The organism is Agrobacterium tumefaciens str. B6 (genome assembly GCF_001541315.1).
GTDB classification, from domain to species: Bacteria; Pseudomonadota; Alphaproteobacteria; order Rhizobiales; family Rhizobiaceae; genus Agrobacterium; species Agrobacterium radiobacter.
In genome coordinates this window covers 53272-146478 of sequence record NZ_LMVK01000004.1, presented here as the reverse complement: position 1 = coordinate 146478, position 93207 = coordinate 53272, and the positions used below count along the sequence as shown (strand labels likewise).

The window sequence follows — 93207 nt, the reverse complement described above, 5'->3', positions numbered from 1 at the left end:
TATGCCTTGTCCTCTTCCATCCGGACTATACCGTCGGCTCCGGCCTCTCACCGGATCTGCTGACCTTCCGGCTTTGGAGACCGGAAGCGCTCGCGGGCTCCGGGAAAAATCCCGATACCGCCGGTGGGGAATTGCACCCCGCCCTGAGAACAAGGCCAACATAAATTATCAAATGGGAAGGAATCAAGGGGCAATGGCCCGCCCATTGCCCCAATGTGCGAAAAGAATATCCCCGTTGCGGTCGCATTGGGGTATTTCCTTTCCGGGGCCAATGGCTCGGGAAAACCGCAGAATGAACCGCAAAGGGCAGGGGGTTACCGGTCGCGCAGCCGCAGTTCATCGGTCTGCATCTGCAGCGAACCGAGCGTCGACAGGAAGCTCATGCCGAGCAGGCTCTGGCCCAATTGGCCATCCTGGGCGACGAGGGCCGGGATGTTGCGCCGCACGATCGGGCCAATGCTGATTTCCGACAGGGTGACGGGAGCTGCCGCCGTGCGGCCATTCGCAGTCATGACCGGTACGGTATAGCGGAGGTTTGTGGTGTCGATGCCGATTGCGGCGGCATCTGCATTGGCGAGCACCACCGAGCTTGCGCCGGTATCGACCAGCATGTGGATCGTCTTGCCTTCGAGACCGACATTCGCCTCGAAATGGCCGCTCATCGATTTATGCAGCACGATTTCCTGCTCGCCGCCCGATGTGGTGACCACCACGGCGCGGCCGGGTATCAGGCCGCCCAGCAGTCGATCGCCGAAGGATTGCAGATCGTAGCGATAGAGATAAAGCGAGACGAGGCCGAGAATGATGACCAGCCAGACGGCGAGCTGGCGGATGACGGTGCCGAAACTGCCGCGGCTTCCGGCCAATATGCCGGCGGACAGGAGAGCGGCAATGGGCAGAAGATAGAGAACATGGGCGAATTGATCATTATCGATGCCGAGCGTTCGCCCACCGTCATGATTGATGAGCAACAGGCCAAGGCCGATGGCCAGCAGAAGGAGAACGATGGTCAGCCTGTTCATGCGGTATGCGTCTCCTTGGCGGTCTTGGGCAGGTTTGCCAGTCTTTGCGGCAGCAACCGCATGATCTCGCGGCGCTTCTCGTCGCTATACCCTGCCCAGCCGCCAATTTCATCCAGCATTCGCCCACAGCCGATGCAGAGGCTGCTGGTTTCATCGAGGCGACAGATGTGGATGCAGGGTGTTTCCATGATGATTTATATCAGGCCGTCATGCTGCAAGGGCAAGGGCGACAAGAATCACGATCTCCGTGATCTGCTGGCAGGCGCCGATGGTGTCGCCGGTATGGCCGCCGATCTTCCTGTCGCAGAGCCTGCCGAAAAGCATGGCCGCCAGAAAGGCTGCCGCCAGCACAAGGGCAATCGACAGGAGCGGCAGGGCGTGCAGCGTAAATAGTATGAAAAGCAGCAACCCGATCACAAGCGCGATGTTGCGCTCGCTTGTGCCCGGCTGACCGGCGCCGGCGGCGATGCCGGAGGTTTTGGCGGCGGGCAGGGACTGCCAGTGCCAAACCATCAGGGCGCGGCTCATGACAAGCACAGCGATCAGGGCGGCGGCGGCGGTTTTTGCCGGCAGCGTCTCAATGAGCGCGGCGAGTGCGGTGGCGCGGAGCGCAAAGGACAGGATCATGGCGATGGCGCCATAACTGCCGATGCGGCTGTCCTTCATGATCTCAAGCATTCGCGCCTTGTCCTTACCGCTGCCGAAACCGTCGGCCATGTCGGCCAGGCCGTCTTCGTGCAGCGCCCCTGTCACGAGCGCCGTCAAGCCGATGACAAGCCAGCCGGTGAGCTGGGGAGAGGCGTCGAAGGCCGCAAAAACCACAACGAGGAAAGCGGCGGGCAGGGCGATCAGCAGACCGGCGGCGGGAAAGGCGCGGGCAGTGCGGCGCATCGACACACTGTCGGCATCATCAAAAAAACGCGAGGGAACGGGCAGGCGGCTCAGAAAGGCGAGGGAATGCATGACATCTGTTATAAAATCCCCGGCCTTCATGCTCTCTCCGTTGCAGTTGCTGCATTTCCGGTTGTTCCGCGGCGCATCCGCGATTATGAGAGGCGCAACAAAGACCGATTTGCCGGAAAACACAAGTTCCGGACGCATGAGCCGATGCGACAGCCAACCCGACGACGAGAAAGACAGATATCATGAGCATGAGCGGATTGCCCTTCGACGATTTCCGCGCGCTGCTGCGCGAGCTTCCCGGCCCGGACACGCACGCGCTTGTGGCGGCCAAGGAGCGCAATGCGCAGCTGACCAAGCCTGCCGGTTCGCTCGGACGTCTCGAAGAAATCGCCATGTGGCTGGCTGCCTGGTCCGGCCGTTCTCCGGCCGTCACCCGTCCGCTGGTGGCGATCTTCGCCGGCAATCACGGTGTTACCCGGCACGGCGTTACGCCTTATCCGACATCCGTGACCCAGCAGATGGTGGAAAATTTCGCGGCAGGCGGTGCGGCGATCAACCAGATCTGTGTCGCCAATGATCTTGGCCTGAAAATCTTCGATCTGGCGCTCGATTACCCGACCGGCGACATTACCTGCGAACCTGCGCTCTCGGAGCGCGACTGCGCCGCGACCATGGCCTTCGGTATGGAGGCGATTGCCGGCGGCACCGATCTTCTCTGCGTCGGCGAAATGGGCATCGGCAACACCACCATTGCGGCGGCGATCAATCTCGCGCTTTATGGCGGCACGGCAGAAGAGTGGACCGGTCCGGGCACCGGCTCGGAAGGTGAGGTCATGGCCCGCAAGATCGCGGCGGTGAAAGCTGCCGTGGAATTCCACAAGGACCACCTGTCCGATCCGCTGGAAATCATGCGCCGTCTTGGCGGACGCGAGATCGCGGCGATTGCCGGCGCCATCCTCGCCGCCCGCGTGCAGCGTATTCCCGTGCTGATTGACGGTTATGTGGCGACGGCCGCTGCCGCTCTTCTCAAGGCCGCCAATCCTTCGGCGCTCGATCATTGCCTGATCGGCCATGTCTCGGGCGAGCCCGGCCATCTGGCCGCCATTGAAAAGCTCGGCAAGACGCCGCTGCTGGCGCTTGGCATGCGGCTTGGCGAAGGGACGGGGGCAGCACTTGCCGCCGGCATCGTCAAGGCCGCTGCCGCCTGCCATTCCGGCATGGCGACGTTCGAAGCGGCGGGTGTGGACACCCGCATCAGTTCCCGCACCGATCATTGAGGCTGAAGATGGACGTGACGCCGCAAAAGAAGCAACCGGAACCCGTCTTTCGCAAGGAAAAAGGCTGGCGGCATCTTTTGGCCGCCGCCCGCTATTCCGTGCAGGGGCTTGGCCGGCTGTGGCAGGAAGCAGCGTTCCGGCATGAGGTTCTTGCCTTCGGCGTCGGGCTCGCCCTGCTTCTGGTCGTGGGCGCGCCGTTTGCGCATCTTCTCGTCTTCACGGTGCTGATGCTGTTGCTGTTTTCAGTAGAGGCGCTGAATACCGCGATCGAAGAGCTGGTGGATCGCATTTCGCCGGAAATCTCCTCGGTCGGGCGGCATGCCAAGGACCTCGGTTCCTTTGCCGTCTTCTGCCTGTTGATGGCGAACGGATTTTTCGTGCTGTATTCGCTGGTGACGACGCTGTTCCTCTAAGCGGAGCGCCTCCGCTTTTTTGGCTAATGCTCAGGGTTTTCAGGCGAAGGACCGCCGGCGCGGCTGGATGGCGTGGGTTTCCTCCACGGCCGGCAGGCTCTGCAGCACGCGTTTTGCCGGCAGGATGGCTATGCCCTCGGTGCCCTCGCGCAGTTTCGATTTCAGGATGAACTGGCCGTCATGCTTGGCGAGAATGGCCTGAACGATGGGCAGGCCAAGACCGGTTCCCTGTTCGGCGCTCTTGATCGCGATCGAGCCCTGACCGAAGGCCGACAGCACCACGGGAATTTCATCTTCGGGTATGCCGGGGCCATTATCCCTGATCGACACATATTGGCCACCGCCCGCCGTCCAGCCGGCTTTCACAAGGATTTCACCGCCCTGCGGCGTGAATTTCACGGCATTTGAGAGAAGGTTGAGAATGACCTGGCGGATCGATTTTTCGTCAGCCCAGACCTGCGGCAGGCTGTTTTCGAACTTCTGGGAAATCCTGATATTCTTGGCGCGGGCGCGAAGCTGGATCATGCCGATGCAATCCTCGGCGATTTCCAGCATCGAGATGGATTCCTCATTGAGATCATAGCGACCGGCCTCGATGCGCGACAGGTCGAGGATTTCGTTGATGAGATCGAGCAGGTGCTGGCCGGAGCGGTGGATATCGCCGGAATATTCCTTGTAGAGCGGGTTGTTGAGCGGGCCGAGCACTTCTGACGCCATGACCTCGGAGAAGCCGAGAATGGCGTTGAGCGGGGTGCGCAGCTCATGCGACATGGAAGCGAGAAAACGTGATTTGGCCAGATTGGCCTCTTCGGCGCGGCGTCGCGCCTCATCCGAAACCGAGTTGGCGACTTCGAGCTCGGCGATAAGGTCGTCCTTTTCCGTCTGGGACGACAGGAGCTTGACGCTGGTCTGGTAGAGCCGGCTGGTGATGCGATGACAAAAGAGGATCGCCATGCCGAACATCAATGCAAGGCCGACATCGAATGGATCACGAGAGATGGCCGAGGTGACGCACAGCGCCGCCATAACCGGCAGGAATGTCATGAAAGTCGCCCGCCGCAGCATGAAATTGGCCATGGCGGTCAGCGAAAGCGCGATCAGCAGCGTTGCGCCCTTGAAGAAGAGAACAAGCGTCGGGTCGTTGCGCACCGGTTCGGCCAGTGCGAACATGGCCCATGCGCAGCCGATGAGGATCTGCATGCCGAGGAACAGATTTTTCCAGTGCTGGAGGTTTTCGGCGGTGATCTCCTGTTTCGCCGCTTTCTTGGCCAGCACCAGAGCGATGGCGTGGAAGCTGAGCGCAATCAGCGACCAGATGATCAGCCCGATGTCGCGGGTGATATAAAGACCGATGACGGAGGCGAGCACGATGAAAAGCGGCATGAACATCGCGCCCTGAAGGGTCTCGGCGATGTGCATGGTCAGCATTTCGCGTTCATAGGCTTCGGTTCCGCCAGCACCCTGTTGCAGGCGTTCACGCGTCGTCTTCACCGTGTCGAAAACCGCCTTGTTGCGGTGTTTTTTCGAGCGGTCGACGATGATCTTGTCGGTGGAAGTGCTGACGCTTTTACTCATTGTTACAACGCGGGTGACATGAACCCTTGCAGACTACGCGCAAAATCTTAAGAAGATGCTGCCGTTAAAGGATTTGTTTGCCATTTCTGACAAGGGTTTGTTGTTACATGAGACGAAATGGAGGCAAAAGCAGGCGTTTTTCGGCATTTCGCGATGGCGGGCTTTTTCTCGCCACGGTTTTTCTCGGTATTCTGATCGCGGCCAAGCTCGATCAGATCAACAGCGAAACCTATAGCGGCCGCTTCTTCGTGATCGATGGCGACACGCTGTCAAAGGGTGAGGAACGTTTCCGGCTGCTCGGTATCGATGCGCCGGAGCTTGCCCAGACATGTCTGCGCGGCAGCGAAAACTGGCCGTGCGGCGAGGAGGCGCGCCGTGTCCTGCAACGGCTGGCCCGGCCGGCGGATTTTTCCTGTTCCGGCAGTTCCAGAGACCGTTACGGGCGGCTGCTCGTCTATTGTTCCGCAGACGGCAGGGATGTCTCATCGGAAATGGTGTCGGCGGGTTTTGCGGTCGCATCAGGTTATTTCCAGTTCTCAAGCGAGCAGTCGGCGGCGCGCAGGGAGGCGCGCGGCATCTGGGCGGGAGAATTCGAGAAACCATCGCAATGGCGGCGGGAACACCGTGCCGCGGATCTGGAAACGCCGCCGGCGGGTTTCCTCACCATTATCCGCCATCTTCTGGGATGGGACCATGGTTGAGCTAGCGCTGGTGCGTGATGATGGGCTGGACGGGTTGCGCGGCGAAATCGCCCGCTGTCGTCTCTGTCGCGATATGCCGCTCAACGGAATGGCTGATCGCCTGCCGCACGAACCCCGGCCGGTGGTCGTCATGTCGACCAAGGCGCGTATCCTGATTGCCGGGCAGGCGCCGGGGCTTCGTGTGCACGAAACGGGGTTGCCCTTCAACGATGCCTCGGGTGACAGGCTGCGCCAGTGGCTGAACGTCGATCGGGAGACATTCTATGACCCGGATCGTTTCGCCATCGTGCCCATGGGCTTCTGTTTTCCCGGTTATGACGACAAAGGCAGCGACCTGCCGCCCCGGCGCGAATGTGCGCCGCACTGGCGCGAGCGGGTAATGGTGGCAATGCCGCAGGTGGAGCTGATCCTCGCCATCGGCCAATATGCACAGGCTTTTCACCTGGGTGAAAGGCGGCGCAAAACCATGACCGAAACGGTGCAAAACTGGCGCAGCTATCTCCATGCCAATTCCGGTCCCGGCATTTTTCCCCTGCCGCATCCGAGCTGGCGCAACACCGGCTGGCTAAAAAAGAACCCATGGTTCGCGGAGGAGCTGCTGCCGGTTCTGCGACAACATGTGGAAATGCGGCTTTAGTGAAACAATTTTCTGTTTTTCTGCGAAAATTAGTGTATTGAAAGGAAATTAATTCAGGAGGGTAGACGCATTGGATCGCCTAGACCGTAAGATTTTGCGCATTCTGCAAGAGGATTCCACGCTGGCCGTTGCCGATCTGGCGAAAAAGGTCGGCCTTTCCACGACGCCCTGTTGGCGGCGTATTCAGAAGATGGAAGAAGACGGCGTCATCCGCCGGCGCGTGGCGCTGCTCGATCCGGTCAAGGTCAACACCAAGGTCACGGTTTTCGTTTCCATCCGCACCGCTTCCCATTCCATCGAATGGCTGAAGCGCTTCTCCGAGGTGGTTTCCGAGTTTCCGGAAGTCGTCGAATTTTATCGCATGAGCGGTGACGTCGATTACCTGCTGCGGGTCGTCGTGCCTGACATTGCGGCCTATGACGCTTTCTACAAGCGCATGATCGCCAAGATCGAAATTCGCGACGTGTCCTCCGCGTTTGCGATGGAGCAGATCAAATATACGACCGAACTGCCGCTCGATTACATGCTGCTGGATAATCCGAAATCCGGCGAGGAGTGATCCGCCGCTGGCTGGGTTTTTGATCAATGCCCTTTCCGGCTGCCGGGGAGGGCATTTTTATTGGCGGGTTGCCTTTCCTGCCCTGCCAGGGGTTGATCCTGCCGGAAGGGCCATCCGATAGCGGCCGCCCGGCCACGACAATCTTATTCCGCCCATAACGGCAAATTCGCACATTCAATTCTCTCGGCGCTGTCTACGCGCAAACTGGGATTTTGATAAAATCTCTCGAATATCTACGCTTTTACTGTCGAAGGATGGAATAGCGAGGGATATCCATATGCTCACACGACGCGGAACATTGGGACTGATTGCAGGTGCGACCGGGGCGGCGTTTCTGCCGCATATCCGGCGGGCAAGCGCCGCAACCACCACATTGCGGATTGGCTGGCAGAAGAATGGCGTGATAGCGCTTGCGAAAAGCCAGGGCGCGCTCGAAGCGCTGCTGAAAGATCGCGGCATCGAGGTCAGGTGGTCGGAATTCTCCTCCGGACCGCCGCTTCTCGAAGCGCTTGGCGCAGGCGCGCTTGATATTGGCCCGACTGGCGATGTGCCGCCGCTTTTCGCACAGGCCGCCGGCGGCAATCTTCGTTATGTCGGCACCTACAAGGCGGCGGCCGGCGGATCGGCCATCCTCGTGCAGAAGGATTCACCGCTGAAGACGCTGGAAGACCTGAAAGGCAGGAAGGTCGCCTTCAAGCGCGGCTCCAGCGCCCATAATGTCACCGTCAAGGCGCTGCGAAAGGCGGGATTGACCTTGAACGACATTACCCCAGTCGATCTTGCGCCGCCGGATGCGGCCGCCGCCTTCCGCAGCGGCAGCATTGATGCCTGGTCGATCTGGGATCCTTATTTCGCCGTGGCGGAAAAAGAGCCGACGACGCGGGTTCTTTCGACCGCCGAGGGCATCGTCGATCCGTGGAGTTACTTCCTCGCCAATGGCGATTTCGTGGAGAGCAATCCCGATCTCGTGCCGCTGATCCTCAAGGAACTGGCGAATGTGGGTGCGAAGGCGCAGGCCAATATCGATGCAACGGCAAAATCGCTGGCGTCGATCACCGGCGTTCCCGAGGATGTCACCAAGGTCTCGCTGACACGGCCGGGAGCCGATCTCGGACGGGTCTCGCTGGTTCCGGATGAAGCCATTGCCTATCAGCAGGCACTTGCAGACGAATTCTATGATCTGAAGATCGTGCCGAAGAAACTCAAGGTGGCGGATATCGTCTGGCGTCCGAAGGCGAGTTGAGAGGGCGGGAAAGTTGAGCCTCTTCAACCCGCTGGCGGATGTTGCTGAGAGCTTGATTCAGGCAGGAGCCGTGTTCGCCATATATAGGGCGAGCGCGTGCCGCTTGTTTCTTCTCCCCGCCGGGGAGAAGAAAGGTGCCGAGATGTCGGGGGCATAAGCCTCCGATGTCGCATCAGCCCTTGAGCTTCGCAATCACCAGATGACCGGGCGTCGGATTGCCGTCCTGCATGCGCACGTTGATGTCGGTCACTTCGAGAACCTCGAAACCGGTCGCGGCCAGTCTTTCGCGGACATAAGTTTCCGCATGGGCGAAACGCTGGTGCGGGCCGACCATATAGGGGCGTCCGGCGAGCGTCGCTTCGGGCAGAGTTTCCGACGAGAAGATCAGCAGGCCGCCGGCATTGAGGTTTTCGGCAGCGCCGAAAAACAGTGGCTCCAGCGCGCCGAGATAGGGCAGCACGTCGGTTGCGGTAATGATGTCGAAGGGCTCGTCGTCATTATCCTCGAGAAAATCCTCTGCTTCGGCGACATAGAGCGTCTCGTAAAGGTCCTTCTCATGGGCGATCTCGACCATGTTTTCGGAAATATCAATGCCGGTGATATCGTCGGCCATATCGCGCAGCGCTTCGCCGGTGAGGCCGGTGCCGCAGCCGAGATCGAGCAGGCGCTTGAAGGGGCCGAGGTTGAGGGTCTGCAGCCGCTGGCGCACCATCATCGGCACGGCGTAACCGAGCTGCTCGACAAGAATATCCTCGAAGGCTTCGGCATGCTGGTCGAACAGGGTTTCGACATAGGCATCAGGTGCTTTCGATGGCTGTTCGCCCCGGCCCATGGCGGCGATGCGAACGGCCGCGCCGCCGTGATCGTCCGGATCGATGGCGAGAACTTCCTCATAGGCCTTCACCGCCGCATCCACATCGCCTGATTTTTCAAGCGCGAGTGCGCGGTTATAGGCCTCGGCAAGCGCCTCTTCGTCGATTTTCTGGTTCTTCGTCATCGTGCCTTATCCGTCAGCGTCTTCAGTTGAAGTTTGCTGTAAGCCGCATCGGAGGCGGGCGCAATGTTTATGTGGCGCGATGGCTCAGTGGAGGATGAACTCCCCTTTGAGCGCGCGCCATTCCTGCGCCGAGATCACCTGCCGGTGCACGTAGCGGACGGAGTGCAAAGGCCCGTCGAGCTTTTCCTGCCAGAATTTGAGGAAGCCGTGCATTTCGGGGAAATCAGGGGCCAGATCATAGTCCTGCCAGACATAGGTCTGGAGAACCAGCGGATGGTCCGGCAGGCGATAAAAAATCTGGGCGGTGGTGAGGCCGTAGCCTCTCAGCATCATTTCCATGTCCTTGTTCATGACGGCGGTTCCCGTTTCCATGATTGCCGATCACAGCATTGCCGCTGTATCGAATATGGGAACACGACATGGTTAATCCAAGCTTGCCAGGGACATGGATTGTCATAAAATAGTTATATTTTTCAAAATGTTAGCAGCCTTCCTTGATGAGTGCTGCCAACTTTTCCGCTTAGCGCTTGAGATGGCGCGTCAGGCGGGCCTCCAGCCATGCCCAGACATGTCTCAGCGTTTCGACGATCGTCAGGTAGAAGATCGCCGCCCAGAGATAGGCCTGATAATCGAAGGTGCGGGAAAAGGCGTAACGCGTCTGCCCCATCAGGTCGAAGACCGTGACGATGGAGACCACCGCCGAACCCTTGATCATCAGGATGATCTCGTTGCCATAGGGACGCAGCGCGACGATGAGCGCCTGCGGCAGGATGACCTTGCGGAAGGTGACGAGTTTCGACAGGCCGAGCGAGGCGGCCCCCTCGTGCTGGCCGCGCGGCACGCTGCGGATCGCGCCGCGCAGGATTTCGGCCTGATAGGCGGCGGTGTTGAGAGTGAGCGACAGGAGGCCGCAATACCAGGCCTCGCGGAAGAACCACCACAGGCCGACGGTCTCCAGCCCCTGGCGGAAGCTGCCGAGGCCGTAATAGATCAGGAAAAGCTGCGCCAGAAGCGGTGTGCTGCGAAAGACATAGACATAGGCATAGGCGAGTGCGCCGATGACGCGGTTTTCCGACATGCGGCCGAAGGCGATCGGCACGGAAAGAATGGCGCCGAGAATGATCGAGCTGCCGACCAGCGTGATGGTGGTGATGAGACCATCGATGTAACGCGGCCCGTAACGCCCGAATTTATCCCAGTCCCAGCCTTCGATCATGGCGAAGATCAGCCCGGCGGCGAGCAGCAGCCAGAGCGTGATGACGGCGATGCCGACGATGCGGGAAATATTGAGCGGCTTGTCCGCTACCGCCGGGGCAGGGCGCGCGGGAATGAGTTCCTGAACATGGCTCATCGGCTTACCTCCGACTTGCGCGACCAGCGATCGATGAAACCGATGCCGATGGACGAAAGCAGCGCGAGAATGAGATAGAGCAGGCAGGCGATGCTGTAAAAGAAGAAGGCTTCCTTGCTGACGCGGGCGGCGATGCCGGTCTGGCGGATGATATCGGCAAGGCCGATGATCGAGACGTAGGACGTGTCTTTCAGGAGGATGACCCAGAGATTGGTCATGCCGGGCAGGGCGATGCGGACGAGTTGCGGAATGATGATGAGCACCATGGTGCGGCCCCGCGAAAGACCAAGTGCGGCACCTGCCTCATATTGCCCCCTGGGTATGGCCTTGAAGGCGGAGAGCAACACTTCGGAAGCATAGGACGAGAACACCACCGACAGCGCCACCATGCCCGCCACGAAAGCGTTGATCTCGACCGGGCCGGTGATGCCGATATAACCGGCCACCGATTGCAGCAGCATCTGGATGCCGTAATAGACGATGAAGAGCGTCAGGAGTTCCGGCAGACCTCGGAAGATGGTGGTGTAGATACCGGTCGCCAGCCGCAGCGATTTTTCTTCCGATTGTGCAGCGAGCGCGATGAGAAAACCGATCAGCAGTCCGACGGGCAGGGTGGCAAGCGCCAGCGAGATCGTGACCTTGACGCCGAAAGCGATCTCATCGCCCCAGCCAGCATCGCCGCAGGCGACCAGGGTGCCGTTTCCGAAAAGCGAGAAGAGACCGACCGGCCCGCAGAAGGGATCGAGAAGTGTCGAGACATAGGTCCAGAACGCACCTATGGCGGAAAATGCTCCGCTCATGCCAGTTTTCCCCTGCGGTCTTAAGCCGCCGTGATTGTTATCGTGACGTTTTCAAACAAAAATGGCGGAAGGGCAAGCCTTCCGCCACGAGATTTCAACAGATCGAACAGGCTTACTCGCCGTAAACGTCGAAATCGAAGTATTTTTTGTTGATCTCCTGATACTTGCCGCTGGCGCGGATGCCGGCGATGGCGGCGGTGAACTTGTCGGCGAGCGCCGTGTCACCCTTGCGCACGGCAACGCCCGCGCCATTGCCGTTGATCTCGACGTCGACCTTGAGCGGCGTCAGGATCTTGCAGCAGGCGCCGGCATCCGTCTTCAGCCATTCCGAAAGCACGACGATGTCGTCGATGACGGCGTCGATGCGGCCATTGGCGATGTCGAGCTTATATTCGTCGGCGGTCGGATACATCTTCACGTCGGCATCCGGGAAATGCTTTTCGGCATAGTTGGAGTGGGTGGTGGAACCCTGCGCGCCGAGCGACTTGCCCTTGAGATCATCGAGGGACTTGATCGGCGAATCCTTCGGTACGGCGATAGCCGGCGGGGTGTTGTAATATTTCTTGGAGAAGTCGACCTTCTGGAGACGTTCCGGCGTGATCGACATGGACGCGATGATGGCGTCGAACTTCTTGGCCTGCAGGGCGGGGATGATGCCGTCCCAGTCATTGGTGACGAAGGTGCACTCGGCCTTCATTTGTTCGCACAGCGCCTTGGCGATGTCGATGTCGAAGCCGGTCAGCGTGCCGTCGGCTTCGAGATTGTTGAAGGGCGGATAGGCGCCTTCGGTGCCGATGACGATCTTGTCCTGCGCGAGGGCTGCGCCCGACAACAGCGAGATGGCGGCAATCGATACGGCTGCGAGCAGACGGGTGGAAATAGGCATTTCGATCCTCTCTTTTGGTCGTTCATCCGCAGTCTGTTGTTGTTTTCAGTGCGGACGCCATGGGCGCTGGGCGCGGCAGGACGGAGGATACCGCCTGTGGCCTTCAGCGCGGATGCAATTATTCATCCGGTTGGTCAAAAAATGCAACTGCAATATTAGCCATCGCGTTTGTGCCGCAGAGCCTCCACGAAAAGGCCTTGATCTGTTCATTTCCGGTACAGAACGCTTTGTTCATCATGGGAACCGAAGTGTGTGCCGGGCGTTGACCAGCGCCTGCACGCGCAGCCGGAATCACGATGTCGCAAGACTGGCGACCAATAATGGCAGATGAGGAAACACCGATGCTGAAGAAGAACACATTGCTGACGGGGGTGGTTTTCCCCCTCATGTCGCTGGCGATTGCGGTGGAGCCGGCCGCGGCCGGTTTTGCCGGTGCCGCGCGGGCGCAGGCGCTTCCCGGACAGGCGACGACCGGTCAGGTGATTCTGGCGCAGGCACAGCCGGAAGAGCCGAACCCGGAAGAAGAACTGCGCAAGCGGCGCAAGCAGGCCGAAGAGGCGCAGCCGCAGGCCGAGCCGCAACGCCAGGAGCGTGCACAGGAGCCGCCGCGTGAGCCGGAGCCCAAACGCGAAGCCGCGCCCGCCGAACCGCGCCCCGAGCCGCAGAGGGACCCCCAGCGTGAGCCGCAGCCCGACCCCCAGCGGGACCCGCAGCAGCAGCGCGGGGCCCGCCCGGAGCCCGTGCCGGCCGAACAGCCGCAGGAGCGCCCCCGCAACCCAGAACGCGCACAGGAGCCGCAGGGCGGGGGCGAACAGCGCCCGGCACGCCAGCGCGAGGCGGCACCCGAAGCCGCACCTGCCGAGGAGCAGCCGAAGGAACGTCCGCGCAAGCCCGAACGGGCCGAGCAGCCCGCAGGTGAGGGTGAGCAGCAGCGTCCCCGTAAGGAGCGCGCGAAAGAACCTGCAGCCGAACAGGAGCCCGCAGCACGCCCTGAAAATGCCGAGCAGCCGGCCAAGCCTCGCGAGCCGGCGCCTTCCAAAAAGCCGCAGGTAGAGGAAAAGGCCCCGGAACAGAAAGCCGAACCGGCTGAAAAAGCCGTTCCGGAGAAAAAGCCTGCCGCCCCGGAGCCGGCAGTGAAGGAAGCACCGGTTCCGACCGAAGCCCCGACGCCCGCACGTCCGCCGGCGCCCGAGGCCCAGCCCAATCCCGCACCGGGTCGTCAGCCTTCCGAACAGCCGCCGGTAGAGGGCCAGGGTAGAACTGAACCTGCAGCCCCGCTGCCAGGCGCGCCGACGCCTCCGCCGCCGAGCGGTACGACGACCGGACAGGCGCCGGCCGGCGAACCCGTGCCCAATCAGGTCGCTGTTCCGCAGACGGAAGCGCCGCCGATGACGAAGGAAGAGCTGGACAAGGCCAAGGCCATTGCCAAGGACCCGTCCAAGACCGCCGATACCGTCATTCTGCCGGTCGACAAGGGTGCCGCCGTTCTCGACAGCGACAAGGAAGTGGAACGCTCCGGCAACCGCCAGACCCGCGAGGAGCGCCGTCGTGAACGCGAGCAGGCCGGCGACGTGAAGGTTCCGACATCGGACGCCGAAGCGCAGCGCGCCGGCGCCGCCGAAGGCAAGGCTCCGCCACCGCCCGTCAAGATGGAGGCGATCACCTCCCAGCAGGGCGAACGTGTCGATCGTCGTCCGCAATATGAGCGGCCGGAAGGTGTGCGCGAATGGCAGCCGCGCGAAGGCCGCCCGCGCGATCGGGATCGTGACGGCGATGCGCCGATCATCCTGCAATTCGGCGACCGTGTCGTGGTGCGCGGCGATGATAACCAGCGCTTCATCCGCGATGGTGGTGAGCCCTACTACGAGCGCTTGGGCGGCGGCCGTGTCCGCGAAACCGTGGAGCGCCGCGATGGAACGCAGGTGGTTACGATCCGCAACCGTTATGGCGACGTGATCCAGCGCTCGCGCATCGACGATCGCGGCCGCGAATATGTGCTGTTCTATGCACCGGAGCTGATGGAAGATCCGGACCGTGATTATGTCTATCGCGATCCCGGCCTCGACCTGCCACCGATGCGCCTGCGCATTCCCGTGACCGATTACATCATCGACACGTCGAGCGATCCGGACCGCGATTATTATCGCTTCCTGGAACAGCCGCCCGTCGAACCGGTGGAGCGGGTCTATTCGCTGGATGAAGTGCGTTATTCGGCCCGTATCCGCGACAAGGTGCGCCGTATCGACCTCGATACGATTACCTTCGCCACAGGCAGCGCGGAAATTCCGATGGCGCAGGCACGCTCCCTGCGCAAGGTGGCTGATGCCATCAACAAGGCGCTCAACAGGAACCCGGGGGAAACCTTCCTGATCGAAGGCCATACCGATGCCGTCGGTTCGGATGAAAGCAACCTCGTTCTCTCGGACGAGCGCGCCGCTTCCGTCGCCAATGTGCTGACCGATGTTTACGGTATTCCGCCGGAAAACCTCGCGACTCAAGGCTATGGCGAGCGTTACCTGAAGGTTCAGACACTTGGCCCGGAACAGCAGAACCGCCGCGTCACCATCCGCCGCGTGACGCCGCTGGTGAAGCCGGTCGCCCAGAACTGATCAGGTTCAGGAACTGAAAAGAAAAAGGCCCGGAAAGCGCAAGCTTTCCGGGCCTTTTTTGTTGGTTGCGAGGCCTTCTGCTTTCACACCGTCATCCTCGCCCTTGAGGCGAGGATCCATTCCTGCGAGCGCATCGTGGATCCTCGGATCAAGCCTGAGGATGACTGAGAAGACGATTTTTTCTTCAGTTCAGCGCCACGGCGATCTCAGCAGCAAGCTGCGCATTGTTGCGCACCAGCGCAATATTGGTCTCCAGGCTGCGGCCATCTGTGAGGCGGAAAATATCGCCGAGCAGGTAGGGGGTGACTTCCTTGCCGGTGACTTCGTCGCGCTCGGCGTGCGAGATGGCGCGGTTGATGTAGATTTCCATCTCCTCGCGCGGAATTTCGTCTGCTTCCGGCACGGGATTGGCCACCAGCATGCCGCCGTCGATGCCCAGCTGTTCGCGGGTTGCCTGGAAATTGGCAATCGCCGCCGGGCTATTGAGCGAAAGCGGGCTCGACAGGCCGGAAGAGCGGGACCAGAAGGCCGGGAATTCTTCCGACCCGAAGGTGACGACAGGCACGCCGTTGGTTTCGAGAACCTCCAGCGTCTTCGGAATATCGAGAATGGCTTTCGCGCCGGCGCAGACGACGATCACGCCGGTCTTGGCAAGCTCGGTCAGATCGGCGGAGATGTCGAAGGTCTCTTCCGCGCCCTTGTGCACGCCGCCGATACCGCCTGTCGCAAAAACGCGGATGTCGGCGCGGGCGGCGGCGATCATGGTGGCTGCAACCGTGGTCGCGCCCGTGCGGCGCTCGGCGATGGCAAAGGCGATATCGGCGCGCGAGACCTTCATGGCGTCGGTTGTCTGGGCAAGCGCCTCAAGCTGGTCCTTCTCAAGACCGATATGCAGCGTGCCGTGAATGACGGCGATGGTGGCCGGAACCGCACCCTGATCGCGGATGATCTGTTCGACGCTTTCGGCCATCTCGATGTTGCCGGGATAGGGCATGCCATGGGTGATGATGGTCGATTCAAGCGCCACGATCGGCGCGCCGCGCTGCTTGGCTGCGGCGACTTCCTGAGAATAGACGATGGGCAGGAGCGGGGAGATGGGGCGGGTCATGGCATCTGTTCCAGTTTTCAAAAGCGGGTTCATGCCAGCATTTCAGCCTGGGGAACAAGCCCCAACATGGCTTCGACACTGTCTTTTGATAGTTCATGCGAGGTGGCGAAGGGGGACTGCACGGTGATGGCCGCCGCGGCCGCCCCCTGTCGCAAGGCCTCCGCAATCGTCTTTCCCTCGGCGATGGCGGCGAGATAACCAGAGGCCATGGCGTCGCCCGCACCGGTGACATCCTTCACCTCGCGGATGAGAGGCGGGTGGAGGATTGCTTTTTCCGTTCCATTGAAGGCAACGACTTCGCTTGCGCCGCGGGTAACGACGCCGCCGCAAAGCCCGGCCTTGCGCAGAATATCCGGCCAGTCGCGGACATTGGCCGCCGTCTCGCCGGTCAGCGCGCGGGCTTCCGCCTCGTTCATGAAGAGGATGTCGATATCGCCGAGCGCCGCTTTCAGCTTCACCGCCTTGGCGGGCGATATGGCAATGGCCGCCAGCGGTTTTTCGCAGGCGCGGGCAACGAGGCCGAGCGCCGTCAGCGTATCATCCGGCAGATTGGCGTCGCAAAGCAGAATATCGCTGGCGGTAATGGCTTCGCGCACGGCGCGTATCTTCAGGCGGCGCGGGGTGAAGAGCTTGTAGAGGTCCATATCCGCAAGCGCGATGACGAGGTTGCCGTCACGCTCCAGAATGGCGGTGTAGCTCGGCGTGCGGCGGTCGAGGAAGGTGAAGGGCGTGTCTTCAACGCCCGCCTGCTTCGCAGCCTCCGCCACCGCTTCGCCTGTCACGTCACCGCCGCGCGGAGCAATGATGCGGACCTGAAAACCGAGGCGGGAGAGATTGCGCGCGGCGTTGAAACCGCCGCCGCCGGCCTCTTCCATCCAGGAGCCGGGGTTGCTCGCGCCGGGCGCCGTCTCAGTCTCGATCATGCCGCGCCGGTCGATATGTGCGCCGCCCAGAACGAGTATTTTCTTCACGCTTGCGTTTCCCTCTTTGGCGGATGGAAAGACCGGACGATTCGGCCTAAACTGACGTCTTCCTGACCTCGCATCCGGTTTGCGGCGATGGGCCGGGCACGGAAAAACGAAAGCAGAACAAACTACTTATCGCTATTTGTTTTCAATATGCTGGCTCAGCCTTGCGAAATGAGAACAAATAGAGTACATACCGTTTCCATACTGCTTCATTGCCTGTGCGGCTTCAATAACCTAAAGGTGGTTCGGATGGCACAAAATTCTTTGCGTCTCGTAGAGGATAAATCGGTGGATAAAAGCAAGGCACTGGAAGCGGCGCTCTCCCAGATCGAACGGTCGTTCGGCAAGGGATCGATTATGAAGCTCGGTTCCAATGAAAATGTGGTTGAGGTGGAGACCGTTTCGACGGGTTCTCTCAGCCTGGATATCGCGCTCGGCATCGGCGGTTTGCCGAAGGGGCGCATCGTTGAAATTTATGGCCCGGAAAGCTCGGGTAAGACGACGCTGGCGCTGCAGACGATTGCGGAAGCCCAAAAGAAGGGCGGCATCTGCGCCTTCGTGGATGCCGAGCACGCGCTCGATCCGGTCTATGCCCGCAAGCTTGGCGTGGATTTGCAGGGCCTTCTGATCTCGCAGCCGGATACGGGCGAGCAGGCACTTGAGATCACCGATACGCTGGTGCGTTCCGGTGCGGTTGATGTCCTGGTGGTCGACTCCGTTGCGGCGCTGACGCCGCGGGCGGAAATCGAAGGCGAGATGGGTGACAGCCTGCCGGGTCTTCAGGCCCGCCTGATGAGCCAGGCGCTGCGCAAGCTGACCGCTTCGATCTCCAAGTCGAAATGCATGGTCATCTTCATCAACCAGATCCGCATGAAGATCGGCGTCATGTTCGGTTCGCCGGAAACGACGACAGGCGGTAACGCTCTCAAGTTCTATGCGTCCGTTCGCCTCGACATCCGCCGTATCGGCGCCGTCAAGGAGCGCGAAGAGGTTGTCGGCAACCAGACCCGCGTCAAGGTCGTCAAGAACAAGATGGCTCCGCCCTTCAAGCAGGTGGAATTCGACATCATGTATGGCGAGGGTGTTTCCAAGACCGGTGAGCTCGTCGACCTCGGCGTGAAGGCCGGTATCGTCGAAAAATCCGGTGCATGGTTCTCCTATAACAGTCAGCGTCTGGGGCAGGGGCGTGAAAACGCCAAGACCTTCCTGCGCGACAATCCGGAAACGGCAAATGAGATCGAACTGGCATTGCGCCAGAATGCCGGTCTGATCGCCGACCGCTTCCTGCAGAATGGCGGCCCGGACGCCGGTGAAGGCGACGACGGCAGCGACGAGGGCTGATGCATTTCGCGAAGGTCCTGATGTCGCCGTCCGGAGACTTCGTCGAACTGGTATAGATCAAAAGGGTCGTGCGATTTTTCTTCGCGCGGCCCTTTTTCTTTGCCTATATGTCTTGCTTCGCCTCCATGGCTGGACAGGGCAGGATGCGGACGATAAAAGCCAGTGATTTTGCAATATAGCCATCATTTCCGGTGGCGGTGATGGACTCCAGCTGTGAGCGGTGTGTGGGCATGAGCGGTGTGAATGAAATTCGGTCGACCTTTCTCGACTACTTCAAGAAGAACGGACATGAGATCGTGCCCTCCAGCCCGCTGGTGCCGCGCAACGATCCGACACTGATGTTCACCAATGCCGGCATGGTGCAGTTCAAGAACGTCTTCACCGGTCTTGAAAGCCGTCCTTATTCCACGGCCGCTTCGGCGCAGAAATGCGTGCGCGCCGGCGGCAAGCATAACGACCTCGACAATGTCGGTTATACCGCCCGCCACCACACCTTTTTCGAAATGCTCGGCAATTTCTCCTTCGGCGATTATTTCAAGGAAGAAGCGATCACCCATGCCTGGAACCTGATCACCAGGGAATTCGGCATCGACCGCAACCGTCTGCTGGTGACTGTCTATCACACCGACGACGAGGCCTTTAACCTCTGGAAGAAGATTGCCGGTTTCTCCGACGACCGTATCATCCGCATTGCGACCAGCGACAATTTCTGGGCAATGGGCGATACCGGTCCCTGCGGTCCCTGTTCGGAAATCTTCTATGACCACGGCGATCATATCTGGGGCGGCCCGCCCGGCTCGCCGCAAGAGGATGGCGACCGTTTCATCGAAATCTGGAACCTCGTCTTCATGCAATATGAGCAGCTGACGAAGGAAGAGCGCATCGACCTGCCGCGCCCGTCGATCGACACCGGCATGGGCCTTGAGCGTATTTCCGCGCTGCTACAGGGCAAGCACGACAATTACGATACGGATCTGTTCCGCGCGCTGATTGCTGCTTCCGTGGAAGCGACCGGTGTTCCGGCCGAAGGTGAAAAGCGCGCCAGCCACCGGGTCATCGCCGACCATCTGCGCTCTTCCGCTTTCCTGATCGCCGATGGCGTCCTGCCGTCCAATGAAGGCCGCGGTTATGTCCTGCGCCGCATCATGCGTCGCGCCATGCGCCATGCCGAGCTTCTCGGCGCGCGCGAGCCGCTGATCTACAAGCTGCTGCCGGCACTCGTGCAGCAGATGGGCCGCGCCTATCCGGAACTGGTTCGCGCCGAGGCGTTGATTTCCGAAACGCTGAAGCTGGAGGAAACCCGTTTCCGCAAGACCCTGGAACGCGGCCTGTCGCTTCTCTCCGACGCCACCTCGACCCTGCACAAGGGCGACATGCTGGACGGCGAAACGGCTTTCAAGCTTTACGACACCTATGGTTTCCCGCTCGATCTGACGCAGGATGCGCTGCGCGCGCGTGAGATCGGCGTCGATATTTCCGGCTTCACCGACGCCATGCAGCGCCAGAAGGCGGAAGCCCGCTCGCACTGGGCCGGCTCCGGCGACAAGGCGACCGAAACCGTCTGGTTCGAACTGAAGGAAAAGTTCGGCGCGACCGAATTCCTCGGTTACGATACTGAAACCGCCGAAGGCGTCATTCAGGCGATCGTCAAGGACGGCAAGTCGGTGGACAGTGCCGCCGAGGGCGAGACGGTGCAGATCGTCGTCAACCAGACGCCGTTTTATGGCGAGTCCGGTGGCCAGATGGGCGATACCGGCGTTATCTCCGGCGACAATGGCGCCTTTGCCGTTTCCGACACCCAGAAAAAGGGCGAAGGCCTGTTCGTGCATACCGGCACCGTTTCCAAGGGCGGATTGAAGCTCGACGAAGCCGTGCAGCTGACGGTCGATCATGACCGTCGTTCGCGTCTGCGCGCCAACCACTCCGCCACCCACCTGCTGCACGAGGCGCTGCGCGAGGTGCTCGGCACGCACGTCGCCCAGAAGGGTTCGCTGGTCGCGCCCGAGCGCCTGCGCTTCGACGTTTCGCATCCGAAGCCGATGTCGGCCGAGGAGCTGAAGGTGGTCGAGGAGATGGCGAACGAAATCGTCTTGCAGAACTCGCCTGTTGTCACCCGCCTGATGAGCGTCGACGACGCCATTGGCGAGGGTGCGATGGCGCTGTTCGGTGAAAAATATGGCGACGAGGTTCGTGTCGTGTCCATGGGCACCGGCCTGCACGGCGCGAAAGCCAACCGTCCCTATTCCGTCGAGCTTTGCGGCGGCACGCATGTGGCGGCAACAGGCCAGATCGGCCTCATCCGCATTCTCGGCGAAAGCGCTGTTGGTGCCGGCGTGCGCCGTCTCGAAGCCGTAACGGGGCAGGGCGCGCTTGCCTACCTCGCCGAGCAGGATGAGCGGGTGAAGGCGCTGGCCTCTTCCCTGAAGGTGCAGCCAGGCGACGTGCTGTCGCGTGTCGAGGGACTTCTCGACGAGCGCAAGAAGCTGGAGCGCGAGCTTGCGGATGCCCGCAAGAAACTCGCAATGGGCGGCGGTTCGTCGGATGCCGGTGCAAACGACGTCCAGCAGGTCGCGGGCGTCAATTTCCTGGCGAAATCCCTCTCCGGCATCGATGCCAAGGACCTCAAGGGCCTTGCCGATGAGGCCAAGGCCAATCTCGGCTCGGGCGTCGTGCTTTTGATTGCCGTTTCCGAAGATGGCAAGGCAAGCGCTGTTGCGGCCGTGACGGAAGATCTGACGGCCCGTTTCAGCGCCGTTGATATCGTCCGCACCGCGTCTGCCGCACTTGGCGGCAAGGGCGGCGGCGGTCGCCCTGATATGGCGCAGGCCGGCGGCCCGGATGGCGCCAAGGCGCAGGATGCCATCGAAGCGGTGGCGGCGGCCCTGGCGGCCTAGTGAGAGCAAATTCAAAAAGGGCGGGGTTTTACCCCCGCCCTTTTGATTCCGGTTCAAGCCTCCGGCGCAGAACAGCGGTTCCCGTCTTTCAGCCCGTCGCCTGCAAGTCCTTTGCCGCTTCCTCATCGAGCTGGGCGGCCCGCTTGAAGGCCGGGCGTTCGGTGAGATGGGCCATGTAATCGAGAAAGGCCGGGCGTTTTTCGATCGTGCCGAAATGCAGCCCCCAGCCGATATGGGCACCGACATAGACATCCGCTGCGGTAAAGAGATCACCGGCGATAAAGCGGTTTTCGCTGACGGCCCGTTCAAGCGTATTCATCACATCCGCATAGCTGCCGCAGCCGGCCATGCGCAGCTTCTCCTTCGGCACTTCGAAACCCATCGCCTTCATGCTTGCCGCCATTTCCAGCGGGCCTGCGGCAAAGAACATCCAGCGATAATAAAGCCCACGTGCCTTGGGTGTGGGCGCTAGGTTCGCGCCGGGAAAGGCATCGGCGAGATAGGCGCAGATCGCTGCCGCCTCGGTGACGATCGTATCTCCGTGTTTGATGGCGGGCACCTTCGCCATCGGATTTATCAGCCGGTAGGCGGGCGATTTCATCGAGGTCTCGAAACCCAGTATTTCCGTTCGGTATGGAACGCCCACTTCCTCGAGCATCCACCGCGCGATGCGTCCGCGCGACATAGGGTTGGTGTAGAAGATCAATTCACTCATGCTTTTGCCTCCCCAAGCAAAATCCTCGAAGCATCCCGGGAAAACCAATGCGGATTTCGCGCCTGCGCTTCGCTTTTTTTAAGTCCGCAGCATCCTTCGCGTGTTCCCTAAGACCGCGCCGATGCTCCGATGAACGTTTGACTGTGCCGGGCAAGTTATGTGCAAGTAGATGCTATTTAAGCTTTGTCTTATTGTTGTACTGGCCGCAGCACGCGGAATCGAAGTCTGCGCCTAGTACAACGGCTAATCAAGATACTGTGAACAAAAAAGAAACCAGACGTTTCAGCTCTACGGTACACACAAAAAACCCGGCGCTGAGGCCGGGTTTTGAAGTCGCTGGGAAAGCAGGCTTAAGCCGCCATCGCCTTCTTGAGGTTCTCGTCGATCTTGTCGAGGAAGGCGGTGGTGGAGAGCCAGGGCTGGTCCGGACCGATGAGGAGGGCCAGATCCTTGGTCATGAAGCCGCTTTCAACGGTGTCGACGCAGACGGTTTCGAGCGTCGTTGCGAACTTTGCGAGCTCGGCATTGTCGTCCAGCTTGGCGCGGTGGGCGAGGCCACGCGTCCAGGCGAAGATCGAGGCGATCGAGTTGGTCGAGGTTTCCTGACCCTTCTGGTGCTGGCGGTAGTGGCGCGTAACCGTGCCGTGCGCAGCTTCGGCTTCGACTGTGCGGCCGTCCGGCGACAGAAGAACCGAGGTCATCAGGCCGAGCGAGCCGAAGCCCTGCGCAACCGTGTCGGACTGCACGTCGCCGTCGTAGTTCTTGCAGGCCCAGATATAGCCGCCGGACCACTTCAGCGCGGAAGCGACCATGTCGTCGATCAGGCGGTGCTCATAGGTGATACCGGCTTCGTCGAACTGCGCCTTGAACTCGGTCTGGTAGACTTCTTCGAAGATATCCTTGAAGCGGCCGTCATAGGCCTTGAGGATGGTGTTCTTCGTGGAGAGGTAAACCGGCCACTTGCGCATCAGGCCATAATTCATGGAGGCGCGGGCGAATTCGCGGATGGATTCGTCGAGGTTGTACATGGCAAGAGCCACGCCAGCGCTCGGGGCATCGAAGACGTCCTTTTCGATGACCTGGCCGTCTTCACCGACGAACTTGATCGTCAGCTTGCCCTTGCCGGGGAACTTGAAATCGGTTGCCTTGTACTGGTCGCCGAAAGCGTGACGGCCGACAACGATCGGCTTGGTCCAGCCGGGAACGAGGCGCGGAACGTTCTTGCAGATGATCGGCTCGCGGAAGATGACGCCGCCCAGAATGTTGCGGATCGTGCCGTTAGGGCTCTTCCACATCTGCTTCAGGCCGAATTCCTCGACGCGGGCTTCATCCGGGGTGATCGTGGCGCACTTGATGCCGACGCCGTGCTTCTTGATGGCGTGCGCCGCATCGACCGTGACCTGGTCGTTGGTGGCGTCGCGGTTTTCAACCGAGAGGTCGTAATATTCGATGTCGAGATCGAGGTATGGCAGGATCAGCTTGTCCTTGATGAGCTGCCAGATGATACGGGTCATTTCGTCGCCGTCGAGATCGACGACCGGATTGGCTACCTTGATCTTTGCCATGAATTCCTCACCTTCGAAGCTGTGGCGTCTGATAACGCCGGTATTCGGAAAAATATCCGGTGCGGCTATAGCATTGCGAGCGTCTGAGGCAAAGCCATGGGGGGCGCTTTTTTGGCGCAGCGCAATAACGCTTTGCGCATTGCCAAACCATAATGCCGGAATACAGTCAGGCGAATCGCTTCGCCCGCCTTCGGGCCTATCCCGGGATCACATCATGCGGAATATTCTGCTTCTGACTGCCGCCGTCCTCTTTTCCCACAGCGCCCTTGCTGCCGGGCCCACCGATCCCGTCCAGAAGCTGATGGATATCACCGTCAAGAACTGGTCCGGCGATGCGGAGAACTGGAAATACATCTTTGATGAGGACATGCTGACCAGCCTGTTCAGCAAGGATTTCGTCGCACAATATCACGAAGCGTCCAAGAAGCCGGCCTACGAGGCAGAAAGCGGGGAGAAGGGTGATCCCTTCGGTTACGATGTCGTGACCAACTCCCAGGATGGCTGCCCGCTGCAGGAAGTTTCAGTGACGGCCGGTGCGGTGAAGGACGGCGTGACTGACGTGACGGCGAAATTCAAGCTCTGGGCCTGCATGGACGAGGCGGAGATGAAGGCGACGGTTGACGAAGTGCATTTCGACGTCGTCGAGGAGGATGGCCGGCCGGTCATCAGCGATATTCATCGCGTTGGCGACGAGGGCAGGGATTCGCTGCGCGAAGAGATGGCGACGATCATCAAGGGGGAGTGAAGAGGACGCTCACACCCCTCCGCCTTTGATTTTAGCGCCGATCTGTGCCAGTGAGGCGCGCTTTAGCGTATCGGTTCGAAAATCGACGCGCCGCTTCAGAAAACGGACAAAAGACGATGGCAGGCACAAACAGCGAGCTTGAACTTGTGGCGGAAGGCCCGGCGATCATTCTGGTCGAACCGCAGCTCGGCGAAAATATTGGTATGGTGGCGCGGGCGATGGCCAATTTCGGCCTCGCCGAATTGCGCCTGGTCAATCCGCGTGACGGCTGGCCGAGCGAGAAAGCGCGCGCTGCCGCTTCCAAGGCCGATCATGTCATCGATGCAACGAAGGTGTTCGAGACGCTGGAAGAGGCGATCAAGGACCTGAACTTCGTTTATGCCACGACCGCGCGCGAGCGTTACGGTTTCAAGCCGGTGCGTGCGCCCGTTACCGCTGCCGAGACGTTGCGTGCAAAGTTCAAGACGGGCGACAGAACCGGCATCCTGTTCGGGCGCGAGCGCTGGGGGTTGACCAACGAGGAAGTGGCGCTGGCCGACGAGATTGTGACCTTCCCGGTCAATCCCGCCTTTGCCTCGCTCAATATCGCTCAGGCCGTGCTTTTGATGTCCTATGAGTGGATGAAGTCAGGCATGGACGATCTGGGCGAGACGCTTTTCCAATCCGTCGAGCAGCGGCCCTCCACCAAGGAACAGGTTTTCGGCCTGTTCGAACATATCGAGGAAGCGCTGGACGCGCGTGGTTATTTCCATCCGCCCGAAAAAAAGCCGAAAATGGTCGACAATCTGCGCGCCGTGCTGTCGAGACGTGGTTTTTCCGAGCAGGAAATCAGTGTTTTCCGTGGCGTGATCAATTCGCTCGACCGTTTTCCCCGGCAATGGCCCAAGCAGGCAGGCCGGGCGGGAACGGCAGAGGGAATATTGGCGAAGGGAACCGGGGAGCATGCTGAAGACGAGTGAGGCGGCCGCCGATGTACTGAAACCGGTGCTGGTGTTCGATTCCGGCATTGGCGGGCTGACGGTTCTGCGCGAGGCGCGCGTGCTGATGCCTGAGCGCGGTTTCATCTATGTGGCCGACGATGCGGGTTTTCCCTATGGCGGCTGGGAGGAGGAGGCGCTGAAGGCGCGCATTCTCTCGCTCTTCGAAACGCTGCTGCAGGATTATAGCCCGGAAGTCTGCATCATCGCCTGCAACACGGCCTTCACGCTCGCGGGTGCCGATCTTCGCGCCCGCTTTCCGCAGATGACTTTTGTCGGCACCGTGCCCGCCATCAAACCGGCGGCGGAGCGCACCCGTTCGGGCCTGGTTTCCGTGCTGGCGACACCGGGCACCGTCAAGCGCGCTTATACGCGCGATCTCATCCAGTCCTTCGCCACCCAATGCCATGTCCGTCTCGTTGGCTCGGAAAATCTGGCACGCATGGCGGAAAGCTGGATCAGGGGCGAGCCGGTCTCGGACGAGGCGGTTCTGGCCGAAATAGAGCCCTGCTTCATCGACAGCGACGGCAAGCGCACAGACATCATCGTGCTTGCCTGTACCCATTATCCCTTCATGGCCAATGTGTTTCGCCGGTTGGCGCCCTGGCCGGTGGACTGGCTGGACCCGGCCGAGGCGATCGCAAGGCGCGCCCGCCATCTGGTGCCGCTGCCGCAGGATGCGGAGCATCCCGATGGTTTCGACTTCGCCGTCTTCACGTCAGGCAAGCCGGATTTTGCCACCCGGCGGCTGATGCAGGGATTTGGTCTCACCGTTTCGTTGACCTGAGTTTCGCTGCCCAGCCGCCTGTTGTATTTTTGCATCTGTTTTGCCCGTCTTTTGCAATTCGAGATTGCGGCCTCTTGTCGCGCCGGATTTCTTATGTAAGATGTTTCTCGTCTGTAACCGCTATGAATGGAGGCGTGGAATGACCAATGACATGAATATGCGCCTTAACGGCATGTCTGGCTTTTCCGGCATGGTCTTCGGTGGTTATGTGATGCGAGGCATCTCCCTCCGATAAGGCTTAAAGCCTGATTTCCCTGCCGTTAGGCATTTTCACTTCGTCCGACATGTGACTTGCGCGTCCGCGTGGCATGACTGCTGCGCCCGCCGTTTCGGCATGTCGTTTTCCATCGATAAAGGACCTGGCCGCTTTGCCGCGCCGGGATGGATTTCCCATGCAGAAAAATCAACCATTGGTAGCATATGCGCTGCCGGATGCGGTCGATCGCTTGTTCGTCACATTCGGCGTCTGGAAAACTCTCCAAGCGGTTCTCACAGCCGCGCTGGTGCCGCGTGCGCCGCCGACTGATCCTGCCGATCTGCCTGAGCGCCTTCTGGTCGATATCGGCCTTGACCCCTCGCGCGTAAAGCGACGGCGGGATTGGGAGGTTCCTCACTGGGCGCCCCGGTTTTGATGTGATGGCCTCTCCCGCGCAGACATGCGGGAGGGGCCGTATCGAACTTTGACCGCCGACGGCGGAGAAAATCCTCCACGGACGTTTTTCGGGTTGTTACGAGAGAGCTGCACGGTTTGTAAAATCCGGCTTGAAGCGAAACATTTTCCGTGGCTTGCTCAAGACTCGGGATAAAGGAGACTCATTATGCCACTGGAGAACTGGCTGGCCTTCGTGGCCGCATCCGCCATCATGCTTGCCATTCCGGGACCGACGATCCTGCTGGTAATTTCTTACGCACTCGGCCACGGCCGCAAGGCGAGCACCGCGACGGTAACGGGCGTGGCGCTTGGGGATTTCACCGCCATGACGGCCTCGATGCTGGGGCTCGGGGCGCTGCTTGCAACATCGGCGGCGCTTTTCACTGGTCTGAAATGGATCGGTGCGGCTTACCTCATCTATCTCGGCATCAAGCTGTGGCGTTCGCCGGTTGGCGGAGAAGGTGCCGAGGGGACAGGCGTGACGGGCCGTGAAAGGCCGCTCAAAATCTTCCTGCATGCCTATATCGTCACGGCGCTGAACCCCAAGAGCATCGTGTTTTTCGTGGCCTTCCTGCCGCAGTTTCTGGTGCCGACGCTGCCCTTCTGGCCGCAGGTGCTGATTTTCGAAGCGACATTCCTGGTGCTTGCCACCTGCAATGCGGCGCTTTATGGACTGCTGGCAAGTGCCGCCCGCAATACGATCCGCAAGCCGAAGGTCCAGCGCATCGTCAACCGCACGGGCGGCGGTCTCCTGATCGGCGCCGGTCTTATCACCTTTGGCTGGAAGCGGGCGGTTTCGGCGTAAAGCGCGTCTCGATCACCTGAAATTCGGACATAACAAAATGGCACTGCCGCATATACTTCTCGCCCTGATCACCGTGTTTTTGTGGGGCTTCAACTTTGTCGTCATCAAGGTGGGCGTCGCTGATATGCCGCCTTTGTTTCTGACGGGGGTGCGTTATCTCTTTGCGGCGGTGCCTTTGGTGTTTTTCCTGCCAAAACCCAATGTGCCGTGGCGGCATATGATCGTTTACGGCATGGCGATGGGTTTCGTGCAGTTCGGCCTGCTTTATCCGGCCATCAAGCTCGGCCTGCCGGCGGGGCTTGCTTCGCTGGTTATGCAGTCGCAGGCCTTCTTCACGCTGGCGCTTGCCGTGGTGTTCCTCGGCGAGCGGCCGCTGCCTTCACAGATCCTCGGCGCGATCATCGCTTTTGGCGGGCTGGCGGTCATCGGCGTGGAGCGCATGACGGCCGCAGCGCTGATACCGCTCCTGATGGGGGTCGGCTCGGCAATTGCCTGGGCCTGCGGCAACATCGTCAATCGCCGTATCGGCCAGGTGAACGCGGTTTCCTTCGTTGCATGGACGAGCCTTGTACCCGTTCTGCCGTTGATCCTGCTTTCGCTGGTGGTGGAAGGACCCGATGCGATCGCGGAAGGCCTGCTCAATGCGACGTCGACGATGGCTTTCGTGGTGATCTACATGGCCTATGGAGCGACCATTGTCGGCGCGGGCATCTGGAGTTACCTGCTTCTGCGTTATCCGGCCGGAACGGTAGCGCCGTTTTCGCTGCTGGTGCCGATTGTCGGTTTCATCAGCGCCTATCTCGCTTTTGCGGAGCATATCACCGTCTTCGAAGTGGTCGGCGCCGCATTGGTCATCATCGGCCTGATGCTGAATGTGTTCGGCAGGCGGCTTTCATTTTTGCGGGTCTCGTCCGGGGCCGCGTAGATGCGGCGTAATTGCCTGTGCATTATCGGCATGGGGCAGACGCAACAGGCGATTTTTTGGTAAAGAGCATGTTCGGCCGCCGCCAAGGGAATCGGCCGGATGACATGCAGCACGAGGAATGGAACATTGCAGGTCGGCATCGACATGGGAACCCTATCGGGCGGGCAACAGGCCAAGCTCGATATTGAAGAATTGCTTGCGACACGTTTGCTGGTGCAGGGCAATTCCGGTTCCGGCAAGTCGCATCTCCTGCGCCGGCTGCTGGAGCAATCGGCGCAATGGGTGCAGCAGGTCATCATCGATCCCGAGGGCGATTTCGTCACGCTTTCCGATAAATTCGGACACGTGGTGGTGGATGGCGAGCGCACGGAAGCCGAGCTTGCGGGCATCGCCAACCGCATTCGCCAGCACCGCGTCTCCTGCGTGCTGACGCTCGAAGGCCTTGATATCGAGCAGCAGATGCGTGCCGCAGCCGCTTTCCTCAACGGCATGTTCGATGCGGATCGCGAATATTGGTATCCGGTGCTGGTCGTGGTGGATGAGGCGCAGATGTTTGCACCCTCCGTCGGCGGTGAGGTGACCGAGGATGCGCGCAAGGCGTCGCTCGGCGCGATGACCAATCTGATGTGCCGCGGCCGTAAACGCGGGCTTGCCGGCGTCATCGCCACGCAGCGGCTTGCCAAGCTCGCCAAGAACGTGGCGGCGGAAGCCTCGAACTTCCTGATGGGCCGCACCTTCCTCGATATCGACATGGCGCGCGCCGCCGACCTGCTCGGCATGGACCGGCGACAGGCGGAAATGTTCCGCGATCTGCAGCGCGGCAATTTCGTGGCGCTTGGGCCTGCGCTATCGCGCCGCCCGCTGCCGATCGTTATCGGTGCCGTGGAAACCTCGGCGCGCTCGTCCTCGCCGAAGCTGATGCCGCTGCCGGATGCGCCCCAGGATGTGGAAGACCTGATCTTCACGCCTGATCCGGAAGAGTTCACGCGCGCTGTCGTGCGCCGTACGCCGCCAGCACCACGTCCGACGACCGATATTCTCGCCGAGCTCTCCCGTTCAACGCCCGCCGCCGTCGGTCCTTCGCCGGAGCCATCGCCGCGTGCAGGTCAGCCGGAGCTGACGCCGGAGGAGCGAGAGGAGAAGATCGCCGCTGTGCTGGTCGAAATTCTCGACGATCCGCAATCGGCCTATCGCACCGACGCCGTGCTTTATCAGGATTTTCTGGTGCGCGCCCGCATGCGCCGCATTCCCGGCACGCCGATGACGCTGGCGGATTTCCGCCGGCAGGTGGCGATTGCACGCTCAGGCGTGGATGCGACGATGGCGGCAAGCGAAGGCTGGCAGAAGGCGCTGGAGTTGTCGATGTCGGTTTCCGACGATCTGCAGGGGGTTTTCCTGCTGTTGGTCAAGGCGGCGCTGGGGGAGGAGCCTTGCCCGTCCGACGCCCGTATCGCCCGCGCCTATGGCACCCATTCCGCCCGCCGCGCGCGCCGTCTTCTCGGTTATTTCGAGGAGAAGGAGCTTGTGGTGGTACATGCCGATTTCTCCGGCAAGCGCATCGTGGCTTTCCCTGATCTCGATGCAAAAACCGCACCCGGCGATGCGGATGCGGCGGAGGATGATGCGAGGCTTGCGGCGGAGTGAGGTTGCGGCAGGTTTCCCTGCCGCTTGCCGTTGAAGGCCTTATTCTACGGCCTTTGCTTCCTTGCGGGTCGCGATCAGCGAACCGATGATGCCGGTTGCGAGGATGGCGACGGTGACGCCGAGCGAGACGGCGGGCGGGATCTTGGCGATGCCGAGCATGTCGGCGACGAAAATCTTGGAACCAACGAAAACCAGAACCGCAGCCAGCGCATATTTCAGATAGGCAAATCGGTGGATCAGGGCGGCAAGCGCGAAGTAAAGGGCGCGCAGGCCGAGGATCGCGAAGATGTTCGAGGTATAGACGATAAACGGATCGGTGGTGATCGCGAAGATCGCCGGGATCGAATCGACCGCGAAGATAAGGTCGGCGATTTCGACCATGATGAGCGCCAGGAAGAGCGGCGTCACGAAGGTCTTCAGCTTGCCGGTGGTCGCATCCGTCTCCTTGACGAAGAATTTTTCGCCATGCAGCTTTTCCGTTACCGGAAGGCGGCTGCGCAGGAATTTCAGGATGCGGTTATTGCCGATATCGGCCTCGTCATGGTCGGACGAGAACAGCATTTTGAGGCCGGTGAAGACGAGGAAGGCCGCAAAGAGATAAAGCACCCAGTGGAAGTTTTCGACAATGGCCGCGCCGCCGGCAATCATGATACCGCGCAGGATGATGACGCCGAGGATGCCCCAGAGCAGCACGCGGTGCTGATATTGGCGGGGAATGGCGAAATAGGAGAAGATCATGGCGATGATGAAGATATTGTCCATCGCCAGGCTTTTTTCGACCACGAAGCCGGTGACATATTCCATCGCCGACTGCTGGCCGGACTGGTACCAGATCCAGCCGCCAAAGGCCAAACCGATGGCGATATAGAAGCCTGACATCAGCAGGCTTTCACGGATGCCGATTTCCTTGGAGTTCTTGTGCAATACGCCAAGATCGAGCGCCAGGAGGCCAAGGACGAGAGAAATGAAGACCGCCCACATCCATGTGGGGGTACCGAGAAAATCGTTGAGGAGGAACTCCATCAGTCAACCTTTAGCCGGACGAGGTTGGCTTTGCGGATGGGGAACGTGCGTGAAGAATATGCGTGGGCCCCAACCTAAAGAAACTCGACATCACGTGTTGTCCGGTAACACGCCAGAGGGGCCCGAGTTCTGATCACGATGGAGAGATAGGAGAGCCTTCAGGCTTTTCAAGGGCCGGTTCGAGAAAAAAGCGGCGGGCTTTGTTTGACAAATTTGTAAAACGTGTTTAGAAGCCGCCTCAACGCCGGGCAGTGATGTCCGGTGTGTTTTGTTGACTGCCCTGCAGTTTAATAACTGACGTTCGGCGGTCAATATCACCGACATGTCCCGTGGTTTCTCCATTTGCATGTGAGAAGCCTGTCAGAGGCCCTGAAACGGGCTTCAGAGGAGGGCGTGTTTCCTTAAACCGGTTTGGCAACAGGCCGGCATAACCTTTTGAGAAGGAAATACGATGAGCAAGCGCGAATCGGCTAAGTACAAAATTGACCGCCGCATGGGCGAAAACATCTGGGGCCGTCCGAAGTCCCCGGTAAACCGCCGCGAATACGGCCCGGGCCAGCACGGCCAGCGCCGCAAGGGCAAGATGAGCGACTTCGGCACGCAGCTGCGCGCCAAGCAGAAGCTCAAGGGCTACTACGGCGAACTGCGCGAAAAGCAGTTCCGCGCCACCTACGACGAAGCAAACCGTCGCAAGGGCGATACCTCCGAGAACCTGATCGGCCTGCTCGAGTCGCGTCTGGACGCCATCGTCTACCGCGCCAAGTTCGTTCCGACCGTTTTCGCATCGCGTCAGTTCATCAACCATGGCCACGTCACGGTTAACGGCGTTCGCGTCAACATCGGTTCTTACCGTTGCAAGCCGGGCGACGTTATCGAAGTTCGTCAGAAGTCCAAGCAGCTGGTGACCGTTCTCGAAGCCGTTCAGCTCGCAGAACGCGACGTTCCTGATTACATCGAAGTCGATCACAACAAGATGGTTGCGACCTATGCTCGCATCCCGGCTCTGTCTGACGTTCCGTACCCGGTCGTCATGGAACCGCATCTGGTCGTCGAATTCTACTCGCGTTAATCGGCGCGTTTCAGTATTGAGAAAGCCGCCCCTCGGGGCGGCTTTTTTGTTTGCTGGGGAAGGCTTTGCATGCAGGACATTCAGGCGATCGTCGATTCCATTTACGACAGCATGGTGCCCAGGCTGGGTGAGGGGAAGGTCGCGGATTACATTCCCGAACTTGCCAAGGTCGATCCCAACCAGTTCGGCATCGCCATCACCACCGTCGACGGAACCACCTATACGGCCGGCAATGCGCTCACGCCGTTTTCGATCCAGAGCATCTCCAAGGTCTTCATGCTGACGCTGGCGCTCGGCAAGGCGGGGGAAACGGTGTGGAATCGGGTAGGGCGCGAACCGTCGGGGTCGTCCTTCAACTCCATCGTCCAGCTGGAGCACGAGCACGGCATTCCGCGCAATCCCTTCGTCAATGCCGGTGCCATCGTGGTGACGGATATCGTTCTTTCCGGCCACCAGCCGCGTGAGGCAATCGGCGAGCTTCTGCGTTTCGTGCGTTATCTCGCTGACGATGACACGATCAGCATCGACGACACGGTGGCGAAATCCGAGCAGGCGACGGGTTTTCGCAATTTCGCGCTCGCCAATTTCATGCGCTCCTTCGGCAATCTGCACCATCCCGTCGAATATACGCTGGGCGTCTATTTTCACCAATGCGCGCTGTCCATGACCTGCGCGCAGCTTTCGCGGGCCGGGCTATTTCTCGCCAATCGCGGCCGCAATCCGCTCACCGGCCACACGGTCGTTTCGGACCGGCGGGCGCGGCGCATCAACGCGCTGATGCTGACCTGCGGCCATTATGACGGATCGGGCGATTTCGCCTATCATGTCGGCCTGCCGGGCAAGAGCGGCGTCGGCGGCGGCATCATGGCGGTGGCGCCGGGCAAGGCGTCGATTGCGGTCTGGTCGCCGGGTCTCAACAAGGTCGGCAATTCGGCACTCGGGTCACAGGCGCTGGAAATGCTGGCGACGAAAACCGGCTGGTCCGTATTCGGGGCTTGATATTGCCGGCGGATGGGGGCATTGCCTGCACTAAGAACGGCAGTCGTGCCGGAGCGAGCTGATGATGAACATTCTCACCAAGATCGATGACATCGCCGACAGGGTCGGGGCAGATCAGGACCCGTCCGAAGAAAACGGCAGCTCGCATCCCCTGTTCGACAATGCACCGCGCTCAGTCTCGTTCAACAAGCTGCGCAAGCGGCTTCTGCGCAATGTCCGTCAGGCCTTTGAAGATTTCGGCATGCTGAAGGGCCAGAAGCGTTGGCTTGTCGGCCTTTCCGGCGGCAAGGACAGCTATGGTCTTCTGGCGCTGCTGCTTGATCTCAAATGGCGCGGTCTGCTGCCGGTAGAGCTGATCGCCTGCAATCTCGATCAGGGCCAGCCGAATTTCCCGAAGCATGTGCTGCCGGAATATCTGGCGAAGATCGGCGTTGCCCATCGCATCGAATATCGCGACACCTATTCGGTGGTGAAGGAGAAGGTGCCCTCGGGCGGGACTTATTGTTCCCTCTGTTCGCGGCTCCGGCGCGGCAATCTTTACCGCATCGCGCGGGAAGAGGGTTGCGACGCATTGCTGCTCGGCCATCACCGCGAGGATATTCTCGAAACCTTCTTCATGAACTTCTTCCATGGTGGTCGCCTTGCAGGCATGCCGGCAAAGCTGATGAATGACGAGGGTGACCTGATGGTGCTGCGCCCGCTCGCCTATTGCGCCGAAGATGATATGGCGAAATTCGCGGCGGCGATGGAATTCCCGATCATTCCCTGCGACCTCTGCGGTTCGCAGGACGGGCTTCAGCGCAATGCCATGAAGGAGATGCTGGCAGACATCGAAAGGCGTATGCCCGGCCGCAAGGACGTGATGCTGCGGGCGCTTGCCCACGTCAATCCGTCGCATCTGCTCGATCCGAAGCTTTTTGATTTCTCGGCGCTTTCTGTCACCGGGGCGTCACCTGAAGAGCGTAGGGAGGCCAACTCGCCCTTATGAAGAAGTGCCCCGCCCGATGACCCTTTCCGATAAAGATATCGACTTTCTCATTTCCACCGTTGCCGCTGCCGGCGCGAACGAAATTCTTCCCCGCTTCCGAAACCTGAGCGCCGGCGCTATCTCGGAAAAAACCTCCGCCGTCGATCTCGTTACCGAGGCGGATGTTCTCGCTGAAAAAGCAATAACAGCCGCTCTGCTGCAGCGGTTCCCGAAGGCCCATATAGTCGGCGAAGAGACCTATGAGGCGGACCAATCCGTCATTCCGGCGCTTGCCGATGCGCCGCTTGCTTTCGTGATCGATCCCATCGACGGCACTTTCAATTATGCTTCCGGTTTTCCCGCTTTCGGCACGCTGCTTGCGGTTACAGTCAAGGGCGAGACGGTGGCGGGTTTCATTCATGATCCTGTCATGGGTGACACCATCGTCGCCCTGAAAGGCGAGGGCGCGTTTCTCAACCGCAGGAACGGTTCGCAGGCGAAGCTCAAGGTCGCCGATCCCGTGCCATTGTCCGAAATGGTCGGCATTTTCTCCTGGGGCCACAGCCATCAGGATCGCCGTCCGGTGATCGCCGCCAATATGGCGAAGATAAAGATGGCGCTTTCAATCAATTGCTCGGCACATGAATACTGGCTCGCCTCGGCCGGCAAGCTGCATTTCATCGGCCATGAGAAGCTGATGCCGTGGGATCATCTCGCCGGCGTGCTTGTTCATCAGGAGGCGGGTGGTTATACGGCCCGTTTCGACAATACGCCCTATCGGCCGGGACAAACGGAGGGTGGCATCCTGTCCGCTCCCGACAAGGAAAGCTGGAAGATGCTGCGACGGGAAATCGTCGCTTTATAGTCGTTACGCTCAGAAAGAAGGATATCGCCCATGGCTCTCGAACTCGACATCGCCTCTCTTGCCAACGCGCTTCAGGAGGCGGCGGCAGTGGAAATCCTGCCGCGGTTCCGCAATCTGGGCGAGGGCGATGTGCGGATAAAGAGCGAGGCGATCGACCTTGTGACCGAGGCCGACGAGGCTGCGGAGCGGCTTATCCGCGCCCGTGTACAGGAAATCATGCCTGATGCGCTGTTCATCGGCGAAGAGGCGGTGGCGGCGGACGCCTCGCTGCTCGGCAAGCTTGCCGATGCCGATCTTGCCGTGGTGGTCGATCCGATCGACGGCACCTATAATTTCGCCTCCGGCCTGCCGCTTTTCGGCGTGATGATGAGCGTTATCTCGAAGGGCGAGACCGTTGCCGGTCTTATTTTCGATCCGATGGGCAATGACTGGGCGATTGCCGAAAAGGGCTCCGGTGCATGGCTTTGCGCCGCCGATGGCTCGCAGACGCAGATGTCGGTCGTGCCGGCGCCTGTATTGTCGCAGATGGTTGGCATCGCCAATACCGGCTATTTTGATGTGGAGACACGCCGCAAGATTCTCATGAACCTTGCCGATGTGCGGTTGTTCACCAGCTATCGCTGTGCTGCGCATGAATACCGCGTGTTCTGCGGCGGCCATATGCACTTCCTGATGTATAACAAGCTGATGCCCTGGGACCATCTGGCCGGCACGCTGCTGTCGCAGGAAGCGGGCGCTTATGCCGCCCGTCTCGACGGCTCTCCCTATCTGCCGCGCCATCTGGATGGCGGCCTGCTGCTTGCTCCTGATCAGGAGACGTGGGAATTGCTGCGCGAGAAGATTTTTACGGTTTGAGGGAAGCGTCGCTGTAACCAACAAAAAAAGGGCGTGGAACCGAGTTCCGCGCCCTTTTTGTTTGTGTGCCTGAACTTACCGTGTCGGTTTGTTATGCGCTTGGAACAGCACGCCCTTTTCGCCGATCAGCACGAAGACGAGGCCGATGATGGAGACGACGAAGAAGCCCGCCACCATGGGCAGCGCCGTACCGTCGAATGCCTGGCCGATGGCGGCGCCGATGAGAGAGCCGCCGACCGTTCCCATGAAGCCGATGACGGAGGAGGCCGTGCCGGCGACGTGGCCGAGCGGCTCCATGGCGAGCGAGTTGAAGTTCGAGCCGATCCAGCCGAACTGGAACATGGCGAGCGCGAAGAACACAATGAAGATCGCAAAGGGCATCGGTTCCGGGCCAAGCACCTGCACCACCAGCCAGATGAAGGTGATGGCGATGAAGCCCAGCAGGGATCCGTGCGACAGCTTGCGCATGCCGAACCGGCCGACAAGCCTTGCATTGATGAAGGACGAGAAGGCCATGAACAGCGCCACGCCCGCAAAGGCCGCTGCAAACCACGCACCCAGCCCATAAATGCCCTTATAGACCTGTTCGGCCGAATTGATGAAGCCGAACAGCGCACCGAAGATGAAGGTGCTGGAGAGCGTGTAACAAAGCGCGATGCGGTTGGTGAGCACGATCTTGAAACCGCCAAGGATAGAACGGGGGGGGAAGGGGCGGACTTCGTCCGGATGCAGGGTTTCCGGCAGGCGGAAATACATCCAGGCCGTCACGACGGAGGCAATTCCCGCCATGAAGGCGAAGATCAGATGCCAGTTACCGAAAAACAGCACGATCTGACCGGTGCCGGGTGCGATGACCGGAACGACCATGAACACCATCATGATCAGCGACATGACTTCCGCCATCTGGCGGCCGCCATAGATGTCACGCACGATCGAGATGGTAATGACGCGTGTCGCCGCCGAGCCGATGCCCTGAATGAAGCGCAGGATCAGCAGGCCGGAGAATGACGGTACGAAGACTACGGCGAGGGCTGAAACGATATAGATCGCAAGTCCGACGAGCATCGGCTTGCGGCGTCCGAAACGGTCCGAGATCGGACCGTATAGAAGCTGCGCGACGCCGAAGCCCAGAAGATAGGTGGAAATGACATATTGGCGGTGGTTTTCATTCACGACGCCAAGCGATGCGCCGATTTCCTGAAGACCCGGCAGCATGATGTCGATGGCAAGCGCGTTCAGTGCCATCAGCATCGCGGCAAGCGCGATGAATTCCGTGCGCCCCATCGAGCCTGCGCGCGAAGCGGTGGATTGTGAAAGTTCTGTCACAGGATTGCCCCAAAAAGAACGGCAAAGGCGTTGCATGAAGCAACGCCTGGCATACATTTCTGACAATCAGGGTGGGCCGGATGAACCGGCCGAAATCAGGCCGCGCCGCGGACGCTGATACCCTGTTCTTGGAAGTGGCTTTGCAGTTCGCCGGACTGGAACATCTCTCTTACGATGTCACAGCCGCCGACGAATTCGCCCTTGACGTAGAGCTGCGGGATGGTCGGCCAGTTGGAATAGTCCTTGATGCCCTGACGGATGTCGGCATCGGCAAGCACATTGACGCCCTTGTAGTCGACGCCGAGATAATCGAGGATCTGTACCACCTGTCCGGAAAAACCGCACTGCGGAAATTGCGGGGTGCCCTTCATGAAAAGAACGATGTCGTTGCTCTTCACTTCGCTGTCGATCATGTCGTTAATGCCGCTCATAGGCCTATTCCTTTCACATGCGGTTCAAGGCCGCTGCTTTCCGTTTGTTCCTAGATAACATGTCGCGGCGCGATTTCCACCCGGGAAGCGTAAAAAACTGCGGGTGTGGCATCATTGGAGAGGGATCGAAATTTCGCGTCCACGTCGCAGCGGGTCAGGTGTCGGGATAGACCAGAAGTATTTTGCCGATCGTCTTTCGCGGTCTGGAGACGAGCGGGACTAATATGCCTGTCTCGTCAGCGAAAAGATCGAGTTCTTTCTGGTTCTGGAGTGTCATCACTGAGCGGCCGGTCGCTAGCGAACAATCTCGTTCGCAATCCACCTGCATTTCACTCACCAGTCGGTCGTTTTGGTGGTCGATTTTGAGATCGACAATTAATTTAGGCTCTTCCTGTTTAAGCAGACGGCAGGTTTGACCAATTTTGCAAAGCGCAGTGCCGGCTATCGGATCAGCATCATGAAGCAGCACGGCGAAGCCGATTTTGATCTCTTTGTTACTTCTGTCGTCGGTGAAGCCCATGCGTGTTGCGGAAAGAAACAGGAGGGCGCAGGCGAAAAACAGGCAAAGCCGCTCGTTGCGGATCATCGATATCTCTGTCGGCTGCGCGCAGCGGCCGTGCGTCTTTTGCTCACCTGCTTCTTGGCTGGCTTGGGTTTGACGGCTGCGTTGATCGCGGCTTCCAGGACCGAGCCGACGATGCCGCCGGCAAGGGAACCGGCGCTTTTCGTCTGGCGGGCCCTTCGGGTCTTGCGGATACCGGTCTTGGTCAGCACTTCGGCCAGAGCGCCCTTGACGACGCCGTTGAGCAATTGATCGACGATGCCAGACAAATTTCCCTCGCCAATAAATAAATCATATTTCGGTCGCGATTTTTACTATACGTGCATCGCCCACTGTATCAAGCGATCCTTTCGGGTGCCTCCAGCCCGAAGGTTTATGCATGCCGACCGTCAAGTCACGCCTTGTTCTTTATTTCCCCGGTTTCGATCCGCTCGATGCGGCGGCCCATCATCTGCGTTACCAGCGGGCGGCGGCGCTTGCCGGCAAGACGTGGGATGTCGACTATGCGGTGGGACCGCTCACGAGCAGGCCGGGCGGCGAGACATTCACGGTTGAAGCTTCGGCCGGCGACTGGCGGACGCGCTCCGACATTTTCGTTTACGATCATAATGCGGTGATATCGCAATTGCGGGATGCGCCGGTCTGGCAGCAGATCTGGCTTGGTTTCAAAGCCGGCGCAGGCATCATCGCCGAGGGCGGTGCGGCGCGCTACTTCCGCCACGCCTGGCGTTTTGGCCTGTTCTTCATCTTCCCGTTCCTGCTGATGCTTGTCGGCGGTGCGCTTGCGGCGACTATTGCACTTTCGCCCTGGCTTTTCGCTTTGCCGCTCTGGCTCTTCGCGATCAGCCTTCCCGCTGCCGCCCTGTTTTTCGTGAAGGCGTTCCTGCCTTTCGCGGAGCGGTTTCATACCCTGCATCTTTATGCGGACTGGCGGTTTGCGCTCGCGGTCGGCCGCGATGAACCGATTGCCCGCGACTGGATCGAGGAGAGGGCAGCACTTGTTCTGACGGCGCTCGAACAGCCCTCGGACGAGGTTCTGGTCGTTTCGCACAGCATGGGCGCCAGTCTTGCGCTCGCCACTATCGGCCGCGTGCTGGAGCTTAAGCCGGATGTGCTCGATGGACGGAAGCTGTCTTTCGCGACGCTAGGCGGGGCGGCACTGCAATGTGCGTTCCTGTCGAGTGCGGACAGGCTTCGTGAGAGCGTCGGTGCGATTGCGCGTCACCCGGAGGTGACATGGTTCGACATCCAGTGCCTGACCGATCCGATCCACCTCTACCGCTCCAACACGGTTGCGCTGACCGGCCACAAGGATGCGCCGCAGCCGAAAATCGTACCGATCCGTTTCAAGCATTCGCTGTCATCGGAACGCTATAAAAAGAACAAGCGCAACTTCCTGCGCATGCACCGGCAATATGTTCTGGGGCCGGATCGCAAATCCGGTTACGATTTTACCCTGCTGACGGCGGGGCCTTTGCCGGCCGCATCCTTCGCCGATCTGGATTCGCAGAGCCCGCCCGTTTTGTAAGCGGCGTTCGTGCATTCTGCCCGATATGAAAAGGCCCGCGTGAGAGCATCACGCGGGCCTTTGATTTAATCCGCAGTCTTCACGCTCTGCCGCAGATCGGACAGAGACGTGCTGTTGCCGACACCGCTTTCACGGGCGCAATCATTCGGGAGCCGAAGTCTGCAGGGCAAGGGCATGCAGAACGCCGCCCATATTGCCCTTCAGCGCATCATAGACCATCTGGTGCTGCTGCACGCGGGTCTTGCCCTTGAATGCTTCCGCAACGACTTCCGCCGCGTAGTGATCGCCGTCACCGGCCAGATCGCGGATCGTGACCTTTGCCCCGGGAATTCCCGCCTTAATCATGTCTTCAATGTCGCCGGGTTTCATGGGCATGGTGTTTCTCCTTAATTCATTCTGCGGCGAGCAAAGTTTCGCCGTCCATGAATTGAGGGAACCACGATTCATAGGCCAAGTGCAATTCTTTAATCTCGACAGCCCGCGCCGTGCCCAGCTTTACGCTCGCACCGCCGGTAACGCCGATTGCGGGGCAGGAAACGCCCGCCGCCTTCGCCGCTGCCTGGACCTTGTCGAGATCTGTCTTCTTTACTGTCAGGACGTAACGACCCTGGTCTTCGCCATAGAAGGTGAGGACCGGATTGTGGCCTTCGACCGCATCGATCGTCGCGCCGATGCCGGAGGAAATTGCCATTTCGGCAACCGCAAGCGCCAGACCGCCCGAGGAGCAATCGTGAACCGCTGTCGCAAGGCCATCGGTGATGAGCGTGCGGACGAAATCGCCGTTTTTCTTCTCGGCTGCCAGATCGACGTGCGGTGCCGGGCCATCGATGCGGCCATGGATGTCGCGCATGTAAACCGACTGGGCGATGTGGGTGCCGAGACCGGCAGGCGCGCCGACCAAGAGCACCACTTCTTCAGCAGCGGCAAAGCGGATGCGCGCCATGCGGCCCCAATCCTTCAGCAAGCCAACGCCGCCGATGGTGGGGGTGGGCAGGATCGCCTGACCGTTGGTCTCGTTATAGAGCGAGACGTTGCCGGAAACGATCGGGAACTCCAGCACGCGGCAGGCTTCGCCGATGCCCTTGATGGCATGAACGAGCTGGCTCATGATCTCCGGCTTTTCGGGATTGCCGAAATTGAGGTTGTCGGTGGCCGCCAGCGGCAGGGCGCCGGTTGCGGTGATGTTGCGCCAGCATTCGGCAACGGCCTGCTTGCCGCCTTCGAAGGGGTCAGCCTCGACATAACGCGGCGTCACGTCGGAGGAGAAGGCAAGCGCCTTCTTGTCATGGCCTTCAACGCGAACCACGCCGGCATCGCCGCCCGGCAGCTGCAGGGAGTTGCCCTGGATCAGCGTATCGTACTGTTCGTACACCCAGCGGCGCGAGGAGTTGTTGGCCGAACCGACCAGCGAAACCAGCGCATCGGCAATATCGGCCGAAGGTACGTCGGTTTCCGAAAGCGGCGCCTGAACCTTGGCGGGCGTCCACGGGCGGTCATATTCCGGAGCCTGATCGCCGAGATCCTTGATCGGCAGGTTGGCGACTTCCTCGCCATTGTGCAGCACGCGGAAGCGCAGGTCGTCGGTGGTCTTGCCGACGATGGCGAAGTCCAGACCCCATTTAACGAAGATCGCCTTGGCGACCTCTTCCTTGGAGGGCTCGAGAACCATGAGCATGCGCTCCTGGCTTTCCGATAGCATCATTTCGTAGGCCGTCATGCGCTCTTCGCGCACCGGTACGGCGTTGAGATCAAGCTCAATGCCGAGGTCGCCCTTGGCGCCCATTTCGACAGCCGAGCAGGTGAGGCCAGCAGCACCCATGTCCTGAATGGCGATGACCGCGCCGGTCTTCATCAGTTCGAGGCAGGCTTCCAGCAGGCACTTTTCGGTGAAGGGGTCGCCGACCTGAACGGTCGGGCGCTTTTCTTCGATGGACTCGTCGAATTCGGCAGACGCCATGGTCGCGCCGCCGACACCGTCACGGCCGGTCTTTGCACCGAGATATACCACCGGCAGGCCGACGCCCTTGGCTTCCGAAAGGAAGATCGCATTGGACTTGGCAAGGCCAGCAGCAAAGGCGTTGACGAGGATGTTTCCGTTATAACGCGGATCGAATTCCACTTCGCCGCCGACGGTCGGCACGCCGAAGGAGTTGCCGTATCCGCCGACACCGGCGACGACGCCAGCCACGAGGTGGCGGGTCTTCGGATGGTCAGGCGCGCCGAAACGCAGCGCATTCATGGCGGCGATCGGGCGTGCGCCCATGGTGAAGACGTCACGCAGGATGCCGCCGACGCCGGTCGCCGCACCCTGATAGGGCTCGATATAGGACGGGTGGTTGTGGCTCTCCATCTTGAAGACGACGCAGTCGCCATCGTCGATGTCAACCACGCCGGCGTTTTCGCCGGGGCCCTGAATGACGCGCGGACCTGTTGTCGGCAGGGTCTTCAGCCACTTCTTGGAAGACTTGTAGGAGCAGTGCTCGTTCCACATGGCCGAGAAGATGCCAAGCTCGGTAAAGCTGGGCTCCCGTCCGATCAGGTCGAGGATACGCTGGTATTCGTCGGGCTTCAGCCCGTGGGATGCAACGAGTTCCGGGGTGATCTTGATGGAATTTGGAATCGACATAGGTCTCACGCGGTTCGAGCCGAGGAAAGTTTCCGGTTCTTTAGCGCAAGAGGCTCAATGGCGCGACAGGAAAATGCGCTGTTTTGCCGGTTAATTGGCGGTTTATGCCGTTATTCGCTGGCGGCGCACGGTCTGCGCGCCAACGCACATCGGGTCATGCCACGCTCTCATATCCGGCGGAGCCATTATCGAGCAGGTGGCGGAGGACGCCGAAGGCATGCGTCAGTTCCTCGCGGGTGGAGGGGCCTGAAAAGCTGATGCGGACGCGGTGGAAAACCTTGTCCGTCCGTCCGGCCTTGAACTCGTCCTCGTCGTCGATCAGCACGCCTTCCTTCATCGCCGCATTGCGGAAGGTGCCGGAAAGCCAGGGTTCGGGCAGTCTCAGCCACAGGAAGGCGATATCCGGCAGCGAATTGAAATCCAGTCCGGCAAAGGCCCGCCGGGCAATCGCTTCGCGTTGATTGATTTCTGCGATGCAGTCCTTGCGAATGTCATCGGCGTCGCCGCTATTGACGAGGCGCGCGTTCAACTCGGCCAGCATGAAGGGCAGGCCGCCCGTCAGCATCGAGTGGGAAATGCGGATACGAGAGGAATATTGCGCTGGACAGGCGACCCAGCCGCCGCGCACGCCGGCGGCGACGGATTTCGACAGGCCGCCGACCACGAAGGTGATATCGGGCGCAAATTCGGCGATCAGCGGGATCGCCTCGCGGGTCATCGCGCCGTAGAGATTGTCCTCGATGATCCACACGCCGTAACGGCGGGCAATATCGGCAATCGCGCGGCGGCGCTCTTCCGGCAGGGTGGCGCAGGTCGGGTTCTGGCCGGCCGACATCAGGAAGATCATCTTCGGATGCTGCTGGGCGCAGACGCGCTCGAAATCATCAGGGACAATGCCGTTCTCATCCGCTTCCACCAGCGTCACCCGCCGACCGGCAAGGGCGGCGCTGCGGCTGATGTGGGAATAGGTGACGGGTTCGAAGACGATACGGTCGCCCGGCGCGGTCATCGCCGTCACCACACTCATCACCGCCGCATGGGCGCCGAGCGTCGAGACGATGTTTTCCGGTTTCGGCGACCAGCCGTTCTGGGAAAGCCAGCGAACGCCCGCCATGCACCAGCTGTCGGGGAAGGAGCGGGCGTAATTGGTGATATCGTACGCATGCTCACGGGTGACGGCCTCGATGTGCCGGGCGATCAGCCCGCTCTGGCCGACATCCGGTGCCGCCGTCGTGTTCAGCCTGAATTCGGCGCTGCTGTCGATGGCGTGGCGTGTGCTGCCGAAGGCCGCCGCTGCCGGTTCCAGGGGCAATGAGGGGGCAGGGGTCTTGCGCTCATTGACATAGGTGCCGCGTCCGACCTCACCGCTGACGAGGCCACGTTCGTGGATGAGCGCATAGGCCCGGCTGATTGTACCGATTGTCACACCGAGATCGTAAGCAAGATTGCGCTGGGGCGGCAGTTTCGAGCCGGCCTGCAGGGTGCCGTCGGAAATCGCGCCTTCAATACTGTCGGCGAGGCGAAGATAAATCGGGCCGTCGCCCTCGGTGATGTCAGGAAGCCAATTTGTCATGGTGACAATTTATGCATTGTATCTGTCTGGAAGTCAATTGTATTTATTGTCTGCATTAATTGAGGATCAACGAACGGAGACAATAGGTGCAATATGCGCAAGATGGATCAATACCTTTCGACAGCGGATACACTCTATCCTGATGGCTACGAACGGGAACGCGTGTTCCGCGATGCCGGCGACATGGTCGCACCGGCGCCCTTTCCGGCCAAGATCGCCCACACGCTTATTGGTCGCCTGATTGCGGGCTTGTTCAATTGGCACCGGAAACGGCAGGGACGGCTCGCTTTGCGGGAATTGTCCGACGATCTTCTGGAGGATATCGGCGTTACGCGGGATGAGGCCCTCAACGAGGCCGCAAAATCGCGGCTTCTCTCCTGGCCCTCCCGGTCGCTTTGATTTTTTGTCGGAGAGCGGTGCCTTCTTTCCCCGGCACCATCAAGCCATTCGGCAGCCCGCCGCGCCACTCCCAACCGGCGCTGGCGGGTTTTTTTAATGGATTGCCGAGAGCCTCTTTGCCAAATCGACAAGTACGTTACAGGGATTTCTTGCGCCGGCACATCCGTGTCCCTCATTCCTGTGCTTGTCACAGGAATCCAGCCGATGCGCGTCTGCGCGACGGAAGGACTCCTCTCAGCCCAAGGACTTGGGCTGGCTGGATCCCTGTGACAAGCACAGGGATGAGGATAGAAACGATGCATCCCAAGCTAAGAACTAACCGATGCGCCCGCCGCGGACCGTTTCCGCGCTTGTCGATCAGCAGCCCTTGCCGCCGTTCGCCCAGCGCTTGACGTCGGTTGCGATGCGGCCGGAAATGGCTTCGTTCATCACGGGTCCGAAAGCGTCGAGCTTTGCCGGATTGCCTTCGGCCTGAACCACCAGCATGGGGCGCGATTCCGGGCTGTTGCGCGGCACGAGCAGGATGCGCGGGCGGCCGGAGAAGGAGTTGAGTTCAGGGGCCAGACGATAGGCCTTGAAGGCCGCATCGCCCGACTTGAACCAGCAGGCATTCGCGCCAAGCGCGATCCGTTCCATGGTCGGCAGGGCCGCGCGGGAGACGGAGGCAGCCGGCTGCGGTTTCGGTTGGCAGGCGGCAAGTGCGGCGGCAGCGAGGATCAATCCGGCGGCTTTATGGGCATTGTGTCGAAGAAGACGGGGCATCAGGTCATCCAGAAGAAAAGCCGAAACAGCGCCGAAAGCCGGCATCAAAAAAGGCGGGCCTGAAGCCCGCCCGGTCTATCAGGCTGCGATGACGCCGAGCGCCGAAGCGAAGAGGCCGCGGCCGTCATTGCCGCCATGGGCGGCTTCGATGAGGTTTTCCGGATGCGGCATCATGCCGAGAACATTGCCCCTGGCGTTGATGACGCCGGCAATGTCGTTCAGCGAGCCGTTGGGGTTGGTCCCCTCGGCATAACGGAACACCACCTGGCCGTTGCCTTCCAGCGCCTTCAGCTCTTCGGCTTCGACGAAATAGTTGCCGTCATGATGGGCGACTGGGCAGCGCAGGATCTGGCCCTTGTCGTAAGCGCGTGTGAAATCGGTGTCGTTGTTGGCGACTTCGAGCTTCACTTCACGGCAGACGAATTTCAGCGAGGCGTTGCGCATCAGCGCACCGGGCAGCATGCCGGCTTCGACCAGAATCTGGAAGCCGTTGCAGACGCCGAGAACCTTGACGCCTTTTTCGGCCTTTTCGCGGATGGCCTGCATGACCGGCATGCGCGCGGCGATGGCGCCGCAACGCAGGTAGTCACCATAGGAGAAGCCGCCCGGAATGACGATGAGATCGACATCGGGAATATCCGTTTCCGTCTGCCAGATGGTGACGGGCGCGCTTCCGGAAATTTTCGTCAGCGCCGCGATCATGTCGCGGTCGCGGTTGAGGCCGGGAAGTTGGACGACAGCGGATTTCATGGACGGCGGCTCCTGCGGCTTCAGAGGATGGCGATAGCGTAGTTTTCGATGACCGTGTTGGCCAGGAGCTTTTCGCACATCGCCTTCAGGTCGGTCTCGGCCTTGGCCTTGTCGGCGCCTTCCAGCTCCAGATCGAAGACCTTGCCCTGACGGACATGGCCGACGCCACCGAAACCGAGGCTGCCGAGCGCGCCTTCGATTGCCTTGCCCTGCGGATCGAGAACGCCGTTCTTCAGCGTAACAGTCACCCGTGCCTTGATCACCTGATCTTCTCCTGATTTTACCTTGTTAGGCCAATATTACTTCACGAGGCCGATATTACTTTACCAGGACAGGACCGGTGCCGCGGATCGGTTCGTTTTCATTGATGATGCCGAGACGGCGCGCCACTTCGGAATAGGCTTCCACAAGTCCGCCCATATCGCGGCGGAACAGGTCCTTGTCCATCTTTTTCTGGGTCTCGATGTCCCACAGGCGGCAGCTGTCTGGCGAAATCTCATCGGCGAGGATGATGCGCATCATGTCGCCTTCAAAGAGCCGGCCGCATTCGATCTTGAAATCGACGAGCTGGATGCCGACGCCGAGGAACAGGCCGGACAGGAAGTCGTTGACGCGGATGGCGAGCGCCATGATGTCATCAAGCTCGGCGGGGTTGGCCCAGCCGAAAGCCGTGATGTGTTCTTCCGAGACCATCGGGTCTTCCAGCTCATCCGACTTGTAATAAAACTCGATGATCGAGCGCGGCAGCACCACGCCTTCCTCGATGCCGAGGCGCTTGGAGAGCGAGCCGGCGGCGACATTGCGCACGACGATCTCAAGCGGGATCATCTCCACTTCCTTGATCAGCTGCTCGCGCATGTTGAGGCGGCGGATGAAGTGGGTGGGAATGCCGATCTTGTTCAGATGCGTGAAGACATATTCGCAGATACGGTTGTTCAGCACACCCTTGCCGTCGATGACTTCATGCTTCTTCTTGTTGAAGGCGGTCGCATCGTCCTTGAAGAACTGGATAAGCGTGCCTGGCTCCGGACCTTCGTAGAGGATCTTGGCCTTGCCTTCGTAAATACGGCGGCGACGGTTCATAATTGCAGGTCTCTTGGTTGACGCCGATTCTGGTGGCGTTGCGTTTGGTCTTTGAAGCGGTCCCATAAAGGAAAAGAGTGCATTCTACAATGCGGCTCGCATATTTCCCTTCAATTCTTGTGACAGGCCGGAGAAACCGCGGCACCCGGAAAATGGGCTTCCGGGGCAGATCGAAGGGGAGGCGGCCCGCACGGCCGCCGCCGTCAGGGCTCGACAGCCTTCAGCCTGCTCAGGAACTGGGCGAACACCATGCCGCCTTCCGGCCACGGACCATGGCCGGACTCGCTGTTGATATGGCCGGACATGCCGGCGTCGATCAGCAACGAACCCCAGGCGGCGGCAATGTCATCGGCGTGTTCATAGGAGCCGAAAGGATCGTTCCGGCTGGCGATGGTGATCGTCGGGAAAGGCAGCGGATCGCGCGGGTAAGGCCCGAAGGTCATCAGGTGCTTGGGCCGGATATCGGGATTGGCGACATCGGGCGGCGCAACGAACAGCGCACCGGACACCTTCTTGCCGATTTCCGGCAGGGCGTGGATGACGGTCGGCACGCCAAGGGAATGGGCGACGAGGACGATGGGCTTGGTGGAGGCGTTGACCTCTTCCACCAGCCGGGCGACCCAATCTTCCTTCACGGGTTTGGCCCATTCGGCCTGCTCGACGCGACGGGCGGTGGAAAGCTTGCGCTCCCAGCGGCTCTGCCAGTGGTCGGGGCCGGAATTGGTATAACCGGGGACGATCAGGATATCTGCTTCTGAAACTTTCATGCGCCCATATCTGTGTTGTGATGCCGCCGCGATCAAGGTCGCGGCGACATTAACTTCAAGGTCTCTTACTCAGCTCAAGTCTCAGGCGTTGCCGAAGACGCGGGTGAAGATCGTGTCGACATGCTTGGTGTGGTAACCGAGGTCGAACTTTTCGCGGATGACCTCTTCGGGAAGTGCGGCGCGCACTTCCTCGTCGCCCAGCAGTTCCTCAAGGAAGTCGGCGCCCTGTTCCCACACCTTCATGGCGTTGCGCTGGACGAGACGATAGGCGTCCTCGCGGGAAACGCCTGCCTGCGTCAGCGCCAGCAGAACGCGCTGCGAATGCACGAGGCCGCGGAACTTGTTCATGTTCTTCAGCATGTTGTCCGGGTAGATCACCAGCTTTTCGATGACGCCGGCCAGACGGTTCAGCGCGAAGTCGAGCGTGACGGTCGTGTCGGGGCCGATGGCGCGCTCGACCGAGGAGTGGCTGATATCGCGCTCGTGCCATAGTGCAACGTTTTCCATTGCCGGAACGACGGACATGCGCACCAGCCGGGCAAGGCCGGTGAGGTTTTCGGTCAGAACCGGGTTGCGCTTGTGCGGCATGGCGGACGAACCCTTCTGGCCCGGCGAGAAGAACTCTTCCGCTTCCAGAACCTCGGTGCGCTGCATGTGGCGGATTTCGATGGCGACGTTTTCGATCGACGAGGCGATGACGCCGAGGGTCGCGAAGAACATGGCGTGGCGGTCACGCGGGATGACCTGCGTGGAGACCGGCTCGGGGATGAGGCCGAGCTTTTCGCAGACATGTTCTTCGACGCGCGGATCGATATTGGCGAAGGTGCCGACGGCGCCGGAGATCGCGCCCGTGGCGATTTCGGCGCGGGCATTGACGAGGCGCTCGCGGTTGCGGTGCATCTCGGCATAAAAGCGGGCAAAGGTCAGACCCATGGTGGTGGGCTCGGCATGGATGCCGTGGCTGCGGCCGATGCGCACCGTGTTCTTGTGTTCGAAGGCGCGGGTTTTCAGCGCTGCCAGAACCCGGTCCATATCGGCGAGCAGAAGATCGGCGGCGCGCACGAGCTGGATGTTGAGCGTGGTATCAAGCACGTCCGACGAGGTCATGCCCTGATGCACGAAACGGCTGTCGGGACCGACAAATTCGGCAAGATGGGTGAGGAAGGCGATGACGTCATGCTTGGTGACGGCTTCGATTTCATCGATGCGGGCGACGTCGAAGGTGGCGCTGCCGCCCTTTTCCCAGATGGTCTGGGCAGCCGACTTGGGGATGACGCCGAGTTCGGCCAGCGCGTCACAGGCATGTGCCTCGATCTCGAACCAGATGCGGAACTTTGTTTCCGGCGACCAGATGGCGACCATTTCCGGCCGGGAGTAACGAGGGATCATGGCAATGACTTTCTTTGTGGAGGAATTTTGCTGCCCGTTTAGCAAAGTGTTCCGGTAATCTCAATCTATCAAGCCACATGCCTATGTTGCTCGTTGCGCACGTCGGCAAAGGAATGCACCCGCAGGCAGGAGCGGAACGGCGGCAAAGGGTAGATATAATCCAAGACCCAGAACGCAGAACTGGTAAATCGCGCCGAGCGATGTGAAGAGTTGCTGGAAAAACCAGATGCGGGAGAATGCCGGCGCGTGCCATTGCGCATAGAAAATCCGGTACTCGAAAGCGAAGAACGCCGCCGCGATAGCCAGCGTGAAAAAAGCGATGGCAAGACAGGCCGCCGCGAAACGCAGCGGCAGGGCGGTGGACGGGGGGAGGAAGTGCAACGCGGCCATGGCTAGCATCCAGCCGAAAAGGCCGCCCACGAAGAAAAGCGTGATTATGTCGGTGGCGTGGTCGGTTTCCAGCCGGTTCCTGACATAGAGGCCGATGGCGGCGGCCGCGGCTGAGCAGAGGGCCCAGACAAACGCGCCGAGCAGCGTAAATAGCGCTGCCGAAGCCGTGTCCCGGAACCCCCGCCTGTCGCTTCCCATGAAAATCCCCCCAACGCCTTGCTGTGCCGTCTCCGGCCTGTCCGCATTCAGCGGTGGCGGGCTACGTCCGCCCGGCTTCCGCCGCCGCACGCAACTGAGCGACGGTCTTGCGGTAGTCGGCGACGCCATCGCCCTTGAAGACGGCCGAGCCGGCCACCAGCGCATTCGCACCGGCGGCAACGATTGCGCCCGCGGTTTCCGCCGTCACGCCGCCATCCACTTCCAGTTCGATCGGCCGGTCGCCGATCATTGCCTTTGCCGCGCGGATCTTGTCGAGCATGGCCGGAATGAACTTCTGCCCGCCGAAACCGGGATTGACGCTCATGATCAGGACGAGATCGACATCATCAAGCACGTTCTCGATAACCGAAAGCGGCGTGGCGGGGTTCAGCGTCACGCCGGCCTTCCTGCCGAGCCCGCGGATCGTCTGCAGCGAGCGGTGCAGGTGAGGCCCTGCTTCCGCGTGCACGGTGATGCTGTCACAGCCGGCCTTGGCGAAGGCTTCGAGATAGGGATCAACGGGTGCGATCATCAGATGGCAGTCGAAGAACGCCATGCTGTGCGGGCGCAGCGCCTTGATGACATCAGGGCCGAAGGAAATATTGGGGACGAAATGGCCATCCATCACATCGAGATGGATCCAGTCCGCGCCTGCTTCCGTGACATCGGCGACTTCCTGTCCGAGCTTGGCGAAATTGGCAGCCAGAATGGAAGGGGCTATGCGGATGGGCAGGGACATGGGGCAAACTCCTCTCGACGCGTTGCGTAAGCTGCCTTTAACATCAAGTATCCGGGTTTGAAACGGCTGGCCGCGCGGTTGCCGGCGGTTTTCAGCCGCGTTTCATCGAATTTCCGTTGCTGCCGCGTTGCCTATTGTCTTTCCGCCTTGTCCGCCGGTTCGAAACGCTGGCCGTTCCAGCGCTGCAGGCGATAGGGATTGTCGGAAAGGTCGTGTGACGGGTTGAAGCCGAGATCGCCGATGACGGTTTTGAAGACGGCGCCGCCAGCCAATATTTCCGGCCCGGGTTTCGACTGCGCCTGCACTGCCTCTGCAAGGGCGGCGGTGAGTTCGGCCGCGGCATAAGCGGGCAGGATATAGCCCTCAGGTTCGATGCCTGCGCCCCGCAATTCGCCGGCGATGGCTTGGGCGGAGGGTAGGGCGTCATAGGCCGGGCGCGTGACGGCCAGCACATTCGCGACCAGGGGAACCGGGTTGTTGGCGGCGTTCATGGCGTCGCCGCCCATGATGGTCAAGGGAAGGTTTTCGGATGCGGCATCCCGGGCGATGATCGCGACGTCGTTGCGCTCTGCGCCCACGAAGACATGGGAGATGCCGGTGCGCGCCAGCCGGCGCACCAGCGCTACCTGCTGTTCCTGGTTGGGCCGCATCGTATCGGTGAAGGTGGGTTTGAGGCCGTTTTCCTCGAGCGCCGAGCGGATGCGGTCCACCAGCTCGCGGCTATAGATCGTGCCGTCATCCACAAGTCCGATGGAGTGTCCCTTCCAGTCGCGCAGGATGACTTCGGCGATCCTGTCCGATTCGGCCCGGTCTGATGGGGCGAGGCGGAAGAGCGGCCAGCCGTATTTCAGCGCATCTTCCATCAGGATCGGCGCGCGGCTGGAAAGTGTGATCGCGGGAATGGCGGCCGCTTTCAATGGCGGCAGAACGCCCTGAAGCGTCTCCGTGCATAAAAACCCGATCGCGGCGCTGACCTTGGCCGCCACGAGGCCATCGGCAATCGCGCCGCCGCTGCCGTCTTCGCAGCTCTCGTGGATTTCCACGACATCAAGCCCGAGCTTGGCCGCCGCCGCCTTCGCCCCCTGCCGCATCTGCTGGCCCAGAAGCTCGTAAGGACCGTTCTGCGGGGCAACAATGCCAATCGATGCCGCGCTTGCTGAGCCCGCGAAGGCAAAACCGGCGATGATCGTTAGCAGGCGAAGTGAAAGCATGACGCGATAGAAATCCTGTTGTCCCGGCTTGATGTTTATCGGCAACAACCGGTTTTCCAAAGGAAAAATCGCTGCGGTTTCATCTTAATCGCATATCGCCAAGCGCAGGGCGGCGGTTTTGATCGGAAGTTGCCCGATTCGAGGGCGCGGAGCAGTCCAACAACTTTTGATTGTTTGCGTTCGGTGCAATTGCGCGCGACCGGTCTCACGGCGCGGCTGTTCTTGCGGTGAAGTTGTTCCTCCTTTGCGCCGACTGGACGAGGAGGTATTTCGTGTTCCTGCCGTGAGTTGCGTTACTTCATAAATCTATTACATGTGCCGCGTATAAGCACAGTTTAGAAAAGACTGAGCTAGGTTTATGCTTTTCAGAGTGCAGCACAAAAACATGCACATTTTATTATCAATTGCATAATTTATTGATATATATGACGAATATATAATCCTTCCAATTATTCACCGCTTTTACGCCATGTTTTTTTCGCATTTGCGAGAAGATTTGCTTGACGGAAAGTAAATGATTAGCTTAGATGTAACTGTTTCAGGGGACGACTGAAATTGGCTGTAACAGGCCTCGGAAAGTGTTCCGATTATAAGCACTGCCAGACTATATTACATTCTATATTCTATTTTTTTCATTACGTATAAACCGCTTCAGGCAACTGGGGCGGTTTTTTACATGAAGCTAATTTAAGCAATTTTAAATTGAATTCTGAAAGCCTGGCGCAAAGACGTTCTTTCATTTTTGTATTTCTGGAAAAGATATAGCGCGGAGAGGGTAAATCCAACTCCGGCGTATAGATCGTATGACTGTGTGAAATTGCCCGTCGAACGCCCTTGTTGCCTGCAGGCGGGGCCGGTTGGCCGCTTGTGCGGCCTTATTTCAGGGCGGCCAGGGCGTCCCTGGCAAAGGCGGAGATGGGTTCGGGAAGTTCACCCGGATCGAACCAGCCGATGGCGGAAAGTTTGTCTGGTTCGGTCAATGCCGGCTCACCCTGCGCGTCGCGGGTGACGAAGATCAGCGAAACCCAGTGGTGACGGTCTTGCGTATCGATAAATTCGCTATGACAGAGAAATTCGACGTCGCCGATCTCAAGGCCGGTTTCCTCTTCGGCCTCGCGGCGTGCTGCGGCGAGGGAAGTTTCAAGGTGATCGACCTTGCCGCCCGGAATGCTCCAGTATCCGGCTTCCGGCGCCTTCAGGCGCCGGCATAAAAGTACGCGCTCGTTACGCAATATGACAAGGCCGACACCAACGCCCGGAAAATCGAGGCCGGGCTTGATGGTTGATGTCATATTGTCCATTGCGCTGGTCAAGCCTTAGCGTTGGCCACGATCAGCATGAAGGCGGGAATGTCGTCGCCGAAACCAACCGGTGTCGGGCCATCGTCGTGGTCGCGATAATGGCGGCGGCGGTCGCGGTTGTCGTCATTGGCGTGCGGCTGGTTGCGGCTGTTGCGCTCGGAATTGCGCGGGGTCTTTTCCGGTCTGCGTTCTGCCTTCACCTTGTCTTCTCCGTGAGCCGCAATGTCCGTATCCACAGCGGACTGTGCATCCTGATTGATGTTTTCGACCGGCGATGCGGGTGCATCGCGACGGTTCCTGTCGCGACCTCTACCGCCACGTTCCTTGGGCCCCCGGCGGCTGGAATTGCTCTCGAAGCTTTCCATGGGCGCGGGGAGTGAGGACAGGTCACCGCTCAGCCACTCGATCTTCTCGGCGATCAGCTTTTCGATCGCGTCGAGATATTTCGCATCGCTCTTGGTGACGAGGGTGAAGGCCTTGCCCGAACGGCCCGCACGACCGGTACGGCCGATGCGGTGGACATAGTCTTCGGCATGAATGGGAACGTCGAAGTTGAAGACGTGGCTGACATCGGGAATATCCAGCCCGCGTGCCGCGACGTCGGAGGCGACCAGCAGCGACAGGTTTCCGTCGCGGAAGTTCTGCAGCATCGTGGTGCGCGAACGCTGGTCCATGTCGCCATGCAGCGCGCCCACGGAAAAGCCGTGGCGGTCGAGCGAGCGGAACAGATCGGCCACATCCTTCTTGCGGTTGCAGAAGATGATCGCGTTCTTGAGTTCGGCTTCCTCGGCACGGACGAGATCGCGCAGCACGGCGCGCTTCTCATAGTCCTTGTTGTGCGCGGCGACGATGCGCTGCGTCACGGTCTTTGCCGTGGAAGAAGGCTTGGCGACTTCGATACGGGTCGGGTTCTGAAGGAACCGGTCAGCCAGCTTCTGGATTTCCGGCGGCATGGTGGCCGAGAAGAACAGCGTCTGCCGGGTGAAGGGGATCATCTTGGCGATACGCTCGATATCGGGAATGAAGCCCATGTCGAGCATGCGGTCGGCTTCGTCGATGACGAGGATTTCCACGCCGGTCATCAGGAGCTTGCCGCGCTCGCAATGGTCGAGAAGGCGGCCGGGCGTGCAGATCAGCACATCGGCGCCGCGCTCCAGCTTGCGGTCCTGGTCTTCGAAGGAAACACCGCCGATGAGGAGGGCGACGTTCAGCTTGTGATTCTTGCCGTATTTCTCGAAGTTCTCCGCCACCTGTGCTGCAAGCTCACGGGTCGGCTCGAGGATCAGGGTGCGCGGCATTCTGGCGCGCGCACGGCCCTTTTCGAGCAGGGTGAGCATCGGCAGAACGAAGGACGCGGTTTTGCCCGTGCCGGTCTGTGCGATACCGCAGATATCACGCTTTTCCAGCGCCGGCGGAATGGCGCCAGCCTGAATGGGTGTCGGCGTCGTGTAGCCGGCATCTGCAATAGCGGAAAGAACTTTTTGGCTCAGGCCAAGATCAGAGAATGTTGTCAAAGGAAGAACTTTTTCCGTTCTGGTTCGGTAAGAACACCTGCGTGCCGCTGCGGCACTTGCAAAGACTTGGCGCGGGGATATGCCCAAATTGCCGGAAAGTCAAGGAAACAACGGGGAAAGCGCGCGAAACAGCGGGGTTCGGGCGGGGCTTCTCAGCCTTTGGTGCAGATTTCAGCGATTTATCGTAAAAAGCGCAAAAAAAGCATTAAAATCGTGCTGCTATTTTAAATAGGTTTTGAGTTCCGTTCCAGCGATCAGGAACCGCATGGGATCAACAGGCGTATCGTTGCGGCGCACCTCATAATGCACATGCGGACCGGTGGAGCGACCGGTGCTGCCGGCACGGCCAATGACGTCGCCTGCTTCGACCTTGTCGCCGGCTTTCACCAGAATGGCGGAGAGATGGCCGAATCGCGTCGAGACCCCCTGGCCGTGATCGATCTCGACCATATTGCCGTAGCCGCCTGAGTTTTCCGCCACCGTCACCTTGCCCGCGCCGGTGGATTTGACGTCAGCACCGGTCTCGGCGCGAAAATCGATGCCGGTATGCAGGGCCGGGCGGCCGAGAAACGGATCCATCCGGTTGCCGAATCGGCTTGTGATCGCCCGGCCGGGAGCAGGGTTGCCGAAGGGCAGGGCGGTTGCGGTTTCCTTGACGATGTCGAGCCTATTCAGGGCATTGTCGAGATTGGTAAGCGACAGGTTGAAGGGATCGCCTTCACCGCGCTCGGGATCGGCATAGGGACCGCCTATGTCGTTCGTGCCGCTTTCCTCGATTTTCAGGCCCGCCTGCCGGATGATGTCCTGCATCGCGTTCGCCTTGTCTTCGGCGTCGCTGGTCAGTCTGGCTATGCGCGATATCTGCTGGCGTTCGATATCCTTCAGCGACAGTGTCACCTTGGAGAACACCCGATCGGCCCGATCGGATGGCGTTTCGCCGGCTTCGGGTACATACGCGGCGCGTCTGTCTGATGTGGCGGGCTTTTCCGCCTGTGGCCTGCGTGGCGCCATCAGCTTTTCAATGGCCGAAAGGCCGCCGGAGAGGTCAGCGCGTTTTTCCGGCGCCATGGCGTTCGAAAGAGACGAGGGCGCGGCCGGGGAGGCGGCGATGCCGGAATTTTCGGCGCGCTCCAGCAATTCACTCATGCGGCCGTGCCGCGAGGTTAGCGCCGCCTGCTGTTCCAGCAGCTTTTCCACTTTCTTTTCAACAACCTGCTGATCGAGCAGCTGCCGGGAAGTGACACGGTCCACCTGTGCCCGGAGTGCCGCGATGCGGTCTTCATAGTCGTTCTGCATGCGGGTCTGGCGCGCCATGGTCGCGCCGATGAGGTCGTCACGCAAGATGAGATAGCTTGTGGCGCCGAGATAGCCGAGTGAAAACAGGCCGATCGTGCAGCCGGCAAGCGCCGCCATCCACGGCCGGATGGTCATGTGCCGCACCCTGTCGCCGCGCGCGAGAATGAGCACGTGCGGCTCACGCTTTTTGCCGAATACCCGGTTTTCCGCCGTATCAGTCACAATCTCTCTCCGGACTGGCCGATTTCTTAAGGGGAATCATAATTCGTTAAGGTTAACGAAGTTTTGCGGGAGGTGAGTTGCGGGTGTCAGCTATTGCTGACGGCGGTCAGCGAGCGGTAAAACGAAGGCGTAAGACCGGCCTCGGCTCGGGCAAGGTCGTTGAAGGGCGGTTTCAGCGGGCCGCGGAAATTGGCGCGCACCAGCTGCCTGAAAGTTGCGGCCGGGTCCTTCTTTTCACGCGCGCACAGGAACCGGAACCATTTCGCGCCGATGGCGACATGGCCCTTTTCATCATTATAGATGACGTCGAGAACGGCGGCGCTTTCGAGATCGCCGGTCTCGCGCATCCTGGCCTGCAGGGAAGGGGTGACGTCCAGTCCGCGCGCTTCCAGGATGAGCGGGACGACCGCCAGCCGTGCGGTGAGATCGTTGCGGGTGGAATGCGCTGCCTGCCAGAGCCCGTCATGGGCCGGCAGATCGCCATAGTCGGCGCCGAGGCTTCTCAGGCGGTCGCGCACCAGCCGGAAATGTTTTGCCTCTTCGAAGGCGACCTGCATCCAGCCATCGAAAAAGGAATGCGGCACGGGCTCGCTGGCATATCGGGCGACGATGTCGAGTGCGAGATCGACGGCGTTGAGTTCGATATGGGCGATGGCATGCAGCAGCGCGATCCGTCCCTTGACGCTGTGAAGCGAGCGGCGTTCCACGGCGGTTGGCGGCACGAGTTTCGGCTTCTCGGGCCTGCCTGGACGTTCGGGCAGCGGCGGGTCGAGCGGGGAGCGCAGCGACAGGCGGCGCGCAAACCAGCGCGTTGCCGTTTCCTGCGCGAGCGCGGTTTTTCTGTCGAGATCGGCGCTCACGATGGCATCCGTCGCGCCGCCTCGGAGCGAAATGATCTTGAATGGGGGCGTCACGACGGATTGGCCCCTCAGAGCTTCTTCACGGCCTCAAGAACGGCCTGCGCGTGACCCGCGACCTTCACCTTGTTCCAGACTTCCGCGATTTTTCCATCCGGCGCGATGAGGAAGGTGGTGCGTTCGACACCCATGTATTTTTTGCCATACATGCTTTTTTCCTTCCAGACGCCGTAGGCTTCCACCACCTTCTTCTCCTCATCGGCGGCCAGCATGACGGAGAGCGCGTGTTTTGCCGCGAATTTGTCGTGGCTTTTGACGCTGTCGGGCGAAATGCCGATGACGACGGCGTTGGCGGCCTCGAATTCGCCGCCCAGCGCGCTGAAGTCGATGGCTTCGGCGGTGCAGCCTGATGTGTCGTCCTTCGGGTAGAAATAGAGGATGACGGCCTTGCCTTGCAGTTTGGACAATGTCACCGTCCCTTCACCGTTACGGGGCAAAGTAAAATCGGGAGCGGTGCCGCCAATCGTCAAGTCTGTCATAATCTACCTTTCTTTCGCCGGGATGTTGAGTGAAAGTCGCCACATTCGATATATAGCGAAACCGCGCGTCGTCCAGATCACGATTGAGATTTGAGGTCGAAACGATCTTAAATCTCAATCGTGATCTGGGCTAAAGAATTAGAGCGGGATTCCAGACGGAAACCGCTTATACTTTTCGCCATCCGCTCCGGTGTTGCGGCGAAACAAAAGCTATTCAAGGGCAAACAAGGGCGTATGGCTGAAGTCAGGGGTGAAAAGGTCAAGTTCGGCAGGCGTGATATCATTGCGCTGCATGATCTTCCTTCGGCGCAGGCCGAAGATCCCATCATCGTTCATTGCCCCGCGCCGCGCTCCATGGTGCGAGCCTTCGTCAAGATTTTCGCGGCGCTTTTCGTGCTGGCCTTCCTCTCCATCGGCGGCATCATTCTTTCCGTCGAGACCGGATCGATCGATGCGACGCTTTCCAGCCAGGCGCAGCAGGCGCTGGAAAAGGCGCTCGGTCCACACTACAGCGCGCGGATCGGTTCTTCGGCGATCAGGTTTTCCACCGGGCTGCGCCTTGCGCTGGTGGCTGAGGACGTGGATATCGTTGAGAAGGAATCCGGCCAGCATCTGAGCCGGGCCCGAGCGATCGGCATGGCGCTCGATCCGCTTGCGCTTCTGACCGGCCGTGTCTCGGTGCAAAGCCTCGAAGCTGACGGGATGGAGCTCGATACCGCGCTTTTGCCCAAGGGTAACGGGTTCGATCTCACCAGCGTCAAGCTCGACGCCGTACCGCAGCAATTGCAGGATGCCTTCGGACAGCTCGACAAGCTCGCCCAGGCTTTCCTGAGCAGCGGAACCGAGGAGATCGATATCTCCAGCGTTTCGGTTCACCTGCCGCCCGGCGAGCTGGGCAAGCCGCGCACCATCGAAGTGCGCGAATTGTCGCTGACGCCGGATCAACAGGGCGGCTATTCGCTTGATGGCGAAACGCTGTTTAACGGTGAAATTGCCAGCGTGTCGCTCAAAACCTCCGGCGCGGGCGGCGTGATCAACGGCTTCGAGGCCCGCATCGACGGTTTCGATATCGGCCCGTTCCTGGAAAAATACGATCCCGACGGCAATCTTCATGAAGGTCTGAACGTCAAGACAGGCGTCAACATTGTCGCTCGGCGGGCCACGCAGGGGCAGGAGCCGCGCCTGGACGTTTCCCTCGGCATGGGCAACGGCACGCTTCGGATTGGCGGCGAAGCCCAGACCTTCACGGCAGGCACCGTCAATGCGCATTATGACTTTGCAAAAAGCACCCTCGTCATCGACAATTCGCGGCTGGAGCTCGGCCGGACTATTATTCCGGTCGCCGGTGAAATCAGCGATACGGAAGACGGCTTCGGTCTTTCGTTGCGGATCGACAATGGCGTTGCTTCGTCCGAAGCTTCGGGGGAGGCCCCTGTTCCTTTCAGCCTGAAGGCGGACGGGCATTTTACGGCGGCGACGAAACAGCTCGATGTTCCCGCGCTTTATGTCACGGGCCCGCTCGGAGACATGGCGGGATCGCTGAAAATCCGGTTCGGCCAGGGCTCGCCGGAAATCAGTTTCGGCGGACAGATTCCGAAGATGGAGGCCACGGCGGTCAAGCAGCTCTGGCCGTTCTGGATGGCGCACAAACCACGCGACTGGGTGGTATCCAATCTTTACGGCGGCACCGTAACCAATGGGTCAATCGCGATCTTCATCCCGCAGGGACGGATGTGCGGCCCCGGCTGCCCTCTGGTGCTGGGCGAAAGCGAAATGCAGATCCGCTTCGATATCGATGATACGCGTCTCAATACCACCGGCGACATTCCACCGTTGCGCGATGTCGATGCGCATTTTGACCTTGTCGGCGGCAAGATGGCCGTCGATATCAAGCAGGGCACCACCTATTTCCCGTCGAACCGCTCGCTCGCGCTGGAGAACAGCCGCTTTCTCATTTCCGCTGTTTACGACAAGCCGCTGCTCGGAAATCTCGAGTTGAACGTTTCAGGTTCGGCCGACGCCGTGGCCGAGCTTGCGACACTCAAACCCATCAATGCGCTCAAGGACACGCAGTTCAAACCGGAAGATTTCACCGGTGATGTCAAAGCCCACGCGAATCTCACCGTTGGCCTGCTTTCCAGCCACAACCCGCCGCCGCCGGTCTGGACGGCCGATCTCGACCTGAAAAACCTGTCGCTGACGAAGCCCTTCGCCGGCCACAAGGTGACCGCTCTCGATGGCTTCATGACGTTGGACGACCGCCAGCTCAAACTGGAGGGCAAGGGCCGCGTGGACGACGTGCCGATGGACATCGTGATGACGGAGCCGGTGCGCAAGAAGAGCGATATCGCGCCGACACTGTCGCTGAAGGCAACCCTCAATGAGACGCAGGTCGCCAAGCTCGCCCCTGAACTGTCCACGGTCCTCGGCGGCACGACGGCGATCGAAATCGACGGCGCTGACCCCAAACGCCAGGACATCCGGCTTGATCTGACCAAGGCGTCGATCATTCTGCCCGGGCTCGGCTGGAGCAAGGGTATCGGCTTTCCCGCCAATGCCACCTTGACCATGGAAGTGGCTGATGGGCGCACGACGATCAGCGACTTCTCACTCGATGGTGACGGTTTCGGCGCTGCCGGCGATATCGCCTTCAGCAAGAACGGGCTGATTTCCGCCGATCTCAGCCGCGTGCAACTCTCGCCCTCCGACAATTACGCCGTTTCGGTCGCCGCGTCGAAGAACGGCTATATCATCAATGCATCGGGCAAATCCGCCGATCTCAGGCCCTTCATTTCGAAGCTGCGCAGCCCCTCCAGCGGCAGCGACGGCGCATCCCGCTCGCAGCCCACACTTTCCGTCAAGGCGCAGTTCGACAAGGTTTACGGTTTCAACGACGAAATCCTCGGCAATGTCAGCGCCGATGTCAGCGTGCGGGACGGCAAGGTACGCTCGGTTGATTTCCGCGGTGTCACCGGCAACGGCCAGGCGGTCGTCGCCCAGACCACCAATCGCGGGGCGACGGGAACCGTAACGCTGACCAGCAGCGATGCGGGTTCGCTCGCCCGTTTTGCCAATATCTACAGCCGCATCCGCGGCGGCCTGCTCAATCTTGCGCTGACGACGTCCAATGGCAGCGACTGGAGTGGCTCGCTCGACCTGCGCAATTTTGCCGTCGTCAACGAAGCCAAGCTGCAGGACATCGTCGCCACACCGACGGGTGAGGACGGCAGGAGCCTCAACAATGCGGTGCGCCGCAATATCGATGTCAGTTCGGAAAAATTCCAGCGCGGTTTTGCCCGCCTCGTTTATGTCAACGGTTCGGTGGCGGTGGAAAACGGCGTCGTGCGCGGTGAACAGATCGGCGCGACATTCCAGGGGCTCTTGAAGGACCAGAGCGGCCGCATGGACATGACCGGCACCTTCATGCCTGCCTATGGTCTGAACCGGCTGTTCGGGGAACTGCCTTTCATCGGCATCTTCCTTGGCAATGGCCGCGACCGGGGTCTGCTCGGCATTACCTTCAAGCTGTCAGGCCAGACGGACCAGCCGAAGCTGACGATTAATCCGCTGTCGCTCATCGCGCCCGGCGTCTTCCGGCAGATCTTCGAGTTCCAATAAAAAGGGCCGCTTTCGCGGCCCTCAATAACAGCTTTGGTGCGGGCGTTACGCCGGGCGAACCAGCACGTGCTTCTTCTTGCCGACCGAGAGCTTGATGACGCCGTCGCCGGTCACTTCACCGGAACCAATGCTCTGACGCTCATCGGAAACGCCGATGTCGTTGATCTTCACCGCGCCGCCCTGAACATGGCGGCGGGCCTCGCCGTTCGAACCGGCGAGACCGGCGCGCACGATGAGCGAGAGAACGCCGACGCCGGCTTCGAGTTCGGATGCCGGAACCTCGATGGAGGGCAGGTTTTCAGCCAACGCGCCTTCCTCGAAAGTCTTGCGCGCCGTTTCCGCAGCTTCTTCCGCAGCGGCGCGGCCATGCAGGATCGCCGTTACTTCGGTCGCGAGGATTTTCTTCGCCTCGTTGATCTCCGATCCGCCAAGCGCCGCAATGCGGGCGATCTCATCCATCGGCAGCGTGGTGAAGAGCTTCGCGAAGCGAACGACATCCGCATCTTCCGTGTTGCGCCAGTACTGCCAGAAATCATAGACCGGCAGCAGATCCTTGTTCAGCCAAACGGCGCCCGATGCCGACTTGCCCATCTTCGCACCCGAGGAGGTGGTGAGGAGCGGCGAGGTCAGCGCGTAAAGCTGCGGTGTCCCCATGCGGTGACCGAGATCGATACCGTTGATGATGTTGCCCCACTGGTCGGAACCGCCCATCTGCAGGCGGCAACCGGTGCGCTGGTTCAGTTCCACGTAGTCGTAGGCCTGAAGGATCATGTAGTTGAATTCGAGGAAGGACAGCGACTGCTCGCGGTCGAGGCGCGTCTTCACGCTGTCGAAGGACAGCATGCGGTTGACCGAGAAGTGGCGGCCGACATCGCGCAGGAACTCGAGGTAATTGAGGCCGCGCAGCCAGTCGGCATTGTTGATCATCAGCGCCGGGTTTTCCGCGCGGTCATAATCGAGGTAGTTGGCGAAGACGTGCTTGAGCGAGGTGATGTTGTCCTCGATCATGTCGATCGTCATCAGCTTGCGGGCCTCTTCCTTGAAAGACGGATCGCCGACCATGCCGGTGCCGCCGCCCATCAGGGAAATCGGCTGATGGCCGGTCTTCTGCATCCAGTGCAGCATCATGATCTGGGTGAGGTGGCCGACATGCAAACTCGAGGCCGTCGGATCATAGCCGATATAGGCGGTCACGGTTTCCTTGGCGAACAGTTCGTCGAGACCCGACTCGTCGGAGATCTGGTGAATGAAGCCGCGCTCGTCGAGCGTGCGGAGGAAATCGGACTTGAACCTGGACATGACCTTTTTCTTTCTGGTTGGATATTTATCGTCATTGGCAGCCAATGAACGCCGGGGGCTTTACCATTGTTTTTTGAAAAGTGCACCCGTTTCGGCCATGAATAACGGCGATTCGTGTAAGCATGATTCGATATTGCAAAGGAGCGGCGCGTGGGCGAGGTCAAAACGGCGATCGGGCTGATGAGCGGAACATCGATGGACGGCATCGATATCGCCCTTCTGCGCACGGATGGCGAACGCGTGGTGCGGCCCGGGCCGAGCGGTTATTTCCCCTATGATGCCGGCCTGCGGGCCATCTGGCAGAAGGCGCTTGTGACAGCCAAATCCATTCGCGAACGGCGCGAGCGTCCCGGCGATCTTGGTGAGGCAGAGCGCAAGCTGACGCTTGCCCATGCCGCGGCGGTCAAATCCTTCCTCCACCGTCACCGGCTTGAAGCCGGCGATATCGATGTGATCGGTTTTCATGGCCAGACGGTGCTGCACCGCCCGGATGAGGCGCTGACCGTGCAGATCGGCGACGGCGCGCTTCTGGCTGAAGAAACCGGCATCGATGTGGTTTACGACATGCGGGCGAACGACATGGTACATGGCGGGCAGGGCGCGCCGCTCATTCCCGCCTATCACATGGCGCTCTCCGCCAATCTGCCGGCAGAGTTCGAAACGCCTGCCGTCTTCGTCAATATTGGTGGCATATCCAACCTTACCTATATCGGCGAAGGAGGGCGACTTGCCGCTTTCGACAGCGGTCCCGGCAACATGTTGATCGACCAGTGGATCGAGGCGCATACGGGGAAAGCCTTCGACAAGGGTGGCAGGACGGCGGCGGGCGGCAGTGTCGTTGCCTCGCTCGTCACCCGCTACATGGAAAGCCCGTTCTTCTCGGCCAATATCCGCCGCTCCCTTGATCGCAGCGATTTTGTGCCACCGCAAAAGGGCGAGGCCTCGTTTGCCGACGGCGCGCGCACGCTGTCGCATCTGACGGGCGCTGCAATCCTCAAATCGGCGAGCTATCTGCCGGAAGAAGCAAAAACCTATGTGGTCTGCGGTGGCGGGCGTCTCAACCCGGTGATTATGGAAGAATTCGCGAGCCTTGCCGCAAAGGGGGGCGCGCGGGTGATTGCGGCGGAAGAGGCGGGTTTCGATGGCGGGGCGATGGAGGCGGAGGCCTGGGCCTATCTGGCCGTGCGATCGCTTAAAGGCTTGCCGCTGACCTACCCCGGAACGACGGGTGTGAATGAGCCGGTGACGGGTGGGGTTTTGGTGAGGGCGTAATAGACGACGGCGGGTGTGGCTCACCCCCCTCTGCCCTGCCGGGCATCTCCCCCTCAAGGGGGGAGATCAGCCAGACGCCTGCTCTTTACCTAAGCTGCTACGTTCAAGGTGGCCGATAGGTCGCCACGATTCGATCTCCCCCCTTGAGGGGGAGATGCCCGGCAGGGCAGAGGGGGGTAAGCCAAGCCCGCCGTCGATCACTGTAGCTAGATCAAGACCTGCCCCGACGATGCGCGGCTTATCACCGAATACGCTTCGCTGCCGGTTCCGGCACCAGTTCACCATTCAGGCGACGGTCGAGGTAGTCCTCGCATTCGCCCATCAGCTCATCCACCTTGCCATTGAAGAAGTGGTTGGCGCCGGGAAGGGTGCGGTGGGTGATGAGGATGCCCTTCTGGGTCTTCAGCTTTTCCACCAGACCATTCACGTCCTTCTCAGGCGCGACCTTGTCGGAATCGCCGTTGATGATGAGGCCGGAAGACGGGCAGGGGGCGAGGAAGGAGAAGTCGTAGGTATTGGGCTGCGGTGCAATCGACATGAAGCCTTCGATTTCCGGACGGCGCATCAGAAGCTGCATGCCGATCCAGGCGCCGAAGGAATAACCGGCAACCCAGCAGCTTTTCGAATCGGGATGCAGGCTCTGCACCCAGTCGAGAGCGGAAGCGGCGTCGGAAAGCTCGCCCGCGCCGTGGTCGAATTCGCCCTGGCTGCGGCCAATGGAGCGGAAATTGAACCGGAGCGTGGTGAAGCCGCGCTTCTGGAAAAGATAGAACAGCTGATAGACGATCTGGTTGTTCATCGTGCCGCCGAACTGCGGATGCGGATGAAGGATGATCGCTATCGGCGCGCTCTTTTCCTTGGAGGGTTGATAACGGCCTTCGAGGCGACCCGCAGGGCCGTTAAAAATGACTTCGGGCATTGGTACTCCGGTCGTGTTTTTTCATTCTCCAACCGCATTCTTCCGATGAGAAGACTTGACGAACTGTGTCATCTTTTCTAGAACGCAGTTTAGAATAATTCGAAACTTTGCGTGTGCTTAAGCACTCGGTCGTGTCATAAGGCAAGCGCAACTGTAATTTCAAGAAAAATGCGTTTTGGCGCAATTAAGATTGAGCGAAACTATTCCGCGATGACGGGTTTGACGCGCACATATATGGACTGGAACGCCACGGCGCCGCTTTTGCCCGCCGTGCGGGAGGTTCTCGTCTCCGCGCTGGAGATTGCCGGCAACCCGTCCTCCGTGCACCGGGAAGGGCGTGCCGCCCGCGCGGCCGTTGAGGCTGCCCGTCGTGATGTGGCGGGGCTTTGCGGCGCACCGGCATCCCCCGTCACCCTTACCAGCGGGGCGACGGGAGAGGGCAATCTGGGGCTGACGCCGGATTTCAGGATGGGGCGCGCTCCCGTGCGCTATGGCCGTCTTTATGTCTCGGCCATCGAACATCCGGCTTTTCGTGAGGGCGGTCGGTTTGGCAAGGCTGACGTTACGGAAATTCCCGTTACGTCAGCGGGTGTCGTCGATCTTGCCGCACTCGAAGCGCTGTTGTCTTCGCATGACAAATCCGCCGGCTTGCCGATGGTCGCCTGCATGCTGGTCAATAACGAGACGGGCATTCTTCAGCCGGTGGCGGAAGCGGCGCGACTTGCGCATACGGCGGGTGGATTGATGATTGTCGATGCCGTGCAGGCAGCCGGCCGCATTTCGCTCGATATCAATAGGCTCGATGCGGATTTCCTCGTCCTCTCGTCCCACAAGCTTGGTGGCCCGAAGGGTGCGGGAGCTTTGATCTCGCGCGGCGAGGTGATGATGCCGAAGCCGCTGATCCATGGTGGCGGCCAGGAAAAGGGACACCGTTCGGGTACTGAAAATACCCTGTCGATCCTCGGTTTTGGTGCCGCGGCCGCTGTTGCCGCGAAAAATCTCGAGGCGGAAGCGACGCGTCTTGTCGCGTTGCGCGCAAGGCTGGAAGACGGCATGCGGGCAAATGCGCCTGACGTGATCATCCACGGCGAGGATGTCGGACGTGTCGGCAATACCACGTTTTTCACCTTGCCCGGTTTGAAGGCGGAGACGGGCCAGATCGCCTTCGATATAGAAGGCATCGCGCTCTCGGCCGGTTCGGCCTGCTCTTCCGGCAAGGTGGGGGAAAGCCATGTGCTGACGGCGATGGGGCGCGACCCCAAGCTCGGCGCACTGAGGATTTCCCTTGGCCACGCGACTGATGAGGCAGACATTGAACGCACGCTTGCGGCGTTTACGAAAATTGCCGGGCGGCGCAAGCTGGCCGGTCAGGCCGCGTAAAATGCGGCAAAGAATTGCGGAATAGCAATTTTCCGCTTGCCGGGATGTGTGAAAAGCGCCATCCCGCACTTACATGGGTATAAGCTCCGCCCGTTTATGCGGCACGGACGATTTGCCCGAAGATGGATAAGGCGGCTATCCGCCTTGATACGTTGACAAGCCACCGGACCTTGGCTCCGGCGAGATTGGAGAACGACATGGCAGCGGTTCAGGAAACGATCGATCAGGTTCGCCAGATCGATGTGGACCAGTATAAATACGGCTTCGAAACCGAAATTGAAGTCGACAAGGCCCCGAAGGGCCTTTCGGAAGAGGTGATCCGCTTCATCTCGGCCAAGAAGCAGGAGCCGGAATGGATGCTGGAATGGCGTCTTGAGGCTTACAAGCGCTGGCTGACGATGGAAGAGCCGACCTGGGCGCGCGTCAGCTACCCCAAGATCGACTTCAACGATCTCTATTATTATGCCGCACCGAAAAGCACGCCCGGCCCGAAGTCGCTGGACGAAGTCGATCCGGAGCTGCTGAAGGTTTACGAGAAGCTGGGTATCCCGCTGAAGGAACAGGAAATCCTGGCCGGCGTGGAAAACCGTCGTGTGGCCGTGGATGCCGTGTTCGACAGCGTCTCCGTTGTCACCACCTTCAAGGCGGAACTGGCAAAGGCCGGCGTGATCTTCATGTCGATCTCCGAAGCCGTGCGCGAATATCCTGATCTGGTGAAGAAATATCTCGGTTCGGTCGTGCCGCAGACGGACAATTTTTACGCAACGCTGAACTCGGCCGTCTTTACCGATGGTTCATTCGTGTTCGTGCCGAAGGGCGTGCGGTGCCCGATGGAGCTTTCCACCTATTTTCGCATCAACGAAAAGAACACCGGCCAGTTCGAGCGCACGCTGATCATCGCCGAAGAAGGCGCCTACGTCTCCTATCTGGAAGGCTGCACGGCACCTCAGCGCGACGAGAACCAGCTTCACGCCGCCGTGGTGGAACTGGTGGCACTCGACGATGCCGAAATCAAATATTCCACAGTCCAGAACTGGTATCCGGGCGACAAGGACGGCAAGGGCGGCATCTACAACTTCGTGACCAAGCGCGGCGATTGCCGTGGCAACCGTTCGAAGATTTCGTGGACGCAGGTTGAAACCGGTTCTGCCATCACCTGGAAATACCCGTCCTGCATTTTGCGCGGCGACGACAGCCGTGGCGAATTCTATTCGATTGCGGTTTCCAACGGCCATCAGCAGATCGACAGTGGCACCAAGATGATCCATCTCGGCAAGAACACGTCGAGCCGCATCATCGCCAAGGGCATTGCCGCCGGTTTCTCGGAAAACGTCTATCGCGGACAGGTCTCGGCTCACCGCAAGGCGACCAACACGCGCAACTTCACGCAGTGCGACTCGCTTCTGATCGGTGACAAGTGCGGCGCGCATACCGTGCCCTATATCGAGGCGAAGAACTCGTCTGCTCATTTCGAGCATGAGGCGACCACGTCGAAGATTTCCGAAGACCAGCTGTTCTATTGCCTGCAGCGCGGCATTCCCGAGGAGTCGGCCATCGCACTGATCGTCAACGGCTTCGTGAAGGATGTCATCCAGCAGCTGCCGATGGAGTTTGCGGTTGAAGCGCAGAAGCTGATCGGCATTTCGCTGGAAGGTTCGGTCGGCTGATCGTCATACGAATACGCACTTTGAGTGCGCGGTTTCGCGCACCTTCGCTCACACTATTCTTAGGATAAAACCATGCTTGAAATCATCGACCTGCACGCAAAGATCGCCGATACCGAAACCGAGATCATCAAGGGCCTCAACCTTAAGGTTGCTGCCGGTGAAGTTGCGGCCATCATGGGCCCGAACGGTTCCGGCAAGTCGACGCTGTCCTACATCCTGTCGGGCCGCGAAGACTATGAAGTCACCTCCGGTGACATCCTCTATAACGGCGAAAGCATTCTGGAACTGGATGCCGCCGAGCGCGCTGCCAAGGGTATTTTCCTGGCCTTCCAGTATCCGGTCGAAATTCCCGGTGTTGCCACCATGCAGTTCCTCAAGGTTGCTATGAACGAGCAGCGCAAGGCGCGCGGCGAGGCCGAGCTGACGACGCCGGACTTTATCCGTCGCGTCAAGGAAGCTGCCGGCGATCTGAAGATCGACATGGACATGCTGAAGCGTCCGCTGAACGTTGGTTTCTCCGGCGGTGAGAAGAAGCGCGCCGAAATCCTGCAGATGGCGCTGCTGGAGCCGAAGCTCTGCGTTCTCGACGAAACCGATAGCGGCCTCGACATCGACGCGCTGAAGATCGTGGCTGATGGCGTCAACGCGCTGAAGTCGCCGGATCGCGCCACTGTCGTCATCACCCACTACCAGCGCCTGCTCGATTACATCGTGCCTGATAGCGTTCACGTTCTTTACAAGGGCAAGATCATCCGTTCGGGCGACAAGGCCCTGGCGCTGGAGCTGGAAAACAATGGTTACGCCGACATCATCGGTGAAGCGGCCTAAGCCAGAGGCCAGGAGGTGATGTCCATGAACATTCAAACGACCAATCGGCTGACGCCAGCGGAAACCGCGCTGATCGACGCCTATACCGCCAAGTTCAGCGAATTGCCGGGCAATGGTGCGGTTGTCGCCGCCCGCGACGTGCTGTTCGCCGATCTGAAGGCCGGCGGTCTTCCGACCCGCCGCATCGAGGCGTGGCACTATACCGATCTCAAGAGCCTGTTGCGTGCCATTCCCGAGGACCAGCCCGCACCTGTTATCGACAAGCAGGCGTCTGTTGTCGCCGGCTCGTCCGTCGCCTACGTGCTGCATGGCAAGGCCAATGTCGGCAAGATCGAAGACATCAGCGTTTCCAGCTTTGCCGAGAGCCTGCTTGACGGCTCGGCCGCCACAGGCCTTGCGGAAGCCAGCAAGGACGACGTGATCGGCCGTATCAACGGCAGCTTCGTGCGCGACGGCCTGATGCTCGACATTCCCGCTGATGCCGAGATCGAAAAGCCGATCGAATTGCAGGCGATCCATGGCGCAGGTCAGGTTCACAGCCGCTTCCCGGTGCGCTTCGGCAAGGGTTCGAAGGCGACCGTCATCGAGCGTCACCTTTCGGTGACTTCGGATGCCGCCCTTGTTTCCTCCGTCACCGACATCGTTGTCGAAGACGGTGCGGAAGTGACCTGGATCATCCTGCAGCAACAGGGCGCGGCCGATATTCATCTTGGCCAGCTGCGCATGAAAATCGGTGCGGACGCCAAGATTCGTCTATTCGTCATCAATGCCGGCGGCAAGCTGGTGCGGCAGGAACTGCGCATCGACGTGGACGGCGAGGGTACTGACCTCATCGTTCGCGGCGTCAACCTGTTGGGCGGCGAAACCCATACCGACGTGACGATGGTTCTTGGCCACAACGTGCCGAACACGACCTCGACAGAAGTGTTCCGCAACGTGGTCTTCGACCGTGCAAAGGGCATTTTTCAGGGCATGATCCGGGTTGCCCCCGATGCCCAGAAGACCGATGCGAAGATGGCGTGCAATACGCTGCTGATGTCTGACGATGGCGAGTTCTCGGCAAAGCCGGAGCTTGAAATCTTCGCCGACGACGTTCAGTGCGGTCACGGTGCGACGGTTGCCGATATTGACGACAACCATCTCTATTATCTGATGGCGCGCGGCGTGCCGCGGGCAAAGGCGCGGGCGATGCTCGTCAACGCCTTCGTCGCTGAGATCGCCGAGGAACTGGAAGAAGAAAATCTGGTAGAGGCGCTGGAGACTATCATCTCCGGCTGGCTGGAACATCATGCCTGAGAGCGAACGCGCCGCATTGGCGGCCCCTTATGACGTTGAAGCCGTGCGGAAGGATTTCCCGATCCTGTCGCGCGAGGTCTATGGCAAGCCGCTGGTCTATCTCGACAACGGCGCGTCCGCTCAAAAACCGCAGGTGGTAATCGACGCCGTTTCTCATGCCTATTCCAATGAATATGCGAATGTGCATCGTGGCCTGCATTTCCTCTCCAATGCCGCAACCGACGCCTATGAGGCGGCGCGCGAAAAGGTGCGCCGTTTCCTGAATGCCGGTTCGGTGGACGAGATCGTCTTCACCAAATCCTCCACCGAGGCGATCAATACGGTTGCTTACGGTTACGGCATGCCAAAGATCGGCGAGGGCGATGAGATCGTCATCTCGATCATGGAACATCACTCCAACATCGTGCCGTGGCATTTCATTCGCGAGCGGCAGGGCGCGAAGCTCGTCTGGGTGCCTGTCGATGACGACGGCGCGTTCCATATCGAGGCTTTCGAAAAAAGCCTGACGGAGCGCACCAAGCTCGTTGCCATCACCCATATGTCGAATGCGCTGGGCACCATCGTGCCGGTCAAGGAAATCTGCCGCATCGCCCATGAGCGCGGCATTCCGGTGCTTGTCGATGGCTCTCAGGGCGCGGTTCACATGCCGGTCGACGTGCGCGATATCGATTGCGACTGGTACGTCATGACCGGCCACAAGCTTTACGGTCCCTCGGGCATCGGCGTGCTCTACGGCAAGGCTGACCGCCTGAGCGAGATGCGGCCGTTCCAGGGCGGCGGCGAGATGATCCTCGACGTGTCCGAAGACAATGTGACCTATAACGAGCCGCCGCATCGTTTCGAAGCGGGTACGCCGCCGATCGTGCAGGCCATCGGTCTCGGTTACGCGCTTGATTATATGGACAATCTCGGCCGTGCCGCGATTGCCGCGCATGAGGCAGATCTTGCGGCTTACGCCGCTGAGCGGCTGCGCGAGATCAATTCGCTGCGCATCATCGGCAATGCGCCTGACAAGGGCGGCATCTTCTCCTTCGAGCTCGAGGGCATCCATGCCCATGACGTCTCGATGGTGATCGACCGGCGCGGCGTTGCCGTGCGGGCCGGCACCCATTGCGCCATGCCGCTCTTGAAACGGTTCGGCGTCACCTCCACATGCCGGGCATCGTTCGGCCTTTACAATACCCGCGCCGAAGTAGACTCTCTTGTTGAGGCGCTGGAATATGCGCGCAAATTTTTCGCCTGATATCGGAATAAGAGATCAGGATTGAGGTTTAAGACCATGACTGCCGAAGCCACTGCAAAGACCCAGGATGCGACCGAAGCCCAGGAAAAGGTGTCCACCATTCCGCCGGATGAGCTGGCGCGCCTCAGCGACGACGTGATTGCGGCGCTGAAAACCGTCTACGACCCGGAAATTCCAGCCGATATTTTCGAACTCGGTCTCGTCTACAAGATCGACATCGAAGACGACCGGATGGTCAAGATCGTCATGACGCTGACGGCCCCGGGTTGCCCGGTGGCCGGTGAAATGCCGGGCTGGGTGGAAAATGCCGTGGGCGCCGTCGAGGGTGTTTCCGGTGTGACCGTCGAAATGACCTTCGATCCGCCTTGGACGCCGGACCGCATGTCGGAAGAAGCGCAGGTCGCCGTCGGCTGGTACTGACGTGATTTTGACAGGTGTCATCCCTTGATGACACTCTCAGGCGCTATTAGATTGAAATCCATAAGCATCGAGCCTTGAACTCGATTGTCGAAGGAGAATGGGCCCATGGGCTTTGCGATCATGACCATGACCGGGGCTGCCGCCTCGCGTGTTAAAGCAATCGTTGAAAATTCCGGCCCTGATGCCAAGGGCGTGCGCGTCGGCATCAAGAAGGGCGGCTGCGCGGGCATGGAATATACCATCGACCTCGTGACCGAAGCGGATGCGAAGGACGATCTGGTCGAATTCGAAGGCGCCAGGGTCTGGGTTCAGCCTTCTGCCGTGCTCTATCTGCTCGGCACGCAGATGGATTTCGAAGTGACCAAGATGCGCTCTGGCTTCACCTTCAACAATCCGAACCAGACATCCGCCTGCGGCTGTGGTGAATCGGTCGAGTTGAAGCCTGCCGATCTGGCAGCGCTGGCAAAGCAGCGCGAGGCAGAGGCCAGCGTCTGATTGGTTACGGCTATCTCTGCGATGGAGAGGCAGACCTTTCTTATGCACGCAGCGCTCCCACAAACGCGACGTCATCCCCGTCAAATCGCTTGAGACGTTTGTAGATCCTCGGGTCAAGCCCGAGGATGATGGATGAGAGGTTTGAGGTTCTTTTTCCGCAAACTGCGCCCGGCGTAAAAATCAGCTTTCGAAGGATCATGACTGCTGTTTGAGGGTTTCGATAAAATCCGCCAGCGGATGAATTGATGGCGTCGTCGTCAATAGAGGTTCGAGAGCCGCCGCGATCATCCCGCAATCCCCCGCGGAAAGTGGCCGAAGGCTTGAAGTGACCTTGTTATAGTCGGGCTTGCCGCGTGACGCGAGGGAACGATTGATCACAAACACTTCCGTCTGCCCGTCAGTTCGTTCCACGAAGAGAGCGAGCGAACCGCCGTCCGCGGCAGCGGCGCTGTCCGATACCGATTTGAACATCCAGACTCCATCCGATAAACTTGAGGGTGAGCCTATCCGATTGACGCCCTGAAGCAAGGTTATCGGATATTCCGCGAGGTTTGGCAGGAGGTGCGTGACCACCTGCCACCCATACTGAAAAGGTATTTCGGACAGCTGACAGGACTGATCGTGGGGAGGAAACCGGGATGGAAATCAATAGCGCCTCGATTGATATCTGGACCATAGGTCTGATCGTCGCCGGCGTCGTGGCTGGTCTGACGCTGATCGTCGGCATTATTTATCTTACATTTTACTGGGAGGAGAAGGCGCGCCTGCGAGCGCGGTCTGCGACATCCAAGGGTGACACGCAGAATGGCCTTCAGTTCGAGCGGACCGAGGGTGGAGAATGGCCGACGGTGCACGGTGACGGGGGAACGCATCATTGAACAGGCGGATTATTTGATGCGACCGGAGCCAGATATTATCGCAAACGCGAAAGCGGCGGTGAGAGAAGCATTCGCGGGTGTCACCCTGGGTGGTGGCGTCGGCCTTTCCGAGGCGCAGGCGCTTGACGATTATGCGAATAATGAGGTTCGCGCCGCGTGTCGTGCTGGCGACGAGAAGAATGACTGGGCCGCTATCCCCGTGGAGGACCTCAACAGACATTCCGGCAGCCCCGCCTTCCTTGATGCTGAAGGAATGCGATTTCATCTGCCCGCCTATATGACTGCTGATCTCGATGGCGACTACAGGCACGAATTCGCACCCTATTCGTGCGGGTGCCAGGAGAAATTTTCCTTACTGACTCTGCTGCAACGGAATGCCGTGGAAGCGTATCTCCGCGCTATCAGTGAGACGGAAAACCTGCCGCCCTATCAGGACGATATAGAGCGCGCGCTCGAAGAATGGGTGGATATGCGTGCTCCACGGTGAGCGATTAGAGCGGATCGGGTCAATCCCCAAGGAGGAGTTGCAGCTTGCCGTTTCTTCTCACACAAAGCCGGTTGCGGTTTGAACGCCGACTTTCACTCATGCCGCAACGCTTCTATCGGGCTCAGGCTTGCCGCCCGCCGTGCCGGGAAATACCCGAAAATCACCCCGATGGCCGCCGAAAAGGCGAAAGCGAGGAAGATGATCGAGGGGCTGGTGACAAAGGGCACGGTGAGATAGCTGACGACGGCATAAGCGAGGCCGAGGCCGGTAAGGATGCCGACGAGGCCACCGAAGGCCGACAGCATGACGGCTTCCACCAGAAACTGCGTCAGCACCTGTTTTTCCAGCGCGCCGATGGCAAGTCGAATGCCGATCTCGCGGGTGCGTTCCGTCACTGAGACCAGCATGATGTTCATGATGCCGATGCCGCCCACCAGAAGGCTGACGGCGGCGACCGCGCCCAGAAGCCCGGTCAGCAGCGTCGTCGTGCCGGTCATGGCGGAGGCAATCTGCGTCATGTCGTTGACGGTGAAATCATCCTCACGGCCGATGCCAATGCGGCGGCGCTCGCGCCGCAGGTTCTGCAGGTCGCTCTGCACCTTGGCGGTTGAAACGCCATCCTGCGCTGAAACCATGATCGAGGAAATGGTGGTAGTGCCGCCGATGCGCCGCTGGTGGATTTTAAGCGGCATGATGATCGTGTCGTCCTGGTCGTCACCGAGGCCGGACTGGCCTTTTCTGGCCAGCACACCGATGACGGGGCAGGAGATGTTGCTGACGCGGATCGTCTGCCCCACAGGGTTTTCTGCCCCAAAGAGTTCCTGACGCACCGTTTCGCCGATGATGCAGCCGATCTGGCCGCCGCGATCTTCGGCGGGCTGGAAGTCGCGGCCGAGCGCAATGGTCCAGTCCTGCGCGATCAGATAATCGTTGGTGGTGCCGATGACACTTGTCTGGTGGTTCTTGCCGCCGAAAATGACGGTTGCGGCGGAACTGCGGTTCTGCGGCGCAACGGCACGGATGCCTGATATCTGGTTGCGGATGGCCTCGACATCGCGGTCATCGAAGCGTTTGGCTTCGGTGCTGGCACGGCCGGGGCCGAACTGGCCGGGACGGACGAACAGCATGTTGGTGCCGAGCCGTGACAGTTCCGATTTCACCTGTTCCGTTGTGCCGTTGCCGATGGTGACCATGGCGATGACGGCGGCCACGCCGATGACGACACCAAGCACGGTGAGGAAGGAGCGCAGAAGGTTGCGGCTGATGGCGCGCAGCGCAAGACGCGACGTTTCAAAGAACATCCGATGTCTCCTTTTTGTCCGCGGCGCTATCGGAGGCGAGATGGCCGTCGACAAAGCGCAGGAGGCGTCCGGCGTGGGCGGCGATATCCTCTTCATGCGTGACCATGACGACGGTGATGCCCCTGTCACGATTGAGTGCGGTGATCAGTTCCATGATCTCGACACTGGTTTTCGTATCGAGATTGCCGGTCGGCTCGTCGGCAAGAAGGAGAGCAGGGCGGGTGACGATGGCGCGGGCAATGGCCACACGCTGCTGCTGACCGCCGGAAAGCTCCTGCGTGGTGTGGTCCTCGCGGCCCTTCAGTCCCACCTGCGCCAGCGCCTCCATGGCGCGCTCGCGCCGCTCCGAGGCCTTCATGCCGCGATAGATCAGCGGCAGCTCGACATTTTCCACCGCCGAGGTGCGCGAGAGAAGATTGAAACCCTGAAACACGAAACCCAGCATGTGCCGGCGCAGCAGCGTCAAATGTTCATTGTCGAAACTGCTGGTGGGCACGCCCTGGAAGAGATATTCGCCTGATGTCGGCACATCCAGACAGCCGATGATGTTCATCGAGGTGGATTTGCCCGATCCTGACGGCCCCATGATGGCGACGAACTCCTTCTCGCGAATGGAGAGGCTGACGCCATCGAGCGCGCGGATCGTCGCTTCGCCGCGGCCATATTGCTTGACGACATCGCGAAATTCGATGAGCGGCGGCTGTTGCATGCGCTTGTCCTCCGTCAGCCGGCGTTGCGGGCCGTTGCGTCGGTAATCACCTGGTCATCGGCCTTCAACTCGCCCGATTTTACCACGGTATGCTGGCCGTCGGTGGAACCGGTTTCAATGGAAACGGAGACCGGATTGTTGTTGCGCAACACCCAGACCGTTCTTTTGCCTGTCGCAGCCTGGCCGGCGTCGCGGTTCTGCGAGCGGCCCATGCGGGGCGGGCGGAACAGGCTCATCAACCCGCCGCCACGGGAGGCGGATTCGCGCGGCGGCGTATAACGAAGCGCGGAATTCGGCACCAGCAGCGTGTCCTTGATTTCCTCGACAATGATATTGGCGGTCGCCGTCATGCCGGGGCGCAGCAGCAGTTCCTCATTGTCGACAGTCAATATGCCCTTGTAGGTCACCACGTTAGACACGGTTTCGGACGCGAAGCGCACGGTCTCGATCTCGGCCGGGAAACTGCGGTCGGGATAGGCATCGACATTAAAATTGGCCTTCTGGCCGGTTTCGACCTTGCCGACATCGGCCTCATCCACTGAGACCTGCAATTCCATGTGGCGCAGATCACCGGCGATGGTGAAGAGAACAGGGGCGTTGAGCGAGGAGGCGACGGTGGCGCCGGGATCGACGCTGCGGGTGAGGATGACGCCATCGATGGGCGAGACGATCTTTGCCTTGCCGAGATTGACCTCGGCGAGCCTCAGATCCGCCTCCGCCGACAGCACCGTTGCCTCGTTGACCTGCAGCGTGGCGGCGGCGGCATCATGGGTGAACTGCGCCGCATCCAGATCCTGCTGGCTGGACACCCGGTTCTGCACCAGCGATCTCAGGCGCTCCATCGAGGTTTTTGCCGAGCCGAGATCGGCGCGAGCCTTCAGCACGTTGGCCTTGGCGGAGGCAAGCTTGGCGCGGGCGCTCTGCACGTCGGCCTCCAGCTTGTTGGTATCCAGTTCCGCCAACACGTCTCCGGCCTTGACCGGCGTATTATAGGTGACGTTGACCTTGCGCACCGTGCCGGACAGTTCGCTCGATATATCGACCTGATCCGTCGGCTGAACCGAGCCCGTGGAGGTGACGATGACCGAGAGATCGCCCTGACGCGCGGCCTCCGTGGTGTAGCTATAGGCGACGCCGGCTGCGCGTGACTGGTAATAATAACCAAGGCCCCCGCCAATCAGCACAATGGCTGCTGCGGCATAGAGATATCGGCGCGACTTTTTCTTGCGGCCGTTTCTGTTTGTTCCCAGAATCTCGCGCAGATCGGGCTGGCTGTTTTTTGTATCGCTGCCACTCGTATTGGCGTCATTCATTCTCATCACCCGCAAAATTCAAAATACCACAGAGGGTTGTTTCCGCTCTCCGGTTTGTCCGTCCATCTGTCGCCGTTGTATTCCTCTGATTGTGGGAAGTGACATAGCTTGCCCTGAGGGTGAAGTGAAAACTTGGTAATATTTATGATAGTTCTGGTCTGCTAGAGATAAATCCGGAAATATCGATGCCATAAACGCGGCTGAGCTTTCAGCGGCGACATTCAGGACGATGATGAAATGAACGACAATGTGGTGAAGTTCCGCAAACCGGTGCCGCCGAAGAAGCCACGCGAACCGCTCGGGCCGAAAGCCAGGAAGGCTTTGACGATTGCGGCTGTCATCGCGTTTTTTGTGGCGGTGTGGGTGTATTTCACACTGTTTGGGCAGGGGTAGGCGCGTCTTTCGAGAGTACATGGGCTGCAAACCTGCAGGCCCGGAAGCGCAGTCGCTTCTTGCATCTGGGCGCTTTGCGACAATCGATGCCACCAATTATCTTCCGTCATTGGAGAGAATAAAGCGGCGCAGCAGGGTGATTTAATATTGATCGATTCCACGGTATTGTTCAGCATAGCAGTAGCGCCATGGTCGGGGGGAGAAAATGGGGCGGGCGGTTTGGGCAATCGCAGTGGGAGTTTTGGTAAGTCTTGGCGCGTTTATGGTGCTTAGCCTGTTGGGCGTCGGAGTCGGCTGGTGGTTCTTAGACACAATCACCCCAACCGTATCCGGGGTAACCAAAAACACGAACACGGGCGAATGGGGTAGAATGCTCCTCTTGCCGTTGTCCATGACCGTAGGCATCGTCTGCGGAGCTCTCGTGTTTGACCCAGGCATGTCCAGCAAGACGGAGGCGATCGCGGTTTCGATCGTGTTTTTTCTTCTCGTATCAGTCTCGGGAATAAATTTCTGGACCAATGATAACCTGATAAATGTGAACGCCCAGTTGGTGATCGACGTTTTCTTGAGCGTTTCGGCACTGGCCGTCATCATCCTGCTTCTTCGGTGGGAACCAACACGTCCGACCACGCTGGCTGTGCAGAGAGTTGCGCTATTCCTGATAACTGTCTTTGGGTTCGTCTTGCCCCTATTTTACGGAACGAGCCTATTACTGCAGGGTATGGGCTTCGAAGGCGAGCTGAAAAAGATATCCGACTTTATCGGCTTCATTTCCGCCGCATTGGGACTGGTTGCGGCAGCTGCACCAAATCTGTTAGCGAAGCGTAGCTGATCCGCAACCTCGCGACAGTGCCACCACCCCTCATGAGGGACTGATTGCAAACCGAATGAGTGTAGAGGTGCCAGACTCTGAGTTTCGGAGCTCTTGAGACAATCCGGACGTATCTGACGTTGCAGAAAAAATGGCGACCCCTGCAGGACTCGAACCTGCGACCTACTGCTTAGAAGGCAGTTGCTCTATCCAGTTGAGCTAAGGGGCCGTCATGCCGGGCAGGGATTGCGCCGGCCTGAAGTCGTCGTGTTTCAGTGCGTCCAGGGCTGGGTGCGGTTGAAACGGAAATTGTCGGTGTAGGAAACCACCTTGCGGGTCGCTTCCTTCGGCTGGATGACGCGGTATTCGATGCCCTTGCGCTGGGCATAGGCTTCGGCCTGTTCCTGCGTCTCGAATGTCAGCTTGAGTTGCTGCTTCATGTCGGAACTGGAGGTGTAGCCCATGATCGGATCGATCTTACGCGGAACTTCGGCGTCGAATTCCAGAACCCAGACATTGGTCTTCGCCTTGCCGGATTGCATGGCGGTTTTTGCAGGGCGGTAAATCTTCGCAGACATGTCGAAACTGCTCCGGTTGGACAGTGGGGCACAACACCCCGAATTATTCATCACGTACCTGAATAGAATAACCAAATCGTGTCAGGAACGTTGAATTTGAAATGGACTGACTTCGGGTGAGAGTCAAGACGATTATCCCCTCGCAGCCCGATCGCACTCCGCCGTTTCGGCGTCATGTTTTGCCCATCGGGGTTGCGGTTGAACAAAGATGAATTTCCCTGTTGCGGACTGCGGGTGAACCGTGTATTCCCCAGCCATCGCCTCGGCGGAGTGTAGCGCAGTCTGGTAGCGCATCTGGTTTGGGACCAGAGGGTCGGGAGTTCGAATCTCTCCACTCCGACCAGCGACATGTGATTGATATCATTGTCGCTTTTGGCTTTATGTCTTTCACCTTTAAAATCCATTTGTGAGATCGTTGTGGGTGTTGGCGTAGGCCATCAAGCCTTTCCGCCATCTATCACCCGCACTTTCCCAGAAGCTTTTGTCTTCGGAGCGAACAGTTTTCGCTTCGTGTGCTTCTGGAGCTTGGCGATGATTTCCTCTGTCGCCCGCATCGGCTCCTCAAGATAATCCGGGTCGAATTTTTCGTACCAGTCGGTTGTCTTTGAACCTTCCCCAACAGAATGCCCCAGCCATTTGGACCGCTGCTCCTTGGAGACAGGGAATGACGCACGGCGCATGTTCGTCGCCATGAAGTGCCGCAGCGTGTAGCAAGTCATCTCTGGCATCCCCAGCCCGACGCTCACGACTTCGCCGTCCTCACCAATCTCCGGCTTACCCAACTTGTTCAGGCGCTTTTCTACCGTGTCCTGGTATTGCCGGATCGGCTTATCATCTCCCCAATGCTGAAACCACGCCTGCAGGTTTGTCGTCATCCGTATGACCGGCCGGCGCTTCTTCGTCTGGCGCCTCCCGACCGGGTTCAAATCCAGTGTGCCAAACTCGAAATTGGCCTGCTTGGAGATATCGAGATCAAAGATGGCTTCGTTTCGCGCGCAGGTGTTGAGCATGATCATCACGAATCGGAAGTCGTCCTCCTCCTCGATCGCGTCAATCCATTTACCAAGATCGGGGTATGTCGGGATGTATTCGCGAGGCTTGGACACCTCACCGCCAATATGCTCCGCAATTTCCTCCTGATTGCAAAATATGGCGATTGGCGCTTCGAGCATTTGCATCTCGACCTCTTCGCCGGCAATATTGATCAGTTGCGGGACGGCGGCATAGTTCACGGCGGCGCGAACCGATATCATGTAGGTCATGATGGATTTCGCGCTCAAGCCTCCATCCGAGGCCATGTGAGCCCATATTCGGCGCTGGTTAAGGCGTGTGAGGTCAGCTACCTTGGGCGGGCCCATAAACGAACGGAAGGCGGCGTAGACGAGCGCTGAAGCCCGCCTGACCGCCGCCATCTGTTTATATCCTTTTGGCTCTGCGTAGTTGTCCTGATAGTGCTTCAGGACATCGAAGAGGAAGACCTCTCTTGGGTCTCGGCTCGACGGGAGCGGGGCGCCGAGGAGGGCAATGAGTTCTTCTTTTGCGGACTCGAGATCGAGCGCAGCCAAAGCTTTTCTCTTAACGCGTCTGCTTCCGTCATCGTACCAGTATCGGTAGAAGCCGTTTCTTCCGGGCTCGGTGCCGATCCACTGGTCCTTGTATTCCCACAGGCCCTTAGGTCCTCTGTCTCTCCGCATGACAATTCCTTATTGAGCGCGTCATTCAGATCCTCACGAGGATAGATGATCTTGCCCTCTTTTCCTTTGAAGAAGCGGACTTTGCCGTCGCGTCTCCATCTGTTCAAGATTTGGGCGCTCAGAAACGGGAACGTCTCAAGCGCTTGGTCGTGGGCAATCATCTGTTCAAGTGCTGCTCTACGGAAGTCTTCAGACATTTTCGTCCTCCATATCCACAGGTCTGGGCGATCCCTCGCTCCTTTCAAGCGCCGCTCGGCATCCCTGCATGAGATGGTGGCGCGATTTCTTTTCCCATTCGGCAAGGTCAGTTTGATATTGCTCCTCGACCCAAAGGCGAACGGTTCCGCTTCTCGTGGCGATGGGAGCATGCGGTCGGTCGATGTTGTGGCGCTCCACATATTCATCGAATTTTCCGCTCTCCAGCCACTCTTCGGGAACCTTGGAGGCTTTCAGCGCAGCCTCTCTGCGGTCCATAGCGTCCATCTGTCGGGCGCGGACGCACAGGTCCAATCCTTCGGCAAGAAGCTCTCGGCAGGTATCGCAATCCATCAGCTATCCTCCGATTTCATGGATCGAATAGAGGCGGCAACGCTCTCAAACCTGTAGCGCCTCATGCTGTTGTGCAGCCATTCGTGAGATACGGCGGCGACGATATTCGCCGCATCGTCCAACGCCGCGTTCCTCGCCGCATCTGCACGTCTAATTTGAAGCCGACGGCTTTCATCGGCCGCCGCGATCATCCCGACAAGTTCAGCCTCGCGGTCCCTTGCCTCCGTCTCGCGTTTCTCTGCTTCGGATAGGAGTTGGCGGAGGCGGTCGTTATCCTCTTGCAGCGATGCAATATGCGCCATGGCATCGTCTGGCCACTTCGGTTTCATCATGGATGTGGCTCTAACCTCGTCGGCAACCTGGCTTTTCCAGCTTCGTGTCACGTCTCAGCCCTCCTGCTTTGCGGGCGCTGCGGCGCGGTCTAGGCGTTCAATCTCCGCGACGATTTGAGCAGCGGCTTGGATCAACGCGGCTTTATAACCGGATATGTTATGCTGATCGCGGAAACTTCTGGCGACGCTGATGCGTGCCGCTGCTCCCCACGATGAATCAATAATCTCATAGGTGTTGTGTGCATCGTCATGGGAAGCGTCATAGCCCTTCGCGATCTGCCTTTTCCGCTCTTCCGCTATTGAGGCCATTACACCAGACGCCATGTCCTGCACCTGTGCGGAGAGGGCGGCGTAGAGCGGTTCGGTAGTGATCCGGTACTCCGGCGAATAATCTGCACCGGGACGCCCAAAAGGATGTTTTGCGCTGGTGTTAACCTCAACATCTGTCTGCCCGAGTTCCATATGAAGCGTGTGGCGATATGCAACAGGAGGCTCCGCAGCGGACAGGGCGGCTTTCTGGTGCAGGTCGCGTATAACCAAAATCGCGGCGGCAATATCTTGGCCAACAGTCGTGTGCCCATATTCCGCCAAATGATCTTCTAAACTCTGGATGATGACCGGTTCTTCACTCTGCATGGTGTTCGCCTCCTGTGCTGGCGAGGGCGGGAGTCCTGCAAATCGCATCGTTGACGAGAAGAACGACCTGATACTCAGTATCGCCTTCTTGGTATCGATCAGCGATGAAGCTGCCGCATTTGAAGAGTGTTTCGCGCAGGCGAGTTTCCTCTTCCCTAAACATTGTGATCTGGGCTGACTGTCGTTCGACTTGGCCCCGGTACATGTCGCGGTTGCGTGCCGTGCGGTCCCGGTCCTGCCTCAGTTCCTCGTTCTCGCGCTGCAAGCTTTCGAGGGTGGAAAGGAGTTCCGGCAGCTTGTTGACGGCCAAGGCCATATAGCCGCCAAGCTTGTCCTGCTTGTCGCCGCATCCAATGACGGTGAAGAACGTACCGTCGTAATCGTCGTTGACTGGCGCGATGATCGAATTGTACTCGTCGCCGTCCGGTGTAAACTCCACCTTCAGCGGACCTATTTCTTCAATCGCCTTCTTGATCTCTTCCAATGCGGTCATGGCTTTCTCCTCGCGCCACATTCGTTGCATTCGAGGTATCGATCAGCTAGCGCCTCGTTGGCGCCTAAGCTCATAACGCCCCAGAAAACCCTAGAGATGATGCCTTCCCCGGTTTCGCCCAGCACATTGACGCGGATTTTCGAGTGATCCGTTTGTCAGTCGCATCGCCGGCAATATCTGGTGGTCATGGCGTATCCTCGCGATAGAACGTGACGGGCCGGTAGACGACGGCCTTCTTGGGCTTTTCGGATTTGGGGAAGCCGGGCGATTTGATCTTGGCCGCCGGCCGGATGACACCAGACGCCTTGTCGCGCTGTCGGTTCGACTTCGCGATCTGCTTCACGTCGTTGCGGGTTTTAAACTTGTGACACTGGACGCAAATCGCAAGGCAGTTTTCCAGGCTGTTATCTCCGCCCAGAGCATCCGGCACAGCGTGATCGTACTGGACGCCGAGGGATAGGCTGCAATTGCAACGCTGGCCTTCCTCGAAGCCGTAGCGGGTTCCTGCGGCCTCACAGCGAATGCCGGAACGCTGCAATGCTTCCTGCTTGGTCTTGCGGGTGAACTCGGTACGGCTCATGACGCCACCTGCAAGGCAACAGCCATCACGAAAAAGATTGCCGTTAAGCTGGCGACAAACCTGCCGTGAAACTTGCTGACTTGGCCGCGCTTATCCATTTCGGCCATCGTGCCAAACATCGCAGCGAAGCAGAGAGAAACGGCATACAGGGCGACTGAAATAGCAGTGATCATCACCTCTGCCCTCCCAGCGCGCGTGTCATCATGTCCCGCTTGCGGCGTTCCAGATCGCGGACACGTCCAGTCTTGCTGCGGGATTGCTTTGCCTGTCGGATCTCGGCGTCGATCTCGGTTTGCCAGTTGTATTCCCGAGCAAGCTTCTGTCTCGACTTCCAAGCGAGCCAGTGGTGGATGGCGCGGCGGATTAAGCGGTTCATGCTGCACCTGCCTTCGCCTCAAGGGTGCGGAAAAGTGCGATCAGCAAAGCTGTATTGATCCTGTTGCAAGGGTCCGAGCCGTGGAAAGAGTTTTCCACATCGTGGAGCGTGACGCGTGCGACCCCATAGAGATTAGTTATCTCAAGCTCCGAACCGGGTAGAATCTTCTCGATGAGAGCGATGGCTGCGTCTATGGAAGCGGTATACGGCACGGGATAGCGCGTCCATGTCTCCACGCCGCCATGGCTGTCTTCAAGCCATTCGCGCCCTCGCTGCGTCGAACGATATTTCGTCCCAACGATATGCTCTGCTATATCGCGATCAATTCCACGATCTGGCCCCGTTACCTTTTCAAGCCGCTCAATGAGATCTGCGTACTTCGTCAGGTCAGCCATCGACGCCTCCCAGATCAGAAGCCTTCCAGTCCAGAACCTCGGCGTGGAACTCGGCGGCCGACTCCAAGCTGACATTACCGAGCGCAATCGCCCGGATCGACTGGCTGATGGACTTCGCCTTGGCCTTTCCGGCTTCGGACAGAGTTTTCATCTCGCCCTCGGACCAGCCCTTCTCGACGTCCTTCCAGACCTCGGTCTTTGCCGTTGCTGCCATCGGCAGCATTTCAGCGGCAAACCGGATCAGGATATCGCGCTCTGGATCGGTAGAGGCCGGAGCGTCGGAGGGGGATTCCGCTCCGGCCTCATCTACTGGCGTATTGCCAGCGTTATCCGACGACGAGGCAGGGGTTTCATCGTCGGAATTGGTGTTGGGCAGTATCTCGCCCGTGAGAGCGTCAGAGCGCTCATCAGCGGCAGGTGATGCGGTGAACCCTTCGCGCTCGTCATTGGCTTGCTGTGTGGCGCTGTTTGACTGTGCGAGACGTGCGGATAGCGATGCTTTCGGCGTCACGTCGCGGGCGTTGTCAGGGCCTCGGAACTCTTCCACTTCGTCACGGTCATAGACGCCAAGGATGACTTCAGGTGTATGGCGTCGGCCCCACGAGCGGCCTGTATAATAGCAGTGCTGCTGATCCGGGTCGGATTTCCAGAGAGGGGAGTTCTTCGGAGTAATGTCCTTGAACTTTGGCGAGCGGACTTCCAATACTTTGCCGTCAAGCTTGCCGGATGCGATGCAGACCCTATCGCCACCTTCGCCTTCGAATGAGTATTCGAGACGGCCTTCGATCCCGGAGCGGGTATTGATCACAGCGATGATGAGCTGGGCTTCGTAAGCGATCGTGCCGTTGACTGAATAGGACTTCGAAGCCACTGCAAACGGGTTCATTTGCCAGTCAAGAGCTTGAAGCGAAACGGCCATGCAAGCCCCGGCATTGCCGCGCAGATGCTTCGGCAAGGCGATATCGGCACGGCACATGACCTCCGCAAACTTCACGACTTCACCCAGGTTCTGGGGAGCGATCTTGGCGCCATTCGATCCGGTGGACATGCCGACCTGATCCATCGGCAAACGTTCTGTGTTGGTTGCAAGCTGGTTCATTTCCAGTCCTCTTCTCGGATAGATTTTGCGCGCCATGCGCGGCGAATGCCGTCAAGTTCTTGGCTGCAGGCGTTCCACGCGTACCAAGGCGCTTTTTTCACGTCGCCCCAGAACTCGGCTACGAAGGTCCAGATCAGGACCGGAGGCGCGATGAGTATGATGACAAGACGAACCAACATTACGCGGCCTCCTGCTCATCTGACGGAGGAGGAACGTCGCCCTCGATGCCGTTCAGGAATCTGGTGATTTTGCTCTTGTGGTAAGGGAGCATCGTGATCTTGCGCTCGCCGCCTTGGAACGGCTCACGACCGGGCCAATGACCGTCATCAAGGCATTTGCGGATCGTGCGCAGCGCCCAGCGGATCATCGCCTCGCCGTGGTCAAGCTCGCTCGGTATTTCCTCGCCGCCGGGGAGAAGGATCGACTGATCGTTCATTTCGACGTGGGCGGTGTCTGGAATGTCGTCGTTCAGGACATAGACGAGCACGAAGGTTTCGAACGGGATTTTCAGGAGCCGGCAGACCATGCGCGTCATTGCCGCCTGCAGGTAATAGCCCGCGTCGAATATCTGGCGCTGCATGAAGTCTTCATCCAGACTGCCGATCGTTTTCAGGTCGGCAAAGACGCCATCGGCGTTAGGCATCGCGTCTGGGCGAACCTTGAGCCATATACCCGTCTCCGGGTCTTTCGCAGCCAGTGTGCGCTCTACGCGGCCATTGAGGATGCCCTGCTGCACAAGCGGGTAGGTGGAGGCGTCGGCGCGGATGCGCTTGATAGTTTCCATCTGCTTGTCGGTCAGGACCATCAGCCCTTCCTTCTTTTGCAGATCGAGATATTGCTTGCACCATGTGGCATTGCCGTTCCATGGCTTTTCCTTCCCGTCCTTGTCTGGATAGGTCGCCGGGCGAACGATAAAATTCTCTTCAAACACCTCATCGCCCAGAAGCAGGCAGTGCGCGGCCTTGCCAAAGATCAGCGCCTCAGTCGGGTCTTTCGGGTCAATTCGGTCTTTGTTCCAGTTCCACCGGCCCCAGAACTGCTTCGGGCTGCCGCCGTGGACCGGCAGAATTTCCTTGATGATCGACTTCGAAACAGCTGGGCCGTCGAACAGATCGCGGTCGTGGTGATAACGCTCGATCGGAACATTCCGGTATGCACCAGGCTGATAGATAACGCCGCCGTCATACTGCACTTCGCCCTTCACCGGCTTGACGCGCTTGAGTATCGCATCAATCGGGCTGGTGATGTGCTCAAACTGGTCTTTGTCGATTATCTTTTCCATGCGACATCGATCTCCTGATTTGCCTTCGCCATCTTCCGATCTGCGGGCATGCCGAAGTGCAGAAACGAGGCTGAAATGATCCCGAGGGTTAGAAGCCCTGTGATGAGGCGGTTCACGTCTCTGCGAAACTCTCTGGTCGACTGGTCGATCTGCTTTTCGCAATTGCGGAGCCGGATGATGATCTCGGTCGGGTCATCCGATTCTTGTGTGTTGGTGGTGGAGAAAGGGGGCATCACGCACCAGCCTTTCGGGCGGCGATCATGGCGTCGGCGACCTGATATGCCCATTCGCCTATTTTATCAGGGGAGTTCTCGTGTGCCGTGTACGGGTTTGCCAGTGCCTGACCGGCGAACCAGTCACGAAGGCTCATGCCGGGGTGATGAACTTCGGCAAAAGTCGGTGCGTCGTCGTCGGTTGGCCCGTAATCGGAAAGGTTCCCAACCTGCTCGGCTATGGCACCCGGAAAGGCCAATCCGCCATCATCGATTTTGCTACCTGCTGATGCGGCGGCTTCGAAAACTCTTGCAGCGGTTTCGACGTACCCCTTAAACCTAGACGGGTCAGGGCAGACGCCGCGACCATCAACCTCTTCTTGAGAGATGACGTCGCAGGCACGTTTGATAAGCGTTTCGCTGATTTTCATTGTTCCTGCCCTTTAATGCGCGGGTACTCGTTACACAGCCCGCTGGTGGGTTTAGTTGGTGGGGTGCGTGTGAGATTGAGATGCGCGGAGACGGTCATTCTCTGCGCAAGCCTCTAGATAGGACGATGTTAGATTCTCAATCCTGCTGACTGCGCTTCGTATCGTGTCTTGAAGCCCCATCATTCCGCTCTCAATAACGAACTTGGAGAGACGCCCATTAAGGTCAGCGACGATTGCCTTGGATGCATCTCGGCATAATTCTTCAGGCTCTGGAGGGAACGCCTGAGTATCATCATCGCTGTGGAGAGACACGCAAAGCGACTGCATAAGGCAGCCAGTTTGCTCTTGATATCGCTTGGCTTCCTTGCCGTCGTGATAGAGAATCCAACCGTCAGCAAAGTCTTTGCAGCGGTACGCGACAGGGCTAGAAAGTTGTCCGTTAAGGTAACGTAACGCCGCGTTCCATCCTTCCCGAGCCGCATTCGTTTCTGCATTCAGAAACAGGTAATGCAGTGGGTGGCAGCTCATATCGTGACGTTTTCCCTCCGCCCAAGATTCGAATGCTCTTTGCTCTTCGCTCATCTTACTCTCCCGTTGGGGTGTGAGGGGTGGAGAGGGAGGCGTCGACAGCGTTATAAGCAACCGTTTCGATGGCGTCGTCGTAACCCATGTCGTGGCATTCTTTAGCTGAAAGCGTAATGCCAACGCCGCGCTGCATTGCCCAAAGGATACGAACATACGGATTTGATGGTCGCGGCCCTTTGCCTTCCAAGCTTGCCTTGCTGTTGCTCATTCTTCCCATTCCTTGTTTGAAGCCTTGGATTGCGGGGCTATTCGGTGGCTTTGGAGGCATCGACAGCTACCGACAGAGGCCGGTGGAATTGGTCGATCAGCGATTTCAGGATGTCTTCGGCGTGTTCTGGAGATGCCCATTCCGCAAAACCAAGAACATCACGTATCTGCTGGCCCAATTCGATAAGTTGGGGGCCGGTCGAGGACTTTGCAGGACGCGTCCAAGCCGCATCAAAATCAGCCATTGCCCCCGCAGGGGTTGATCCCGTACCGACGACGCCAGTAGGCAAATCTCCGTAGATCGCCAGCCACGCATTGCCGTCCTGAATGAGCGCCGGACGCATAAGGACGTGCGGCAGCTGGCGCTTAATTTCAGCCTGAAAAGCTGCCTCTGCTGCGTTCCACTGACCGTTCAGAACGGCTTGCTCGCTTGCGTAGCTCACAGCGATGCTCCCTGAACACGAAGGCCCTGAACGGCATGAGAGAGCGTCGAAGCGGAAGGACGACGGGCGCTGTAGACGACCGGAGCCGGTTTCCCGTTCTCGGCCTCGACCAAGTCAAGGAACACGCTATCGACGCAGCCGTTCTTGCCCGTGACGTCGATATACTCGTCGCTGATGTAAGCGCCGTCACCGCCAAGCTCATAAGCAAGAGCCTCGAAGCTGGCGAAGCAGTCCACCATGAGAGCGCGATACGCTTCACGGTTCGTCTCTGCCGATGCCTGCTGCCTCATCGTGCCGGATGCTCGATCTGCTGCGGCTTTCAAGGCATTCAGGTGATCCTCGATTGAATGTGCCATTTGCTCATCCTCAGTGGTTGAGATCGAATTGGAGATCCGCCTAGAGACGGATGCCGAATGCGATCAGTCCCATTCGAAATAGACGTCGGTTTTGATGCAGAAACTTGGAGCATCGACATTCTTGAACCCGCGCCGCTCAAGCTCAGAAACAATCGAGTGGCGGAAGCTGTCATCGTGGTAGATGCGCAAATACGCGCCGTTGCCTTGTTTGTTATTGCGGACGGCATACGCGATCCGGTCATCAAGCTCGTCTTCATTGCCTTTGCGAGCGTCGTCGGCTGTGAACATTAGGCCAGCCCCATTTCCTGACGAGCACAGGCGGCCAGGAAGTGCGCTTGACGCTGGTATTCGCGGGCGTCTTCGACACGTTCCTTATGCTCTTCCCAAGGCATAGACCGGTCCAACATCTCCAAGCACAGAAGAGCGAAGTTCGCGGCCTCTTTCGCCTTGCGCTGAAGCAATTTGACTTTTTCGATGTTCATCGTCGTCATCTCCGGTTCTTGTGGTGGCAGCGAGATCGGCGGGGGCTTCTTCGTCGCTGCTGATGGAGAGAGTTATAGCGGTAAAAAAACCGATGCGCAATAGACGGCGGTAAAAAAACCGATTAAAGATACCGCATGCTGAAAACAAACGACGATGGCCAATCGGCCGCAGCCTTCTATGACAAGCGGCGAAAGTGGCTCGATTTCATCTGTGAGATGGACGCGCTATCGGATCGCGCCTTCCGCGTCGGCTACTGGCTGGCGAAGCGCATGAACGGCGACGACCAGTCTTGCTGGTACGGGGTCAAGGAAATCGCGAAACGGCTCTCCATGTCCGAGGACAAGGTTTTGCGGGCTGTCGCTGAGCTTGAAGGTGAGGGCGTCCTGATCGTGGTTAGGGAACACCGGAAGTCGAACGTCTATTACATCCGGCTGCCGTTCGAATAATCCATTGGGTCGCAAATCTGCGGGTCAATTGGGTCGCAAATCTGCGGGTCCAATCTATAAAGCTGAATTTCTAAAGGGTTATTTGTTTATAAGGTTCTTGCTCTGAGGGGAGTAATAGGAAGGGTGGAGAGAGGGAAATCTCTTCCATTTCCGGAGCAAAAAGAAACCCGCCGGAGCGGGTCTCAATTATTGGGCTGTCACGGCTTGTAAGGGGCCGGCGTCTCTCCGCTTCCCATCATCCGATCGTTCAGTCCGCGAATGATCGCATCCATTTTTGCATTCATATCCCGATTGCTCTCGGCCAAATTGTCGATCTTAGGCTGGAGACGATCAGAAGCGGTTTGCACAGCTCTTTCGGAGACCTGCTGAGCGTCCATTCCGATACCAAACATTTGTCCGCTCAAAGCGAAAAGAGCCAACACAACGGTAATCATCACGCCTGTAAAAGCTCCCATGGTGCCGATCATAGTGATTGTACTCGGCATATGCGAAAGATCAGTGCGCATTGCTTTGAGTTCGCCCATCATCTCAGCGAACTTGGCGTCTGTCCTTGCTTCAGCAGCAGCTATCTTTGCGTCGACAATATCCATGTTATCAAATGTGCCACCGCCACCCCCTTGTTGCAAGGGCGGAGATATCTGACCGGCATCCCCATGTAGATTGTGGATCTCAGCCGCCATTCTGTGGCCCCCCTAGCCCAAATAAGCCACCTAATTGGGGCTGTTGCATCCTCGCTCTTCTCTGCCACCACTGATCTATCGAGAACATGGAATAGAGGTCGATATGTCCGCAGTGAGTGCACAGTACACGAACGCATGGAATGTGGCGGCTCTGGCTCATGTTCACCAAGCCCTCAGAAGTGGAGGTGTACGAACTCGACCGCGGAATAAAACCTTCGTCTCCAACGTCAACATACGGCATTTTTGGGAGAGTGTTGCACTTCATGCAAACGTAAGTCAGCCCGGTATCCATCGCAAACTCATAGAAAACCTGGGGCGTTAGCCAAGGGTATGGATGGTTACTCACTGCTTGTTCACCTCGTCCTTTTTCATCCGCTCAATCTCCTCTGCGCCAAGCGCTGCCTCAAGTACCGCATCTACCTCCGGCAAGAAGCTCTCCCACATTGGCCGTCCATCGAACTTTGTGTTCTCTGGCACGTCACTGAGCCGGCACAGAGCGCGGGCGGCGCGTTCCCGGGGAGGCTGCGGGTTCTTCATGCCCGCGCTCCACGCCGAATCAAAAACGACTCGACTCTTGAATTAGAACCTGCTTTCTTACCGTGAACGAAATGAGAACAAACGGGAGAAAGAAGATGGCTCAGAAAGCGGTAAACCAGTTCATCGTAGTGCCGCCTGATGATCGCATGGAAGGCGTTGCCCAGAACAAGGAGCTGTTCACGGCTCACCTCAATGAAAGCTTTCCGGCATATGAGTTCCTGCTTCACAAGGAATCTCCGTTCGAGAGTGACGACTTCCAGATCATTCCGATTGCTGGCGTGGCCGGCGATGAAGCAAGCCCCGGTGAGATGAGAAAGATGCCAGAACGCTGGGTTCTGGATGACATCATGCAGGTTTGCCGAAGGTTTGACGTCTCGAATACCAAGCGCCGGCTCTCCTGATTATTTTCGCGCTATGTGGCCCACAATACGGCCGATGATGGTCAAGCGCTCAAGCTCGACCGTAAAGCGCTCAAGGTTCGGATTGTCAGAGATGATACGGACCTCTACCGGATCGCTGAAAGGCACGCGCTGAAGCCGCTTGATCTGCGGCTCGCTTTGACCGTCGCTGATTGCGTAAACCGTGTCTGTTGACATGGTGTTTTGCGACAAATCCACGAGCACTCGATCGCCTGGCATATAACTAGGCTGCATGGAGTCCCCGATAACCTCCATCACCAACGTATGATTTGGAGAGGCCTTTGCCTCGTTTCGGAGATACTGAAGGGGGATCAGCCATTCAGCGATGACCGGGTGACCACTCACTGAGCCGCCGCCAACCGGCAAATTTATCGTTTGGCCCACAACGCCGGATCCAGCACCAAGCTTTGTGTCCACCTCGGGAAGTGCGCCATCTACGGCCGGCACCCAATGCTCTCTGCTGTAGCTGGCGGAATCTGCATCATCAAAATTATCTTCCGCGTCGGGATCGAAAGAAGACACCAGTCTTGTACCATGTCGTGCGCCGCCGATACTCACCGCGCTACCGATCGCTTCTGCTATAGCCTGAAGAGTTCGGGTCGAGGCGCCGGGAGTTTTCCCAGCCGCAACAGCTCTCTTCCAGTTCCTGATCGTGTCAGGGCTTCCGGTGGCGCGGCGAGATAGTTGCGCAGGCTTCTCGCCAGTCGCAGCCTCATGTTCATCAATCATTCGCAGCACATCGAGCAAATCAAGCATTCGGTTAAATTACCGATAGGACGGATTTAAGCGAGCGGTAAAAAAACCGTTGACATGAGCGGTTAAATTACCGATGATGCTCGCATGCTGAACATCGAACACCTCATCAAAGTAGCTGAAGCTTACGGCAGCGCCTCTCAGGTCGAAGAAAAGACTGTGAGCAGCCGTGTCTTCCAAGACAGCAAAAAGCTCGGCGCTATTCGTGCCGGGTCGGACATCACAGTCGGACGCTACAACGCAGCCATCCTGTGGTTCGACGCTAACTGGCCGGAAGGTGCGGATTGGCCTCATGACGTTCCTAGGCCGCTTACGGCTGATCGCTTTGACGCAATGTTCGGGGCAGGGAGCGCAGCATGAACTGGAACCACGACATATCCGCCGCACCGCGCGGCAAGATGGTGCCTTACACCCGCAAGGGGAAAGATGGCCCGGTGCAGTCTGAGCAGTACCGCAAGGAATATATCCTGGCTGTCGATATGCATGGCGATGTCTACCAGTCCTACTGGATCCCACCGCGCTACACGCAGTCTGGCGGCCTTCTGGAAGGCAATCGCTGGTCTGGCTTCAATCCCGGCGTCGATCCGATCGCTTGGGCGCCGTGGCCGGAATACAAGTTTCAAGAACCCCAGCGCCAGCAGGGTACGGACGGCGGCGAAATCGCTGCAGTGAAGGTCAAAGACCGACTGGCGAACGCCGCTGGCGTTGAGCCGTCGCCGTCCGATCATTTGATTCTCGAAGATGTTGGAGGCGGCGCATGATGGACACATCACTCCAAGCCCCCAACCGATACATCCACGACCGCAGCGCGATAGACGCGATGCAGGCAGATTGGATTGCCAAGCACGGCGAGCCGCGCCGGTTTGATCGCGGCTTCTCCAGTGATTGGGGGTATCTGCAAAACCTGATGGCTGGCTACGGCTTCAAGCTGACCTATCACGGCCGGCGTTTCTACTCGATGCATGAAGCTGATTTCCGGGGTGTCGCCAAGCGCATTAGCCGCGACGAGCTCATGGAGCGTATCGACGCGGTTCTGGTCGAGAACGGCAAGCAGCCTTTCGGATGGAGGAAGGCATGAAGGCGTTACTCTCTGTCGCATTCGATCTTCTCGCTGCTGTCCTGATCGTCTCGGCAATCAACTTCATTTTCGAGGGGAAGATAGTCTGGCCGACAAAGGATCAGCTTGCCTTCTACCTATCGATTTTGGCCCTCGTGAAAATCCACGGGCTCAGGAGAGCAAGCGATGATCGCCTCTATGCACCCTGATCAGCAGCAACTCCTCATCTACGCATCGGTATTCTTCTCGGCATTCATCGTGTCGGCGGTCCTGGCGCACCTGGCATTCTCGGGGCGTAAGTGATGGCAGTGAAGAAACTGGCGCCACCGCCTTACCATCTAATTTCCAAGGTGAAGGATGATCGCGCATCAGAGGCTCTTGATGCCCTTTGCGTTGTCTATCCCGGCAGTCTTTCCGCAAAGCAGTTGATGAGGAGAGTTGACCCTAGTTGGCAGACTAATCGGGTCATCTCGTTCGCCTCTCTCTGCAATCAGTTCATCAAGATCAATCAGGTGCTCAAGGTCAAAGGCTGGCAGGCCGAACGGACCGATGGGACGCCTGATGCAAATTACTGGCTTTCGCCAATCGGCGGGTAGCTCCTTTCGTGTCCGCCTCTCTCTGATGGGTTCAACCTATCGAGGACGGCAACCGTGATCAGACAAACTTCGAACCACCACGAGACAATTAGGAAAATCGAAAACAGGGAAATGTCGATGAGTACCCTTGAAATGTTTTCTCCAGATATCGCGCGCGAGTACGGGCGCAAGATGCTTGAGATTGAGACCCGCGGTAACGGCGATCAGATGAATGCGCTCGAGCGTGTAGCTCGCGAAGTGGGCATGAAGCCCCGCGCTCTCCGTCGCCTGATCAACGGCGAAACCATGCCGACATTGACGGTTTTCGGGCGCCTTCGGG

General features: G+C 59.3%; 108 protein-coding genes, 2 tRNA genes and 1 riboswitch (1 of these 111 only partly in view). Of the genes, 45 read left to right on the top strand and 65 right to left on the bottom strand.

All coding sequences use genetic code 11. The annotated features are described in order from the left end of the window. Window positions 1–4: 4 nt before the first annotated feature. A riboswitch (FMN riboswitch) is annotated at window positions 5–155 on the bottom strand. A 159-nt stretch (window positions 156–314) separates the two neighbouring features. From ASB65_RS05730 to ASB65_RS05720, 3 genes are read right to left on the bottom strand one after another with little or no spacing between them, the layout of a single operon-like run. Beyond that, window positions 315–1022, bottom strand: coding sequence for a TIGR02281 family clan AA aspartic protease (locus ASB65_RS05730; protein WP_060723285.1), 708 nt, complete (start codon window positions 1020–1022; stop codon window positions 315–317). Next, complete coding sequence (locus ASB65_RS05725) at window positions 1019–1210, bottom strand: DUF1289 domain-containing protein (protein ID WP_003507833.1); 192 nt, start codon at window positions 1208–1210, stop codon at window positions 1019–1021. Before ASB65_RS05725 ends, ASB65_RS05730 begins: the two co-directional genes overlap by 4 nt. 19 nt (window positions 1211–1229) lie before the next feature. Continuing rightward, complete coding sequence (locus ASB65_RS05720; protein ID WP_080868554.1) at window positions 1230–2015, bottom strand: adenosylcobinamide-GDP ribazoletransferase; 786 nt, start codon at window positions 2013–2015, stop codon at window positions 1230–1232. A 152-nt stretch (window positions 2016–2167) separates the two neighbouring features. Between ASB65_RS05720 and cobT the strand changes: the two genes are divergently transcribed. Both cobT and ASB65_RS05710 read left to right on the top strand, forming a co-directional pair. After that, window positions 2168–3202, top strand: coding sequence for a nicotinate-nucleotide--dimethylbenzimidazole phosphoribosyltransferase (cobT, locus tag ASB65_RS05715; protein WP_020012887.1), 1035 nt, complete (start codon window positions 2168–2170; stop codon window positions 3200–3202). 8 nt (window positions 3203–3210) lie between these two features. Beyond that, a complete protein-coding gene (locus tag ASB65_RS05710) occupies window positions 3211–3615 on the top strand; it encodes a diacylglycerol kinase (protein ID WP_003507839.1) in 405 nt (134 codons plus the stop codon). Between the two features lie 39 nt (window positions 3616–3654). Here ASB65_RS05710 and pdhS2 read toward each other — a convergent pair whose 3' ends face one another. Continuing rightward, a complete protein-coding gene (pdhS2, locus tag ASB65_RS05705; protein ID WP_060723283.1) occupies window positions 3655–5190 on the bottom strand; it encodes a two-component system sensor histidine kinase PdhS2 in 1536 nt (511 codons plus the stop codon). Between the two features lie 107 nt (window positions 5191–5297). Here pdhS2 and ASB65_RS05700 point away from each other — a divergent pair, with 107 nt between their 5' ends. The 4 genes from ASB65_RS05700 (at window position 5298) to ASB65_RS05685 (ending at window position 8330) form a co-directional block, all read left to right on the top strand. Further along, complete coding sequence (locus ASB65_RS05700; protein ID WP_060723282.1) at window positions 5298–5891, top strand: thermonuclease family protein; 594 nt, start codon at window positions 5298–5300, stop codon at window positions 5889–5891. Beyond that, the gene (locus tag ASB65_RS05695) at window positions 5884–6528 is read left to right on the top strand and encodes a uracil-DNA glycosylase family protein (RefSeq protein WP_003507845.1); all 645 of its coding nucleotides are present in this window, start codon (window positions 5884–5886) and stop codon (window positions 6526–6528) included. Before ASB65_RS05700 ends, ASB65_RS05695 begins: the two co-directional genes overlap by 8 nt. A gap of 70 nt (window positions 6529–6598) precedes the next feature. Further along, on the top strand, window positions 6599–7087 hold the full coding sequence (locus tag ASB65_RS05690; protein ID WP_003507846.1) for an Lrp/AsnC family transcriptional regulator: 489 nt from the start codon (window positions 6599–6601) through the stop codon (window positions 7085–7087). Between the two features lie 277 nt (window positions 7088–7364). Then, a complete protein-coding gene (locus ASB65_RS05685; RefSeq protein WP_060723281.1) occupies window positions 7365–8330 on the top strand; it encodes an aliphatic sulfonate ABC transporter substrate-binding protein in 966 nt (321 codons plus the stop codon). Between the two features lie 172 nt (window positions 8331–8502). Here ASB65_RS05685 and ASB65_RS05680 read toward each other — a convergent pair whose 3' ends face one another. The 5 genes from ASB65_RS05680 to ASB65_RS05660 all read right to left on the bottom strand — a co-directional run bounded on the left by ASB65_RS05680 (window position 8503) and on the right by ASB65_RS05660 (window position 12364). Then, on the bottom strand, window positions 8503–9327 hold the full coding sequence (locus tag ASB65_RS05680) for a class I SAM-dependent DNA methyltransferase (protein ID WP_060723280.1): 825 nt from the start codon (window positions 9325–9327) through the stop codon (window positions 8503–8505). Between the two features lie 84 nt (window positions 9328–9411). Continuing rightward, window positions 9412–9678, bottom strand: coding sequence for an usg protein (locus ASB65_RS05675; RefSeq protein WP_060723297.1), 267 nt, complete (start codon window positions 9676–9678; stop codon window positions 9412–9414). Between the two features lie 169 nt (window positions 9679–9847). Beyond that, window positions 9848–10678 (bottom strand): ABC transporter permease, encoded by an 831-nt coding sequence (locus tag ASB65_RS05670; protein ID WP_060723279.1) that lies wholly within the window; start codon window positions 10676–10678, stop codon window positions 9848–9850. Beyond that, window positions 10675–11478, bottom strand: coding sequence for an ABC transporter permease (locus tag ASB65_RS05665; protein ID WP_003507866.1), 804 nt, complete (start codon window positions 11476–11478; stop codon window positions 10675–10677). The genes ASB65_RS05670 and ASB65_RS05665 overlap by 4 nt, the downstream gene beginning before the upstream one ends. A gap of 112 nt (window positions 11479–11590) precedes the next feature. Next, a complete protein-coding gene (locus ASB65_RS05660) occupies window positions 11591–12364 on the bottom strand; it encodes an ABC transporter substrate-binding protein (RefSeq protein ID WP_003507867.1) in 774 nt (257 codons plus the stop codon). Window positions 12365–12705: 341 nt separating this feature from the next. Here ASB65_RS05660 and ASB65_RS05650 point away from each other — a divergent pair, with 341 nt between their 5' ends. Then, window positions 12706–14973 carry an OmpA family protein gene (locus ASB65_RS05650; protein WP_060723278.1) on the top strand — a complete coding sequence of 756 codons (2268 nt, stop codon included), beginning with the start codon at window positions 12706–12708 and terminating at the stop codon, window positions 14971–14973. A gap of 184 nt (window positions 14974–15157) precedes the next feature. Here ASB65_RS05650 and ASB65_RS05645 read toward each other — a convergent pair whose 3' ends face one another. Next, a complete protein-coding gene (locus ASB65_RS05645) occupies window positions 15158–16081 on the bottom strand; it encodes a pseudouridine-5'-phosphate glycosidase (RefSeq protein ID WP_060723296.1) in 924 nt (307 codons plus the stop codon). A gap of 29 nt (window positions 16082–16110) precedes the next feature. Further along, the gene (locus ASB65_RS05640) at window positions 16111–17052 is read right to left on the bottom strand and encodes a carbohydrate kinase family protein (RefSeq protein WP_003507876.1); all 942 of its coding nucleotides are present in this window, start codon (window positions 17050–17052) and stop codon (window positions 16111–16113) included. A gap of 246 nt (window positions 17053–17298) precedes the next feature. Between ASB65_RS05640 and recA the strand changes: the two genes are divergently transcribed. Both recA and alaS read left to right on the top strand, forming a co-directional pair. Then, complete coding sequence (recA, locus tag ASB65_RS05635) at window positions 17299–18390, top strand: recombinase RecA (protein WP_020012874.1); 1092 nt, start codon at window positions 17299–17301, stop codon at window positions 18388–18390. A 230-nt stretch (window positions 18391–18620) separates the two neighbouring features. After that, window positions 18621–21284: an alanine--tRNA ligase gene (alaS, locus tag ASB65_RS05630; protein WP_060723277.1), complete on the top strand. Its 2664-nt coding sequence runs from the start codon at window positions 18621–18623 to the stop codon at window positions 21282–21284. 88 nt (window positions 21285–21372) lie between these two features. Here alaS and ASB65_RS05625 read toward each other — a convergent pair whose 3' ends face one another. Together ASB65_RS05625 and ASB65_RS05620 are read right to left on the bottom strand one after the other, a co-directional pair. Then, window positions 21373–21999, bottom strand: coding sequence for a glutathione S-transferase family protein (locus tag ASB65_RS05625; protein ID WP_003507880.1), 627 nt, complete (start codon window positions 21997–21999; stop codon window positions 21373–21375). A 350-nt stretch (window positions 22000–22349) separates the two neighbouring features. Next, window positions 22350–23564: an NADP-dependent isocitrate dehydrogenase gene (locus ASB65_RS05620; protein ID WP_003507881.1), complete on the bottom strand. Its 1215-nt coding sequence runs from the start codon at window positions 23562–23564 to the stop codon at window positions 22350–22352. A gap of 214 nt (window positions 23565–23778) precedes the next feature. On the opposite strand from ASB65_RS05620, the gene ASB65_RS05615 reads away from it, so the two are divergent. The 7 genes from ASB65_RS05615 (at window position 23779) to ASB65_RS05585 (ending at window position 30099) form a co-directional block, all read left to right on the top strand. Beyond that, window positions 23779–24309: a hypothetical protein gene (locus ASB65_RS05615; RefSeq protein ID WP_060723276.1), complete on the top strand. Its 531-nt coding sequence runs from the start codon at window positions 23779–23781 to the stop codon at window positions 24307–24309. A 116-nt stretch (window positions 24310–24425) separates the two neighbouring features. Then, window positions 24426–25268, top strand: a complete 843-nt coding sequence (locus ASB65_RS05610; protein WP_020810916.1) for an RNA methyltransferase — start codon at window positions 24426–24428, stop codon at window positions 25266–25268. Beyond that, the gene (gene murI, locus ASB65_RS05605) at window positions 25252–26073 is read left to right on the top strand and encodes a glutamate racemase (protein WP_035213165.1); all 822 of its coding nucleotides are present in this window, start codon (window positions 25252–25254) and stop codon (window positions 26071–26073) included. Before ASB65_RS05610 ends, murI begins: the two co-directional genes overlap by 17 nt. 392 nt (window positions 26074–26465) lie before the next feature. After that, window positions 26466–26705, top strand: a complete 240-nt coding sequence (locus ASB65_RS05600; protein ID WP_060723275.1) for a hypothetical protein — start codon at window positions 26466–26468, stop codon at window positions 26703–26705. Window positions 26706–26891: 186 nt separating this feature from the next. After that, entirely contained in the window at window positions 26892–27530 is a 639-nt protein-coding gene (locus ASB65_RS05595) for a LysE family translocator (RefSeq protein ID WP_003507888.1), read from the top strand. A gap of 37 nt (window positions 27531–27567) precedes the next feature. After that, window positions 27568–28455, top strand: coding sequence for an EamA family transporter (locus ASB65_RS05590; RefSeq protein ID WP_060723274.1), 888 nt, complete (start codon window positions 27568–27570; stop codon window positions 28453–28455). A gap of 126 nt (window positions 28456–28581) precedes the next feature. Next, complete coding sequence (locus ASB65_RS05585; protein WP_003507892.1) at window positions 28582–30099, top strand: ATP-binding protein; 1518 nt, start codon at window positions 28582–28584, stop codon at window positions 30097–30099. 39 nt (window positions 30100–30138) lie between these two features. On the opposite strand, the gene ASB65_RS05580 is transcribed toward ASB65_RS05585, so the two are convergent. Beyond that, window positions 30139–31122, bottom strand: a complete 984-nt coding sequence (locus ASB65_RS05580) for a TerC family protein (RefSeq protein ID WP_060723273.1) — start codon at window positions 31120–31122, stop codon at window positions 30139–30141. Between the two features lie 451 nt (window positions 31123–31573). Between ASB65_RS05580 and rpsD the strand changes: the two genes are divergently transcribed. The 5 genes from rpsD (at window position 31574) to ASB65_RS05555 (ending at window position 35877) form a co-directional block, all read left to right on the top strand. Next, a complete protein-coding gene (gene rpsD / locus ASB65_RS05575) occupies window positions 31574–32191 on the top strand; it encodes a 30S ribosomal protein S4 (RefSeq protein ID WP_003516040.1) in 618 nt (205 codons plus the stop codon). Window positions 32192–32260: 69 nt separating this feature from the next. Continuing rightward, a complete protein-coding gene (locus tag ASB65_RS05570) occupies window positions 32261–33190 on the top strand; it encodes a glutaminase (protein WP_003507897.1) in 930 nt (309 codons plus the stop codon). A 61-nt stretch (window positions 33191–33251) separates the two neighbouring features. Beyond that, complete coding sequence (gene ttcA, locus ASB65_RS05565) at window positions 33252–34178, top strand: tRNA 2-thiocytidine(32) synthetase TtcA (RefSeq protein WP_003507898.1); 927 nt, start codon at window positions 33252–33254, stop codon at window positions 34176–34178. 16 nt (window positions 34179–34194) lie between these two features. Beyond that, complete coding sequence (locus tag ASB65_RS05560) at window positions 34195–35022, top strand: inositol monophosphatase family protein (protein ID WP_003507900.1); 828 nt, start codon at window positions 34195–34197, stop codon at window positions 35020–35022. Window positions 35023–35052: 30 nt separating this feature from the next. Further along, window positions 35053–35877 carry an inositol monophosphatase family protein gene (locus ASB65_RS05555; protein ID WP_060723272.1) on the top strand — a complete coding sequence of 275 codons (825 nt, stop codon included), beginning with the start codon at window positions 35053–35055 and terminating at the stop codon, window positions 35875–35877. A 75-nt stretch (window positions 35878–35952) separates the two neighbouring features. On the opposite strand, the gene ASB65_RS05550 is transcribed toward ASB65_RS05555, so the two are convergent. The 4 genes from ASB65_RS05550 to ASB65_RS05535 form a co-directional block, all read right to left on the bottom strand. Further along, on the bottom strand, window positions 35953–37161 hold the full coding sequence (locus ASB65_RS05550) for a multidrug effflux MFS transporter (RefSeq protein WP_060723271.1): 1209 nt from the start codon (window positions 37159–37161) through the stop codon (window positions 35953–35955). A 137-nt stretch (window positions 37162–37298) separates the two neighbouring features. After that, window positions 37299–37634 (bottom strand): Grx4 family monothiol glutaredoxin, encoded by a 336-nt coding sequence (gene grxD / locus ASB65_RS05545; protein WP_060723270.1) that lies wholly within the window; start codon window positions 37632–37634, stop codon window positions 37299–37301. Between the two features lie 154 nt (window positions 37635–37788). Then, window positions 37789–38220 (bottom strand): hypothetical protein, encoded by a 432-nt coding sequence (locus tag ASB65_RS05540; protein WP_003507905.1) that lies wholly within the window; start codon window positions 38218–38220, stop codon window positions 37789–37791. Further along, complete coding sequence (locus ASB65_RS05535; protein ID WP_060723269.1) at window positions 38217–38465, bottom strand: hypothetical protein; 249 nt, start codon at window positions 38463–38465, stop codon at window positions 38217–38219. Before ASB65_RS05535 ends, ASB65_RS05540 begins: the two co-directional genes overlap by 4 nt. 110 nt (window positions 38466–38575) lie before the next feature. Between ASB65_RS05535 and ASB65_RS05530 the strand changes: the two genes are divergently transcribed. Continuing rightward, window positions 38576–39724, top strand: a complete 1149-nt coding sequence (locus ASB65_RS05530) for a hypothetical protein (protein ID WP_060723268.1) — start codon at window positions 38576–38578, stop codon at window positions 39722–39724. A 141-nt stretch (window positions 39725–39865) separates the two neighbouring features. On the opposite strand, the gene ASB65_RS05525 is transcribed toward ASB65_RS05530, so the two are convergent. The 3 genes from ASB65_RS05525 to ASB65_RS05515 form a co-directional block, all read right to left on the bottom strand. After that, entirely contained in the window at window positions 39866–40099 is a 234-nt protein-coding gene (locus ASB65_RS05525) for a BolA/IbaG family iron-sulfur metabolism protein (RefSeq protein ID WP_003507909.1), read from the bottom strand. A 16-nt stretch (window positions 40100–40115) separates the two neighbouring features. Then, on the bottom strand, window positions 40116–42350 hold the full coding sequence (purL, locus tag ASB65_RS05520; RefSeq protein WP_060723267.1) for a phosphoribosylformylglycinamidine synthase subunit PurL: 2235 nt from the start codon (window positions 42348–42350) through the stop codon (window positions 40116–40118). Between the two features lie 154 nt (window positions 42351–42504). After that, window positions 42505–43923, bottom strand: a complete 1419-nt coding sequence (locus tag ASB65_RS05515) for a PLP-dependent aminotransferase family protein (RefSeq protein ID WP_003507913.1) — start codon at window positions 43921–43923, stop codon at window positions 42505–42507. 93 nt (window positions 43924–44016) lie between these two features. Between ASB65_RS05515 and ASB65_RS05510 the strand changes: the two genes are divergently transcribed. Further along, window positions 44017–44322 (top strand): DUF1127 domain-containing protein, encoded by a 306-nt coding sequence (locus tag ASB65_RS05510; RefSeq protein ID WP_060723266.1) that lies wholly within the window; start codon window positions 44017–44019, stop codon window positions 44320–44322. Window positions 44323–44679: 357 nt separating this feature from the next. Here ASB65_RS05510 and ASB65_RS05505 read toward each other — a convergent pair whose 3' ends face one another. The 14 genes from ASB65_RS05505 to bcp form a co-directional block, all read right to left on the bottom strand. Next, on the bottom strand, window positions 44680–45129 hold the full coding sequence (locus tag ASB65_RS05505) for a hypothetical protein (RefSeq protein WP_376903711.1): 450 nt from the start codon (window positions 45127–45129) through the stop codon (window positions 44680–44682). A 33-nt stretch (window positions 45130–45162) separates the two neighbouring features. Beyond that, window positions 45163–45834, bottom strand: coding sequence for a phosphoribosylformylglycinamidine synthase subunit PurQ (gene purQ / locus ASB65_RS05500; RefSeq protein WP_060723265.1), 672 nt, complete (start codon window positions 45832–45834; stop codon window positions 45163–45165). Window positions 45835–45854: 20 nt separating this feature from the next. Continuing rightward, window positions 45855–46097, bottom strand: coding sequence for a phosphoribosylformylglycinamidine synthase subunit PurS (gene purS, locus ASB65_RS05495; RefSeq protein WP_003507918.1), 243 nt, complete (start codon window positions 46095–46097; stop codon window positions 45855–45857). A 55-nt stretch (window positions 46098–46152) separates the two neighbouring features. Next, complete coding sequence (gene purC, locus ASB65_RS05490; protein WP_003507919.1) at window positions 46153–46917, bottom strand: phosphoribosylaminoimidazolesuccinocarboxamide synthase; 765 nt, start codon at window positions 46915–46917, stop codon at window positions 46153–46155. A 203-nt stretch (window positions 46918–47120) separates the two neighbouring features. After that, a complete protein-coding gene (locus tag ASB65_RS05485) occupies window positions 47121–47684 on the bottom strand; it encodes an alpha/beta hydrolase (protein ID WP_003507920.1) in 564 nt (187 codons plus the stop codon). An 81-nt stretch (window positions 47685–47765) separates the two neighbouring features. After that, on the bottom strand, window positions 47766–49073 hold the full coding sequence (gene purB / locus ASB65_RS05480) for an adenylosuccinate lyase (protein WP_060723264.1): 1308 nt from the start codon (window positions 49071–49073) through the stop codon (window positions 47766–47768). Between the two features lie 81 nt (window positions 49074–49154). After that, on the bottom strand, window positions 49155–49661 hold the full coding sequence (locus tag ASB65_RS05475; RefSeq protein WP_060723263.1) for a hypothetical protein: 507 nt from the start codon (window positions 49659–49661) through the stop codon (window positions 49155–49157). A gap of 61 nt (window positions 49662–49722) precedes the next feature. Then, window positions 49723–50400 carry a ribulose-phosphate 3-epimerase gene (gene rpe, locus ASB65_RS05470; RefSeq protein WP_003507931.1) on the bottom strand — a complete coding sequence of 226 codons (678 nt, stop codon included), beginning with the start codon at window positions 50398–50400 and terminating at the stop codon, window positions 49723–49725. 131 nt (window positions 50401–50531) lie between these two features. After that, window positions 50532–51659: an ABC transporter substrate-binding protein gene (locus ASB65_RS05465; RefSeq protein WP_174014723.1), complete on the bottom strand. Its 1128-nt coding sequence runs from the start codon at window positions 51657–51659 to the stop codon at window positions 50532–50534. Between the two features lie 827 nt (window positions 51660–52486). Continuing rightward, the gene (locus tag ASB65_RS05460) at window positions 52487–52912 is read right to left on the bottom strand and encodes an NUDIX domain-containing protein (RefSeq protein ID WP_020810920.1); all 426 of its coding nucleotides are present in this window, start codon (window positions 52910–52912) and stop codon (window positions 52487–52489) included. A gap of 8 nt (window positions 52913–52920) precedes the next feature. After that, window positions 52921–54426: a DEAD/DEAH box helicase gene (locus ASB65_RS05455; RefSeq protein WP_003507934.1), complete on the bottom strand. Its 1506-nt coding sequence runs from the start codon at window positions 54424–54426 to the stop codon at window positions 52921–52923. A gap of 219 nt (window positions 54427–54645) precedes the next feature. Next, entirely contained in the window at window positions 54646–55944 is a 1299-nt protein-coding gene (locus ASB65_RS05450) for a M23 family metallopeptidase (RefSeq protein ID WP_003507935.1), read from the bottom strand. Window positions 55945–56030: 86 nt separating this feature from the next. Beyond that, window positions 56031–56858, bottom strand: a complete 828-nt coding sequence (locus tag ASB65_RS05445; protein ID WP_060723261.1) for a ferritin-like domain-containing protein — start codon at window positions 56856–56858, stop codon at window positions 56031–56033. A 14-nt stretch (window positions 56859–56872) separates the two neighbouring features. Further along, window positions 56873–57340, bottom strand: coding sequence for a thioredoxin-dependent thiol peroxidase (gene bcp, locus ASB65_RS05440; RefSeq protein WP_003507937.1), 468 nt, complete (start codon window positions 57338–57340; stop codon window positions 56873–56875). A 234-nt stretch (window positions 57341–57574) separates the two neighbouring features. On the opposite strand from bcp, the gene ASB65_RS05435 reads away from it, so the two are divergent. Then, on the top strand, window positions 57575–60958 hold the full coding sequence (locus ASB65_RS05435) for a DUF3971 domain-containing protein (protein WP_060723260.1): 3384 nt from the start codon (window positions 57575–57577) through the stop codon (window positions 60956–60958). A 45-nt stretch (window positions 60959–61003) separates the two neighbouring features. Here ASB65_RS05435 and tyrS read toward each other — a convergent pair whose 3' ends face one another. Next, the gene (gene tyrS, locus ASB65_RS05430; protein ID WP_060723294.1) at window positions 61004–62257 is read right to left on the bottom strand and encodes a tyrosine--tRNA ligase; all 1254 of its coding nucleotides are present in this window, start codon (window positions 62255–62257) and stop codon (window positions 61004–61006) included. Window positions 62258–62407: 150 nt separating this feature from the next. Here tyrS and ASB65_RS05425 point away from each other — a divergent pair, with 150 nt between their 5' ends. Next, window positions 62408–63529, top strand: coding sequence for an anhydro-N-acetylmuramic acid kinase (locus tag ASB65_RS05425; protein ID WP_060723259.1), 1122 nt, complete (start codon window positions 62408–62410; stop codon window positions 63527–63529). Between the two features lie 241 nt (window positions 63530–63770). Here ASB65_RS05425 and ASB65_RS05420 read toward each other — a convergent pair whose 3' ends face one another. After that, on the bottom strand, window positions 63771–64448 hold the full coding sequence (locus ASB65_RS05420; RefSeq protein ID WP_020012833.1) for an alpha/beta hydrolase: 678 nt from the start codon (window positions 64446–64448) through the stop codon (window positions 63771–63773). 210 nt (window positions 64449–64658) lie between these two features. On the opposite strand from ASB65_RS05420, the gene ASB65_RS05415 reads away from it, so the two are divergent. From ASB65_RS05415 to sufA, 7 genes are all read left to right on the top strand, one after another. Then, on the top strand, window positions 64659–65828 hold the full coding sequence (locus ASB65_RS05415) for a cysteine desulfurase family protein (protein ID WP_060723293.1): 1170 nt from the start codon (window positions 64659–64661) through the stop codon (window positions 65826–65828). A gap of 197 nt (window positions 65829–66025) precedes the next feature. Next, complete coding sequence (gene sufB / locus ASB65_RS05410; RefSeq protein WP_003507956.1) at window positions 66026–67495, top strand: Fe-S cluster assembly protein SufB; 1470 nt, start codon at window positions 66026–66028, stop codon at window positions 67493–67495. A gap of 72 nt (window positions 67496–67567) precedes the next feature. Further along, window positions 67568–68323 (top strand): Fe-S cluster assembly ATPase SufC, encoded by a 756-nt coding sequence (gene sufC, locus ASB65_RS05405; RefSeq protein WP_003507958.1) that lies wholly within the window; start codon window positions 67568–67570, stop codon window positions 68321–68323. Window positions 68324–68347: 24 nt separating this feature from the next. Further along, on the top strand, window positions 68348–69619 hold the full coding sequence (gene sufD / locus ASB65_RS05400; RefSeq protein ID WP_060723258.1) for a Fe-S cluster assembly protein SufD: 1272 nt from the start codon (window positions 68348–68350) through the stop codon (window positions 69617–69619). Then, window positions 69612–70862: a cysteine desulfurase gene (locus tag ASB65_RS05395; RefSeq protein WP_060723257.1), complete on the top strand. Its 1251-nt coding sequence runs from the start codon at window positions 69612–69614 to the stop codon at window positions 70860–70862. The genes sufD and ASB65_RS05395 overlap by 8 nt, the downstream gene beginning before the upstream one ends. Before the next feature lie 36 nt (window positions 70863–70898). After that, window positions 70899–71282: an SUF system Fe-S cluster assembly protein gene (locus ASB65_RS05390; protein ID WP_003507963.1), complete on the top strand. Its 384-nt coding sequence runs from the start codon at window positions 70899–70901 to the stop codon at window positions 71280–71282. Between the two features lie 105 nt (window positions 71283–71387). Further along, complete coding sequence (sufA, locus tag ASB65_RS05385; protein WP_003507965.1) at window positions 71388–71777, top strand: Fe-S cluster assembly scaffold SufA; 390 nt, start codon at window positions 71388–71390, stop codon at window positions 71775–71777. A gap of 195 nt (window positions 71778–71972) precedes the next feature. Here sufA and ASB65_RS05380 read toward each other — a convergent pair whose 3' ends face one another. Further along, entirely contained in the window at window positions 71973–72248 is a 276-nt protein-coding gene (locus ASB65_RS05380; RefSeq protein WP_003507967.1) for a hypothetical protein, read from the bottom strand. Window positions 72249–72415: 167 nt separating this feature from the next. Here ASB65_RS05380 and ASB65_RS05375 point away from each other — a divergent pair, with 167 nt between their 5' ends. Both ASB65_RS05375 and ASB65_RS05370 read left to right on the top strand, forming a co-directional pair. Further along, entirely contained in the window at window positions 72416–72655 is a 240-nt protein-coding gene (locus ASB65_RS05375; protein WP_003507969.1) for a hypothetical protein, read from the top strand. Then, on the top strand, window positions 72633–73142 hold the full coding sequence (locus ASB65_RS05370) for a DUF6714 family protein (RefSeq protein WP_003507971.1): 510 nt from the start codon (window positions 72633–72635) through the stop codon (window positions 73140–73142). The genes ASB65_RS05375 and ASB65_RS05370 overlap by 23 nt, the downstream gene beginning before the upstream one ends. Window positions 73143–73234: 92 nt before the next feature. Here ASB65_RS05370 and ASB65_RS05365 read toward each other — a convergent pair whose 3' ends face one another. Genes ASB65_RS05365 through ASB65_RS05355 form a run of 3 tightly spaced genes read right to left on the bottom strand, consistent with a single transcriptional unit; the run spans window position 73235 to window position 76465 of the window. Further along, window positions 73235–74443 carry an ABC transporter permease gene (locus ASB65_RS05365; RefSeq protein ID WP_060723256.1) on the bottom strand — a complete coding sequence of 403 codons (1209 nt, stop codon included), beginning with the start codon at window positions 74441–74443 and terminating at the stop codon, window positions 73235–73237. Further along, complete coding sequence (locus ASB65_RS05360) at window positions 74433–75152, bottom strand: ABC transporter ATP-binding protein (RefSeq protein WP_020012822.1); 720 nt, start codon at window positions 75150–75152, stop codon at window positions 74433–74435. Before ASB65_RS05360 ends, ASB65_RS05365 begins: the two co-directional genes overlap by 11 nt. 14 nt (window positions 75153–75166) lie before the next feature. After that, on the bottom strand, window positions 75167–76465 hold the full coding sequence (locus tag ASB65_RS05355) for an efflux RND transporter periplasmic adaptor subunit (protein WP_060723292.1): 1299 nt from the start codon (window positions 76463–76465) through the stop codon (window positions 75167–75169). 237 nt (window positions 76466–76702) lie between these two features. On the opposite strand from ASB65_RS05355, the gene ASB65_RS28665 reads away from it, so the two are divergent. Next, window positions 76703–76858: a hypothetical protein gene (locus ASB65_RS28665; RefSeq protein ID WP_080868444.1), complete on the top strand. Its 156-nt coding sequence runs from the start codon at window positions 76703–76705 to the stop codon at window positions 76856–76858. Window positions 76859–77063: 205 nt separating this feature from the next. Continuing rightward, window positions 77064–77690 (top strand): hypothetical protein, encoded by a 627-nt coding sequence (locus tag ASB65_RS05350; protein WP_060723255.1) that lies wholly within the window; start codon window positions 77064–77066, stop codon window positions 77688–77690. Window positions 77691–77821: 131 nt separating this feature from the next. Here the strand turns inward: ASB65_RS05350 and ASB65_RS05345 are convergent. Both ASB65_RS05345 and ASB65_RS05340 read right to left on the bottom strand, forming a co-directional pair. Continuing rightward, window positions 77822–77898 (bottom strand) — tRNA-Arg (locus ASB65_RS05345). A gap of 43 nt (window positions 77899–77941) precedes the next feature. Then, window positions 77942–78247, bottom strand: a complete 306-nt coding sequence (locus tag ASB65_RS05340; RefSeq protein WP_003507982.1) for an ETC complex I subunit — start codon at window positions 78245–78247, stop codon at window positions 77942–77944. A 266-nt stretch (window positions 78248–78513) separates the two neighbouring features. Here ASB65_RS05340 and ASB65_RS05335 point away from each other — a divergent pair. Then, window positions 78514–78590 (top strand) — tRNA-Pro (locus ASB65_RS05335). A 94-nt stretch (window positions 78591–78684) separates the two neighbouring features. Here ASB65_RS05335 and ASB65_RS05330 read toward each other — a convergent pair. From ASB65_RS05330 to ASB65_RS05240, 19 genes are all read right to left on the bottom strand, one after another. Beyond that, window positions 78685–79812: a hypothetical protein gene (locus ASB65_RS05330; protein ID WP_139786513.1), complete on the bottom strand. Its 1128-nt coding sequence runs from the start codon at window positions 79810–79812 to the stop codon at window positions 78685–78687. 318 nt (window positions 79813–80130) lie between these two features. Beyond that, entirely contained in the window at window positions 80131–80490 is a 360-nt protein-coding gene (locus tag ASB65_RS05325; RefSeq protein WP_060723253.1) for a hypothetical protein, read from the bottom strand. After that, the gene (locus ASB65_RS05320) at window positions 80490–80822 is read right to left on the bottom strand and encodes a hypothetical protein (protein ID WP_060723252.1); all 333 of its coding nucleotides are present in this window, start codon (window positions 80820–80822) and stop codon (window positions 80490–80492) included. Before ASB65_RS05320 ends, ASB65_RS05325 begins: the two co-directional genes overlap by 1 nt. Before the next feature lie 54 nt (window positions 80823–80876). After that, window positions 80877–81458, bottom strand: coding sequence for a hypothetical protein (locus tag ASB65_RS05315; protein WP_060723251.1), 582 nt, complete (start codon window positions 81456–81458; stop codon window positions 80877–80879). Then, window positions 81448–81951, bottom strand: a complete 504-nt coding sequence (locus tag ASB65_RS05310) for a hypothetical protein (protein ID WP_060723250.1) — start codon at window positions 81949–81951, stop codon at window positions 81448–81450. The genes ASB65_RS05315 and ASB65_RS05310 overlap by 11 nt, the downstream gene beginning before the upstream one ends. 184 nt (window positions 81952–82135) lie before the next feature. Next, window positions 82136–82531 (bottom strand): HNH endonuclease, encoded by a 396-nt coding sequence (locus ASB65_RS05305; RefSeq protein WP_060723249.1) that lies wholly within the window; start codon window positions 82529–82531, stop codon window positions 82136–82138. Continuing rightward, window positions 82528–82704, bottom strand: coding sequence for a hypothetical protein (locus ASB65_RS28050; RefSeq protein ID WP_153464074.1), 177 nt, complete (start codon window positions 82702–82704; stop codon window positions 82528–82530). The genes ASB65_RS05305 and ASB65_RS28050 overlap by 4 nt, the downstream gene beginning before the upstream one ends. Then, window positions 82704–82907, bottom strand: coding sequence for a hypothetical protein (locus tag ASB65_RS05300; protein WP_060723248.1), 204 nt, complete (start codon window positions 82905–82907; stop codon window positions 82704–82706). The genes ASB65_RS28050 and ASB65_RS05300 overlap by 1 nt, the downstream gene beginning before the upstream one ends. Then, window positions 82904–83302 carry a hypothetical protein gene (locus ASB65_RS05295; RefSeq protein WP_060723247.1) on the bottom strand — a complete coding sequence of 133 codons (399 nt, stop codon included), beginning with the start codon at window positions 83300–83302 and terminating at the stop codon, window positions 82904–82906. The genes ASB65_RS05300 and ASB65_RS05295 overlap by 4 nt, the downstream gene beginning before the upstream one ends. Next, the gene (locus ASB65_RS05290; RefSeq protein WP_060723246.1) at window positions 83295–84401 is read right to left on the bottom strand and encodes a hypothetical protein; all 1107 of its coding nucleotides are present in this window, start codon (window positions 84399–84401) and stop codon (window positions 83295–83297) included. The genes ASB65_RS05295 and ASB65_RS05290 overlap by 8 nt, the downstream gene beginning before the upstream one ends. Next, window positions 84398–84580, bottom strand: a complete 183-nt coding sequence (locus ASB65_RS05285) for a hypothetical protein (RefSeq protein ID WP_060723245.1) — start codon at window positions 84578–84580, stop codon at window positions 84398–84400. The genes ASB65_RS05290 and ASB65_RS05285 overlap by 4 nt, the downstream gene beginning before the upstream one ends. Further along, complete coding sequence (locus tag ASB65_RS05280) at window positions 84580–85845, bottom strand: PD-(D/E)XK nuclease-like domain-containing protein (RefSeq protein ID WP_139786512.1); 1266 nt, start codon at window positions 85843–85845, stop codon at window positions 84580–84582. The genes ASB65_RS05285 and ASB65_RS05280 overlap by 1 nt, the downstream gene beginning before the upstream one ends. A 70-nt stretch (window positions 85846–85915) precedes the next feature. After that, entirely contained in the window at window positions 85916–86326 is a 411-nt protein-coding gene (locus ASB65_RS05270; protein WP_060723242.1) for a hypothetical protein, read from the bottom strand. Window positions 86327–86377: 51 nt separating this feature from the next. Beyond that, window positions 86378–86908 carry a hypothetical protein gene (locus ASB65_RS05265; RefSeq protein WP_060723241.1) on the bottom strand — a complete coding sequence of 177 codons (531 nt, stop codon included), beginning with the start codon at window positions 86906–86908 and terminating at the stop codon, window positions 86378–86380. Between the two features lies 1 nt (window position 86909). Continuing rightward, window positions 86910–87119 (bottom strand): hypothetical protein, encoded by a 210-nt coding sequence (locus ASB65_RS05260; RefSeq protein WP_060723240.1) that lies wholly within the window; start codon window positions 87117–87119, stop codon window positions 86910–86912. 37 nt (window positions 87120–87156) lie between these two features. Then, window positions 87157–87561 carry a hypothetical protein gene (locus tag ASB65_RS05255; RefSeq protein ID WP_060723239.1) on the bottom strand — a complete coding sequence of 135 codons (405 nt, stop codon included), beginning with the start codon at window positions 87559–87561 and terminating at the stop codon, window positions 87157–87159. Beyond that, window positions 87558–87917, bottom strand: coding sequence for a hypothetical protein (locus ASB65_RS05250; RefSeq protein ID WP_060723238.1), 360 nt, complete (start codon window positions 87915–87917; stop codon window positions 87558–87560). Before ASB65_RS05250 ends, ASB65_RS05255 begins: the two co-directional genes overlap by 4 nt. Window positions 87918–87980: 63 nt before the next feature. Beyond that, entirely contained in the window at window positions 87981–88205 is a 225-nt protein-coding gene (locus ASB65_RS05245) for a hypothetical protein (RefSeq protein WP_060723237.1), read from the bottom strand. Further along, entirely contained in the window at window positions 88205–88399 is a 195-nt protein-coding gene (locus ASB65_RS05240) for a hypothetical protein (protein WP_060723236.1), read from the bottom strand. The genes ASB65_RS05245 and ASB65_RS05240 overlap by 1 nt, the downstream gene beginning before the upstream one ends. A 135-nt stretch (window positions 88400–88534) precedes the next feature. Here ASB65_RS05240 and ASB65_RS05235 point away from each other — a divergent pair, with 135 nt between their 5' ends. Next, window positions 88535–88846 carry a helix-turn-helix domain-containing protein gene (locus ASB65_RS05235; protein WP_060723235.1) on the top strand — a complete coding sequence of 104 codons (312 nt, stop codon included), beginning with the start codon at window positions 88535–88537 and terminating at the stop codon, window positions 88844–88846. Window positions 88847–89043: 197 nt separating this feature from the next. Here ASB65_RS05235 and ASB65_RS05230 read toward each other — a convergent pair whose 3' ends face one another. Next, window positions 89044–89526 carry a hypothetical protein gene (locus ASB65_RS05230; protein WP_060723234.1) on the bottom strand — a complete coding sequence of 161 codons (483 nt, stop codon included), beginning with the start codon at window positions 89524–89526 and terminating at the stop codon, window positions 89044–89046. Between the two features lie 342 nt (window positions 89527–89868). Further along, the gene (locus tag ASB65_RS05225) at window positions 89869–90063 is read right to left on the bottom strand and encodes a hypothetical protein (RefSeq protein WP_060723233.1); all 195 of its coding nucleotides are present in this window, start codon (window positions 90061–90063) and stop codon (window positions 89869–89871) included. Window positions 90064–90158: 95 nt separating this feature from the next. On the opposite strand from ASB65_RS05225, the gene ASB65_RS05220 reads away from it, so the two are divergent. Next, window positions 90159–90464, top strand: a complete 306-nt coding sequence (locus ASB65_RS05220; protein WP_060723232.1) for a hypothetical protein — start codon at window positions 90159–90161, stop codon at window positions 90462–90464. Here ASB65_RS05220 and ASB65_RS05215 read toward each other — a convergent pair whose 3' ends face one another. Then, window positions 90465–91238, bottom strand: coding sequence for a S24 family peptidase (locus tag ASB65_RS05215; RefSeq protein WP_080868443.1), 774 nt, complete (start codon window positions 91236–91238; stop codon window positions 90465–90467). Window positions 91239–91322: 84 nt separating this feature from the next. On the opposite strand from ASB65_RS05215, the gene ASB65_RS05210 reads away from it, so the two are divergent. From ASB65_RS05210 to ASB65_RS05185, 6 genes are all read left to right on the top strand, one after another. Further along, on the top strand, window positions 91323–91595 hold the full coding sequence (locus ASB65_RS05210) for a hypothetical protein (RefSeq protein WP_065695030.1): 273 nt from the start codon (window positions 91323–91325) through the stop codon (window positions 91593–91595). Then, the gene (locus ASB65_RS28845) at window positions 91592–91996 is read left to right on the top strand and encodes a hypothetical protein (protein ID WP_060723231.1); all 405 of its coding nucleotides are present in this window, start codon (window positions 91592–91594) and stop codon (window positions 91994–91996) included. Before ASB65_RS05210 ends, ASB65_RS28845 begins: the two co-directional genes overlap by 4 nt. After that, entirely contained in the window at window positions 91993–92313 is a 321-nt protein-coding gene (locus tag ASB65_RS05200) for a hypothetical protein (protein WP_060723230.1), read from the top strand. Before ASB65_RS28845 ends, ASB65_RS05200 begins: the two co-directional genes overlap by 4 nt. Continuing rightward, complete coding sequence (locus ASB65_RS05195; RefSeq protein WP_060723229.1) at window positions 92310–92501, top strand: hypothetical protein; 192 nt, start codon at window positions 92310–92312, stop codon at window positions 92499–92501. The genes ASB65_RS05200 and ASB65_RS05195 overlap by 4 nt, the downstream gene beginning before the upstream one ends. A 93-nt stretch (window positions 92502–92594) precedes the next feature. Continuing rightward, window positions 92595–92888, top strand: a complete 294-nt coding sequence (locus ASB65_RS05190) for a hypothetical protein (protein WP_060723228.1) — start codon at window positions 92595–92597, stop codon at window positions 92886–92888. A gap of 117 nt (window positions 92889–93005) precedes the next feature. Next, a protein-coding gene (locus ASB65_RS05185; RefSeq protein WP_139786511.1) for a helix-turn-helix domain-containing protein crosses the window boundary here: on the top strand, window positions 93006–93207 show its 5' portion. The gene runs 164 nt beyond the window's last position; 202 of the gene's 366 nt are visible here — the first part of the coding sequence; its start codon is at window positions 93006–93008; its stop codon lies beyond the right edge, outside the window.

What these genes read in the sequence shown, in the direction of transcription:
- purL (WP_060723267.1), bottom strand. Translation starts at nt 42,350, where the DNA reads ATGTCGATTCCAAATTCCATCAAGATCACCCCGGAACTCGTTGCATCC.
- purQ (WP_060723265.1), bottom strand. Translation starts at nt 45,834, where the DNA reads ATGAAATCCGCTGTCGTCCAACTTCCCGGCCTCAACCGCGACCGCGAC.
- ASB65_RS05245 (WP_060723237.1), bottom strand. Translation starts at nt 88,205, where the DNA reads ATGTTCACAGCCGACGACGCTCGCAAAGGCAATGAAGACGAGCTTGAT.
- ASB65_RS05295 (WP_060723247.1), bottom strand. Translation starts at nt 83,302, where the DNA reads ATGGCTGACCTGACGAAGTACGCAGATCTCATTGAGCGGCTTGAAAAG.
- ASB65_RS05665 (WP_003507866.1), bottom strand. Translation starts at nt 11,478, where the DNA reads ATGAGCGGAGCATTTTCCGCCATAGGTGCGTTCTGGACCTATGTCTCG.
- ASB65_RS05350 (WP_060723255.1), top strand. Translation starts at nt 77,064, where the DNA reads ATGGGGCGGGCGGTTTGGGCAATCGCAGTGGGAGTTTTGGTAAGTCTT.
- pdhS2 (WP_060723283.1), bottom strand. Translation starts at nt 5,190, where the DNA reads ATGAGTAAAAGCGTCAGCACTTCCACCGACAAGATCATCGTCGACCGC.
- ASB65_RS05650 (WP_060723278.1), top strand. Translation starts at nt 12,706, where the DNA reads ATGCTGAAGAAGAACACATTGCTGACGGGGGTGGTTTTCCCCCTCATG.
- ASB65_RS05220 (WP_060723232.1), top strand. Translation starts at nt 90,159, where the DNA reads ATGGCTCAGAAAGCGGTAAACCAGTTCATCGTAGTGCCGCCTGATGAT.
- ASB65_RS28665 (WP_080868444.1), top strand. Translation starts at nt 76,703, where the DNA reads ATGAACGACAATGTGGTGAAGTTCCGCAAACCGGTGCCGCCGAAGAAG.
- ASB65_RS05645 (WP_060723296.1), bottom strand. Translation starts at nt 16,081, where the DNA reads ATGACCCGCCCCATCTCCCCGCTCCTGCCCATCGTCTATTCTCAGGAA.
- ASB65_RS05710 (WP_003507839.1), top strand. Translation starts at nt 3,211, where the DNA reads ATGGACGTGACGCCGCAAAAGAAGCAACCGGAACCCGTCTTTCGCAAG.
- grxD (WP_060723270.1), bottom strand. Translation starts at nt 37,634, where the DNA reads ATGAGCGGCATTAACGACATGATCGACAGCGAAGTGAAGAGCAACGAC.
- ASB65_RS05485 (WP_003507920.1), bottom strand. Translation starts at nt 47,684, where the DNA reads ATGAAAGTTTCAGAAGCAGATATCCTGATCGTCCCCGGTTATACCAAT.
- ASB65_RS05285 (WP_060723245.1), bottom strand. Translation starts at nt 84,580, where the DNA reads ATGTTGGTTCGTCTTGTCATCATACTCATCGCGCCTCCGGTCCTGATC.
- ASB65_RS05415 (WP_060723293.1), top strand. Translation starts at nt 64,659, where the DNA reads ATGACGGGTTTGACGCGCACATATATGGACTGGAACGCCACGGCGCCG.
- ASB65_RS05225 (WP_060723233.1), bottom strand. Translation starts at nt 90,063, where the DNA reads ATGAAGAACCCGCAGCCTCCCCGGGAACGCGCCGCCCGCGCTCTGTGC.
- purC (WP_003507919.1), bottom strand. Translation starts at nt 46,917, where the DNA reads ATGAACCGTCGCCGCCGTATTTACGAAGGCAAGGCCAAGATCCTCTAC.
- ASB65_RS05390 (WP_003507963.1), top strand. Translation starts at nt 70,899, where the DNA reads ATGACTGCCGAAGCCACTGCAAAGACCCAGGATGCGACCGAAGCCCAG.
- ASB65_RS05625 (WP_003507880.1), bottom strand. Translation starts at nt 21,999, where the DNA reads ATGAGTGAATTGATCTTCTACACCAACCCTATGTCGCGCGGACGCATC.
- ASB65_RS05230 (WP_060723234.1), bottom strand. Translation starts at nt 89,526, where the DNA reads ATGGCGGCTGAGATCCACAATCTACATGGGGATGCCGGTCAGATATCT.
- cobT (WP_020012887.1), top strand. Translation starts at nt 2,168, where the DNA reads ATGAGCATGAGCGGATTGCCCTTCGACGATTTCCGCGCGCTGCTGCGC.
- ASB65_RS05670 (WP_060723279.1), bottom strand. Translation starts at nt 10,678, where the DNA reads ATGAGCCATGTTCAGGAACTCATTCCCGCGCGCCCTGCCCCGGCGGTA.
- ASB65_RS05375 (WP_003507969.1), top strand. Translation starts at nt 72,416, where the DNA reads ATGGAAATCAATAGCGCCTCGATTGATATCTGGACCATAGGTCTGATC.
- ASB65_RS05725 (WP_003507833.1), bottom strand. Translation starts at nt 1,210, where the DNA reads ATGGAAACACCCTGCATCCACATCTGTCGCCTCGATGAAACCAGCAGC.
- sufD (WP_060723258.1), top strand. Translation starts at nt 68,348, where the DNA reads ATGAACATTCAAACGACCAATCGGCTGACGCCAGCGGAAACCGCGCTG.
- ASB65_RS05555 (WP_060723272.1), top strand. Translation starts at nt 35,053, where the DNA reads ATGGCTCTCGAACTCGACATCGCCTCTCTTGCCAACGCGCTTCAGGAG.
- murI (WP_035213165.1), top strand. Translation starts at nt 25,252, where the DNA reads ATGCTGAAGACGAGTGAGGCGGCCGCCGATGTACTGAAACCGGTGCTG.
- ASB65_RS05505 (WP_376903711.1), bottom strand. Translation starts at nt 45,129, where the DNA reads ATGCCGGCTTTCGGCGCTGTTTCGGCTTTTCTTCTGGATGACCTGATG.
- sufB (WP_003507956.1), top strand. Translation starts at nt 66,026, where the DNA reads ATGGCAGCGGTTCAGGAAACGATCGATCAGGTTCGCCAGATCGATGTG.
- ASB65_RS05590 (WP_060723274.1), top strand. Translation starts at nt 27,568, where the DNA reads ATGGCACTGCCGCATATACTTCTCGCCCTGATCACCGTGTTTTTGTGG.
- ASB65_RS05680 (WP_060723280.1), bottom strand. Translation starts at nt 9,327, where the DNA reads ATGACGAAGAACCAGAAAATCGACGAAGAGGCGCTTGCCGAGGCCTAT.
- ASB65_RS05660 (WP_003507867.1), bottom strand. Translation starts at nt 12,364, where the DNA reads ATGCCTATTTCCACCCGTCTGCTCGCAGCCGTATCGATTGCCGCCATC.
- ASB65_RS28845 (WP_060723231.1), top strand. Translation starts at nt 91,592, where the DNA reads ATGAACTGGAACCACGACATATCCGCCGCACCGCGCGGCAAGATGGTG.
- sufA (WP_003507965.1), top strand. Translation starts at nt 71,388, where the DNA reads ATGGGCTTTGCGATCATGACCATGACCGGGGCTGCCGCCTCGCGTGTT.
- ASB65_RS05340 (WP_003507982.1), bottom strand. Translation starts at nt 78,247, where the DNA reads ATGTCTGCGAAGATTTACCGCCCTGCAAAAACCGCCATGCAATCCGGC.
- ASB65_RS28050 (WP_153464074.1), bottom strand. Translation starts at nt 82,704, where the DNA reads ATGATCACTGCTATTTCAGTCGCCCTGTATGCCGTTTCTCTCTGCTTC.
- ASB65_RS05235 (WP_060723235.1), top strand. Translation starts at nt 88,535, where the DNA reads ATGCTGAAAACAAACGACGATGGCCAATCGGCCGCAGCCTTCTATGAC.
- ASB65_RS05475 (WP_060723263.1), bottom strand. Translation starts at nt 49,661, where the DNA reads ATGGGAAGCGACAGGCGGGGGTTCCGGGACACGGCTTCGGCAGCGCTA.
- ASB65_RS05685 (WP_060723281.1), top strand. Translation starts at nt 7,365, where the DNA reads ATGCTCACACGACGCGGAACATTGGGACTGATTGCAGGTGCGACCGGG.
- ASB65_RS05435 (WP_060723260.1), top strand. Translation starts at nt 57,575, where the DNA reads ATGGCTGAAGTCAGGGGTGAAAAGGTCAAGTTCGGCAGGCGTGATATC.
- ASB65_RS05420 (WP_020012833.1), bottom strand. Translation starts at nt 64,448, where the DNA reads ATGCCCGAAGTCATTTTTAACGGCCCTGCGGGTCGCCTCGAAGGCCGT.
- alaS (WP_060723277.1), top strand. Translation starts at nt 18,621, where the DNA reads ATGAGCGGTGTGAATGAAATTCGGTCGACCTTTCTCGACTACTTCAAG.
- ASB65_RS05290 (WP_060723246.1), bottom strand. Translation starts at nt 84,401, where the DNA reads ATGAACCAGCTTGCAACCAACACAGAACGTTTGCCGATGGATCAGGTC.
- ASB65_RS05570 (WP_003507897.1), top strand. Translation starts at nt 32,261, where the DNA reads ATGCAGGACATTCAGGCGATCGTCGATTCCATTTACGACAGCATGGTG.
- ASB65_RS05515 (WP_003507913.1), bottom strand. Translation starts at nt 43,923, where the DNA reads ATGACAAATTGGCTTCCTGACATCACCGAGGGCGACGGCCCGATTTAT.
- ASB65_RS05540 (WP_003507905.1), bottom strand. Translation starts at nt 38,220, where the DNA reads ATGATCCGCAACGAGCGGCTTTGCCTGTTTTTCGCCTGCGCCCTCCTG.
- ASB65_RS05600 (WP_060723275.1), top strand. Translation starts at nt 26,466, where the DNA reads ATGCAGAAAAATCAACCATTGGTAGCATATGCGCTGCCGGATGCGGTC.
- ASB65_RS05325 (WP_060723253.1), bottom strand. Translation starts at nt 80,490, where the DNA reads ATGGATTGCGATACCTGCCGAGAGCTTCTTGCCGAAGGATTGGACCTG.
- ASB65_RS05310 (WP_060723250.1), bottom strand. Translation starts at nt 81,951, where the DNA reads ATGACCGCATTGGAAGAGATCAAGAAGGCGATTGAAGAAATAGGTCCG.
- sufC (WP_003507958.1), top strand. Translation starts at nt 67,568, where the DNA reads ATGCTTGAAATCATCGACCTGCACGCAAAGATCGCCGATACCGAAACC.
- ASB65_RS05215 (WP_080868443.1), bottom strand. Translation starts at nt 91,238, where the DNA reads ATGCTTGATTTGCTCGATGTGCTGCGAATGATTGATGAACATGAGGCT.
- rpe (WP_003507931.1), bottom strand. Translation starts at nt 50,400, where the DNA reads ATGTCCCTGCCCATCCGCATAGCCCCTTCCATTCTGGCTGCCAATTTC.
- ASB65_RS05270 (WP_060723242.1), bottom strand. Translation starts at nt 86,326, where the DNA reads ATGAAAATCAGCGAAACGCTTATCAAACGTGCCTGCGACGTCATCTCT.
- ASB65_RS05580 (WP_060723273.1), bottom strand. Translation starts at nt 31,122, where the DNA reads ATGGAGTTCCTCCTCAACGATTTTCTCGGTACCCCCACATGGATGTGG.
- ASB65_RS05460 (WP_020810920.1), bottom strand. Translation starts at nt 52,912, where the DNA reads ATGGACAATATGACATCAACCATCAAGCCCGGCCTCGATTTTCCGGGC.
- ASB65_RS05615 (WP_060723276.1), top strand. Translation starts at nt 23,779, where the DNA reads ATGCGGAATATTCTGCTTCTGACTGCCGCCGTCCTCTTTTCCCACAGC.
- ASB65_RS05210 (WP_065695030.1), top strand. Translation starts at nt 91,323, where the DNA reads ATGCTGAACATCGAACACCTCATCAAAGTAGCTGAAGCTTACGGCAGC.
- tyrS (WP_060723294.1), bottom strand. Translation starts at nt 62,257, where the DNA reads ATGTCCAGGTTCAAGTCCGATTTCCTCCGCACGCTCGACGAGCGCGGC.
- ASB65_RS05360 (WP_020012822.1), bottom strand. Translation starts at nt 75,152, where the DNA reads ATGCAACAGCCGCCGCTCATCGAATTTCGCGATGTCGTCAAGCAATAT.
- ASB65_RS05730 (WP_060723285.1), bottom strand. Translation starts at nt 1,022, where the DNA reads ATGAACAGGCTGACCATCGTTCTCCTTCTGCTGGCCATCGGCCTTGGC.
- purB (WP_060723264.1), bottom strand. Translation starts at nt 49,073, where the DNA reads ATGATCCCTCGTTACTCCCGGCCGGAAATGGTCGCCATCTGGTCGCCG.
- ASB65_RS05300 (WP_060723248.1), bottom strand. Translation starts at nt 82,907, where the DNA reads ATGAACCGCTTAATCCGCCGCGCCATCCACCACTGGCTCGCTTGGAAG.
- ASB65_RS05525 (WP_003507909.1), bottom strand. Translation starts at nt 40,099, where the DNA reads ATGCCCATGAAACCCGGCGACATTGAAGACATGATTAAGGCGGGAATT.
- ASB65_RS05250 (WP_060723238.1), bottom strand. Translation starts at nt 87,917, where the DNA reads ATGGCACATTCAATCGAGGATCACCTGAATGCCTTGAAAGCCGCAGCA.
- ASB65_RS05720 (WP_080868554.1), bottom strand. Translation starts at nt 2,015, where the DNA reads ATGAAGGCCGGGGATTTTATAACAGATGTCATGCATTCCCTCGCCTTT.
- ASB65_RS05530 (WP_060723268.1), top strand. Translation starts at nt 38,576, where the DNA reads ATGCCGACCGTCAAGTCACGCCTTGTTCTTTATTTCCCCGGTTTCGAT.
- ASB65_RS05560 (WP_003507900.1), top strand. Translation starts at nt 34,195, where the DNA reads ATGACCCTTTCCGATAAAGATATCGACTTTCTCATTTCCACCGTTGCC.
- ttcA (WP_003507898.1), top strand. Translation starts at nt 33,252, where the DNA reads ATGATGAACATTCTCACCAAGATCGATGACATCGCCGACAGGGTCGGG.
- rpsD (WP_003516040.1), top strand. Translation starts at nt 31,574, where the DNA reads ATGAGCAAGCGCGAATCGGCTAAGTACAAAATTGACCGCCGCATGGGC.
- ASB65_RS05355 (WP_060723292.1), bottom strand. Translation starts at nt 76,465, where the DNA reads ATGAATGACGCCAATACGAGTGGCAGCGATACAAAAAACAGCCAGCCC.
- ASB65_RS05610 (WP_020810916.1), top strand. Translation starts at nt 24,426, where the DNA reads ATGGCAGGCACAAACAGCGAGCTTGAACTTGTGGCGGAAGGCCCGGCG.
- ASB65_RS05195 (WP_060723229.1), top strand. Translation starts at nt 92,310, where the DNA reads ATGAAGGCGTTACTCTCTGTCGCATTCGATCTTCTCGCTGCTGTCCTG.
- ASB65_RS05365 (WP_060723256.1), bottom strand. Translation starts at nt 74,443, where the DNA reads ATGTTCTTTGAAACGTCGCGTCTTGCGCTGCGCGCCATCAGCCGCAAC.
- recA (WP_020012874.1), top strand. Translation starts at nt 17,299, where the DNA reads ATGGCACAAAATTCTTTGCGTCTCGTAGAGGATAAATCGGTGGATAAA.
- ASB65_RS05695 (WP_003507845.1), top strand. Translation starts at nt 5,884, where the DNA reads ATGGTTGAGCTAGCGCTGGTGCGTGATGATGGGCTGGACGGGTTGCGC.
- bcp (WP_003507937.1), bottom strand. Translation starts at nt 57,340, where the DNA reads ATGACAGACTTGACGATTGGCGGCACCGCTCCCGATTTTACTTTGCCC.
- ASB65_RS05380 (WP_003507967.1), bottom strand. Translation starts at nt 72,248, where the DNA reads ATGTTCAAATCGGTATCGGACAGCGCCGCTGCCGCGGACGGCGGTTCG.
- ASB65_RS05265 (WP_060723241.1), bottom strand. Translation starts at nt 86,908, where the DNA reads ATGAGCGAAGAGCAAAGAGCATTCGAATCTTGGGCGGAGGGAAAACGT.
- ASB65_RS05395 (WP_060723257.1), top strand. Translation starts at nt 69,612, where the DNA reads ATGCCTGAGAGCGAACGCGCCGCATTGGCGGCCCCTTATGACGTTGAA.
- ASB65_RS05620 (WP_003507881.1), bottom strand. Translation starts at nt 23,564, where the DNA reads ATGGCAAAGATCAAGGTAGCCAATCCGGTCGTCGATCTCGACGGCGAC.
- ASB65_RS05550 (WP_060723271.1), bottom strand. Translation starts at nt 37,161, where the DNA reads ATGGGGCGCACGGAATTCATCGCGCTTGCCGCGATGCTGATGGCACTG.
- ASB65_RS05200 (WP_060723230.1), top strand. Translation starts at nt 91,993, where the DNA reads ATGATGGACACATCACTCCAAGCCCCCAACCGATACATCCACGACCGC.
- ASB65_RS05675 (WP_060723297.1), bottom strand. Translation starts at nt 9,678, where the DNA reads ATGAACAAGGACATGGAAATGATGCTGAGAGGCTACGGCCTCACCACC.
- ASB65_RS05320 (WP_060723252.1), bottom strand. Translation starts at nt 80,822, where the DNA reads ATGATGAAACCGAAGTGGCCAGACGATGCCATGGCGCATATTGCATCG.
- ASB65_RS05315 (WP_060723251.1), bottom strand. Translation starts at nt 81,458, where the DNA reads ATGCAGAGTGAAGAACCGGTCATCATCCAGAGTTTAGAAGATCATTTG.
- ASB65_RS05700 (WP_060723282.1), top strand. Translation starts at nt 5,298, where the DNA reads ATGAGACGAAATGGAGGCAAAAGCAGGCGTTTTTCGGCATTTCGCGAT.
- ASB65_RS05305 (WP_060723249.1), bottom strand. Translation starts at nt 82,531, where the DNA reads ATGAGCCGTACCGAGTTCACCCGCAAGACCAAGCAGGAAGCATTGCAG.
- ASB65_RS05240 (WP_060723236.1), bottom strand. Translation starts at nt 88,399, where the DNA reads ATGAACATCGAAAAAGTCAAATTGCTTCAGCGCAAGGCGAAAGAGGCC.
- ASB65_RS05595 (WP_003507888.1), top strand. Translation starts at nt 26,892, where the DNA reads ATGCCACTGGAGAACTGGCTGGCCTTCGTGGCCGCATCCGCCATCATG.
- ASB65_RS05190 (WP_060723228.1), top strand. Translation starts at nt 92,595, where the DNA reads ATGGCAGTGAAGAAACTGGCGCCACCGCCTTACCATCTAATTTCCAAG.
- ASB65_RS05510 (WP_060723266.1), top strand. Translation starts at nt 44,017, where the DNA reads ATGCGCAAGATGGATCAATACCTTTCGACAGCGGATACACTCTATCCT.
- ASB65_RS05260 (WP_060723240.1), bottom strand. Translation starts at nt 87,119, where the DNA reads ATGAGCAACAGCAAGGCAAGCTTGGAAGGCAAAGGGCCGCGACCATCA.